The organism is Mucilaginibacter aureus (genome assembly GCF_053514885.1).
Window position 1 is genome coordinate 1,496,716 of the sequence record NZ_CP170601.1, and the last position, 115,343, is coordinate 1,612,058.

97 protein-coding genes and 2 tRNA genes (2 of these 99 only partly in view) are annotated in these 115,343 nt (G+C 43.2%); 42 read left to right on the forward strand and 57 right to left on the reverse strand.

All coding sequences use genetic code 11. The features are described 5' to 3' along the window. The 3 genes in view from ACFGVR_RS06355 to ACFGVR_RS06365 are tightly spaced (at most 60 nt apart) and all read right to left on the reverse strand, a layout consistent with a single transcriptional unit that may run on beyond the window. Window positions 1–965: the 5' portion of a tetratricopeptide repeat protein gene (locus ACFGVR_RS06355; protein ID WP_448701868.1), read on the reverse strand. Its footprint begins 523 nt before the window's first position; only the first 965 of its 1,488 coding nucleotides appear in the window; it begins with the start codon at window positions 963–965; the stop codon falls past the left edge of the window. A gap of 60 nt (window positions 966–1,025) precedes the next feature. Then, window positions 1,026–1,769: a zinc ribbon domain-containing protein gene (locus tag ACFGVR_RS06360; protein ID WP_448701869.1), complete on the reverse strand. Its 744-nt coding sequence runs from the start codon at window positions 1,767–1,769 to the stop codon at window positions 1,026–1,028. Next, window positions 1,769–2,863 carry a Nif3-like dinuclear metal center hexameric protein gene (locus ACFGVR_RS06365; protein ID WP_448701870.1) on the reverse strand — a complete coding sequence of 365 codons (1,095 nt, stop codon included), beginning with the start codon at window positions 2,861–2,863 and terminating at the stop codon, window positions 1,769–1,771. Before ACFGVR_RS06365 ends, ACFGVR_RS06360 begins: the two co-directional genes overlap by 1 nt. 392 nt (window positions 2,864–3,255) lie before the next feature. Here ACFGVR_RS06365 and ACFGVR_RS06370 point away from each other — a divergent pair, with 392 nt between their 5' ends. Further along, window positions 3,256–4,458 carry an NAD(P)/FAD-dependent oxidoreductase gene (locus tag ACFGVR_RS06370; RefSeq protein ID WP_448701871.1) on the forward strand — a complete coding sequence of 401 codons (1,203 nt, stop codon included), beginning with the start codon at window positions 3,256–3,258 and terminating at the stop codon, window positions 4,456–4,458. Window positions 4,459–4,481: 23 nt separating this feature from the next. Here the strand turns inward: ACFGVR_RS06370 and ACFGVR_RS06375 are convergent, their stop codons facing one another. Beyond that, window positions 4,482–5,162, reverse strand: coding sequence for an ArsR/SmtB family transcription factor (locus ACFGVR_RS06375; RefSeq protein WP_448701873.1), 681 nt, complete (start codon window positions 5,160–5,162; stop codon window positions 4,482–4,484). Between the two features lie 92 nt (window positions 5,163–5,254). Here ACFGVR_RS06375 and ACFGVR_RS06380 point away from each other — a divergent pair, with 92 nt between their 5' ends. The 4 genes from ACFGVR_RS06380 to ACFGVR_RS06395 all read left to right on the forward strand — a co-directional run bounded on the left by ACFGVR_RS06380 (window position 5,255) and on the right by ACFGVR_RS06395 (window position 8,336). Continuing rightward, on the forward strand, window positions 5,255–5,725 hold the full coding sequence (locus ACFGVR_RS06380; RefSeq protein ID WP_448701874.1) for a DinB family protein: 471 nt from the start codon (window positions 5,255–5,257) through the stop codon (window positions 5,723–5,725). A gap of 163 nt (window positions 5,726–5,888) precedes the next feature. Then, window positions 5,889–6,323 carry a MarR family winged helix-turn-helix transcriptional regulator gene (locus ACFGVR_RS06385; RefSeq protein ID WP_448701875.1) on the forward strand — a complete coding sequence of 145 codons (435 nt, stop codon included), beginning with the start codon at window positions 5,889–5,891 and terminating at the stop codon, window positions 6,321–6,323. A 23-nt stretch (window positions 6,324–6,346) separates the two neighbouring features. Continuing rightward, a complete protein-coding gene (locus ACFGVR_RS06390; protein WP_448701877.1) occupies window positions 6,347–7,624 on the forward strand; it encodes an MFS transporter in 1,278 nt (425 codons plus the stop codon). Window positions 7,625–7,772: 148 nt separating this feature from the next. Continuing rightward, window positions 7,773–8,336, forward strand: a complete 564-nt coding sequence (locus tag ACFGVR_RS06395; RefSeq protein ID WP_448701878.1) for an isochorismatase family protein — start codon at window positions 7,773–7,775, stop codon at window positions 8,334–8,336. Here the strand turns inward: ACFGVR_RS06395 and ACFGVR_RS06400 are convergent, their stop codons facing one another. From ACFGVR_RS06400 to ACFGVR_RS06410, 3 genes are read right to left on the reverse strand one after another with little or no spacing between them, the layout of a single operon-like run. Continuing rightward, entirely contained in the window at window positions 8,337–8,702 is a 366-nt protein-coding gene (locus tag ACFGVR_RS06400) for a TM2 domain-containing protein (protein WP_448701880.1), read from the reverse strand. 18 nt (window positions 8,703–8,720) lie between these two features. Beyond that, window positions 8,721–9,008 (reverse strand): DUF2752 domain-containing protein, encoded by a 288-nt coding sequence (locus ACFGVR_RS06405; protein WP_448701881.1) that lies wholly within the window; start codon window positions 9,006–9,008, stop codon window positions 8,721–8,723. Beyond that, window positions 9,009–9,413, reverse strand: coding sequence for a DUF4199 domain-containing protein (locus ACFGVR_RS06410; protein ID WP_448701882.1), 405 nt, complete (start codon window positions 9,411–9,413; stop codon window positions 9,009–9,011). It lies immediately after the preceding gene. A gap of 392 nt (window positions 9,414–9,805) precedes the next feature. Here ACFGVR_RS06410 and mfd point away from each other — a divergent pair, with 392 nt between their 5' ends. Both mfd and ACFGVR_RS06420 read left to right on the forward strand, forming a co-directional pair. Continuing rightward, window positions 9,806–13,165, forward strand: coding sequence for a transcription-repair coupling factor (gene mfd, locus ACFGVR_RS06415; protein WP_448701883.1), 3,360 nt, complete (start codon window positions 9,806–9,808; stop codon window positions 13,163–13,165). 37 nt (window positions 13,166–13,202) lie between these two features. After that, window positions 13,203–14,657, forward strand: coding sequence for an ATP-binding protein (locus ACFGVR_RS06420; protein WP_448701884.1), 1,455 nt, complete (start codon window positions 13,203–13,205; stop codon window positions 14,655–14,657). Window positions 14,658–14,978: 321 nt separating this feature from the next. On the opposite strand, the gene ACFGVR_RS06425 is transcribed toward ACFGVR_RS06420, so the two are convergent. After that, on the reverse strand, window positions 14,979–15,392 hold the full coding sequence (locus ACFGVR_RS06425) for a hypothetical protein (protein WP_448701885.1): 414 nt from the start codon (window positions 15,390–15,392) through the stop codon (window positions 14,979–14,981). A gap of 103 nt (window positions 15,393–15,495) precedes the next feature. After that, window positions 15,496–15,864 carry a hypothetical protein gene (locus tag ACFGVR_RS06430; protein ID WP_448701886.1) on the reverse strand — a complete coding sequence of 123 codons (369 nt, stop codon included), beginning with the start codon at window positions 15,862–15,864 and terminating at the stop codon, window positions 15,496–15,498. A gap of 650 nt (window positions 15,865–16,514) precedes the next feature. Between ACFGVR_RS06430 and ACFGVR_RS06435 the strand changes: the two genes are divergently transcribed. Beyond that, on the forward strand, window positions 16,515–17,273 hold the full coding sequence (locus tag ACFGVR_RS06435) for a UDP-2,3-diacylglucosamine diphosphatase (RefSeq protein WP_448701888.1): 759 nt from the start codon (window positions 16,515–16,517) through the stop codon (window positions 17,271–17,273). Window positions 17,274–17,380: 107 nt separating this feature from the next. Here the strand turns inward: ACFGVR_RS06435 and ACFGVR_RS06440 are convergent, their stop codons facing one another. Continuing rightward, the gene (locus tag ACFGVR_RS06440) at window positions 17,381–18,253 is read right to left on the reverse strand and encodes a glutamate--tRNA ligase family protein (RefSeq protein WP_448701889.1); all 873 of its coding nucleotides are present in this window, start codon (window positions 18,251–18,253) and stop codon (window positions 17,381–17,383) included. 214 nt (window positions 18,254–18,467) lie between these two features. Here ACFGVR_RS06440 and prfA point away from each other — a divergent pair, with 214 nt between their 5' ends. Next, window positions 18,468–19,541 carry a peptide chain release factor 1 gene (gene prfA, locus ACFGVR_RS06445; protein ID WP_448701890.1) on the forward strand — a complete coding sequence of 358 codons (1,074 nt, stop codon included), beginning with the start codon at window positions 18,468–18,470 and terminating at the stop codon, window positions 19,539–19,541. 57 nt (window positions 19,542–19,598) lie between these two features. After that, a tRNA-Asp gene (locus ACFGVR_RS06450) sits at window positions 19,599–19,672 on the forward strand. Window positions 19,673–19,702: 30 nt separating this feature from the next. On the opposite strand, the gene ACFGVR_RS06455 is transcribed toward ACFGVR_RS06450, so the two are convergent. Continuing rightward, window positions 19,703–19,852, reverse strand: coding sequence for a hypothetical protein (locus ACFGVR_RS06455; protein WP_448701892.1), 150 nt, complete (start codon window positions 19,850–19,852; stop codon window positions 19,703–19,705). Then, a complete protein-coding gene (locus tag ACFGVR_RS06460) occupies window positions 19,849–21,855 on the reverse strand; it encodes a hypothetical protein (protein WP_448701894.1) in 2,007 nt (668 codons plus the stop codon). Before ACFGVR_RS06460 ends, ACFGVR_RS06455 begins: the two co-directional genes overlap by 4 nt. Window positions 21,856–22,321: 466 nt before the next feature. Between ACFGVR_RS06460 and ACFGVR_RS06465 the strand changes: the two genes are divergently transcribed. Then, window positions 22,322–23,248 (forward strand): manganese catalase family protein, encoded by a 927-nt coding sequence (locus tag ACFGVR_RS06465; RefSeq protein WP_448701895.1) that lies wholly within the window; start codon window positions 22,322–22,324, stop codon window positions 23,246–23,248. A 403-nt stretch (window positions 23,249–23,651) separates the two neighbouring features. After that, a complete protein-coding gene (locus tag ACFGVR_RS06470; protein WP_448701896.1) occupies window positions 23,652–25,001 on the forward strand; it encodes an OmpA family protein in 1,350 nt (449 codons plus the stop codon). Window positions 25,002–25,213: 212 nt separating this feature from the next. Here the strand turns inward: ACFGVR_RS06470 and ACFGVR_RS06475 are convergent, their stop codons facing one another. From ACFGVR_RS06475 to ACFGVR_RS06500, 6 genes are read right to left on the reverse strand one after another with little or no spacing between them, the layout of a single operon-like run. Next, entirely contained in the window at window positions 25,214–25,576 is a 363-nt protein-coding gene (locus ACFGVR_RS06475) for a response regulator (RefSeq protein WP_448701897.1), read from the reverse strand. Next, window positions 25,573–26,766, reverse strand: coding sequence for an ATP-binding protein (locus ACFGVR_RS06480; RefSeq protein WP_448701899.1), 1,194 nt, complete (start codon window positions 26,764–26,766; stop codon window positions 25,573–25,575). Before ACFGVR_RS06480 ends, ACFGVR_RS06475 begins: the two co-directional genes overlap by 4 nt. Next, window positions 26,763–27,773, reverse strand: coding sequence for a serine/threonine protein kinase (locus tag ACFGVR_RS06485; RefSeq protein ID WP_448701900.1), 1,011 nt, complete (start codon window positions 27,771–27,773; stop codon window positions 26,763–26,765). Before ACFGVR_RS06485 ends, ACFGVR_RS06480 begins: the two co-directional genes overlap by 4 nt. After that, the gene (locus tag ACFGVR_RS06490) at window positions 27,766–28,179 is read right to left on the reverse strand and encodes an anti-sigma regulatory factor (RefSeq protein ID WP_448701901.1); all 414 of its coding nucleotides are present in this window, start codon (window positions 28,177–28,179) and stop codon (window positions 27,766–27,768) included. The genes ACFGVR_RS06485 and ACFGVR_RS06490 overlap by 8 nt, the downstream gene beginning before the upstream one ends. Next, window positions 28,160–28,570: an STAS domain-containing protein gene (locus ACFGVR_RS06495; protein ID WP_448701902.1), complete on the reverse strand. Its 411-nt coding sequence runs from the start codon at window positions 28,568–28,570 to the stop codon at window positions 28,160–28,162. Before ACFGVR_RS06495 ends, ACFGVR_RS06490 begins: the two co-directional genes overlap by 20 nt. Window positions 28,571–28,582: 12 nt before the next feature. Further along, entirely contained in the window at window positions 28,583–29,446 is an 864-nt protein-coding gene (locus ACFGVR_RS06500; RefSeq protein ID WP_448701903.1) for an STAS domain-containing protein, read from the reverse strand. Window positions 29,447–29,744: 298 nt separating this feature from the next. Between ACFGVR_RS06500 and ACFGVR_RS06505 the strand changes: the two genes are divergently transcribed. From ACFGVR_RS06505 to ACFGVR_RS06535, 7 genes are all read left to right on the forward strand, one after another. Beyond that, complete coding sequence (locus tag ACFGVR_RS06505) at window positions 29,745–31,349, forward strand: L,D-transpeptidase family protein (protein WP_448701904.1); 1,605 nt, start codon at window positions 29,745–29,747, stop codon at window positions 31,347–31,349. A 442-nt stretch (window positions 31,350–31,791) separates the two neighbouring features. Next, window positions 31,792–32,238, forward strand: a complete 447-nt coding sequence (locus ACFGVR_RS06510) for a hypothetical protein (RefSeq protein WP_448701905.1) — start codon at window positions 31,792–31,794, stop codon at window positions 32,236–32,238. Window positions 32,239–32,267: 29 nt separating this feature from the next. Beyond that, window positions 32,268–34,145: a GMC family oxidoreductase gene (locus tag ACFGVR_RS06515; protein ID WP_448701906.1), complete on the forward strand. Its 1,878-nt coding sequence runs from the start codon at window positions 32,268–32,270 to the stop codon at window positions 34,143–34,145. Window positions 34,146–34,148: 3 nt separating this feature from the next. After that, window positions 34,149–35,276, forward strand: coding sequence for a ferritin-like domain-containing protein (locus tag ACFGVR_RS06520; protein WP_448701907.1), 1,128 nt, complete (start codon window positions 34,149–34,151; stop codon window positions 35,274–35,276). Window positions 35,277–35,290: 14 nt separating this feature from the next. Then, a complete protein-coding gene (locus tag ACFGVR_RS06525; RefSeq protein ID WP_448701908.1) occupies window positions 35,291–35,650 on the forward strand; it encodes a putative quinol monooxygenase in 360 nt (119 codons plus the stop codon). A 44-nt stretch (window positions 35,651–35,694) separates the two neighbouring features. Then, complete coding sequence (locus tag ACFGVR_RS06530; RefSeq protein WP_448701909.1) at window positions 35,695–37,311, forward strand: GMC family oxidoreductase; 1,617 nt, start codon at window positions 35,695–35,697, stop codon at window positions 37,309–37,311. Between the two features lie 35 nt (window positions 37,312–37,346). Further along, entirely contained in the window at window positions 37,347–38,375 is a 1,029-nt protein-coding gene (locus ACFGVR_RS06535) for a heme-binding protein (protein WP_448701910.1), read from the forward strand. 61 nt (window positions 38,376–38,436) lie between these two features. On the opposite strand, the gene ACFGVR_RS06540 is transcribed toward ACFGVR_RS06535, so the two are convergent. After that, window positions 38,437–39,645: a PQQ-dependent sugar dehydrogenase gene (locus ACFGVR_RS06540; protein WP_448701911.1), complete on the reverse strand. Its 1,209-nt coding sequence runs from the start codon at window positions 39,643–39,645 to the stop codon at window positions 38,437–38,439. A 244-nt stretch (window positions 39,646–39,889) separates the two neighbouring features. Here ACFGVR_RS06540 and ACFGVR_RS06545 point away from each other — a divergent pair, with 244 nt between their 5' ends. Further along, on the forward strand, window positions 39,890–40,939 hold the full coding sequence (locus ACFGVR_RS06545; RefSeq protein ID WP_448701912.1) for a hypothetical protein: 1,050 nt from the start codon (window positions 39,890–39,892) through the stop codon (window positions 40,937–40,939). Window positions 40,940–40,952: 13 nt separating this feature from the next. Here ACFGVR_RS06545 and ACFGVR_RS06550 read toward each other — a convergent pair whose 3' ends face one another. Continuing rightward, window positions 40,953–42,347 (reverse strand): metallophosphoesterase, encoded by a 1,395-nt coding sequence (locus ACFGVR_RS06550; RefSeq protein WP_448701913.1) that lies wholly within the window; start codon window positions 42,345–42,347, stop codon window positions 40,953–40,955. 149 nt (window positions 42,348–42,496) lie between these two features. Between ACFGVR_RS06550 and ACFGVR_RS06555 the strand changes: the two genes are divergently transcribed. The 5 genes from ACFGVR_RS06555 (at window position 42,497) to ACFGVR_RS06575 (ending at window position 48,002) form a co-directional block, all read left to right on the forward strand. Next, window positions 42,497–42,850: a YciI family protein gene (locus ACFGVR_RS06555; protein ID WP_448701914.1), complete on the forward strand. Its 354-nt coding sequence runs from the start codon at window positions 42,497–42,499 to the stop codon at window positions 42,848–42,850. 119 nt (window positions 42,851–42,969) lie between these two features. After that, complete coding sequence (locus tag ACFGVR_RS06560; RefSeq protein WP_448701916.1) at window positions 42,970–44,208, forward strand: RNA polymerase sigma factor; 1,239 nt, start codon at window positions 42,970–42,972, stop codon at window positions 44,206–44,208. 20 nt (window positions 44,209–44,228) lie between these two features. Continuing rightward, on the forward strand, window positions 44,229–45,140 hold the full coding sequence (locus ACFGVR_RS06565; RefSeq protein WP_448701917.1) for a hypothetical protein: 912 nt from the start codon (window positions 44,229–44,231) through the stop codon (window positions 45,138–45,140). A 200-nt stretch (window positions 45,141–45,340) separates the two neighbouring features. Beyond that, window positions 45,341–46,621 carry a helix-turn-helix domain-containing protein gene (locus ACFGVR_RS06570; protein ID WP_448701918.1) on the forward strand — a complete coding sequence of 427 codons (1,281 nt, stop codon included), beginning with the start codon at window positions 45,341–45,343 and terminating at the stop codon, window positions 46,619–46,621. A 145-nt stretch (window positions 46,622–46,766) separates the two neighbouring features. Continuing rightward, window positions 46,767–48,002, forward strand: coding sequence for a lipase family protein (locus ACFGVR_RS06575; protein WP_448701919.1), 1,236 nt, complete (start codon window positions 46,767–46,769; stop codon window positions 48,000–48,002). A 119-nt stretch (window positions 48,003–48,121) separates the two neighbouring features. On the opposite strand, the gene ACFGVR_RS06580 is transcribed toward ACFGVR_RS06575, so the two are convergent. The 5 genes from ACFGVR_RS06580 to ACFGVR_RS06600 form a co-directional block, all read right to left on the reverse strand. Then, a complete protein-coding gene (locus ACFGVR_RS06580) occupies window positions 48,122–48,601 on the reverse strand; it encodes a hypothetical protein (RefSeq protein ID WP_448701920.1) in 480 nt (159 codons plus the stop codon). Between the two features lie 111 nt (window positions 48,602–48,712). After that, a tRNA-Pro gene (locus tag ACFGVR_RS06585) sits at window positions 48,713–48,786 on the reverse strand. Window positions 48,787–48,897: 111 nt separating this feature from the next. Beyond that, window positions 48,898–50,010 (reverse strand): hypothetical protein, encoded by a 1,113-nt coding sequence (locus ACFGVR_RS06590; RefSeq protein WP_448701921.1) that lies wholly within the window; start codon window positions 50,008–50,010, stop codon window positions 48,898–48,900. Window positions 50,011–50,012: 2 nt separating this feature from the next. Further along, on the reverse strand, window positions 50,013–50,870 hold the full coding sequence (locus tag ACFGVR_RS06595) for a class I SAM-dependent methyltransferase (protein WP_448701922.1): 858 nt from the start codon (window positions 50,868–50,870) through the stop codon (window positions 50,013–50,015). Continuing rightward, a complete protein-coding gene (locus tag ACFGVR_RS06600; protein WP_448701924.1) occupies window positions 50,863–52,620 on the reverse strand; it encodes an FAD-binding protein in 1,758 nt (585 codons plus the stop codon). Before ACFGVR_RS06600 ends, ACFGVR_RS06595 begins: the two co-directional genes overlap by 8 nt. 58 nt (window positions 52,621–52,678) lie before the next feature. On the opposite strand from ACFGVR_RS06600, the gene ACFGVR_RS06605 reads away from it, so the two are divergent. Continuing rightward, entirely contained in the window at window positions 52,679–53,845 is a 1,167-nt protein-coding gene (locus ACFGVR_RS06605; RefSeq protein WP_448701926.1) for a DegT/DnrJ/EryC1/StrS family aminotransferase, read from the forward strand. A gap of 234 nt (window positions 53,846–54,079) precedes the next feature. Beyond that, window positions 54,080–54,430, forward strand: a complete 351-nt coding sequence (locus ACFGVR_RS06610) for a hypothetical protein (RefSeq protein ID WP_448701927.1) — start codon at window positions 54,080–54,082, stop codon at window positions 54,428–54,430. Window positions 54,431–54,632: 202 nt separating this feature from the next. On the opposite strand, the gene ACFGVR_RS06615 is transcribed toward ACFGVR_RS06610, so the two are convergent. The 3 genes from ACFGVR_RS06615 to ACFGVR_RS06625 form a co-directional block, all read right to left on the reverse strand. Continuing rightward, complete coding sequence (locus ACFGVR_RS06615) at window positions 54,633–56,063, reverse strand: serine hydrolase domain-containing protein (protein WP_448701928.1); 1,431 nt, start codon at window positions 56,061–56,063, stop codon at window positions 54,633–54,635. Window positions 56,064–56,148: 85 nt separating this feature from the next. Further along, entirely contained in the window at window positions 56,149–57,285 is a 1,137-nt protein-coding gene (locus ACFGVR_RS06620; RefSeq protein ID WP_448701929.1) for a helix-turn-helix domain-containing protein, read from the reverse strand. A 269-nt stretch (window positions 57,286–57,554) separates the two neighbouring features. Continuing rightward, entirely contained in the window at window positions 57,555–57,821 is a 267-nt protein-coding gene (locus tag ACFGVR_RS06625) for a hypothetical protein (RefSeq protein ID WP_448701930.1), read from the reverse strand. A 351-nt stretch (window positions 57,822–58,172) separates the two neighbouring features. On the opposite strand from ACFGVR_RS06625, the gene ACFGVR_RS06630 reads away from it, so the two are divergent. From ACFGVR_RS06630 to ACFGVR_RS06660, 7 genes are all read left to right on the forward strand, one after another. Next, a complete protein-coding gene (locus tag ACFGVR_RS06630; protein WP_448701931.1) occupies window positions 58,173–61,499 on the forward strand; it encodes a DUF4175 family protein in 3,327 nt (1,108 codons plus the stop codon). A 1-nt stretch (window position 61,500) separates the two neighbouring features. After that, complete coding sequence (locus ACFGVR_RS06635) at window positions 61,501–61,923, forward strand: ATP-binding protein (RefSeq protein WP_448701932.1); 423 nt, start codon at window positions 61,501–61,503, stop codon at window positions 61,921–61,923. Between the two features lies 1 nt (window position 61,924). Continuing rightward, complete coding sequence (gene ybeY / locus ACFGVR_RS06640) at window positions 61,925–62,356, forward strand: rRNA maturation RNase YbeY (RefSeq protein WP_448701933.1); 432 nt, start codon at window positions 61,925–61,927, stop codon at window positions 62,354–62,356. A gap of 129 nt (window positions 62,357–62,485) precedes the next feature. After that, window positions 62,486–62,998 carry a glutathione peroxidase gene (locus ACFGVR_RS06645; RefSeq protein WP_448701934.1) on the forward strand — a complete coding sequence of 171 codons (513 nt, stop codon included), beginning with the start codon at window positions 62,486–62,488 and terminating at the stop codon, window positions 62,996–62,998. A 162-nt stretch (window positions 62,999–63,160) separates the two neighbouring features. Beyond that, window positions 63,161–64,381 carry a DUF3179 domain-containing (seleno)protein gene (locus ACFGVR_RS06650; protein WP_448701935.1) on the forward strand — a complete coding sequence of 407 codons (1,221 nt, stop codon included), beginning with the start codon at window positions 63,161–63,163 and terminating at the stop codon, window positions 64,379–64,381. 284 nt (window positions 64,382–64,665) lie between these two features. Continuing rightward, window positions 64,666–66,108: a DNA/RNA non-specific endonuclease gene (locus ACFGVR_RS06655; RefSeq protein WP_448701936.1), complete on the forward strand. Its 1,443-nt coding sequence runs from the start codon at window positions 64,666–64,668 to the stop codon at window positions 66,106–66,108. A gap of 143 nt (window positions 66,109–66,251) precedes the next feature. Then, window positions 66,252–68,126, forward strand: coding sequence for a M1 family metallopeptidase (locus ACFGVR_RS06660; RefSeq protein WP_448701937.1), 1,875 nt, complete (start codon window positions 66,252–66,254; stop codon window positions 68,124–68,126). A 96-nt stretch (window positions 68,127–68,222) separates the two neighbouring features. On the opposite strand, the gene ACFGVR_RS06665 is transcribed toward ACFGVR_RS06660, so the two are convergent. The 5 genes from ACFGVR_RS06665 to ACFGVR_RS06685 are packed head-to-tail and all read right to left on the reverse strand — an operon-like array spanning window position 68,223 to window position 71,735. Beyond that, complete coding sequence (locus tag ACFGVR_RS06665) at window positions 68,223–69,107, reverse strand: phosphatidylserine decarboxylase (protein WP_448701938.1); 885 nt, start codon at window positions 69,105–69,107, stop codon at window positions 68,223–68,225. Between the two features lie 22 nt (window positions 69,108–69,129). Further along, window positions 69,130–69,765 (reverse strand): phosphatidylserine decarboxylase, encoded by a 636-nt coding sequence (locus ACFGVR_RS06670; protein ID WP_448701939.1) that lies wholly within the window; start codon window positions 69,763–69,765, stop codon window positions 69,130–69,132. 31 nt (window positions 69,766–69,796) lie between these two features. Continuing rightward, complete coding sequence (locus ACFGVR_RS06675; protein WP_448701941.1) at window positions 69,797–70,600, reverse strand: phosphatidate cytidylyltransferase; 804 nt, start codon at window positions 70,598–70,600, stop codon at window positions 69,797–69,799. A 5-nt stretch (window positions 70,601–70,605) separates the two neighbouring features. Continuing rightward, window positions 70,606–70,812 carry a hypothetical protein gene (locus ACFGVR_RS06680; protein WP_448701942.1) on the reverse strand — a complete coding sequence of 69 codons (207 nt, stop codon included), beginning with the start codon at window positions 70,810–70,812 and terminating at the stop codon, window positions 70,606–70,608. Next, window positions 70,812–71,735, reverse strand: a complete 924-nt coding sequence (locus ACFGVR_RS06685) for a CPBP family intramembrane glutamic endopeptidase (RefSeq protein WP_448701943.1) — start codon at window positions 71,733–71,735, stop codon at window positions 70,812–70,814. The genes ACFGVR_RS06680 and ACFGVR_RS06685 overlap by 1 nt, the downstream gene beginning before the upstream one ends. Window positions 71,736–71,776: 41 nt before the next feature. Between ACFGVR_RS06685 and dusB the strand changes: the two genes are divergently transcribed. Both dusB and apaG read left to right on the forward strand, forming a co-directional pair. Then, the gene (gene dusB / locus ACFGVR_RS06690; RefSeq protein ID WP_448701944.1) at window positions 71,777–72,769 is read left to right on the forward strand and encodes a tRNA dihydrouridine synthase DusB; all 993 of its coding nucleotides are present in this window, start codon (window positions 71,777–71,779) and stop codon (window positions 72,767–72,769) included. Window positions 72,770–72,897: 128 nt separating this feature from the next. Beyond that, window positions 72,898–73,284: a Co2+/Mg2+ efflux protein ApaG gene (apaG, locus tag ACFGVR_RS06695; protein ID WP_448701945.1), complete on the forward strand. Its 387-nt coding sequence runs from the start codon at window positions 72,898–72,900 to the stop codon at window positions 73,282–73,284. Between the two features lie 668 nt (window positions 73,285–73,952). On the opposite strand, the gene ACFGVR_RS06700 is transcribed toward apaG, so the two are convergent. From ACFGVR_RS06700 to ACFGVR_RS06765, 14 genes are all read right to left on the reverse strand, one after another. After that, the gene (locus ACFGVR_RS06700) at window positions 73,953–74,603 is read right to left on the reverse strand and encodes a hypothetical protein (protein ID WP_448701946.1); all 651 of its coding nucleotides are present in this window, start codon (window positions 74,601–74,603) and stop codon (window positions 73,953–73,955) included. A gap of 202 nt (window positions 74,604–74,805) precedes the next feature. Continuing rightward, window positions 74,806–75,987: a hypothetical protein gene (locus tag ACFGVR_RS06705; protein WP_448701947.1), complete on the reverse strand. Its 1,182-nt coding sequence runs from the start codon at window positions 75,985–75,987 to the stop codon at window positions 74,806–74,808. 142 nt (window positions 75,988–76,129) lie between these two features. Then, window positions 76,130–78,682 carry a hypothetical protein gene (locus ACFGVR_RS06710; protein ID WP_448701948.1) on the reverse strand — a complete coding sequence of 851 codons (2,553 nt, stop codon included), beginning with the start codon at window positions 78,680–78,682 and terminating at the stop codon, window positions 76,130–76,132. Window positions 78,683–78,686: 4 nt separating this feature from the next. Further along, window positions 78,687–79,748, reverse strand: a complete 1,062-nt coding sequence (locus ACFGVR_RS06715; protein WP_448701949.1) for an AAA family ATPase — start codon at window positions 79,746–79,748, stop codon at window positions 78,687–78,689. Window positions 79,749–79,752: 4 nt separating this feature from the next. Then, a complete protein-coding gene (locus ACFGVR_RS06720) occupies window positions 79,753–80,952 on the reverse strand; it encodes a DUF4062 domain-containing protein (protein WP_448701950.1) in 1,200 nt (399 codons plus the stop codon). 181 nt (window positions 80,953–81,133) lie between these two features. Further along, entirely contained in the window at window positions 81,134–83,377 is a 2,244-nt protein-coding gene (gene katG / locus ACFGVR_RS06725) for a catalase/peroxidase HPI (protein ID WP_448701951.1), read from the reverse strand. A 218-nt stretch (window positions 83,378–83,595) separates the two neighbouring features. After that, window positions 83,596–84,426: a formylglycine-generating enzyme family protein gene (locus tag ACFGVR_RS06730; RefSeq protein WP_448701953.1), complete on the reverse strand. Its 831-nt coding sequence runs from the start codon at window positions 84,424–84,426 to the stop codon at window positions 83,596–83,598. Window positions 84,427–84,531: 105 nt separating this feature from the next. Next, window positions 84,532–85,281: a glycoside hydrolase family 11 protein gene (locus ACFGVR_RS06735; RefSeq protein WP_448701955.1), complete on the reverse strand. Its 750-nt coding sequence runs from the start codon at window positions 85,279–85,281 to the stop codon at window positions 84,532–84,534. Window positions 85,282–85,728: 447 nt separating this feature from the next. Beyond that, window positions 85,729–88,290 (reverse strand): phosphocholine-specific phospholipase C, encoded by a 2,562-nt coding sequence (locus ACFGVR_RS06740; protein WP_448701956.1) that lies wholly within the window; start codon window positions 88,288–88,290, stop codon window positions 85,729–85,731. 149 nt (window positions 88,291–88,439) lie between these two features. Further along, window positions 88,440–90,869 carry a TonB-dependent receptor domain-containing protein gene (locus ACFGVR_RS06745; protein ID WP_448701957.1) on the reverse strand — a complete coding sequence of 810 codons (2,430 nt, stop codon included), beginning with the start codon at window positions 90,867–90,869 and terminating at the stop codon, window positions 88,440–88,442. Between the two features lie 4 nt (window positions 90,870–90,873). Next, window positions 90,874–92,238, reverse strand: coding sequence for an HTTM domain-containing protein (locus ACFGVR_RS06750; protein ID WP_448701958.1), 1,365 nt, complete (start codon window positions 92,236–92,238; stop codon window positions 90,874–90,876). A gap of 2 nt (window positions 92,239–92,240) precedes the next feature. After that, window positions 92,241–93,353 carry an imelysin family protein gene (locus ACFGVR_RS06755; protein WP_448701959.1) on the reverse strand — a complete coding sequence of 371 codons (1,113 nt, stop codon included), beginning with the start codon at window positions 93,351–93,353 and terminating at the stop codon, window positions 92,241–92,243. Between the two features lie 76 nt (window positions 93,354–93,429). Then, window positions 93,430–94,509 carry a DUF4856 domain-containing protein gene (locus ACFGVR_RS06760; protein ID WP_448701960.1) on the reverse strand — a complete coding sequence of 360 codons (1,080 nt, stop codon included), beginning with the start codon at window positions 94,507–94,509 and terminating at the stop codon, window positions 93,430–93,432. A gap of 99 nt (window positions 94,510–94,608) precedes the next feature. Then, window positions 94,609–95,247 carry a response regulator transcription factor gene (locus ACFGVR_RS06765; protein ID WP_448701962.1) on the reverse strand — a complete coding sequence of 213 codons (639 nt, stop codon included), beginning with the start codon at window positions 95,245–95,247 and terminating at the stop codon, window positions 94,609–94,611. A gap of 133 nt (window positions 95,248–95,380) precedes the next feature. Between ACFGVR_RS06765 and ACFGVR_RS06770 the strand changes: the two genes are divergently transcribed. From ACFGVR_RS06770 to ACFGVR_RS06790, 5 genes are read left to right on the forward strand one after another with little or no spacing between them, the layout of a single operon-like run. After that, entirely contained in the window at window positions 95,381–95,701 is a 321-nt protein-coding gene (locus ACFGVR_RS06770; protein WP_448701963.1) for an ArsR/SmtB family transcription factor, read from the forward strand. 1 nt (window position 95,702) lies between these two features. After that, window positions 95,703–96,170 carry an SRPBCC family protein gene (locus tag ACFGVR_RS06775; RefSeq protein ID WP_448701964.1) on the forward strand — a complete coding sequence of 156 codons (468 nt, stop codon included), beginning with the start codon at window positions 95,703–95,705 and terminating at the stop codon, window positions 96,168–96,170. Window positions 96,171–96,176: 6 nt separating this feature from the next. Continuing rightward, on the forward strand, window positions 96,177–96,569 hold the full coding sequence (locus ACFGVR_RS06780; protein WP_448701965.1) for a DoxX family protein: 393 nt from the start codon (window positions 96,177–96,179) through the stop codon (window positions 96,567–96,569). 9 nt (window positions 96,570–96,578) lie between these two features. Then, complete coding sequence (locus ACFGVR_RS06785) at window positions 96,579–97,136, forward strand: DUF4256 domain-containing protein (RefSeq protein ID WP_448701966.1); 558 nt, start codon at window positions 96,579–96,581, stop codon at window positions 97,134–97,136. 25 nt (window positions 97,137–97,161) lie between these two features. Beyond that, window positions 97,162–97,740: a YdeI/OmpD-associated family protein gene (locus ACFGVR_RS06790; protein WP_448701967.1), complete on the forward strand. Its 579-nt coding sequence runs from the start codon at window positions 97,162–97,164 to the stop codon at window positions 97,738–97,740. A 644-nt stretch (window positions 97,741–98,384) separates the two neighbouring features. Here ACFGVR_RS06790 and ACFGVR_RS06795 read toward each other — a convergent pair. The 7 genes from ACFGVR_RS06795 to ACFGVR_RS06825 all read right to left on the reverse strand — a co-directional run bounded on the left by ACFGVR_RS06795 (window position 98,385) and on the right by ACFGVR_RS06825 (window position 109,010). After that, window positions 98,385–99,206, reverse strand: coding sequence for a hypothetical protein (locus tag ACFGVR_RS06795; RefSeq protein ID WP_448701968.1), 822 nt, complete (start codon window positions 99,204–99,206; stop codon window positions 98,385–98,387). Window positions 99,207–99,333: 127 nt separating this feature from the next. Then, window positions 99,334–100,665 (reverse strand): DUF4302 domain-containing protein, encoded by a 1,332-nt coding sequence (locus ACFGVR_RS06800; RefSeq protein ID WP_448701969.1) that lies wholly within the window; start codon window positions 100,663–100,665, stop codon window positions 99,334–99,336. 18 nt (window positions 100,666–100,683) lie between these two features. Then, the gene (locus tag ACFGVR_RS06805; RefSeq protein ID WP_448701970.1) at window positions 100,684–102,036 is read right to left on the reverse strand and encodes a zinc-binding metallopeptidase; all 1,353 of its coding nucleotides are present in this window, start codon (window positions 102,034–102,036) and stop codon (window positions 100,684–100,686) included. Window positions 102,037–102,051: 15 nt separating this feature from the next. Continuing rightward, window positions 102,052–103,545 carry a RagB/SusD family nutrient uptake outer membrane protein gene (locus ACFGVR_RS06810; RefSeq protein ID WP_448701971.1) on the reverse strand — a complete coding sequence of 498 codons (1,494 nt, stop codon included), beginning with the start codon at window positions 103,543–103,545 and terminating at the stop codon, window positions 102,052–102,054. Window positions 103,546–103,556: 11 nt separating this feature from the next. Beyond that, window positions 103,557–107,120, reverse strand: coding sequence for a SusC/RagA family TonB-linked outer membrane protein (locus ACFGVR_RS06815; RefSeq protein ID WP_448701972.1), 3,564 nt, complete (start codon window positions 107,118–107,120; stop codon window positions 103,557–103,559). Between the two features lie 106 nt (window positions 107,121–107,226). After that, complete coding sequence (locus ACFGVR_RS06820) at window positions 107,227–108,234, reverse strand: FecR family protein (protein WP_448701973.1); 1,008 nt, start codon at window positions 108,232–108,234, stop codon at window positions 107,227–107,229. Window positions 108,235–108,407: 173 nt separating this feature from the next. Then, window positions 108,408–109,010, reverse strand: a complete 603-nt coding sequence (locus ACFGVR_RS06825; protein ID WP_448701974.1) for an RNA polymerase sigma-70 factor — start codon at window positions 109,008–109,010, stop codon at window positions 108,408–108,410. A 377-nt stretch (window positions 109,011–109,387) separates the two neighbouring features. Between ACFGVR_RS06825 and ACFGVR_RS06830 the strand changes: the two genes are divergently transcribed. After that, complete coding sequence (locus ACFGVR_RS06830) at window positions 109,388–110,497, forward strand: acyltransferase family protein (protein ID WP_448701975.1); 1,110 nt, start codon at window positions 109,388–109,390, stop codon at window positions 110,495–110,497. Window positions 110,498–110,540: 43 nt separating this feature from the next. On the opposite strand, the gene ACFGVR_RS06835 is transcribed toward ACFGVR_RS06830, so the two are convergent. The 3 genes from ACFGVR_RS06835 to ACFGVR_RS06845 all read right to left on the reverse strand — a co-directional run. Then, window positions 110,541–110,963 carry a hypothetical protein gene (locus ACFGVR_RS06835; RefSeq protein WP_448701977.1) on the reverse strand — a complete coding sequence of 141 codons (423 nt, stop codon included), beginning with the start codon at window positions 110,961–110,963 and terminating at the stop codon, window positions 110,541–110,543. Between the two features lie 112 nt (window positions 110,964–111,075). Next, on the reverse strand, window positions 111,076–112,560 hold the full coding sequence (locus tag ACFGVR_RS06840; protein ID WP_448701978.1) for a SusD/RagB family nutrient-binding outer membrane lipoprotein: 1,485 nt from the start codon (window positions 112,558–112,560) through the stop codon (window positions 111,076–111,078). Window positions 112,561–112,571: 11 nt separating this feature from the next. Beyond that, window positions 112,572–115,343 carry the 3' portion of a SusC/RagA family TonB-linked outer membrane protein gene (locus ACFGVR_RS06845; RefSeq protein WP_448701979.1) on the reverse strand. 447 nt of this gene lie beyond the right edge of the window, so 2,772 of the gene's 3,219 nt are visible here — the last part of the coding sequence; its start codon lies off the right edge, out of view; its stop codon occupies window positions 112,572–112,574.

Genomic DNA, 115,343 nt, shown 5'->3' on the forward strand with positions numbered 1-115,343 from the left:
TGCAGGTAAGCATCTTTTATAAAGTTTACGCCGGTGTATGTTTTTAAAAACTTATTAAAGTAATTGTTGGCATCGTCGTCGCCGCGGTTCATTTTGGCAATAGCCAGCAAATAGTCCATATAGGCGTAGGGCTGATATTCCGGGCCTTGTGCGCGATTTTGTAGCAGACCTATAGCCTCGTTGCTGTGCCCGGTACGTAAGGCCACATAACCGGCGATATATGATTTTAACAGGCTTGCGCTATCAATGCTGTTTACCAGGTGCAGCATTTTGTTATAAGCAAACGGATCGTTAACCACATCGGTTTGGATATAGGTTAGATAAAACACCAACTCTTCATAACTAAAGGCATATCCGGATGTTTTTAACGTTTCCGAAAGTTTTTCGAGCATTTTAATACCGGTTTGGGTATCGCCTTTAATGCCAAAAAATGCCAGGATACTTTTTAGCGGGCTGCCCGGTAATGAACCCAGCAAAACATTAACCACCCCGAGCGGTATATTGGTTGGCAAAAAATTGGGAAACTTTTTGTTATTGGCCTGCAGCAGTTTGTAGGCTTTATTGATCTCGAAACCCGCCGTTGTATATTCGGCAAAACGGCTGTGCAGCAGCGCCCATTGCAGGTTAACCTGGGCTATTGAATAGTTGTAGTAGGGCGAGTTTTGGTCCTCATCTTCCAGCTTATTTATACGCAACGATTTATTGGCCTGCAATTTTTCAAACTGGGCGCGGTTTTCGGTAGTGAGTATGGTAAAAAAATCGTAATAGTTATCGAGTAATATGGTAACCGAGTTTTGAGGATGAACTGCTTTTTCCCTGTTGATAAGCACACGGGCCTCGTTTAAGCGCAGGCTCATTAACGTTTTATAGGCCAGGGCACAGTTGCTGTTAAAGTCGAAATTAGCGAAAGCATTAACTTTAGCTAAACAAACCAGGGTAAATACTAAAAACAGTTTCCTAAACATCGATTAAAAAAAAAGCGCCTTTATAAAAAGGCGCTGAATATTATTAATTAAAAGCGAAGCTTAAACAGTTTCGGCTTCTAACGCCATTTGTTCATCAACCAAAATACGGCCACAATGTTCGCAAACAATGATCTTTTTTCTTTGGCGTATATCCGACTGGCGCTGAGGAGGTATCTGGTTAAAGCAGCCAGAGCACGAATCGCGCTGAATAGTAACTACTGCCAGGCCGTTTTTAGCGTTGCCGCGTAAACGGGTGTAAGCAATTAACAAACGCTCTTCAATACCTTCGGTAGCTTTTTCGGCTAAGGCGCTAAGTTCTTGTTCGTCTTTCTGAGTTTCGGCAGTAATGGTATCCAATTCTGCTTTTTTAACATCCAGATCGTTTTGACGGCCTTCCAGATCAGCTGCAGCTTTTTCGTAAATTTGTGTTTTGGTCACAATTTCAAAGCCGAACTCTTTAATCTTTTTCTCGCTTACCTGGATATCCAAACCTTGAATTTCAATTTCTTTCGAAATCGCATCATATTCGCGGTTGTTTTTTACTTCGTTAAGCTGGGCCTCGTATTTTTTAATATTTGCCTGTGCATCCTTGATCAGGTTTTTGCGGGTAACTATCGCATCTTCCAGGTCATCAAGTTCACTTTTAATTTTGTCTATACGGGTTTGCAATCCTGCAACTTCATCCTCCAGATCCGAAACTTCCATCGGAAGCTCGCCTCTAACCTGGCGTATTCTGTCAATCTTGGTGTGGATTGTTTGTAGCTCGTATAAAGCTTTAAGCTTTTGTTCTACGGTTTGTTCCATTAAATCAAATATTTGATGGGGTTTGTATTTACTTCTGTTAAACGGACGGCAAAGTTAACAAATTTTTTCCGGATAATTTCAACTAATAAATTCTGTGTAAATTGCTCACTTTCAAAATGTCCTATGTCGGCAATAACCAGCTTTTCTTCGGCATCAAAAAACTCGTGATACTTAAAATCGGCGGTGATAAAAACATCGGCACCGGCAGCAATAGCCTGCTTTAATAAAAAGCTGCCCGAGCCGCCGCAAACAGCAACATTTTTAACGCTTTTACCACGCAAATTAGTATGCCTGATGACCTGGGCATTCATTTTATATTTTACCATTTGTAAAAATGCGGTTTCGGCCACCGGCGTTTCCAGTTCACCTATCATACCCGAGCCAACTTCGTACTGGTTAGTGATAGGGTACAGATCATAAGCCACTTCCTCGTAAGGGTGTTCCATAAACAAAGCCATCAGTACCTTGCTTTCGAGTGTTGCGGGGTAAACGGTTTCGATCCGTACTTCGGGTTCGTGATGTTGTTTGCCAGGTTCGCCTACAAAAGGGTCGGTGCCTTCGCTGCCTTTAAAAGTGCCGGTACCTTCGGTATTAAAACTGCATTCGCTGTAATTGCCGATGTTGCCGGCGCCGGCTTCAAATAAAGCAGTGCGCACTTTATCTGCATAAGCAACCGGCACATAAGTAACCAGTTTTTTAAGCAGGTTTGGCTTTGGCGATAAAATACGGCACCTGGTTAAACCCAGGGTTTCGCAAATGCGGGCGTTAACCCCGGTTGATACGCTATCAAGGTTAGTGTGGATGGCATAAATGGCGATGTTGTTTTTGATGGCTTTTTCAACCACGCGTTCAACATAGGTTTTGCCGTTAAACTTTTTTAAGCCGCTAAACACAATGGGGTGGTGCGAAACAATAACCTGGCAGCCTTTGGCAATGGCTTCGTCAACAACAGCTTCGGTGCAATCCAGCGATACCAGTGCCTGCTGGATATCTTTATCAGTATGGCCAACGATCAGGCCCGAGTTATCATAACTTTCCTGATAAGCCAGCGGGGCCATGCTTTCCAGGTATTGGGTTAGTTCAAAAAGTTTCATCCGCACTAAATTACTATAAAAAGGATAATATAGATGTGATGGGTTATTTAAAGATGGAGGTAACAATAAATCGTTATTGTAAAAATATTTCCCCAATTCCACAATTTTCCCCAAGTTGGGAATACCCACTGTTAATATTTATGCTGTTTTAGAAGAATTAGAGCCGTTTTATTTTTTGGTATTGTATTTGAATAATACTCAATACCTAATTAATAAATATATAAATCTTTTTTCCCCAATTGATTTAAACTACAGATCCCCCATTACTAAAGCCTGGTTGTCCGTAACACGATGCCGGGCTTTGTTGTTTCAAGCTATTGATTGCTGTAAAATACCTCAAACAAAAGCGGCACATTTGGCATTGTTGCTACGTTAGTGTAATTGCAAAAAAAATGAACCTGTACGAGCAGCACCCCTATTGGTTAATGAAAGATGGCCTTGTAGCGCAATACCCTTCGCTGGATAAGCCGCTATCGGTTGATGTGGTTATTATGGGGGCGGGCATCAGCGCAGCATTAACAGCCTGGCACCTGAAAGATACCGGCCTGAGCGTGGCAGTTGTTGACAGGCGGCACGTGGGTATGGGCAGCACGGCGGCAAGCACTGCTTTTTTACAATATGAGATAGATACGCCACTGACCGAACTGAGCAACCTGATTGGCGAAACTAACGCGGTTAAAAGCTATGCGCTATGCCGCAAAGCTATTTATGATATTGCGCATTTGTGTAAGTTATTGAAACCGGCATTTGATTTCCACCTGGTGCCCAGCCTGCAATATGCCAGTTTTAAAACCCATGTGGCCGATTTGAAAAAGGAGTATGAATTGCGCAAAAAGCATGGTTTTGAGATAGACTGGCTGGACAGTGGCGATATTAAAAAAACCTTTGGCTTTGATGCCCCTGCCGCAGTTTTTAGTGGCGATGGCGGCCAGGTGGATGCTTATTTGCTTACACATGCGCTTTTTGGTGCTTTTTGTAACAAAGGACACGCTGTTTATAATAATACTGCCGTTAAGCATATTGAACACCATAAGGCTGGTGTTACTTTACATACCCATACCGGTTTGCAGATCAAAGCTAAAAAACTGGTGATTGCCTGCGGTTACGAAAGCCTGCACTATGTACCGAAAAAGATAGCCGAAATACATTCGACATACGCGCTGGTATCGGAGCCGTTGCCCGACAAATATTTCTGGCATCAAAACAGCCTGATATGGGAGACGGCCACGCCTTACCTGTATTTTAGGGTGGTGAGCGAAAACCGCATACTGGTAGGCGGGCGCGACGATCCTTACCATCATCCGCATATTAAGCCGTCAACCATCGGCCGGAAAGCAGCGCAGCTTACGGTGGAATTTTGTAAAAAAATGCAGCATATTCCGTTAAAAGCTGATTTTAGCTGGGCCGGCGCTTTTGCCACAACTAAGGATGGGTTGCCATATATCGGCAGCATCCCCGAAAGGCCCAATACCTATTTTGCACTGGGCTTTGGCGGCAACGGCATTACCTTTAGTGTTATTGCGGCTGAAATATTGCGCGATTTGATAACCGGGAAAAAGAATGAAAATGCCGGCCTGTTTAGGTTTGACAGGTAGAACTCCGGGGACTGGTGGTAATATCAAATAGTTAACCCTAATTTTTCGTATAAATTTAGTTTTCCTTTTGGTGTAAATAGGATAACCCGCGAATTTGCAGTGCGCCTTACCCAGCCATCTTGTAAAAACAGGGTCAATAATGCCGAGCCTAATGATCCTGCTACGTGGGGCTTTCTTTCGCTCCAATCTAAACAGGGTTTGGCCAGTACCCTCTTTTTAGACCGCAGGCCCACAACGTCAATCCCTAATCCGGTGAAAAACTGGGTGCCGGTATCGGATACCTGATAGTTATTTTCGATCCCGGTAAGGAAACCTTTTTGTAAAAATGATGCTGCAATATCAACACTCACTTTGCCGGCTAAATGGTCATAACACGACCGGCAAAATTTAACAGGAGGATAAGTTGATTCATTGAACGGTGGCGGGATCTGATCGGGTTTGATCAAAAGGGTCATGGCTTCAATTGCATAGGCAACCTCGTGCCTTGCAAACCGGTAATAGCGGTGCCGGCCCTGTGATTCCACCCTTAAAATATCGGCCTGCAGCAATTTACTTAAATGTGTACTTGTTGTTTGCGGCGAGGCATTGGCAAATAATGATAGCTCGGTGGCGGTATAGGCTTTGCCATCCAGTAATGTCCATAACATTTTGGCCCTAACGGGTTCTCCGAGTAACGAGGCTATGTAAGCAAATTGTTCGTGCATGGTAAACGGGCATAGTTCATTTTAAAATGAACTGTTGATTATAAAAGTAACAGATATTTACCGAATTATAAACCAATAACAACCGATCACCTATGACACAAACAGAACTCATTGTATTAAATTTTGAAGAGATCCGCAGGAGAAGCATTAAACTATGGAATGGTATAACACCCGAAGTTTACCTGATGCGCCCGGATGCCGGCGCTATGAATTGCCTTGAAATGGTGAGGCATGTTTTGGAGGGAGAGCACTTATATCACAAGTTGGTAGAAAAAAGAGAGGACCTTGGCGACTACGTTTCTCCCTGGGAAGGGCAGCCTTATATCGACGTGCAAACAGAACTTGAGTTTGCCAAGCCTTACAGGAAAGCATATATGGATACTTTAAAGACCTTTAGTCCGGAAGATTTGAGCACCATTGAAATTATACGCAGGGAGAAAGGGCAAAGAAGGATATTGGGGGATTATTTGCAGCGTATAGCGTACCACGAGGCGGTGCATGCGGGGCAAATGCTTTCGTACTTACGGACATTTAAAGTAAATATTCCAATTGTGTGGGATTAATACCTTTTCGGTTACTTAGCAGTTCTTCAAAGTATCCCGCCATAGATGAGCGGGATACTTTTTTTATTTTTCCGCCCCCCGTTTTCTGACATTTAAATTATTTACAGATAAGTTTTGCAGTGTATATTTGTAAGGTAAACTTACAAGTTTAGCTAACAATAAAATGAACGATCAAAATTTGCTCCTCGCATCCGAACTCAGGTCGGTAGTTATCAGGCTTTATAAAAAGCTGCGCAAAAAATCGGTATCGGCCGAAAAGTTGTCGTTAACCGAACGCTCCACCATAGCGCTCATTTATAACAACGGCACCATGCTGGCCAGCGAACTTGCACTGGCCGAAAAAATAACCACGCAATCCATGTCGCAGGTCATCAATCATTTGTTTGAGCTGGAGCTGATCAGTAAAACACCATCCGAAACCGATAAACGCAAGGTGCTGATATCGCTTACGGAAGCAGGTAAAGAGGTGATCAACAAAGCGCGCACCGAAAAAGACGAATGGCTGAGCGATGCCATTGCCGATGCGTTAACGCCTGAAGAGCATGACACCCTAACAAAGGCATTGGGCGCATTAACCAAACTGGTTGATTTTGACTGAGAATAATAAAAAGAGGAAGAGGAATGAGTGCAATACATATAGATACATTTAGAGTTTTTAAAAGCCGGAACTATCGCCTATACTTTTGGGGGCAATCCATATCATTGATCGGTACCTGGATGCAAAAAACAGCGGTAAGCTGGGTTATTTACTCGCTTACCCATTCAAAATTTATGCTGGGGGTTTCGCTTTTCGCGAGCATGTTCCCTTCGTTTTTGTTTTCGTTTTTGGGCGGCGTTGTTGCCGACAGATATAACCGGTTCCGCGTACTGCTTGCAACACAGGTAGCCAGTATGGTACAGGCCGTCTTGTTAACGGCGCTGGTGTTTTTTAAACATTACAACGTTTGGGAAATTATTGCGCTAAGCGCGATGCTGGGCGTGATCAACGCGTTTGACGTGCCGGCAAGGCAATCGCTGGTGTACGAGATGGTTGAGGATAAGAACGATTTGCCCCAGGCCCTGGCGCTTAACTCGTCGATGGTTAACCTGTCGCGGCTCATCGGGCCGGGTATTGCCGGCTTTATTTTGGAAAAGCTGGGCGATGATATGTGTTTTGGCCTAAACTCGGTAAGCTTTATCGCGGTTATTGGTTCGCTGCTGCTGATGCGTTTGCCTAAATATGTGAAAAGGCCGCACACCAAAAACGTGTTTGGCGAACTGAAGGAAGGTTTTGTGTACATTAAAAACACACCGTCCATCGCCTTTATATTAATTATGCTTGGGCTGATCAGCCTGTTTGTACTGCCATACAGTACATTGATACCGGTTTATGCCAAAGATATTTTTCACGGTACGGCAACTGATTTTGGCGTGATAGACAGTGCGATAGGTTTGGGCGCGTTTTCGGGTGCGATGTTTTTGGCATCGCTGAAGCCGGGGAAAAACCTGAAGAAGATCCTGGCCATTAACACGCTGATATTCGGTGCGGGGCTGGCCTTGTTTTCGCACGAAAGTGTATACATTCTGGCTTTAATATTTTCCATCGTGAGCGGCTTTGGTATGATGTCGCAGATCACCATCAGCAATACGCTGATACAAACGACCGTTGACCCGAATATGCGCGGCCGGGTGATCAGCTTTTATGCGATGGCGTTTTTTGGCATGCAGCCATTGGGCGGACTGATCATTGGCTGGTTATCCCAACATATTGGTGTGCAGGATACCGTTTTAGCCGAAGGCGGTGTGGCGCTCATTATCGGCTTGCTGCACCTGCGTTTTTTAAAACTGAACAAAAAGAAAATACGGGCGTTGCGTAAGCAGGTGCAGGCAACAATGCCTGTAATAGAACCGGTGGCTTGATGTCGGATTTCGGATTTTCGATTTCGGAATTATTTTGATTTTTGAATTTCGAACGTTCGATTTTGAATTTATTTAAAAACATTTTAATAAACAATCCGGGTGCTGGAAATCCGAAATCGAAAATCCGACATCCGAAATAACAAAACACATGATCACTGCATTAGATGAAAAAACAGCACTGGTATTGATCGACCTACAGGTAGGTATTACCGGGTCGGCAACGGTGCACCCGCTGGCCGATGTGCTGGCCAATGCCGCTAAACTGGTAGCTGCTTTCCGCCAGGCGGGGCAGCCGGTGGTGGTGGTTAATGTTAACCCCAATGGCGCCAAATGGACAGTATCCCGTAAGGACCAGCCTTCGATGGGTGGAGGTGCCTTTAAAGAGGAATGGCTTACTATTGTGCCCGAAATTAAAACCGAACCCGGCGATATTTTTATTACCAAACACACCTGGAGCGCGTTTTACGAAACCCGGCTTGATGCCGAACTGAAAAAGAAAGGCGTTACCGGCATTGTGATGACCGGCGTATCAACCAGCAAGGGTGTTGAAGGTACTGCACGCAGCGCAAGCGAACTGGGTTACAATGTATCCTTCGCTATTGATGCCATGACCGACCGTGTGGCCGAAGCGCACGAAAACAGCATTAAATACATTTTCCCCGCGATTGGTGAAGTTGGTACTACCGATGCGGTTATTGAGCAACTAACTTAATTAGTTGCTCATTTTGGCCATCTGGTAACTTTCGTAAACCATGCCGCGGTTATAATCGTTGGCCAGTTGTTTATGGTTTACCAGATCGACAATAGTACCTATTAAACATAAGCCGCCCGTAAAAAGGTAAAGAATACCCATACCAACCTGGCCCAGTATAAAGCGTTGTACCCCGGCTATGCAAAACAAGCCCAGTAAGCAAAATAATAACACGTCGCTTGGATTTTTGCGTTTGGTTGAGTAGATCATTTGAAAATTGTGCAGCTGCTTTTCATCAAGATCGGCTGTGGCTTGCTGCAAAAGCGTCAATTCCTCGGGTGTAATGCCCGGAAATGCGAAATATGGATTGCTAAAATTGTTCATCATGATAATTAGATTGAAAGGTTAGCTAAATGTAACAAAAACCTTTGAAAATAATTGAGTTATGCGATAAAAAATGATAGCGACAGCCGGAACACCCAACCAGTGAGCATGCCATGACGCCGAAAACCGGCCGTGAAAAAGATAAATAATGCTGTGGCCCAAACCACAACCGGGGCACCAGCTAAAGCCCATTAGCCTAAACGGGCATAAGGTAAAATGCGAGGTACTTACCGGGCTGGCGAGTGATAAACATAACAAAGCCGTAACCCAAAATATCAATTCGAGGTTACGGCTTAATATTTTGATCATTTATAAGTTTTTGCTCCGGTTCATCATTAATAACGAAACCACTAACGAAGATAATAATCCAACCAGCAGGGCACCAAATATTTGTCCCGAAAAATCGCTGATGCTGCCCGCGGTAACGTAGTTGATAAACAAAATAGCGAACACTACCGATATAATGCCGCCAACAATTAAAATTTTCCAGCCTTCGATCAATGCTTCTAAAAAGCTGATGCGTCCGCCCAATTCGTTTTGGCGATAACTGCGCACGCCTGCGTATAAGCCAATAATCGGTATAATTACTGATGTGATCTCGATAGGCTGAAAGTCGACACTGGGCTTGGTACTGATGCCCAACCGATGCATGGTAAATATCCAAATACCGCTAAGTACGCCAATAATGGCACCATAAATTACTGCATTCTTCATAATATACTGAGGTTTAGTTTAAACTTGTTGATTGGGTATTGTTATATAAATATACCATTTTATTAATTCATTATCATGTTTTTAATAAAGTAGATTAAGGCCCCGTTTGTTTTAAAATGCTGTGTTTTTTTGTATTTAAAGCGAAGCCACTTTTAAAAAAGGAGGCTCCTCCGGAGCCCGAAATCAACTTTTTATTTTTCTATAAACAGGATACCCCTCTGGGGTTTTTAAAATTTTTGACTCCGGCGGAGTCGCCTGTTTATAGAAAACATGGTTCCATCTTTTCGGGCTCCGGCGGAGCCTCCTGATATGCAATAGGTTTAAAGCGATTTTCACATGGCGTAAACAACTTTGCCATAGCGCCGTTCTTTTTTAATTATATTTGCACCGCTTTGAATATTCGTGATATTTTAGAACGTTACAAGGCCGACGAAAGGATACAATCGTTAGCAAAAGCGTTAAACAATTCAAAAAACCCGAGGGTACATCTGCGGGGTCTTGTCGGATCGAGCGATGCGGCCATGGCGGTAGCTTTGTATTTTTTGAAGCACAGCCATATGTTGTTTATCCTGCCCGACAGGGAAGAAGCCAGCTATTTTCAATCGGACCTGGAGAACCTTTTGGATAAAGAGGTCCTTGTTTTTCCTTCATCGTACCGCAAACCTTTCGAATTTACCCAACCTGATAGTGGTAATGTGTTGGCCCGTGCGGAGGTGTTGAACGAGTTGAACCATGAGCAGGCATCGGGTTACGGGCAACTGATCGTAACTTACCCCGAGGCCATGGCCGAAAAAGTGATAGACCGGGCATCGCTGGAAAAGAACACCCTGGAGATAGCGGTTAGTAATAAACTGAGCATTGAGTTTATCAACGAGTTTTTAATTGAGTACGATTTTGAGCGCGTTGATTTTGTTTACCTGCCTGGGCAGTTCTCTATCCGTGGCGGTATTGTAGATATCTTTTCGTTTTCGCACGACCTGCCCTACCGGGTTGAGTTCTTCGGTGATGAGATCGAGTCGATCAGGACGTTTGAGATCGAGAGCCAGCTATCGGTTGAACAGGTTAAAAGTATCACGATAGTGCCCAACGTGCAATCGAAATTTTTAACGGAGAATAACATCAGCCTGCTTGAATACATTGATCCATCGACGACCGTTTGGATCAAAGATGTGCAGTTTACACTGGATATCATCCAAACCGGGCACAAAAAAGCCACACAGTTGTGGAAAGCGTTATCGGCAGAAGATAAGAACCAGAACCCCGATTGGATAGACCCTAAATTTGCCTTTACTGACGAGAAAATGATAGCCGATCAGCTTGCCGATTTTGGCATTGTTGAGTTTGGCAAACAGTTTTTTTATACCGCTACCGATAGCATCCAGTTCGATATCAGGCCGCAGCCATCTTTTAACAAAGATTTTAGTCTGCTGATCCACAATATTAAAAATAACGAGGCCGAAAAGATAGAGAACTGCATTTTTACGGATTCGACCCGGCAGCTGGAAAGGCTCTACGCTATTTTTGACGACCTGGATAAGAGCATCAAATTTACACCGGTTAATATCTCCATCCGCGAAGGCTTTGTGGACCATACCCAGAAACTGGCCTGCTATACCGATCACCAAATATTTGACCGCTATTACAAATACAAGCTTAAAAAGGGTTACCAGCGCTCGCAGGCTATTACGCTGAAAGAGTTGCGTGAGCTAAAACCCGGTGATTATATTACCCATATTGACCACGGCATTGGCAAATATGCCGGTTTGGAAAAGGTTGAGGTGAATGGTAAAATGCAGGAGATGATCCGTTTGCTTTACGCGGATAACGACCTGCTGTATGTAAACATTAACTCGCTTAACCGCATATCCAAATACAGCGGTAAGGAGGGCACGGTGCCCAAGATGAACAAACTGGGAACCGATACCTGGGAAAAGCTCAAAAAAACCACAAAAAAAAAAGTTAAAGACATAGCCCGCGACCTGATCCAACTGTACGCTGTACGTAAGGCACAGGATGGCAATGCCTTTTCGCCGGATAGCTATTTGCAGACCGAGCTGGAGGCCTCGTTTATTTACGAGGATACCCCCGACCAGGAAAAAGCGACCGTTGATTTTAAAAAGGATATGGAATCGCCGCACCCGATGGACCGTTTAATTTGCGGCGATGTGGGTTTTGGCAAAACCGAGGTAGCCATACGCGCGGCATTTAAGGCTGTTGCCGACAGTAAACAGGTGGCGATATTGGTGCCAACTACCATTTTAGCGGCACAGCATTACAAAACATTCTCTGATCGTTTAAAAGGCTTCCCGGCCAATATTGATTACGTGAACCGCTTTAAATCGAGCAAGCAGATCAAGGAGACTTTAGAGAAACTGGCCGCAGGCAAGGTGGATATCATTATTGGTACACACCGTTTGGTGAGCAAAGATGTGAAGTTTAAGGACCTGGGTTTGATGATCATTGATGAGGAGCAAAAATTCGGCGTAAGCACCAAAGAAAAACTCAAAGCCATGCGCGTTAATGTGGACACCCTTACGCTGACCGCGACACCTATACCCCGTACCTTGCACTTTTCGCTGATGGGCGCGCGCGACCTTTCCATCATATCAACGCCACCACCCAACCGCCAGCCGGTAGTTACCGAACTGCATGTGTTTAACGACAAGCTGATCAAGGAAGCGGTTGAGTATGAAATTGAGCGCGGCGGGCAGATATTTTTTATCCATAACCGGGTTGCCGACCTGCCGCAACTGGGCGGCATGATCCGTAAGCTGGTACCCAAAGCGCGAATAGGTATAGCGCACGGGCAACTGGAAGGCGACGACCTGGAAGATGTGATGCTGAAATTTGTGAGCGCCGAGTACGATGTGCTGGTAGCCACCACCATTATTGAGGCCGGTTTAGATATCCCGAACGCCAATACCATCATCATTAACCACGCCCACATGTTTGGCCTGAGCGACCTGCACCAGATGCGCGGGCGCGTGGGCAGGAGCAATAAAAAGGCGTTTTGTTATTTGCTGAGTCCGCCGCTATCTACTTTAACCTCCGAAGCACGCAAGCGCCTGAGTGCAATAGAAGAATTTAGCGACCTGGGCAGCGGCTTTAACGTAGCTATGCGCGATCTGGACATCCGCGGAAGCGGTAACCTGCTTGGCGCCGAGCAAAGCGGCTTTATTGCCGAGATAGGCTTTGAGATGTACCACAAGATACTGGACGAAGCCATACAGGAGCTAAAAGATGACGAGTTCAAGGGCCTATTCAAAGATGAGAAGCCCCGGCCGTTCATCTCGTTCACACAAGTGGATACCGACCTGGAGATACTGATACCCGATGAGTATGTGACGAGCATACCCGAACGCTATAACCTATACACCGAATTATCCAAACTGCAAAACGAAACCGAACTGGCCGCCTTTGCACAGCAATTGCATGACCGTTTTGGCCCGGTACCCGTACAGGTGAATGAGCTGCTGAACACCATGCGCCTGCAATGGCTGGGCAAAGCCATCGGTTTTGAAAAAATATCGCTGAAGAAGCAAGTGCTACGCGGTTATTTTATTGCCAACCAGCAATCGCCGTATTTTGAGAGCACGCAATTTAGACAGGTACTTAACTTTTTGCAGGCCAATACCCGGCGTTGTAATTTGAAGGAAGTAAAAAACACGCTTCGGTTGAGCATTGATAATGTGCGCAGCATTGATGAGGCTGTTGAATTATTGACGGAGATTTCGGAGCCGGTTGGGGTGTAGAGACGATAATTGAGGATTATTTCGTAATATTGACTTAATGAATCAGCATGATCTTGAGGTTTTAATTAAAGATTTGCAAGCTCTGCCAAAAGAATGCGAGTGGGTAGAGTTTAAGCTAAATAATTCTAACCCCCAGGAAATCGGTGAATATCTATCTGCTCTTAGCAATAGTGCTTGTTATCATAAAAAACCATTTGGTTATCTATTGTTTGGTGTAGAAGATACAACCCACCGTTTGGTCGGTACTAATCTATATCCATCTCGTGAAAAAAAAGGAAATCAAGAACTAGAGAACTGGTTGGCGACCCAGTTAACCCCACGAGTAGATTTTAATATTTTTGAGTTTGACTATCAAGGTTCGCATTTTGCAATATTTAGAATCCAAGCGACCCGCAATACTCCGGTGAGTTTTAGAGGCGTTCCATTTATTCGGATTGGAAGTTATAAGAAACAATTAGATGATCATCCTGAAAGAGAGCGGCAAATCTGGAATCAAGACAACAATTATGCTTTTGAGCGAGAAATATGCGTCTCTAATGTATCAGAAGATGACATCATTAAACTAATTGATTATCCCAATTTTTTTGAGTTAATCAGACACCCATTGCCCGATAATCGTAAAGGAATAATTGAAAAGTTAATCGAGGATAAAGTCATTATTCATCACTCTGGATTTTATAGTATTACGAATTTAGGAGCTTTATTATTTGCAAAGGACATCGATAATTTTGATAATTTAGCTCGAAAAGCCATACGGGTTATAATTTACGAAGGGAAAAATCGGATTAAAACAAAAAAAGAGCAAACTGGTAAGAAAGGATATGCAATTGGTTTTGAGAATTTAATTAAATATTTAGAAGATCAGCTGCCGACAAACGAAGTAATAGATAAAGCTTTACGTAAAAAGGTTTCAATTTACCCTATATTAGCCATAAGAGAGCTTGTTGCAAATGCTATTATTCATCAGGATTTTACAGTAAAGGGAAGTTCTCCGATGATTGAAATTTTTGATAATCGAATAGAAATTACAAACCCAGGAAAACCCATAATTGACCCTTTACGATTTGTAGACCATAGTCCTGAAAGTAGAAATGAGATATTGGCTCGCTTTATGCGTAGATTAAATATTTGTGAAGAAAGGGGAAGTGGTATTGATAAAGTTGTTTTTGAATGTGAATATAATCAATTACCTGCGCCGGAAATTATAGTTGGAGATAATTATACTCGTATTATATTATTCGGCTTGAGGACTTTACGGGAAATGGATAAACAAGATAAAGTTAGAGCCAGCTATTTGCATGCTTGTCTCAAATATGTATCTGGGGAACATATGACAAATCAAACCTTAAGAGATCGTTTTGGCATTGAGGAGCATAATTATCCTATGGTTTCAAGGATTATTAGTGATACGATTGCTGAAGGACTAATAAAAGATTACGATCCCGAAAACAAATCAAGAAAATATGCGAAGTATGTTCCATATTGGGTTTAATTCTTATGTAACTGTCATGTAACTGAGCAATAAGAAACGGCGACCAATTATTTAGTAACCAATTAGTTATGTGATGTGTTTATGTAACTACTATCCATCAAATACATGCCTAAACATTCCTTGGTGGTCGGGATTTGTAATCCCGATTCGTGGAGACGCGGATTACAAATCCGCAAATTGGTAAGATCCAGATTGCAAATCCGGACCAATGAAGGCGGTTGAATTACTGATGGAGATTGCGGAGCCGGTTGGGGTGTAGACGCGATACAATCGCTGAACCAGGTTAAGCACTCGTTGCAAACGAGCGCAAGAAGAAGATCCTTATTTTATTCGTTCATAGGTTGAAGATCCGCCGTCGATAGCGTCCAGCGCGAAAGATACCTGGTTGCCATTCAAATCTATCAATGTTATGGGCTTGTCGTTATCAAAAGTAATGCAACTGGTAACCTTGTTTAACAGATATGATTGTTGCTGGATGAGCGCGTAACTACCCTGGCGGATTAAATTACCTTTATCTAAAATCTGGTAACCTTCGCTGGTAAAAACCATCAGATGTCCGTTCCCGGCGGGGTAATTTGTTTTAACGGCTGCGAGTCCGCCAATGCTATAACGTAACTCCCAGGTGCCGGGCAGGCCTGTACCCATCACAACAGGCGCATCTGCCGCTGTGGTATTATTGTCTTTTTTGCAACCCATCGCCACGACGAGCAGCAGAACGATCAGGAAATTTTTCATGAGCAAGGGTCAATAATACTTAAAGTTAAGATATCCTGTTGTAAAATCAAAACCTGTTGAACAGGTGTGTTTTTGTATCCGGCTCAATAGCAAGCGTAGGCACTTATTCAATTCTTTCGTAACCAGAAGAACCGGCGTCGTAAGCATCTAACCACAAAGAGAGTTGATTACCGTTAATTTCGACAAAGATAGTCACCGTATTCGTTGCGTTATCCATTACGAGGGCGTCCATCACCGTATTCTGCAGGAGTGAGGTCTTTTTTGCTATGGTGTAAGTGCCCTGTTTCAGAAGGCTTCCGCCCCGGTATACCTGGTACTGACCGGCAGTGAAGACGTAAATATTGCCGTTGCCTTTAGGATAAGTTATGGTAGGCGTCCACCCGCCCGACTGACTTCTGAGTTCCCACTTTCCGGTGATATCAAGTGATGGTGATGCGCCTTGTTTTTTGCAGCTTATTACTGCGATGAGCAAAAACAAAAGATAATATTTTTTCATGATGTTAGGATTATAATGCCATTACGAAAAGACGAGATGAAACGCTACATGGGATGCATTTTATTTAAGAAATGGTTAAAAATGCCGGGTATTATTTGTATATTGTAAGGTTAAGCGCGATGCTTAATTTGGGATAGAGATATTAACAGGGTTGCGAAAATTTCTTACAATTTCCCCCCCTGTTGTTAATGATTGAAGGATCGAGTTTTGAATGATTGAATGGAAAAAATTCTTTTTAAATTTCTTACAATTTCCCCCCCCTGTTGTTAATGATTGAAGGATCGAGTTTTGAATGATTGAATGGAAAAAATTCTTTTTAAATTTCTTACAATTTCCCCCCCTGTTGTTAATGATTGAAGGATCGAGTTTTGAATGATTGAATGGAAAAAATTCTTTTTAAATTTCTTACAATTTCCCCCCCTGTTGTTAATGATTGAAGGATCGAGTTTTGAATGATTGAATGGAAAAAATTCTTTTTAAATTTCTTACAATTTTCCCCCTGCTGTTAATGATTGAAGGATTGAGTTTTGAATGATTGAATGGAAAAAATTCTTTTAAATTTCTTACAATTCCCTCCCCCTGTTATTTCATTTGCACATTGACGAAATACCCTTACTTTTGAATGTATGCCCGATCGCACTAAACTATATTTTGCTTCTGATTTTCATTTAGGTGCGCCAGGCTATGCCGCGAGCCGCGAGCGCGAAGATAAGATAGTGCGCTGGCTGGATATGATCAAAGGCGATTGCCTTGAATTGTACCTGATGGGCGACATCTTCGATTTTTGGTTTGAGTATACTACCGTTGTGCCTAAAGGTTATATCCGCTTTTTAGGCAAACTTGCCGAACTGACCGACGCGGGTGTTAAGCTGTACCTGTTTAAAGGCAACCATGATATGTGGATGTTTAGCTATTTTGAAAAAGAGCTGGGCGCGGTTATTATATCGAACGAGTTACTGATAGAACGAGGGGGCAAAAAGTTTTACCTGCACCATGGCGATGGCCTTGGTCCGGGCGATGCGAAGTATAAGCTGCTCAAAAAGTTTTTCCGCAGCCCGTTATGTCAATGGCTGTTCGAGCGGATCCATCCCAACCTGGGCGTGGGGATAGCCAACCGATGGTCGCAACATAGCCGCATTGTTTCGGGCCATAACGAGGTGCGTAAAAACCTGGAGCAGGAATGGCTGGTGGCCTATAGCCGCGAGGTATTACAAACTCAATTTTTTGATTACCTGGTTTTTGGACACAGGCATTTGCCACTGGATATCCAGATCACCCCGCAAAGCCGTTATGTAAACCTGGGCGAATGGGTGAATTATTTTACTTATGCTGTTTTTGACGGGCATGAGTTGCGGCTGGAGTGGTTTGAGAAGAAGGAAAGTTAGCCGTTTATCAGGGCGCATAAAGGGTAGCCTCCACGAGGCAAAGGATATTCTGAATTTATTTTTTCTACCAACCTTTAGTCCCCACGGGACAGATTTGCGCAGTTGGTTTATTGAGGGATATGAAGGTAGGTTGTAAAATCTTCCCAGGCATTAACCGGTTCCTTTATTCCACAAAGGTTGGCTATCATACTATAAATTTCCGCTGGTGTTTTACCGCTTTCGCGGAGGTGCTTGATGGACGTATCCCCTGCCGATTTGGAGAGCTTTTGGTTACCGGCAGACATCAATAATTGATGGTGATGGAAGAAAACTTTTAGAAATGGCTCAACGCGAAGTTTTTGGGCCAGCTGTAATTGAGCGAGGGTTGAGGACCAAAGATCCTGCCCGCGAACTATAAGGTCGACATTGAAAAGCAGATCGTCAACAACAGACGCCAGCTGGTAGGCTGGCAAGCCGTCTTTTTTACGGACGATAAAGTTTTGTACATCGGCTGGCAGTTTGGTGGTGATGATCTCGTCGGGGTAGGTTTGCACTACAATATCGTCATCGGTTGTGCGCAGCTTCCAGTTGCATTCGGGCTCATCAAAAGGTAATCGGTGTGTAGCACAGGTACAGGGCTGCTTTGAACTGCGCGAGCAGTTACAGGCAAACAGATCGCCCTGTAGCCTTAGCCGTTTTAGCGCCTGCTGATAGCTCTCCAGCCGGTACATTTGCGACCATTGGGTTTTGTATTCGCGGATGTTTTGCGGCCCCTCATGCCAGGGTATTTCCATAAAGTTGAGCGTATCGAAGATATCCTGAACGTATTCAGTACGGATGCGCTGCTGGTCGAGGTCGTCAATACGAAGTAATATTTTTGCGCCTGTTTTGTGTGCGAGGGCAGCCGTTAGCGCGAACGAAAGCACATTGCCCAAATGCAAATAGCCGCTGGGGGTAGGTGCTATACGTGTTTTGCTGAATGTGGGTTGTTGTGGCTGCATGTCATGTTGGCATTAGGCGCAATGCTAATTAGAGCGCAAAATACGTTTATTCTATAAATTGCGTACTTTTGCACATTATTTGCAGTAGCCTGCGTAAATTAAACCCGATTGCAGCGGAAAGCGCGGATGGGGTTGTGTAACAGGTAGCTTGCAGTGTAAAGCGGGGCTGCCGGAACCGATGAAACCGGGAAATTGATTTTCGAAGAAAAAAGATATGTTAGATAAGTTAGAAGCGATAAAAGAACGCTGGCAAGATGTGGAGCGCGAGCTAAGCAGTCCGGATATTATGAAGGACATGAAGCGTTTTGCGCAGATGAACAAGGAATATAAGGACCTGACCAAGGTTGTGGAAGAGTATAGTGTTTATGCCAAAGTGATGAGCAACATTGAGGCTAACCGCGAAATATTGGCTACCGAAAAAGACCAGGACTTTAGAGAAATGGCTAAAGCCGAATTAGATGAACTGATACCGCAGCAGGCTGAAATGGAAGAAAAGATCCGCCTGATGCTGATACCGAAAGATCCGGAAGATAGCCGCAACGCGATCGTGGAGATTCGCGGTGGTACGGGTGGCGATGAAGCCGCTTTGTTTGCAGGTGATCTGTACCGTGCCTATATCCGTTTTTGTGAGAAACAGGGCTGGAAAACCGAGCTGGTTGATTATACCGAAGGTACCGCAGGTGGCTACAAGGAGATCATCTTTAATGTAAACGCCGAGGACGCTTACGGTACGCTGAAGTTTGAATCGGGCGTGCACCGGGTGCAGCGTGTGCCCGATACCGAAACCCAGGGCCGTGTACATACATCGGCCGCATCGGTAGTAGTATTGCCCGAGGCGGATGAGTTTGATGTGGATATCCATGTGAATGATATCCGTAAGGATCTATTCTGCGCTTCTGGTCCGGGCGGACAGTCGGTAAACACGACTTATTCGGCTGTGAGGTTAACGCATATCCCTACCGGTATCGTTGCGCAATGCCAGGATCAGAAGTCGCAATTGAAGAATTACGACAAGGCTTTAGGTGTATTGCGCTCGCGTATTTACGAAATGGAGCTGCAAAAACACCTCGAAGAAATATCGAAGAAAAGAAAAACGATGGTATCCACCGGCGACCGTTCGGCCAAGATACGTACCTATAATTATCCGCAAGGTCGTGTTACCGAACACCGTATCGGTTTGACTATCTATAACTTACCCGAAGTAATGAACGGTAATTTGTTAGAGATAATGGAAGCTTTACAATTTGCCGAAAACGCCGAAAAATTACAGGAAGGCAGCATTGCCTAAGGAATTTCACATTTTATTTGTGAATTGTAAATAGCTGCTTATATTTGCAGCCCCAACGGAGTGGTAGTTCAGCTGGTTAGAATACATGCCTGTCACGCATGGGGTCGCGGGTTCGAGTCCCGTCCATTCCGCAAAATCAATATTAAATTGAGCAAAACCCTTCAAATGATATCATTTGAAGGGTTTTTTGTTTTATCGCGGAAAACGCTGTAAGTTCGCGTGATAATGGTATGCCTGTCCAAATGTGCCTGCGTATCGGGTATCACCATCAACTTCAGATCCCGCGCTATGGCAACGTATAATGGTTTCATTTGCTATTGCTTTTTTTCCAGTTAACTGATATGGATTGCCCACCCCTGACTTGGTATTCGATATGGCCGTCTTTCCGCCTGTGCCCGCTTACCTCGCCATCGTTGTCCTTAAGTGTAAATGCAGGAAGCGTTTTGCCTTTTTGCTTGATGATCATCAGGCGGCAGGTCAGCCGTTCATCGCCCTTTAACTTCAGCGTGAGGTTGTTTTTACGATGATGGTAGCCGGCTGATGGATAATCGGTGAATACCATAAAATCCTCGCCCGGTACCTGGTAAAAATGCCGCGGGATGATGCCAAAGGCCACGCCGGCCCCGTAGACTTCCTGGCCTACCGCGCCCGACTGCTCCCAGCCATCGTGAATATCCTCGATAGCAATCCAAAGCTTATGGTCTACCTGCCCGGTTTTTACCTTGTCGGACAACATTTCTTTGGGAAGGTTGGGCGGGTAATAATAAGGCGCGCGGTTCAAAATATAGCGCAGAAATTCGGGAACCAGTAAATTGACTGACGGTAAGATATCCTCGCCATCAGCATACAATAAAAAGTTATGTAGTGCCGCGAATACTTCCTGCTCCTCATACGCAGCCGTGTAAGGCGCATCGTTAAGAGGGAATAGGGCAAAGAAAGTTGGATAATTTTTAGCATAACCGTAATCGCAATCCCAAAGCTGGAAGTTCTTAAAAACATTAGCCAGGCATAAATAAGCCAGGTCAAAGTACTGCTGATCTTTTGTTTCTTTATATAGCCAAAGCATAGCATTGGCACCAAAAGCGGTATTGTTGGCCTGATAAAACAGGTCAAAGCCTTTACCATGCAGCGTTTTGGCAGCTTTTTTTGCTTCCTGCAAATACTTATTTTCTTTAGTCAGCTGCCAGGCATGCAGCATCACCAGCGCGTATAAACCAGCCACGTCCTTTTCGCCGCCTTTGCCGGGTATTGTTTCCGCTTTCACCACCTCAAGCGTGGCCATATTATACATTACCGGCCATTCGTAATTAAAGTGATGTGCCACGCGGATAGTAAAATCCAGCGATCCCCTGAATAATCTTTCACATTGTTTATCACCGCGGATGGCCATGCGACCCAGGTTAAGCAGCGGATGGTGCAGATACCAGGAGTCCATCACATTGGGTTTTAATTGCTCTTCATCGCCACTTAGTTTATCGGCCAGCGCCGGTAAAAAACGGACCACTGTTTTTAGTTCATCACTATAAAAAGCATCTAACCCGTTTAGTATTTTTTGCATCGCAGGCAAGTCATTCCCCTTCCAATCATAATAATCTGCCAACGGCAACAATACCGCCAGTTGCACCATCAGTTCGGGTGGGGTTTCATAATCGGCTACATAAGCGTTCAGGTAATCATGCTCAGCGCCGTGCGACCAGCAACCGTGACTAAATTCCAGATCATGCAATCCCTGGTCTACCATATCAGGCCAGGTATAATAAGTAGTAGCTGGTTTAGGCAGGTGCAGGTAAATATCTGCCAGCAGATTAAGGAATTGTTTAGCCTGGGCAGCTTCGTCTTTTGGATACTCAGGGCTAAATGCAATAAATGCATCTGACAATACCATTTCCTGATGCGCCGGTATGGGTTTGTTTTTAAGTGTAGGCGGCAAAGCAAAGCCAAGTTCCGGCCAGCTACCACCAACTGAATTGCTTAAAGTTGTTTCAGTTGCTTCGGCATAATCATTAAGCGCAGTCAGATTTTGAAAATATAGTAGTGAACCCGATCTTGGTTTATCCAGGGTGATATATTGCAACCCGGAGCGTGTGCCCACCTGGCTAACCAATATCGTTCCTTCCGGATCAACCGTGCGCCCTTCAGGGCCTGTGATCACCATATCCCTTGGCCAAAAAGGTACTAAGAGCGGCTCATCTGTTTTTAGAATAGTGGTATAACGCAAAAGAGGTTTATCAACATCAGGAAATTCAAGCTTTACCTGATACTTGCCAATGCCCGAAGCCTGGTTTATCACTAAGCCATTATCATTCTTTGTCATTTTACCTAAGGTCAAATGATCGTTAGGAGCGTACGCCGGGCGCAAAACAATCTGTGTCCCCTTGGGGCATTTAATAGCTATCCAAAGTGAATTATAAAGACTATGTATGTTGATTTGATACCCAGCCAATTCGTGAGTGGCCAAGGCCGGGAGGTCCCGCTCATGGAAATGATTTTTTACTGCCCGTGCCCAAGGCGATAGTGCATTCATTGTAAAAAGCTTTTTTTGTCAAACAAAAATTCATTACACCGAGAACGCGTCGGATAGCGCCATTAAATAGTGTAGCAATAACTTTTGCGTTGGAGATTTGTTTGATGAAAAAGTTGATTGGGTTTTAAAATAAGTAAATTAATTAACCAGGGGTTGAAACATTCTCGTTGCCTTAAGGTTGTAATATCACATACATGATCCCCATTGCTCAAGCTACGTACTCAACAAACTTTCTACACCTTTTAAAACTTAATTTATGTTTCACCACGTTAAATCACTACAATTTAATGCCAGGGTTTCACGCCCTGACCCGCGCTTTGCCAACCTTTTACTGGAGCAATTCGGCGGCGAAAATGGTGAGCTGGCCGCGGCCATGCAATACTTTACCCAGGCGTTTGGCGCCAAAATGCCGCATCCCGACAAGTACGATATGCTGATGGATATCGCCACCGAAGAATTCAGTCACCTTGAGATCGTCGGCGCAACTATTCAGATGCTATTAAAGGGCGTTAACGGCGAACTAAAAGATGCCGCAGAACAAACCGACTTTATGGTAGCTATGAACGGCAAGGCCGAAAAAGAAAGCGTGATACATGCGGCATTATCCGCTAATCCGCAATTTCCGATCATCACCGGCGGCGGACCGACACCACGCAACAGCCAGGGTGTGCCGTGGTGTGCATCTTACATCAACTCCAACGGTGATCTTACGGTCGATCTGCGGAGCAATTTGGCTTCCGAATCAAGGGCGAAACTGGTATATGAGCACTTGATGAAATTTACCGATGACCCGTATGTCAAAGAGACGTTGTCGTTTCTAATGACCCGTGAAGTAACCCACTATAAAATGTTTGAGGCTGCTTTAGATAGCATCCAGCCTAACTTCCCGCCGGCAGTATTAGCCGCCGATCCGCGCTACCTGCAGAACGTGTACAATCTATCTGAAGGCACAGTACGCGGCCCATGGAATAAAGGCGAAATTAAAGGAATGGGTAAAAATTTTATTTACGTTGAAAACCCATTACAGCAGGTGCAGGAAACCGAGGGCCAAACTAAATTAGCTGAAGATTTTAGCAAAGAAATAAAAGCCAATCAAAAACTGGATAAAGAAATGAGCGCTGCAAAAAGCGCCGAGGTTAAAAAAGCGGAGCCAGACGGCGTAGCCCAGTGGAGTACATATTGATCAGGATTGGTACAGTATAACTATGTACAACGCCGGTTCTGCATACCAAACTGACTTAACACAGGAAGCGCCGGCAGCAATTGCCGAACGTGCCGAACACGGCATCTGTGCAAGCCGATACTTAAATATACTAAAAACAGCCACCTGTTATGGGGGCTGTTTTTAGTATAGATCAGATCTAATTTACCAACTCATCCTATCGTTACGCCTATTCAGTATTATTAACACAGTTTGTCTTTTAAACAACACAGTTATTTTTCTTGCAGGTTAATAATATTGTATTATGTTTTACACGCTGTATTTTCCCCATTTCGTCTAAATCATTACAAATGTCTTTTAGGGCCGGGTTATTGAACATTGGACACTGTCGGGCATAAGCCCTGACTTGACTAACAATTTTACAATGAACTTTAATTTTACAAAATCGTTGCTTGCCCTGTCATTAGTGGGTATATCGGCCGCAGCGTCCGCCCAAACAATGGGTTCTGATTCAACTAGTCGTTTTCAGAAGCGCCAATTCCGTACTTGGTCTATCGGCCTGAATGGTGGTATCCTTACCGCAGCCACTCCATTTAATAATGAGAACAATGGCGATTTCCGCAGCCCGCAAATCAGCTGGGGATACGGCGCTTACGTTAAAAAGCAAATTTTACCGGGCTTCGGTTTACAAGCCGATTTCATGGCCGGTACTGTTAAGGGCGTACGTGCCAATACATTGCCGGCAGGTACCGCAGAGCAGGATAACAGCAGCTACAACAGCCGCATCAACTGGGCGGGGTCGTTAAGCGCAAACTTTACTGTAGCAAATGTAAGCCTTAACCAAAAGCGCAGTTTCCTGGCACCTTACTTAACTGCTGGTGCGGGTTACATGTCTAACAGCGCCCATGTGTTAAACACGCCGGCCGGTAACAATACTAATTACCATAACAATTTTTATGTACCAGTAGGTGCCGGTCTTAAACTGGGTTTGTCCCGTGTAATAAACCTGGATTTGGGCTATACAGTTAACTTCATGAAATCACGTGATTTTGATGGTGTAGTAGGTTCACTGAATGACCGTTTTGCTTATGCGCATGCCGGTATCGAAATTGCCATGGGTAAAAAGAAAAGCTCGCAATTGCAAAACTTTAGTGCAGTAGCTGCCATCCGCGAGGAAAGCGCCGCCGAAGCTAACGAACTGCGTAACCGTTTAGCCATGGCCGAACAAGCACGTATGCGCGACCAGGAGCAATACGCCGCAGCTGCTGCGCAATTAGCTAAAGATATGGGTGATGATGACAAGGATGGTGTTGCCAATAAATTTGATAAATGCCCGGGTACACCGGCTAATAAAACAGTTGATGGTGCAGGTTGTCCATTAAAAGTTCCGGCGCCGATTATTCAACAAAAAGTGATTGTAACTGAGGCTGACCGCAAGGTAGTAGGCGAAGCAATCAAAAACCTGGAGTTTGAATTAGGTAAAGCCACTATCAAGGAACGTTCATTTGCTACATTAGACCGCGTTGCCGACCTGTTGGTTCAAAAGAATTTCAGCCTTAAGTTAGCCGGTCACACCGATAATACAGGTTCAATGACATTAAACTTAGCCTTATCAAAGGATCGTGCAGAAGCAGTTAAAGCTTACCTGGTATCTAAAGGTGCTAACGCCTCTACTATCGAAGCTACGGGTTACGGTCCTAACCAGCCTATTGCTACTAATAAAACTGCAGCAGGCCGTCAGCAAAACCGCAGAGTTGAGTTCTCGTTATTTTAATTATAAGTATAGAGGTTTAAGTTGACCTTTTTTTGAAGAGCCGTTCCCGAAAGGGAGCGGTTTTTTGTATGTAAAAGGAATAGCTGATTTGTAGCACGATCAGAAGGTGTGGCGTCGCTATGCGAAGCCGGATATTTCCTCACTAAGCCATTTAAACATCAGCGCTTACCGGATATTCCTGGTGTGGTCAAATCGGCATTATAGTAATTATTTTATTTACTAAGCCAATTAGTTGCCGTTTGTTTCAGCACGTCCAGATCAAAAGGCTTGGGCAGGTAGTGGTTTGCCCCTGCGGCGGCGGCCAGTTGTTCAATATCGTTGTTCGCCGAAAAATAGATAACCGGGATTTTTTGTAAGATAAGATCGGCCTTGATTAGCTTTGTGGCTATCACACCGCCTTCATTGGGTATGCAATTATCCATCAGGATCACATCAGGTTGGTAAGCGCGTATACGGTCAATAATGTTGCAGCAATCAGCATAGGTTTTCACCTCCCAACCTTCTTCTTCCAGTATAAACGTACAGATTAACTGGATGTCTTCGTCATCATCAAAGATCAGGATCTTTTTACTCATGTCGCTAAAGGTATCGTTAAATAAAAAGTAGAACCACGTCTTTCGGTGCTCTGCACCCAAATTCTACCCTGATGATCATTAACGATTTTGGAAGTAATAAATAAACCCATGCCCAAACCGGTATGGCTTTTCAGTACATCTTTGGCCCGATAAAATTTATCAAAGACGGAGGTCATCGTTTCAGGTGTCATGCCTCTACCCTGGTCGGTCACACTAATCGTAGCCAAACCATCGCCCAATAACAGCGTACTGATCGTAATATCAGTGTTCCGTTCTGAATATTTGGCGGCATTACCCAACAGATTTGCAAACACCTGTTCCATCCTTAATTCATCGATCAAAACTTCCGTATCGGCTGAAAATGTAGTGGTAAACGTATGGTATGGTAAAATATGCTGCATAACTTCTACCTGCCGCTTTAAAAAGTTATTCAAACTAACGGGCTCGATCTGATACTGCAAATTGCCATTTTCTATCTTAGAGATATCCAGCAACTGCTGCACCAGTGTCATTAGTTTGGTAGATTGTGTATCAATCTTACCGAGTAACTCTCGTAAGTGATCGCTCACCGGCTCTTTAGTTGCCAGGGCCATTTGAGTATAGGCCTTTAGAACCGTCATCGGCGTTTTGATCTCATGACTGGCGATAGAAATAAACTCTGTCTTTTTCTCGTCGATCAGCTTGGATTGCTGTAGTTGAGCTTCCTGCTCGTTGGCCAGCCTGTTCAGACTGACATTGCGCTGTTTGATCTCTTCATAAGCATTCAGCGGAGATGCCTCCTCAAAATCCTTTTTTAAAACACTGATCTTTAGCGGATCGAGTTTGAGTGAACGGGGCAGGCCGATCTTCATCATGATCATATTGCCGCTTTCGGTCTCGGATAGTTCAAATCCCGGCACCAGCTTTTGCGCATAATAAAAACCGGCATCACCGTTGGTAAACCGGATGCTGCTGTCGAAAGTGACCGTCGCCATTAAACTGTAACGTGTTTGGTTTTGCTCCAGTCCGATAGCCAGCAAACCGTCATCAGTATGCTCTATTACTGTCCGGGCAATCTCCGAAACTGCGGTCGCAAAAGTGGTTTGTGTAGCTAAGGTTAAGCCCAACTTCTCCGCTACCCGCATTGACCTTTTGTGGGCCAGCACGAGATCCATCTCATTTTCTAAAGAGATCGCTACGACTTTGATCATTTTGTTTTCGCAATTACAACTGACATGTCATCATTCCGGCGGGCGTGGTCTTTATAAATAGCTGCGGCCAGGATGCTAAGGTCATATTTATACATCAACGGGTAACGTAACATATCGATGCGCGTTTTGATACCGTCTGAGCAGAGCATCACCTGGTTAAACTCTTCCGCGGGGTATTCCTGATCGTTCATTGTCCCCGGAATGTTATGGCCAACAATACCATTGTAGGACATATGATTCTTAAAATTTACCGGGCCCGACACACGTAACGCAATGTTGCCGATACCTGCTGACGTCCATACCTTGCGCGCAAAATCATAGGCAACAATATTGATCACCGCGCCACGGGTCTTTTTAATGGCGTTATGAATGAAACGTAAAGTTTCGGTCGGGCTGTAATCCGGAAACACTTTAAATGCTACGGCAGCCTCATTGATTGCCTTGTTAGCCTCAGGGCCATGACCCAAGCCATCGGCCAACATCATTTTCAGGTACTTGTCGGTCTTTTTGTAGGTAAAACCATCGCCACTTGTTTTTTCGCCGGGTTTATAAACCACTATCGGCCGCATAATAACCTGATTGGTGGCTTTAATTTTTTCAGGGTCGCTATAAACACGGCTTAACGCAATGGTGCCCCACCCGATCTGTGAGTAAAGTTCGAAGATATCGGACATTCTTTTCATACTGCCCAGCCCGTGCCCAAGTGTGTTAGAAGTGGAAATACCATCCTGCATCATTCTGGCAGGATTTATCATCCCTGGCCCGTTATCAATACTGATGAGTTCGACATAAGGGGAACCGCCATTTGGAAATACCCCCATTAGTAGTTCCCCATCATTGCTGTATTTGAAAAGATTCGAGGTCATTTCGGCAACGATCAAATCAAGTGCATTAATCCGTGCCGGAGCAATGCCCCCTTCGGTAGCCAGCCGATGGATCTCTTTTTTGATGAGTGAAAAATAACTCCGGTCATGGGCCGTAAAACTGATATGTGTAGCGTCAACCATTGGCCCATTTTAAAATGATAATTACTGTACCTTCACCCACTTTACTTTTAATCTCAAATTCATTAACCAGGCGTTTGGTGCCCGGCAGGCCTAAGCCCAGACTTTTACCGGTCGAAAAACCATCTCGCATAGCAGCCTGGATATCAGGAATCCCGGGGCCTTTATCAGAAAATGTCAGGCGTACGCCGTTATTGCGACCTGACGAAACCACTTCGATAATACAAACACCTCCATTAGCGTACCGCATCATGTTGCGTACCAGTTCGCTGCAGGCAGTTAGTAGGCGGGTTTGATTAACCAACCCCATTTTTATTTTCACAGCCGTTTCCTTAACGCGGTTTTTTAAAAAAACCACATCCTGTTCCTTAATGACCTGGATGGTATCTTTACTCAGTGATAAGGTCATCTGCTGTCTGGTCTTGGTCTGCGTCCTCTTCGGTTTCGTCAATCATGGATTTCAGCAATCGCATACCTTTTTCCATATCCAAAGCGGTGTGCACGCCTTTTAGCGGCAAGCCCAGCTCAATTAAAGTAATAGCTACTGCAGGCTGCATACCTACAACAACAGTTTCTGCATCCAGTATTTTGGACATACTGGCAATATTGCCAATGATGCGCCCCATGAACGAATCTACAATGGAAACCGCCGAGATATCTATCAGTACACCTTTGGCGCTTGTTTTATTAACCATTTGTACCAGGTCGGCTTCCAGATTGAGTGCCAGCCGGTCGTAAAGGTCAACTTGTATTGACACGAGCAAAAAAGCTCCCATCCGTAGAATAGGAATTTTATCCATTAACTTCGATTATTAAGATTTTAAAACAGCGCTGATCTTTTTGACCTCCAAACGCATTTCCTTGAACGAATAAGCCAGGGCACTGGCCAATGTTGCTTTGGTGATGATATTGGAAAGATCGATGCCTAAATGCACTACCGTTTGCGCAATTTCCGGACGGATGCCACTAATAATACATTCGGCACCCATCAGGCGCGTGGCACTTACGGTTTTGATCAGGTGCTGCGCGACAAGTGAATCTACCGCAGGTACGCCGGAAATATCCAAAATGGCAATGCTGGAACCGGTTTCCACGATCTCCTGCAAAAGGTTTTCCATTACAATCTGTGTACGGGCGCTGTCCAAAGTACCGATGATCGGCAAGGCTAAAATGCCATCCCATACCCGTATCACTGGTGTAGATATTTCAGTGATCTCGTCGGTTTGACGTAATATCACCTCTTCCCGGCCCTTAATAAAGGTTTCAAAAGTTACAACGCTAAGGCTATCCATCAAACGATTGATCTTCCTGCTTTCTGTAAACAACTTCATGGGATCACCTTTAAGCTCATCCATCAGAATTTCCAAAATGGCTTCTTTTAAAGAGAACACAAAGTTTCCGGTTTCGCGGGGACTAAAGCCCTGTCGGGCACGGGTAATTGCGATCCCGCCTAAAATCTCAATAACCGGACTCCATTCGTCTGAATCCAGGTTGGTGAAATTTCCACTTGATAAATTACCAACTAACGCCGTGATCAACTCTTCAGACTGGTTGCGTAATTCGTCGTTACTGATAAGGTCTTCGCGTAAACCTTCATCGGCCAGTTGGTTCTTCATCCAGAGTTCAAGGATGTTTTTTTTCTTGTTTTTTAACAATTGCTGTGTGGTTTGTGACATGGATGAAGGATACAGATTAAAAGATAAGCTATAAGATTCAAACTTGGCAAGTTGAATATTTAAAGGGGTAAGGTATGGATAAGATTTCATTATAGGAAATTCTTTTTCCTGTAATTTTAAGTGATTAAATAATGGATAAATGTCGTAATTGACTGATATATAAAAGCCCGGAGGGAAGGATTTCTAATCTTTACCTCCTTAATTAGTTACCAACAATTCAAATTGATACCTACTCTCGCGTGTTTCGCTTTCTTATTATGCTGTTTAACCTTATCTTAGTTCTTAAACCAATAGCCGTATGAAAAATATACTATTCTTATTGCTATCACTTACTTTATTAGCCGCCTGTAAACAAGGTCAAAAAAAGCGGGCGGAAAAAAGTGGTGCGGAAAATGAATGGGATCATTCTATTACCGGGAGTTTCAGCGGGCAAGTGACCCTCAAACTAGATAGCGATCGATTAGACAGTTTTTTCTCAAGCTATCCGGATTTAAAAAAGCAAGCCAAACAGGTAAAACAATTTTATAGGGACCGTCAATTTGCATTGGCCTGGTATGATCGGGGCCAGGTGATCGAACAGGCCGGTAATCTGGCCAACCGGGTGATGAACCTGGAAAATGATGGCATTTACCGTACTATACCGTATCAGCGGGAGCTTGATTCGTTGATCCATGAAGAGGCGCCGAATACAAGATCGCCTAAGCCAGATCTTAACCTTGAGCTGATGCTTACTGCACAATATTTTGCTTTTGCCGATATGGTATACAATGGCGTTGACGCCACAACGAGTATAGCAAGCGGATGGAATGTGCCCCGTAAAAAGCTGGATTATAAGACTTACTTAGACAGCCTGCTCAGCACCTCTCCTAAACAAACAGCCCAGGAGCCGGTATATCGCCAATATAAATTGCTAAAAAAATTCCTGGCAAAGTACCGTACAATAGATGCAATGGGGCAATGGAAACCAATTGTATCGGCCAAACTCAAAGCCGGCGATAGTTCACATGCGGTCAGCCTTATAAAGCAACGTCTTTTTCTGCTTGGCGACTATAATGGCGATACCACCGGTATACATTACGACGATGCGTTACAAGCCTCGGTTAAGGCCTTCCAGAGCAGGCACGGGCTTAGTATAAACGGAACGGTTGATGCTTCAACCCTGGCTGCGCTCAATGTGCCTTTAAAACAACGGATCGTTCAGATATTGGTCAATATGGAACGCAGTCGCTGGCTGCCTGTATCTTTAAACTCCTATTATCTCGCGGTTAATATCCCCGAGTTTAAATTACATGTTTACCATGCCGATAGCTTATTATGGAGTTGTAAGGTAGTTGTTGGGCAAACTGTCCATCCAACTACCATTTTTTCAGGAAACGTCAGATATGTGGTATTTAGTCCTTACTGGAATATACCGCCAAGTATTGTACGCAATGAAGTATTGCCCGGAATTAAACGTAATGCAAATTATCTGAGAACGCACCGAATGGAAATCACCGGTAAGGAAGATGGATTGCCAACTATCAGGCAGTTGCCGGGTGAATCAAACTCGTTGGGGTTGGTGAAATTTTTGTTCCCAAACACGTATAATATTTATTTGCATGATACGCCGTCGCGATCACTGTTTGGCGAAACCACACGGGCGTTTAGTCACGGTTGTATCCGGGTTAGCCAACCTGCCAGGCTGGCCGCATTTTTATTGGCAGATAGCTCTAAATGGAATCAGGCAATGATCGATAAAGCCATGCATACCGGGAAGGAGCGAACCGTTACGCTTAAAAATAAGATACCTGTGTTTATTGCCTATTTTACAGCATTTATTGACCGGGAAAACAAGATTAATTTCAGGAAAGACATCTACAACCTGGACGACCGCCTTGCCGATGCATTAATACGCGTACAATAACGTGTTGGACTTGTTTTTGAGATAAAGCCGTTATTATTGAATCAACTACGCCGGTAAAATTAGTCTCACCCTTGTTTTTCATAAGCCCCCCAATTACTCTTAGTATTTTAGTAAAAATACCTTAAATATGGCATGGTTATAATAAATCTGCCATGGCAAAATATTTAAAGAAATAATAGGTATATGTTGATTTTTGAGTGTACACACAAATAACAATTATTTAATTTGTATTTATCAAACATCGATGTATCTTTATTATATAATTATTTAATAATTATGCAGATGTTGCTCCTGCTAAATTTGTAAAGTTTTCCTCATTTCTTTCATGTTAACTGCCGATGGGACCCTGGCATCGATATCATTTTTAGGAAAGTTATAAGGTATTGCATAATCATATCAGGACAGTACATCTGGAAAACCAATTATTAGCCTAAACCTAAATATGATGAATGATAACAGGGTAGAACTTTTCCTGAAAATTTCGGCATTGTTAACCGGCTTTAATAAAGCTGAGCTGCAGGGTACCGGAATGGTGGCAGTATACTGCGATTGTGTATCAAATACGCCTCAAAATCCCAATTACTCCGATGAAGATCTGAAAGCGAATACAGCTAACGCAGATTTCTTTTTTGCCGAAGTGAGCTCTATTTTCAAAACAAGCAAAAACGAAGCGGAAATTTTACAGGCCATCGCCAGCAGGCTGATGCCCGTTTCGGCTTATAACGCACTTGCGCAATCTATCATTAACTTATGGTACACAGGCAACTGGGGTGCAAATGTAGTAGCAGCGCAATCCTACATACAAGGCCTGATGTGGGATACTGCCGAGGCGCATCCGCCGGGCGCCAAACAGCCTGGGTTTGGTTCGTGGAGCTTGCCTCCTTTATAATCTTTTGATCGATACAAAAAATTACTGATATGAAAACTGATCACTATGATGTGGTAATTGCCGGGTCGGGTATAGCGGGTTCTTTGTTAGCCAAAACCCTTACTCAGGCCGGTAAAAAGGTATTGCTGCTTGAGGCCGGTTTGCAGGCGGGCGTGGCTTTAGATAGCGATGGCTCTTACCTGAATTATATGAGCTACCTGGATAGGTTCTATAAGGCCGCAGCCAAGGTCCCAAACTCGCCCTATCCTATACTAAAAGATGCGCCAACCTCAAACGTGCTCGATGTGGTTAAACTTACACCGGGCGGGCCGCCCCCGCCGGGTTACCTGGTGCAAATGGGGCCGTTGCCTTTTGCGAGCGATGCGGTAAGAGGGCCGGGCGGCACCATGCTGCACTGGCTGGGTACTACGCTGCGTATGTTGCCTAACGATTTTAAAATGAAAACCGTTTACAACCAGGCGGTGGATTGGCCTATTACTGCCAATGACCTGAAACCATATTACGAAATGGCCGAACTGGAAATAGGTGTTTCGGGAGATGTTGAAGAGCAGTTATACCCGGAAACGCCGCGCGATTATTTTGGCAAAGGATATGTGTTCCCGATGCATAAAATACCGCAAAGCTACCTGGATGCGGAGATCAAAAATAAAACCGAGAACCTGGTAGTTAAGCTCAACCACCGCGAATATAAATTAACCTGCATCAGCACTCCGCAGGGACGTAACTCTACCCCAAATCGTAAATACCGTTACCGGGATGTAATTTGGGATAAAGCTGCAAAAAAGCTGAAGCTTCAAACCCAGGAAGATGTTTATAACCCGGTGCCATCCTTATGGGATGCCTATACCGGCCAGCGTTGCGAAGGTAATGCCAGCTGTGTGCCTATTTGCCCGGTGCAGGCCAAATATAATCCGTTAAAAACATTAAAACGGGCAGATTTTAAACATCTCACTATTATCACCCAGGCAGTGGCATCAACCATTACTATTGATGATAAAACCAAAGAAGTAACCGGCATAGTTTATAAACGCTATAACAATCCCGATTCGCCCGAATATGTAACCGGGGTAGCCAAAGGAACCATCTACGTGCTTGCCGCCAATGCCATCGAAAACGCCAAAATATTACTGGCATCGGGCGCGGCTAACAGCAGCGATCAGGTAGGCCGTAACCTGATGGACCACATGGTAATGCTAACCTGGGGGCTGACCAAAGAAAAGATCTACCCATACCGTGGTCCGGGTTCTACTACCAATATCGCTACCTTTCGGGATGGACCCTTCCGCTCTGAACATGCGGCATGGATCTCGCCGTTGGATAACTGGGGCTGGAGCTGGCCGGTATTTTCGCCGGGTTCGGATGTAAGTGCTGCGGTAAGCAACGGTATGTTTGGCAAAGAGCTGCGCGAATACCTGAACCAAAGGCTTACCCGCCAGTTTTTGCTGCATTTTGAATGTGAGCAAAGTCCCGACCCCCAAAACCGGGTAACTATCGATCATCAATATCTCGACCCGCTGGGTAACTATAAACCGATCATCCATTATTATGCTACCGATTATATGCTCAAATCGATGGAGGCGGGTAAGATCGTGTCCGATCAGATCTTTGAAGCCAATGGTATCGAAGATCACACTGTTTACGATCCGGTGAACGATGCCGGGTATGTAACCTATAAGGGCCAGGGTTATACCTACCGTGGTGCCGGCCATATTGTGGGCACGCACCGTATGGGTTTTAATAAAAACGACTCGGTAGTAAACCACGAGCAGCGCACCTGGGATCATCCAAACTTGTTTTTAGCAGGATGCGGTAATATGCCTACACTGGGTACATCTAACCCATCACTTACCATGACGGCCCTGACATTTAAAGCCGCAGAGGCTATTCTTAAACAACTTGAAAAATAACCGATGAAAGCCGCATATCAACAACCCAATAATCCTAAAAGGCAAAAATTGCTTAAACCGCTGCCTGCCATTAAGCATGTAAGTAGCCTTTCGGCAGAGAAAAATACAGGCGACGATGGTACGATAAATAACATTGAAGATCTGAAAGCCGCCTTACAAAACGCCATCGAACTGGAGCACTCTACCATACCACCGTATTTATGTGCGCTTTATTCCATCAAGGATGGCACCAACCAAAAAGCTGTTGACGTGATCAGGAGCATTGTGGTTGAAGAAATGCTGCACATGATACTGGCCTGCAATATCCTGAATGCCATAGGCGGTGAGCCAAAGATCAATAAGCGCGATTTTGTCCCAACCTATCCCGGCCATTTACCCGATAGCGATAACTCGTTTGTAATTAACCTGGAGAAATTTTCAAGGCATACCGTCGATATTTTTTTAAAGATAGAAAAGCCTGCCCATACTGACGCGCCACCCAAAAGCAAAGGTTACCATACCATCGGGCAGTTTTACCAGGCGGTGCGCATTGGGCTCGAATTTGTAAACGCTAATACACCCGGCGGCATATTCACCACCGATGAAAAGCAACGTGCCAAACAGATCACCGAAGAGCATTACTATGGAAGCGGCGGCCAGATCATCCCGGTTTATACCATAGATGATGCAAGGCAGGCTATAGCCGAAATAGTTGGTCAGGGCGAAGGTATTGATGATACGATCGAAGATTCTGACCAGAAAATGTTTGGCCAGGGCATTGAGTATGCGCATTATTTTCGCTTTAACGAGCTGCACCTGGAGCAGTTATACCAGGACACTGATACACCGAAAAGCGGCCCTACCGGTGATAAGATAGTGGTGGAATGGGACGCTGTGCACAACATGAAACGGAACCCCAAAGCGGTTGATTTTGAGAAATACCCGGAACTGTATGAAAAAGTTAAATCGTTTAACCGCACTTATACGCTTTTGCTGGATAATATTCACAATGCCTGTAACGGGCAGCCCGATCTGTTAATGAAAGGTGTAGCCATGATGTATCAGCTCAAATACAAAGCGGTTGAGCTAATGAATATCCCAATACCGGGCACAACCTATACAGCGGGCCCGAGCTTTGAGTTTGAAACCTAAATATTTAAAACTATATGTATCCACTTATTTCAAAATGGTATATCGCACCAAAGCATAAAGACGAAGTAATTGCAGCGCTTAAACAATTAGCAGGCGATGTAAAAAAACATGAACCGGGTACATTAACTTACCTTGTACATACGCCTGATGACCAGCAACCAAACATGCCAGGAGCTGCTGCCAATGAAGTGATATTTTTTGAGATATACCATGACGAAGCGGCTTTTCAAACACATATAAACGGACCTTATTTTAAAGACTTTGTAGCTAAATACGGGAGTTTGTTTGTAAATAATGCACAGCACGCACCATTTTCTACACTCAACGTAATGAAACACGAGGCTGGTTTTATCAGACCGGGAGTGGCTTTGTAAGTAATACCGGGATGCGATAATTCAAAACAATTTAATTAAAAATAATGAGCAGTAAAGAAGAAAAAAAAGCATCTGTTTATGATTATGTGATCATCGGTGCAGGTGCGTCGGGGCCAATTGTAGCAAACAGTTTGGCAACCGATGGGTTTACCGTACTGCTGCTCGAAGCAGGTTTAGGTGTTGATGCCGAAGATAAAGATGTATGGGACCCGCAAAGGTGGTTTAAGGTACAAGCTGATCCGGTTATTGAATGGGGTTACCATAGCACGGCTCAAAAAAACCTTAACGGCAGGTCGCTAAGTATGCAGCAATCACGCTGCCTTGGTGGCTGTACAATACACAACGCTATGGTTTACGTACGCGGCGGACAAACAACCTACAACTATTGGGAACAGAACCTGGGTTGTAAAGGTTGGGGATACAAAAGCCTGGAACCGCTATTTGACCAACTGGAAAAAAAGATAGGCGTGCTTACTGCCGAAAATGATGAACTATGTAAGGCTTTTTATGCTGCCGCACAAAACCAGGGCATTCCGTACAATAATGATTATAATCACAACAAAACCGAATACGGCCAGGTAGCTTTTCAGTTTGCTATTGAAGAAACCAAAGCAGGTTTGCGCCGCACAACCAGTTATGAAAAATATATTGGCCCTCAGCATAGTTTAAAAGGACTTACTGTAGAGCCGGGTGCATTTGTGCATACCCTGCTGTTTAAACACGAAGGCAAGAACGGTGTGATTGCTGATGGCGTGTATTACCAGGACAGGTTTGGCGAACTTAAAACCGTGCACGTAAATCACGAAGTGATTTTGAGCGCAGGTACAATTGCCAGTCCAAAAATATTGCTTCAATCGGGTGTTGGGCCCAAGGCCGAACTGCAGGCACTGGGTATAAACGTAGTAAAGGACCTGCCCGCTGTTGGGAAGAATTTTTATGACGACCTGGGCCTGCCCAGCATCTTTACCCAAAAGAAAGCGTTGCCGCCGCAGCCGTATGGCTTTATAACATCAGGGGTATTTGCTTCAACCGACCCTGAGTTTGAACCTGCTAACCCTAAATATGCGCAGGTTAATTTGGAGATGCAGGTTTGCAGCAGCGATCTGCCGGGCGCGCCATCGCTGGATGGTGTTCCATATTACAGCGTTGGCATGGCGGCTATGCACCTTAAAAGCAGGGGCTCCATTACACTTGCCTCTGCCGACCCGCGCGAACAACCGGTTGTAGATCCTAATTATTTAAGCGACCCGGACGGCGATGACCTAAAACAATGCAAAGCTGCGTTAATGCAGTCGCTGCGCATTTCGTGGGACGAGAGTCTTAACGATTGGCGCGGGCTGCCGCTCATCCCTTCCATTTTCCCCAATCCGGAAGCACCTGAGGGTTGGACCTGGGTTGGGCTTGAACAAACGCTTGATCAATACCTTGAAGACTATGTCAGGGCATCAGCGCTTTCCATTCAGCATTATATCGGCACTTGTTCAATGGGTACCGATCCGCAAACTTCGGTTGTCGGGCCCGATCTTAAAGTGCATGGAATTTCCAAACTAAGGGTCATTGATGCATCGGTTGCGCCTACTCCTGTTACCGGGAATACTGCAGGGGTATCTTATGTCATCGGGGCAAAAGGTGCGCAATTATTAAAATTAAAGAGTAAATAAAATATCCAATCCTTAAAAATTTTAAATAACAATTTATGGCAACAATTAAAAATTTAGCGGCAACACCCCTGGTGTTTAACCGCAAAGCAAACGGCAATAACTCTGCTTATGGCCCGCTGCAAACTTTGATCAATGGTAATACCTGGGTAGGCGATACCGGCTTCAATTTAATGGTGGTACCTAATCCCAAAAGCCAGTTTTTGGTGATGGTAAGCCAATTGTTCGAAACGCACAATTTTGAAGAAGTACCGGCACCGGTTCCAAACCGCAGTCAAAACAACGGTACGGCACAGGTGGGCGCTGTTAAATATTCGCAAATTGTGGCCGAAAATGTCAGCAAAAATATTTTGCACGAAGAAACCGGTATGTGGCTAAACCAAACACTGGGCACATTGCCTACCGACCCTACCGGTAACGGGTTACAGGCCATAACCGGCCAGCCCGAAACGGATTATGTAATTACCAACCCGGTAGTACGTTCAGGCACCATCCCGCATGGCAATACCATACAGGCAACCGGCGTGTGGACCGACTATACCTTATCTACACCCATAGTACCTGGCCCGATAGATCTGACGCCTTACATCGCGATCAATAACTTTCCCACCGAGGCAGGAGCCTTAAGTTTTTTACCGTATTTTGTCGATCAGTCGGACCCGACAGCTTTACAGGCTGATTACAGGGCACAAATTGCGGTTTCGCTGGATAATATCGGGCAAACCACTTTAACGGTTGACGATTTTGTTAACCCGATCTCGTTACTCAACAAATACACCAGCAATATCAGCGAGATCGTATCGATGGCGGTAACTACCGCGAACGACCAGGGCGGTGTGCTTAATGTGCCGTTTGCCAGAGGGGTGATCGGCCCGCAGGATTTTATCTGCACCTTTATGATCGAAACAGTGCAAAACAATCCAACTTACGCACCAACGCAGGATGAAAACCCAACGTTTTTCCAATTGCAATACCTGCAATCCATCCCGTTGTTGTTCCCTAAGGCGTACAACGGCAAGGATGTGGTATTCCCGCACTGGAATATTAATACGCTGATCGCGATCTAATAGCTGAAAGTTTAGTTAGTGTTTAAAACAGGCCCGTATCCCGGGCCTGTTTTGTATCTGGTCACTTCCACACATAATACAAGGCTCCGTTCTTATCGTCGGTAATAAAAAATGAATTGGCATCGTTCATCATTACATCGCAGGCCCGGCCATGGCGGTCGGTGTTTTTCTTGCCGGTTTGAAAACCGCTTACAATCTCCACATACTGGTCTTTGCCGGTTATCATTACTACCGCATTACCCCGTTGCCGCGAGATGGTTGTAGAGCCATGCAGAGCTACCAGGAAATTATTTTTTAACCGGGCGTCGTTAAAGTTGGCAAAGTAATCAAAACCCAATGGCGCCGAGTGCGCCTTAAAACCGCAATAAGCCAATGGCGGCATAGGTGGTATTTTAACGTGATGCAGTTTGGCCGAGTCGGTCATTTTGGTATCCAGGTATATTTTTTGCTGATACTGAAAATACCACGGCCAACCGTAATTATTTCCTTGCTCAAACGTGCCAAAAGTATCTTCGGGCTTATCTGGCCCTAACAGGTCGCGGCCCATACAGGTACCCCAAAGTTTGTTGTTTACCCATTTAATGGCAACGGCATTGCGTATGCCTGTGGCATATAAATGCTGTCCGGTTCCGTCGGGGTTCATTTCCATTACTGATGCCCTTACGTCTTCCCTTTCAACACAGGCATTACAACTGCTGCCTACGCTCACATATATTTTACCGCTATGCTGTGATAAACTGCGGGTAAGGTGCCAGCCGCCATATTTATAACCCAGTCCGTAATCGGGATAATGCGCCAGTATCTGCCCTGTGCCCTGTAAAGATCTGTCGCCGTTGTGATACTCAAAGCGCGATAATTTATCAGTTTCGGCAATGTAGATATAGTTTTTCCCTTTATCGGTGTAAAACATTACCTGGTTGGGGTTGTGCAGTTTATCGGCAAAAACTGTGGTTTTATTAAATTTTTTGGCGGTATTATCCCAGTCTTCAAAAAGATAAATGCAGCCTTGCTTATTGTCGGCCAGGCTATGCATATCTGTACAAAATAACCTCCCATCGGGGCTTTTTGCCAAAAAGCGCAGCCGGTGCATATCCTGTGCCGCTACGGTAATATGGTAACCGGCTGGTGTTGTAAGATCGAGTGCCGCACCCCTGTTTAATACGATATGATGCGAAAAATGGCTAACCTGCGCTTTAATATTAAGGCAGCAAAAAAATAACATTAAGGTGATGATAGGATAACGTAACGATGTGAAATTGCGAACTGGCATGATGATTGATTTGGACAGGTTGCAAATTATAAAAAAGATATCGCAATAGTTAAGTAGCGAAGGATATCTATCACTACTATGTCAAAAATGGAATAATGGGGTTGTTAACATGGTATAAAATCTAACTTTGCTGCGTAATTAACCTGTTACAATTAACAGTTAATAAGCTGACCTTTGCCGTTCAACTACCTGCGGCCACTAACAAAATGGTAGAGTTGTTGTAAATAAAAATGAATTAGGTATTATGAAGAAAAAAATACTATTCATAACCGGTTCCATCAATCAAACTTCGCAAATGCACCAGATAGCCCAGGAACTGGGTGATTATGATTGCTGGTTTTGCCAGTTTTTTACCGACCTGAAATGGGTAAACAAGTTGATAGAGCATACTTCGCTGCTCGACGGCACTATTTTAGCCGGACAGTTTAAAGAAAGATCGGAAGAATATTTAAGAAAGCACAAGCTGCAGATAGATTACCAGGCTAAAAAGAATAAGTACGACCTGGTTGTATATTGCAGTGACCTGCACATACCCCAACGGATGCGTCAAACCAAAACCGTATGGGTGCAGGAAGGCATGATAGACAGGTTTACCACCGTGAGCCGTATTGTTAAAGCGCTGAAACTTCCGCCTATTTTAAGTGGCAATACATCGCTTAACGGCTCATCAAATATTTGTGATATTTACTTTGCAGCTTCAGAAGGGTATAAAAAATACCTGAGTAATTTAGGTACAGATGCACGCAAGATAATAGTTACCGGGATGCCTAACTACGATAATATCCAGCAATACCTGAATAACGATTTTCCGCACCGCAACTACGTAATGGTTGCAACCAGCGATATGCGCGAAACTTTTAGGTGGGAAAACCGGCCTGCATTTATTAAGGAAGCAGTAAAGATAGCAGATGGCCGCCGTTTGCTTTTCAAATTACACCCGAACGAGAGATTTGAACGGGCCGAAGCCGAGATCCGCAAATATGCGCCCGAAGGTACGCTGATCTATCAAAGCGGTAACACCAACCACATGATAGCCAATTGTACCGAGCTGATCACGCAATATTCAACCGTGGTTTATGTAGGGATGGTTTTAGGTAAAAAAGTTCATTCGTATTTTGATAAGCAACAACTGGAAGAACTGGAACCGGTACAAAACGACGGTATGTCGGCCAGCAACATTGCCGATATTTGCCGTAATTTTATCGAATGCAACGAGCTTACACCATCATATCGTACCTTAAAACCCGCGCCGAGTTTGTTTAGCAGGTTAAAGGTAGCTCAGCACTCCATGTAAAAACCGGCGTAAGTTATTTAAGTACGCCGCCGCAATAACAGTTGGTGTATGTTGCCGCTGTTAAATTACCGGTTGCGCACCAGTAGGCTTTCCAGTTTTGGTTGTTGATGCCATCGAGCTTTGGATTGCTCATATCATAATAATTGATATAGCTGGTTAAACAAGCCGGTGTCGATAAGATCTTTTTGCGTACCGCGTCCAGGCTTGCCGGGTTAATGCCGGTTATACCATAGGTCTTTTGAAAATCGTACTCAAATACCCAGGCCGGAGTAGCTGCATTAAGATTGTAATAGTAGGTTTTTGAATTGAGCAGCTTAAACGATGCTTTGTTGTACGTTAAACTTTGAAAGCCGGGGTTATTGCCAAATAGCGGACTTACAGCAGGCGTAATATGCATAAAATATACTGGCGTGCCTTTGGTATCATACAATAACCTGAAATCGTCCATATGGGTATGGCCAGCAAAACCGGCGGTAATTGTAGCGGCATATTTGATCACCATTGCCTGGAACACGGTGTTGCATGAGTCGTTCCACATGGTGCGCACATTTTGAGCACAGGTACCTTTGCCGTTAATGGTTTTATTGACATCGATACCCGGTGGGATATGCGCCGCAAGCCATAACTTATTCTTTTTTTGCGCATCCGATTTAAGGATACCGCCAAGCCAGTTTAATTCGTCGGCAGCGGGGTGGGCCGGGTGTGTTTCGCACCTATTGTCATAATTGATAGAAAAAAAAATAGTATTTAACATAACCATTTTTCCTCCTGAGCCATCTTTCAGATTATAGGTATAATATCCGCCTTTGCTAAACTGGGCAATAAAAGCCTTATCTAAAGCTTTGTTATGGTTGCGTTGCAATGGTGCCCATGCTTTGGCGAATATGCTCAAAAACGGGCCGCCTGGATCAATCATATAATCGCCGCAGTACGAATCGTTGTTGCCTAATACGGGTAAAACAATGCTTTTTGGAAAATATTTGTCGAACATCAGCGCCATTACCTGGATGGTTTTTGAAGTGAACGACTGTACCGAATCGGGATATTGCGGCGCGTATTTGGCATAATTACTCTGGAAACTGTGGCATAAAAAATCGCCGGTAAGGATAATAAAAGCCGGCGATGGGTTTTGTTTTTTCATGGCCGCTATAGCCGATACGAACAATGGGAAATTAGAATCACTGTTATAGCTGTTAGGTTGTTTGATAGTTGATGAAGCAAAAATGGCGGGCCATTGTTTATAGTTGGCCTTAACCAGTTGATCCATCAGCGAAGGATCGAAAAACGGATCGAGGTGGATATCGGATGCACTGAGGATATTCCTGGTTGCTGATTGTTTGGACTGAGCCTTGCCGATCTGGAAGCTACAGGCAATAAGGAGTAATATAAAGGCGCCAAGGTTTTTCATAAACTAAATATATGATTAATAATACATTTAAATATTAAGAATAAACAAGCGGCACTAAATAAATTTTATGGGTTTTGTCCAATTAGGTTTAACCCGATTGATATGTGGTCAATTAATTATTATATTCATTAACAATAAAATTAAAAAAGATGGACGAGTACGCATTAATTATGAGGCATGAGGATGGCAGCAAGATAGCTTCGCCCGAGCAGATGCAGATTTGGATGAAACAAACCATGGATTGGATTGGCGGCATTGCCGCACAAAACAAATTTGTTAGCGGCACCGGCCTGTTGTTTGCCGATGCCAAAGTTGTAAGCCATGATAAAGTAGTAACAGATGGCCCTTTTGGCGAGATCAAAGAAACTATAGGCGGTTTAATGATAGTACGGGCCGAAAGTATGGACGAGGCCATTGAATTTGCAAAAGGCAGCCCGGTGCTGCAAGGTGAAGGCAATACCATGGAAGTACGCCGCATTGCCAAAAACGACGGAACACATTAACGTTATAAAATAGATAAAAGAACAAGGAATAAGGATCAAAGACGCTTTCAGAATCCTTATTCCTTGCTCCTTCCTCTTTGATCATTGCTGTAAGCTTAAGATATACAGGCCCTTATAAAATGGAACAGCAGGAGTTATTACCCCACTTATTCCGTACAGAATACAGCAAAATAGTTGCTGTACTGGCCAAAAAGTTTGGTTTTGACCAGGTAGAAACTGCCGAAGATATTGCCGGCGATACCTTTTTGGCGGCAACGCAAAGCTGGCCCTTAAACGGCATCCCACCCAACCCCACAGCGTGGCTGTATAGCGTGGCTAAAAACAAGGCCAAAAATTATTTGCAACGCAGCTTGCTCTACCAAAACAAGATCTCGCCCGAGCTGCAACAAGTTTACGATGGCATTCATGAGAATGATATCGACCTGTCGGCACAAAACATCAATGATAGCCAGTTGCAAATGATGTTTGCTATTTGCAGCCCGGTTATCCCCGCCGAAGCCCGGATAGGTTTAGCGCTGCGGATACTTTGCGGGTTTGGCATTACTGAAATTGCTGAAGCCTTTTTAACTAACAAAGAAACGATCAATAAACGCTTATTCAGGGCTAAAGAAAAACTGCGCGAAGAAAAAGTGAGGATCGAATTTCCGGGGGTCAAGGAAACGGAACAACGCCTCAATAATGTGTTAACTACCTTGTATTTACTGTTCAGCGAAGGGTATTATTCCGTTAGCCGGGATCAAACCATCCGGAAGGAATTGTGCTTTGAGGCCATCAGACTTTGCAATATGCTTGTTGAAAATAAAGTTACTGATAAGCCCCCGGTAAGCGCTTTGCTTTCGCTGATGTATTTCCAGGCATCGCGGTTAAACGCGCGTATTGATAAAGATGGCGAACTGGTTTTGTACGATGATCAGGATACCCGTTTGTGGGACGTTGAACTGATGAGCAAGGGCGGCTACTTTTTAAACCGGGCATCAACCGGAAATCAGCTTTCAAAGTATCATTTGGAAGCCGCTATTGCTTATTGGAGCACGCAAAAAACCGATACCAAACAAAAATGGGAAACCATTTTGCAACTCTACAACCGGTTATTACAAATCGAATATTCGCCCATTGCGGCACTTAACCGCACCTATGCCCTATCCAAAGCTAATGGTAAGCCGGAAGCCATTACCGAAGCCGAAAAACTGAAACTTACCGGCAACCATTTTTATTATGTGCTGCTGGGAGAGCTTTATACCGGCATTGATAATGGCCAGGCAAAAGCACATTTAGAAACGGCCTTCGCTATGGCTAAAACAAAAACAGATCAGCAAACGATCCAAAAGAAGATCGAAAAGCTCGGTAAAAAGCCTTGATGCCTTATCTTTGGCTTAACATGAATCAACCACTTATTTCCGAAATAGAAGCAGATATCCGGGACACCGAGATAAACCATGCGCTTTATGAAGAGCTAAATTTTAGCGCTCGTACTGATGCTATAGATTTTATCGACTTTCATGTTGTTGACAGGATTGAAGGTTTGCTGCAACAGGTGGAGCAATCCGGCGAGCTCCATAAACTAAAGCAATATGCCGAAAAGGTTAGAAACGAACTTGAACAGATCAATGCGGGGTTGTTTAAGCAGCTTCGGGAAAATATAAAACAGGGTATTTATCGTAATGGATCTTTCAAAAAAATGGTTGATGCTCACCTGGGGTACAACGTTGGTGATCTTACCCGGAACGGTGGGGTGGGTTATGATAACCTGGATCTTTTTATCAATGGTTTGTTATCTGAACAAGCTGCTCCCGAAGCTACGGTACAACGTGAATCTGAAATGGTTTTTTATCAAAAAATACCTGCGAGGATAATATTTGAGTTGAGCGAACTGGCAAAGATGAATAAGGATGATGTGTTTTTTGATTTGGGATCGGGCCTGGGCCAGGCAGTGATGCTGATCAATTTGATTTGTGGGTGTAAGGCTTACGGAGTAGAGTATGAACCTGCTTACAATGATTACGCACAAACACAGGCATCGCAATTAAACTTAGCAGATGTTGCGTTTATGAACGCGGATGCCCGCGAAGCCGACTATTCGACCGGAACGGTGTTTTTTATGTATACACCTTTTAATGGCGATATTTTGTACGAGGTGCTGCAGCTATTAAAAAACGAATCGAAAACACGGCCGGTCAGAATTTTTACCTGCGGGCCATGTTCATATGCTGTGGGTATGGAAAAGTGGCTTAACTGTTTAAATGGCAGCGGAGAGGATATTGATAAACTATATGAGTTTGTAAGTATGTGATATCCTTAAAAAATGCATAATGTTAATAATAAATAAATATTGCCATATTGATTTATTATTTAATTTAACATCGAAATTGCGACGTTTTGCACGCCCCTCATTTTTTTGTGAATGCGCTTGTTGTGTTAATAAGCAATTGTAAACCAATCTGGTTTGTTGGATTGGCAGGTAGTTATAAACCAACATTACGCATCAGTAAAATGATTAGCCTGGGCAACCTTGTTATTTTAGGGAGTATTTTTTTTAGCCTGCTGGCTTGTATTATTCTTTTTATCCGTAAGAGTAAAAAAATTTATGCTAACCGGCTATTGAGCGTTACTTTCCTGGGTTTTATTTGGTATGCTGCCACCATACAATTTGCAATGACCGGGTGGATAAAGCACCTCACGGCCATCTATGGTTTAGGCATCCCGCTTTATTATGCTACGCCGGTATTTGGATATTTACATACGAGGGCATTGATAAAGCAGCAAATTGGTTTTTCAAAATTTGATTGGCTACTTTTTTTACCGGCCATCCTCTGCTTTTTGGCGCTTAGCCCCTTTTATTTTGCCGATATGCAAACCAAGCAAAAACTGGTGGATTGGGTAAGCCAAAGTTATTACAACGTTTTTTACTGCAAAATTGGTCTTGTTTCAAACTCATGGCATTTTATTTTACGGCCCATCGAAGGCATCATTTATGTGATATTGCAATGGCGATTAATTTTGCCCGCAATAAAATCCAACAACCAAACGGTTATGCCGGTTATGTTAAAAAGGTGGCTGGTGGTTTTCGCAGCGTTTTTAACATTGGCCTATATCAACCTGGCTGTTGCCACTGTTTTGGGCATTAGTCATATGACCAGAGATATGGACCTTTTTGCCGTGATCCGGATCCCATTTATGGGTTGCGCGTTAAGTTTTTTGGGGGTAAGCCTGCTCCTGTTTTTCTTTCCCGAAATTTTATATAACATCAATTCTGTGCCGCTTGCACAGTTAACCGTTGCCGGCGATGTTAAGGACAGGGTTACAGAGGACCCTATTAAAACACTCAACAACTACAGAGATACAACGCTGGCTTATACCACAGGCGAAAAAGAATCGGCTTTAAATACAGAACTGGTAAGCAGCTATGCCGAAATCATTGAGCATTACATCCAAACGCATAGTTTTTTCAGGCGGCAGGGTATTACCGTTAATGATCTGGCTGTGGGGGTAGGTATTTCGCCGCGTCATGTATCATACGTGCTCAACCACCATTTTGACCAACGGTTTACTGATTTTATTAATACTTACCGGGTAAATTATTTGTTAACCCGCTTTTTAAATAACAACTGGCGCGAACTTAGCCTCGAAGGCTTAGCAAAAGAAGCTGGTTTTGCATCGCGTACTACCTTCTTTATGGCTTTTAAAAAACAAACCGGCCATAATCCTACCGAATATATTCAAAAAATATCCGCAAAAAGCACAAGTAATGCCAGTGCGGATATGGCCGTATAGCTTACTCAGCCAATATTTAATTTTTGGTTAAAATTTGCTTGTTCCAACGTCAGAAATCCGAACATGATACCCTTTCAGAGCTTCTTTTGATCATAATTTTCCGCCATAGATTTGGTCATCAGAAACTTAAAACCCATATCAAATCATGAATCAATTTTCACAAACGTTTGGATTATCAATTATATCCAACATGGCCGCCGACCTGGAAAACCGGACTCCGCCGACCCCGGATACGCTTACTGCGATACAGGCGCAGGCGGAACAATTAATGGAGGCACAGTTAAATACTGACATCCCAACCCTGTTGACGGATTTTGGGCTTCCGGCAGGTATAACTAATGTTTGGGGACCCGCGGTTTTCGTGGATACTACCGACATTGATACCACGAGCAACAAAGGGGTGATCACATCGTACAATGCCACTGCTACCAATACGGTGGTAGTTTTTCAAACAGCAGCCAACGCCTATACGGTGGCTATTGCTGGTACCAAACCAACCTCGGCTTTTGATGCTTCGGTTGAAGATGGCGAAATGCTCACCCTTACTAATTGGCAATATGGCAGCCCTAAAGGTACCAGCCCCGCAACGGCTAAAGGTACGGCTATAGGCGTGTCGATCATTTTAGGTTTAAAGGATGCTAAGTACGGTACCCTGCAAAGCTTTTTTCAATCGCTAACGGGCGCGGGCATTACCGTTACGTTTACCGGCCACAGTCTGGGCGGCGGATTGGCCCCTGCGGTAGCCCTGGCGTTATTTGGCTCGTCAACCACTTTAAGCCCCGGGTTGTATAACAATACTGTTAATACGCAAAAATGGGTAGCTCAGGTTTACGCAACTGCCGGCCCCGACGTTGGCAACGTTGACTATACCAATTATTTTCACAGCTCGTTTCAGGCTACCGGCAGTGGCAATAACCCGGCGTGGCAGCAGTATAATTGCAAAATATGGAACTCGCTGGATGTTGTTCCGCAAGCCTGGAGTACCACTTATCTCAATCAGATCGACAGCATTTACGCCTCCAATGGTTTACCGACGCCTGATTACGTAAAGTGTGTGATCACCCAGGCGATCAGAGGGATCGATATCTATAACTCGGGCAAAAATCCATATTATCCGATGGATTTGAATGCGACAACTCAATTTACCGGAAAATTTATTCAGCCATCATTGATAACAGGCTATGACTGCCCGGTTCCGCCGCAAAAATCGGATGTGCCGAGCGGATTGTGTGATTTTGTTGCCGAAATGCTGTACCAGCACATTGCTGCTTATTTTGCGCTATTCGGGATAACACCTTTAAGCGGTGGTACCCCCATCAGCCCTTATACAATAGCCACCGAGTTGTTTAACAAACACATAGGCGGCTGCGGCTACTTATAATGGGGAGCAGAAAGAAAAATTAATTCGCGATACCGCGTTTTAAGCATTGCTGCTATTGCCTAACAAAAGCCCCCGGGATAATCTTCGGGGCTTTTGTGTTGTGAAGCCCAACGATCGTCTTAACTGTTAGCTCGCTTATCCCAAATCCTCATCAAATTCACCATTTGCGCATCTGTAAGTTGTTGAGACCAGATCAAAGTTTTGATTCCGTATACCATCACCATTGAGGCCTTACCAGTTTCTAAAAAGTATTTGGTCTCATCGCCATTTCGGAATTTGATAGATCCAAAAATATAGCCAAACTTTTCAAATTTATAATTTAAAGGCATATGATAAGATATTGCATTTGTCATGTACCTTATTTCTTCCACATTGCTCTCTTTGGTAATAATACGTTGGGTTGTCAGTATACTATAGTTGTCTGAATCAATAATTGTTGAGCAAATTATCAGCTCCCCCTCCGCAATGTTAACTTGTATCTCCGGAAAATCCGAATTGTCTTCATGAAATTTTGTCCATCGAAATACATAAGGCTTAAACGTATGTCTTTTGATTTCGTAAGTACAAAAAGTGTGCACTACGCTGTTTGAGTTTAACATTTCAGATCACTGTAAATTGCAAATCAAATTAATAGTACTAATTAAATAGATTGGATACGAAAAATACAAAAAAAAGCCCTGATAATTATCAGAGCTTTTTATTTTCCGGTGTCGGGATGGCGGGATTCGAACCCACGACCTCCAGCACCCCATGCTGGCGCGATACCGGGCTACGCTACATCCCGTAAGGGCTGTAAAATTATAAAATTTTGATTTGAGGCAAAATGAATATTTGAAATTGTGAAACAGATGTTACTATTCAAAGATTTCATCAACCCCGCGCGAAGGCGATGAAGTTAATAATCGTATATATGCTCAATGCTAATTTTATCATTCGAAAATTGCCTTATAGTTTTGCTTAAATTACCTACCGTGGTTACCAAAGCTATCCGGTTTAAACCAGGTTTGGTTATAATGGGTTGGGTAAATAATATTTTATAATTTGCATTGTAAGGCAAAGGCTTATTGGTTAAAACAGTAAGCATAATAGCACCTTTATTGCCGGCAATTTCTACAAATCCTGCACCTATGTTCGCCAGTCGACTTGCTGCTGCATTAAAATCAGCGTATCGGGGCAGGTCGGCGTGTACCATATTTGTTCCTTCTATTGCTTTTACATTCTTATCGCCATCGAAACCACTGATCGACTGTTGCATATCAGCAGGGAGATGGCGCACAACTACATGAGTTTGCAATGAAGCTGTTTCATAAGCCGATTTAGTGCCAAGTCCTATCAGCCAGCCATAGCCACTTTTGATCAGGAGTTCGGTTGTGAGATAATAGCGTCTTTCCAGTTTACGCAGCAAATGTGGGCCGGATAATGAAGTGTTGCTCCACAAGGTTTTAAGCTGGTGATTAAAATCATATTCATACCAGGGCAAAGCTTCAATAAATTTCACATAGCTGTGCTCATAGGCTGCATTAAATTTATCCTCGGCAGTCATTTCTTCGTCCGGGTTGGTATCGGTTATCCGGCCAATAATGGTTTCGTAAAATGATTTGATGCTGTATTCTACTGTAGTGCTGCCTGCAATAACTATAATCATAACATGGTAGCCGGTGTTGAATGGATAATTGCCTTTGATCTGATCGTACATCACCCCATAGCCACCCCATAGCTGGTCGACATGTTTTAGGTATGGGAACGTGGTTGACGTATGCGTTTTAAAATACTCTGCCTGTTCAGCCGGGCTAAATACCAGGAACCATTCGGGATAGGTAAGAAAAGTTTGATCGGGCGGTCGGATATCTTTTTGCGGCGTTAGCGGATGCTGATCGCTGATTAACCAGGATTTATCAACCAATAAACCTTTTCCCGCAGGTAGGGTGGATGGCTTCCTGTTTTTAACAGCAAATGTTACTATTGCCAGCAGCAACGCAACTAATGTCAGTATCCTTAGCCTTTTCATCCTTATACTTTGGTAAATAACATTAAGGTATTATCGGAGGGGTCTTTGTCTTGTAGTACCCGTTTACCAGCATCTTTAAACCCGGCTTTTTCAATAATTGCCGCCCATTCATCTGCAGGTTTAAAATTCTTAAAGTCTTTGGCTTCAAACTCCCAGGTCTCGTTCAAGCCTACATTGAATACGGTATGCACTAACGAAACAAAGGTGGCCATTTCTGGCGTTTTTACATTATGATCGCGGATAATAAAGGAGCCGCCGGGCCGCAGGATACGATAGATCGATCTTACAAATTCATCCAATTTTGCAACCGGGCAATGGTGTAAACCGATATAGCAGGTAACTACATCCAGGCTGGCATCGGGGATAACTGAACTACTAATGGGATCATAACCGTTAATATCTACAAAGGTGCCCAACTTACCTAACTGACCGCGTTCCATAATGTCTCCCGGTGAATTGGTTGGCGCCAGGTCATTTATCAGATATATCGGGCCGGTAACTTTTGTTTCCTTTTTTAACCGGCTTATATACCTGCCAGTAGAGCCAATCTCGGCATAGCCGTTGATCTGTTTTACGCCGCCCAATAATTCAAGCGTTTGCCGTACTATCTCTTTTTTTTGTTTTTTGAGGGCGGGTAAGGCATAAGTAAGCTCTGATAAAAATGGCTTGATCGTCTTTAGTTTGCTTTGTACCGACCTGTAGATATCCTCGTCGGTTTTACCGGCAGCGGTTTCTTCTTTGATCAGCTGATGAAATTTATCCTCGGGGTACAAATGAAATATCACCTGCAAAAAGCGGTAAAAATCATCACTCCATTTGGTATCGTTAAATACTGCTTTAAATTCGGATGTATTAGCCATTGTTATATGGTTTTAATGGTTTATAGTAGGTATCCCAAAATATGTTCCTGAATTTAAAATCAGGATCAAGTCGGGCTTTCAGATCAAATAACTTTTGGGCGTTGGGATATGCTTTATGAAATTGCGTTGGGGTTGGATGTACCTGGTATGGCAGATAGTAAGCGCCATTTACAGCTGTAACTGCATCAGCCAGTTCACGGGTCCAAACGGCAACTGCATGTTTTGATGCCGCATCTGTTCGCTGCTTGTAGTAAACTACAAAAGCAAATACCTCTTCACGTGCCCAGGCCAGGTAAGTACCCGGATCGGCTTTGGCGTGGCGGATAGAGACATTGAGCACATTTACATTAAAACGAATAAATATTTCGGCCATGGCCTTTTCAAATTCCTCAAAACGATGAACCGGCACAAAATATTCCAATAATACATAAGTGCTATTGATCCTTGATTTAGGCTCCAGCTCGGCAACATCGTAACCGGCTTCGTAGTTGCGCCAATGGATCTTTTTGCCTCTAAATAGCAAGGGGTCAATTATAAACTCGCGGTAGGGCTTGCCCAACGGCCTTTCGGTAAATGCCCACAAAAAGTATCTTTCCAGCGGATAAGATTCTTTTAGCGGCATTAGCCGTGTTTTAACTGTTGGCTTTTCATCAGTCTCGATCCAGCTTACTGCGCGCAGGTGTTTATATTTTGGCGGGTAGATATCGCCATTATGGAAAACTACCTGTGGATTATCGCGGATGGTTTTAAAGAAATACCCTTTATATTCTTCTACCATCATCTTTTTATGGATGCGTTTAATGGCGAGATTATCGGCCAGCTCTAATTCGGCCTGTACGATGATGCCAATACCGTTATAGCCGCCTATCGCGCCAAAGAATACCTCCTGGTTTTCTGTTGGGGTAGCATGTACCAATGAACCATTGGCCAATACGACATCAATGGAGCGTACCGATAACACAACCGGCCCCATCCCCATGTACCGCCCATGTGCATTTACGCTTAGAGCACCACCAACAGTAAAATTGGCATAGGTTTGCATGATCTTGATACTTAGATCGTGCTCGTCGATATATTGCTGAATATCGCACCAGCGAATACCGGTTTGTACTTTGATCAATTTATCTGTTGCCGAAAACTCCAGTATTTTATTCATGCAGCGCATATCAATATGCACGCTATGGGGGCTTGCGGTTTGCCCGCCCATACTGAAACGCCCACCGCCTACCGAGATAGGTCCGGACGTGTTTTTAACAATGTCGCAAACCTCATCAACCGAGGTTGGCCGCACTATTTTAGCAACCAATACCGGATTTAGCCGGGTCACATCATCAATAATGCGCTCATCGGATTTAAGATGCGGGATCTCTTTGCCTTCGTCATTTTTCAAATAATCGGGGGCTGAACCTGGCACCGAGCCATACCGGTTTGCCATATAATTCCCTTTTTTAAATCCTAACCGCCATATCAGCCACAATGGGCCAAGTACCGGGATCAAAACGGCAAATAGCCAATAGCCCGAATAATTCTGATCGTGCAGGCGTTTGATGGAAGTGGCCGCGATGATCCAGAATAATAACGGGTAAAGAATAAACGTAGCGCCTTCGCCTATGGCAAACAATAACAAATTATATAACACATAAAAGGTGCACCAGTAAAACAGGGAAGCTAACCAAAAGGCCCCTTTTGATAAGCGGCCGTTAAAAGTAAATAGCAGGTAGGTTACAGGTAGCTTTTGTTTTAAGCGCATAGGTTATGCTAATATATCATTACTTTCAATTATAATTATAGCATATGCAAATTTTAACATGATACCCAGAGGAAAATTATATATCAGTTATAAGGATTTGATTTTGGGAGGTTATTACTGCCTTACCGATTATTTTAGGGCCCAAAAGCCTGATATAGATCAGCAGGACAATAAACTGATCTGTCTTTCGGTACGGACAGGGTTTGACCTTGTACTAAGCAGTTTGAGTTTTCCGCCCGGCTCCGAAATTTTGGTGACTAATATTAATATACCAGACATGTTTAGCATTATTACCGGCCATAACTTAGCGTCTGTTCCCATTGCAGTTAACAAGCATACATTAAATATATCAGCCAAGGCGGTTGAAGCCGCTATTACACCTGTTACAAAAGCCATACTGATCACTCATCTTTTTGGTGGAATTATGGAAACTGAAGCGATAATTGCCATAGCCCAAAAACATAACCTGATTATATTTGAGGATTGCGCGCAGGCCTATGCAGGTAACATGTATGAAGGAAACCCGGCATCGGACGTGGTGATGTTTAGTTTTGGTTTTATTAAAACCAATACGGCTGCCAGCGGTGCTATGATCACAATTAAAGATAGACAATTATATGCAAAGGTGGCTTTGCGTAATGAGCAATACGCTAAACAAGATACTGCGGGATACTTCAAAAAGCTTTGTAAAACAGCTTTTGTAAAGCTACTCACTAATAAAGTTATTTATACAAGCTTTTACAATTTAGTGATCGCCATGGGAAAAGATTTTGAAGATGTGCTGGATGGCTTTACAAAAGGTTTCCCCGGCGACGATGTATTTAAACAGATCAGGCGGCGGCCCTGTATCGCAAATCAAAAACTTCTCCGTAAAAAGCTCAGTAATTTTCGTCAGGGGCAGGTAACCTCCAGAATGCAATTGGCGAGTGATGTTTTGCAAAAAATTCCGGATAATTATAAAATCGGCTTTCTAAACAAAAGGCACACTTACTGGGTAATGCCTGTAGAAACGAATAACCCGGATGGGCTGATCAATTATTTGCGGAACAATGGTTTTGACGCCTCACAAAAAGCATCCAGCCTGATCAGTTTAAGCAAGGCGGCGGTTATTTCTGATCCTGAAGAGCTGATATTGGATAAATTGGTTTATTTACCAGTTTATCCGGCTATGAGCAGAAAAGATCGTAGCAGGCTAACGCAGCTCTTGATCAGCTTTCCGGGCTGATCTCCTTTTGATTTCGGATGTCGGATTTTCTCTTTTCGCGCTTTATTGGAACAAAGCAATGTACGATTGGCAGAGCGGTTATACATGATTCGCTTGTTCTAAAGCCATAAACGGGACACTTACCGGAGCGAAGACATTAAACTTAGACCGACGCGTGGGAACTTTTAACTAAAAAGATTTGATTTTGTTATATGGTTTCGTTAATTTTAAATATATTACTCTAAACTCAAAAAAATGAAAAGAATGTTTATCACAATTATTGCAGTTTTCATTGGGATGGTAACTGTAAATGCTCAAAATGTTTATCAGCTAAGCTTTAAAGAATTGCCTAAGGACATCCAGAAGTACATCGGAAAAAACTTCGGGGGATACGCTGTCGATAAAGCAATGCAGGAACAGGATAAGGACAGCAAAGTTTCTTATACCGACGTTTATGTTTCTAAAGGTCAGGAGAAATTTAAACTTGTATTTGACAAAAAGGATAAGTTTGTTAAAAAAGAAACCCTTCCTGCGCCTGCACATCATACCGATACAACAAAGAAACATGCGCCCGCACCTCATACCGATCCGGCAAAGAAAGGATAGCGGTTATTGGGTGGCAGTGGTCCGGCCACTGAAATGAGGACACTTTAGAGAGTGGAGGGATCTGCGCATCCGCAGAATAACCCCTTCCCACCACTTTACTATCATCCGCACCTTTCCCCAGAAGGAGTTTTGATATCAAACCTAATCTTCCGAACAACTATGGTGTTGTCACCAACAAACCATAAAACCGCAGAAGGCTTAATCATTTTACTTTGGTAAGCTCATAGTGTTCGCCCTCATCGTTCAATACTATTTTAATTATTTTTCCGGTGGCGTCTTTCACAAAATCAATATCGGTTTCCATGATCTTTAAAAAGAAATGATGGTCGTTTTGAGCATACAGGTTTGTTTTGCCTAAATGAACCGTTGGCGATTCGACCTTTAGCCGCCCGTTTACCAGTGATACGATAGCCTTTAATTTACCGTCGTATTCGCCAACGTATTGCTGCAGTGTGGATATGGGTAACTTAACGTTTTGCCGGTAAGGTATATAGTTTTCCCAATACCAGGGGATGGTTACTCCGGTTAATTTTTCAACCAGTTCTTTAAAAATGCTTTCGCCACTGCTGCTGTTGCACATGATGACCAGCGCGATCTTTTTATCCGGGAAACCGATGACATAATGCACCCAACCATCTAAATGGCCCTCTTTAAAAAACGCTTTCCCGTAAGGGGTATTAAACAGGCCCCAACCCAAACCATAAGCAAGCTGAATATCTTTATTGTAATTAACGGTTGACGAGTCGGGAGCGTCAACCTGCCGTTTTGATTTGATAATAACCTGCGGCGTAAATATCATGTGTTTTGATGTTACTGATAAGCCCTTGCCTTGCATTAGCGCTGCTACAAAGCCGGTATAATCGGTCACTGTTGTTTCCATCGAGCCTGCGGCATAGGCCTGAACATACCTGTTTTTCGCTATAGTATCACCATTTAAATCATGACCCAAAGCGTAATCTGTTTCAAAGCCGGGTTGCCATATATAATCGCTCCTCGTCATCCCAAATGGTTTAAATACAATTTGGCGGGCAAGTACCTGGAGCGGTGTACCGGTAATGGTTTCAACAACAAACTGCAGCAGTTGTATACCTTCGCCCGAGTAACTGTACTTTGTTCCGGGCGTAAAAAATATTTCGAGTTTGTGGTTATTGTGCGGACTAAACGCGCGCCAGTTTGGGAACCCGGTTGTATGGGCGAGGCACATGCGTGCGGTTATCAGTTTCCAGCGGTTGTCGCCGGTCAGGTCTTTGTAATTATCATAGTCGGGCAACGGCTTGGGAAGGTATTGGTACAGGGGTTTATCCAGATCTATTTTTTTCTGATCGACCAGGTGCATCACGATATAACCAAATAAAGGCTTAGCGAGCGATGCCGCATAAAAACAGGTACGGGTATCGTTATACAGGTTTAATGCTTTGTTTTTGTACCCGTAACTATGTACAAATACGGGTTTATTGCTGTTAATGATACCCAGCTGTAAACCGGTAACGTCGGCGGTATCCATTAATTTTTTTACTATTTGATTAATGGCTGTAACAGAGACACTACGGCCATCGGGTTTTTTAATTTGTTGCGCAGTGGTGCTGTTGCTGATGAAAATAACCAACAATATAAGCAGGCCTGATTTTTTCATGGGGCTGTGTTTTTTCGTGTAAATGTCGCGCAGATGGCATCGCAGCTAAAATTAAACACTGCTCAAATCCGGATTTGAGTACTGTTTAAACAGATCTTGTGGCCTGTAATTTAAATTCGGATGGAGACAAGCCTGTTAATTGCCTGAAAGTTCGCTGAAAAGTAGCCTGCGAATTAAAACCGCATTCGGCCGCGATGCCGGCAATGGTTAAATGTTTAACATCATCGGCAAAAACTTTTTGTTTAAAAGCGTTAACGCGATACCCGTTCACAAATTCGTTAAAACTTTGGTGCTGATATTGGTTTAACACCGCCGAAATTGTTTTTTGCGGTATAGCCGTATGTTTGGAAAGCAGGCTTAAATTAAGCGCAGGGTTTAAGTACAGCGTATCCCGCTCCATGGTATCCTTTAGTATCGCGATAAGCTTGGTTGATTCGATATCGGGCAGGGAAGTGACCGCCTTTTTAGCAGTGTACGGCTGAGCCTGCATCATCAAGTAGCCTTTTATCCCCAACCAATAAATAAGGATAGACATGGGCACATATAAGGGATACCAGTTTACCAGGTTGAGTAACCTGTAGCCGTAAGCCGGTATTACGTACGGAACGAGATAAACTAACCAGATAGACTGGAAAATGATAAAGGCTATAGTTAATTGCCTTAACCATTTTAGTTGCCTGGCCATACCCTGTGCCCGGGCAGTATTTTTGAAAGCTGTGATATACCGGATAGACAGGGTAAGATAAATGGTTAACGATAGCCAACGTGGAATATCCGAGTACACATTATAATTATCGATAAAAAGCCCAACGTTGTAAGTGTTGTTTTTTAGAAGACCCGATAGCACACCGATGATGAAAAAGATAGCGGTTAAATAAGGAAACAGATCGATTATTACGGTTACAAATTGAAGTTTATCTTTTTTGGTGAGGCTAAAATCAGGATGTAGTGATGCCCTGGTGTAAAAAAACAGCAGAGGCCCCATGGGCATTACAACAACCATAGGCACAACAGCCATAACCAATGGCATAACCGAACCCGATGAGGCCCATTTTTGATTGGCTAAACAGAGATTAAAACAAGCCAGGGCGATGAGGAAAATAAATACGGCCAATAATTTATTGGGTGTATGATGCTTACGCGAAAAGAACAGCAGGATGCTAATGATAAATCCCTGCAAGGCACCCATCAGAATAATAACATTAAAAAATGCAGATAACATGGGATAGCTGACTGATGTATAAAGATATAGAAAATTAAATAACTCCCGTTTCAAAAATAAGTGTGGCGAAGCTTGCTCTTAATATAGAATAGTTATCGGGCCGGTGAGTACCTGCTTGCTGTCGCGGGCGGTAATCATGTAATAATAAGCGCCAGAGGGTAGTTTTTTAATTTGTAGACCTAAATTATAATAGATATGCTGGCTTAACACATTGCCTAATAAATATTGCAGCCTTTTATTAAGACGCTATACTATGCGATGGAATATAACTAACGGTATTGGTTGTTTTGGCGATGCTTGCGCCTGCGGATGGTATTGGCACGTATCACCATAAACACCGACATGATGCTTAGAGCGATCTCTATGCCGATCACAAAAACGTTATATGGAAAATCAACCGTGGTGTAGGTTATCACAACAATGAGGCAAACCAGAAAAACGATCACAAAAAGCTGGCTTACCAATATCCACTGCTTTGAAACCTTATTCCAATCTAATTCGCTCTCGGGCCTTCTTGATGATCTTCTTTCTTCCATGTAAGCTATAAGTATGTCTCCCGATGGTTAATTATTTAAAATTATGGTTGAAAGATAGCATATTTCTATTAAAAATCACAACCAACCTAAGCGGTATCATCTTTTTAATTAAAGCATTGTCGGCGCTCTGCTCATCATCGGGCAACTTTTAGCGTACACATATTGCATTGTGCCTAAAGCGGTAAATTATATGTAAAACCTACTTTGCCGGTATGAAGACAGAACATTGCAAATTTAAAAAAAATAGTAATCAAAACCATTCAAATAAAAAGTACCTGGCTGCAACGCAATTATGTGTGTTTTATATCGTTTTTAACGCAATGTTTATTACTTTTAACCTATTAAACATTTATGGAGGCTGCAGGCAATTACAATTTGCTGATCCAAAAGATCGACACCTTTATACGCAGGTATTATTTAAATAAATTACTGCGTGGTGCTATTTTTTTGGGTGCAATTTTGTTTGCTGGTTATGTAGCCATTACGTTAAGTGAATATGTTGGCCATTTTAGCACCGCCTTGCGCGGTATACTGTTTTTTGGCTATATCATTATCAACAGCGTAGTTTTTGCCTGGCTTGTTTTGCCGCCATTGCTGGCCTACTTTAAATTGGGCAAAACCATTAGCCATGATACCGCTGCCGAAATTATAGGCACCCATTTTGCCGATGTTAAGGATAAGCTTTTAAACACCCTACAGCTTAAGCGCCTTGCCGACGAAAATCCGGCACAGCAAAAACTGATCGAGGCCAGTATCGATCAAAAGATCGTTGCGCTTAAACCCATCAGTTTTCCATCGGCTATACGCATTAAAGAAAACGTAAAATATTTAAAATGGGCATTGGTGCCATTTTGCATTATTGTGATACTGGCATTTACCGCCCCATCGGTTTTAAAGGATGGTACCGAAAGGCTGATCAAACACAACCAGTATTTTGCACCCAAGGCGCCGTTTAATTTTGTTATTGTTAACAAAAACCTGTCGGCAGTACAGGGCGAAGATCTTAAACTGGAGCTTAAGCTTACCGGCGACCAGTTTCCGAATGATGTTTACCTGGAAACCGGCAACAATGTTTTTAAGCTGAACAAGGAAAATGTAAGCCGGTTTAGCTACATTTTTTCGAACCTGCAGCAAAATGTGCATTTTAAGCTGATCGGGAATGACTTTGCATCAGCCGAATACGAGATCAGTGTAAACCTGAAGCCATCGTTATTAAGGTTTGATGTTGGCCTGCAATATCCCGCATATATCCACAAAAAAAACGAACAATTAAATAATGCCGGCGACCTGACCATCCCTGAGGGAACCACAGTGCATTGGCAGTTGCATACCCAAAATGCTAACACGCTGTTGTTTGGCATTGGCGACCGTGTTGTGCAAATACCGGGTGCCGAAAATGCTTTTTTACATACCGAAAGGATATTAAAGCCGTGCATTTATACGCTTAAGGCTATCAATAGTATGGTTAGCCATGGCGATTCGGCGGCGTACCGTATTAATGTAATTGCCGACCAGGCGCCGTTGATAGCCGTTGAAGAGAAACAGGATTCGGTAAGCTCAAAAGCGGTATATTTTAATGGTAAGATACAGGATGACTATGGATTTTCATCGTTAACATTTCATTATAGTATTGATGCGCATGATAATCAAAAGCCAAGAACATCGGCACAAGCCGTAAAGGCCGACCTGAATAATCCGCAGGCCGACTTTTTTTACTTCTGGAACCTGAAAGATGTTGGTGCCAAACCAGGCGATGAAGTGACTTACTATTTTGAGATTGCCGATAATGATGGAGTAAACGGGCCAAAAAAAGTACGCTCGGCCGAACATACCTTGCACGTGCCTACCGAAAAGGAATTGAATAAGCAACTGGAAGCGGGCTCACAATCGGTTAAACAAAAAATGCAATCGGCCATTAAGCTTTCGGGCGATGTGGAGAAGGATGCCCAAAAACTAACGCAGTTGCTGATGAATAAAAACTCGTTATCGTTCGACGAGAAAAAGCAGATCCAGGACCTGTTGCAAAAACGGAAGGAATTGGAGAACCTGGTTAAGGATATCCAGAAAGAAAACCAGCAAAATTTATTCGACAGACAGGAGAACAAGCAACAGGACCAGGAGATATTAGATAAGCAAAAGCAAATTAAAGATCTGTTTGACCATGTGTTAGACGAAAAGACCAAAGAGCTGCTCAAAAACCTGCAGCAAATGTTGGAACAAAACCAGAAGGACCCGGCGCAGGATCAACTGCAAAAAATGCAGATGGACAGCAAATCGCTGAAAAAGGAGCTCGACCGGATGCTTGAACTGTACAAAAAACTGGAGGTTGAACAAAAGCTGAAAGAAAATATTGACCAGTTGAACAAAACGGCAGATAAGCTGGAAAAATTATCCGATCAAACCAAACAGCCCAACAGCGATCAAAAGGATTTGCAGCAAAAGCAGGATCAATTGAATAATGATTTTAAGGATATCAAAAAATCGCTGGAAGATGTGAAGCAAAAAAATGACCAGCTTGAGCAGAAAAGTGATTTTGAAGAGCCCAAAAAGGATGAGCAGAACATTGATGAGCAAATGGATAAAAGCAGCGACGAGTTGAGTAAAAACAACAAACCGAAGGCATCTCAGGCGCAAAAACAAGCTGCCCAGCAAATGAAACAGCTATCGCAAAAGCTACAGCAAATGCAGCAGCAGGAAGAAGACGAGCAATCGCAAATAGATGTACAGCAACTGCGAGAGCTGATCAAAAACCTGGTTAACAGCTCGTTCGATCAGGAAAAAACGATGCAAACGCTACGCACAATGAACACTAACGACCCGGCTTATATCACCTGGTCGCAAAAACAAAAAGATATTAAAGATAATTTGAAAAATGTGGAGGATAGTTTATATTCACTAAGCAAACGGGTGCCACAAATACAGTCGACAGTAAACAAAGAAGTAGCCACTATTAATACAAATATTGACCAGGCATTAAGCAACTTAGGCGAGCGCCATACCAATGAAGCGAACCGAAATCAGCAATACGCCATGACATCGATGAATAATTTGGCACTAATGTTGGCGGATGCATTGGACAACGTGCAAAAAATGATGAAAAATGCCAAAGGGGGGGCAGGAAAGAAAAAGCAGCCATCGTTATCACAACTAAGCCAAATGCAGCAGCAGTTGAATAAAAACATGCAAAAAATGCGCGAGCAGATGCAACAGCAAGGTAACCAGGGGCAAAGCAAACAAGGGCAAAATGGCATGAGCGAACAACTGGCAAGGATGGCGAGAGAGCAGCAGCAGATACGCCAGGCACTGCAGCAGATCAATAATCAGGAAAACAAAGACGGTACAAAGGGGTTAGGTGATCTGGATAATATTTCGAAGCAAATGGAACAAACTGAAAAAGATCTCGTAAACAGAAAAGTACTTGACGAAACCCTTAAACGGCAACAACAAATACAAACACGTTTATTAGAGGCCGAGAAAGCTGAACAGGAACGGGAACAGGAGCAACGAAGAGAGAGCAATGCTGGTAAAGATATTCCACCCGGTTACATTAAAGCACTACAAAACTATCAGCAGATTAAAAACAAACAAACGGAGCAGATACAAACTGTACCCCCAACCCTGAATTTTTATTACAAATCAAAAGTTAAACAATATTTTGATCAAATTAATGGCAAGTAATATGGAACAGCCCAATATAGATACCGGCGAATTATTTACTTTGCAACTACCATCAAAAATGGAAAGCCTTAACGCGCTCGAAAATTTGATTGAAGTGATGGCAAGTAAATACCACATTCCGGATGATACTTTTGCAAATATGATGACCTGCCTAAATGAGGTATTTATTAATGCGATAGTACACGGAAACAAGCTGGATGAAAATAAAAAAGTAATTATAAACGCAGAGGTAGATGGCCGCCGTGTTAGCTGGACCATTACCGACGAAGGCGAAGGATTTGACTATAACAAGCTGCCCGACCCTACCGCACCCGAAAACCTGGAGAACCTGACAGGCCGGGGCGTTTTTATTGTTAAACAACTGGCCGACCAATGTATTTTTAATACAACCGGCAACGAGGTTGAGCTACTATTTAAATTTTAACATGCCCCGTATACCTGTTTTCTTTTTTGAAGAGGATATCAGATTTAAACCGAAAAACAAAACCGCGCTGCGCGAATGGATAAAAGATACGGTTATTGCCGAAGGCTATAAGTTAAAAGAGCTTAATTATATTGCTTGTTCTGATAATTACCTGATTGAGCTTAACCGGCAGTATTTAAACCATGATACCTATACGGATATCATTACGTTTGATAATTCGGAAACTGAGGGCGTAATAATTGGCGATATTTTTATTTCGATAGACCGCATCCGCGAAAACGCGGCAAAGTTTTCGGCAAATGAAGCCGATGAGTTGCACCGCGTAATTATACATGGCGCGCTACACCTGTTAGGCTATAAAGACAAAACCAAAGCCGACAAGGACCTAATGACCCAAAAAGAGGATTTTTACCTTGCCCAGGTAAAATTTTAAATACGTTAGCGATTTTTTGATAGAATGCGCTAAAATCTGCTTAAAATTGTCTTGTATTTCAGCCGCTTAGGCAACCAAAATCACAAAAAGCAAGTATTATCACCGTACTTAAACTTAAAAAATTAAACCATGAAAACTTTAGCATTGATCTGCACGCTGTTTTTTGTAGCTGTTAGTCCGGCTTATGAATTTAAACTGAAAAATATTGACGGCAAAGCCTTTAGCCTGGCCCAGTACAAAGGCAAAAAAATATTGGTTGTTAACACCGCCTCACAATGCGGCTACACCAAACAATATGCCGAGCTGCAACAATTAGCCGATAAATATAAAGGCAAGCTGGTAGTTGTTGGTTTCCCTGCAAATAACTTTGGCGGGCAGGAGCCAGGCAGCGATCCAACCATTAAACAGTTTTGCTCACAAACTTTTGGTATCACCTTCCCGCTAAGCACCAAGATCAGCGTTAAAGGCGATGACATCGATCCGTTATTTAAATATTTAACCAGCGCGCCAAACCCTGATTTTACCGGCGAGATCAAATGGAACTTTGAGAAATTTTTGCTGGATGAAAACGGCAAACTGGTACACCGCTTCCGTTCGCAGGTTACCCCGATGTCTGAAGACTTGACCAAATATTTGAACTAAGAGTTCAATTTAGGCCGGTATATTTATTTTTTTTTAGGCCGGTATATCATTTTAAAATGTGGTTGTATTGTGCTTTTATTGTATTTATTTTAATAAATTCGGGTTAATTATAAGTCAGTTTCCTATAGCTGCTGGCCGTTAAAACCGGGTTAATAAATTATAATGAAAGCAAAAAATAACGTACCCATATTTTGGTGGGGAATTATATTGTTGGTATTACCAGGTTTGGTACATGCTTACCTGCTGATGCCTTTCCCCGGCAGCCAGGATTTAAATGCCATTACGGTATGCTATTACCTGGAAAAAGTAGTAAGCCCACTACGCATTGCCGGTGCTTTGCTTATTGTTTGGTACCTTTTTAAATATTTTTCGGCAGGCTCAACTAAAGGCAAGGTTGTTAAATTGACAGTATTGCTGCTGTGTTTAGTAAGCTTGTATTTTACCGATGTAAAATACAAAGCCGAAACTATGTTTAAAGAAACAACGGCTTTAAAATTTGCCACTGGCTTAACAAACCGGGTACCCTTAAGTTACCTGGTGGTTGGGGTGGTTAATAACGGCGTGGCCAAAGCTTACCCATTAATTTATTTAGGCTACCATCATAAAGTGCAGGATGAGGTTGGCACCAAACCTGTTTTAGTAACTTATTGCACCATGTGCCGTACAGGCAGGGTTTATAACCCGGTTATAAATGGTGTAAGGCAAAATTTTAGGCTGGTTGGGGCAAGGCATTATAATGCCATAATTGAGGATGAAGGCACCAAAACATGGTGGTACCAGGCAACGGGCGATGCGGCAGTTGGTAAGCTAAAAGGGCAGCATCTTGATGAAATTGCATATGAGCAAACAACCTTGGCCCAATGGCTGCAACAGCACCCCACATCGTTGGTAATGCAGCCCGATAAAATATATGCCGGTGATTATGCCGATTTAAAAAATTACGACCGCTTACAAGTTATTGATAAGGATAGTACGCTTAAAAACAAAGATTCGTTAATTAATAAAAGTTGGGTTATTGGGGTAATATTAAATGGGCAGGCCAAGGCGTATGATTGGCGTACACTTTGCAAACAGCATGTATTAAATGATAAATTTGGCGGTGGTACCGTATTAATAACTATACAAAAGGACAACATTAATTACAATGCGTTTAACAGTACCCTAAAAGGCCAGGTATTGCATTTTAACCAGGATGCCAATAGCCAGCTAACCGATAAAGAAACGGCCTCTGTTTGGAATTGGGATGGCTTATGTACCTCTGGCGAGCAAAAAGGCCAACAGCTGGCAAAACTACAGGCCTACCAGGAATATTGGCGCTCATGGAAACATTTTCACCCCGGCACCCTCTTCTGGAAGGGTAAGGCCAGGCTGGCTAAAAATTAAATATTAGCCCTCAATAATGGCTACCAGTTTGCCTATGTCGCCATCGTTATGAGTTCGTCCTCGGCAATGTTGGGGTAAACAATTATTTGCGCCGCTAAATAACAATAAGTTAATATAATTAAAAAGAGGCCGTTTTGTTAAATACGGCCTATTTTTTTGCATAATTGTTTTTTAATGAGAGGTTTTTGTAAAAAAAATGCAGTAATTAATAAAATTAAATCAGTATCTTTAACATTCAGTTAACATGTAAACGTTTCCTTTGTAAAAGATTTAATATCCCAAAAATGAAAATTAAGTACCTATTTGCTGTTTCAATAATTGCTGTTGTATTTGCATCCTGCGCAAAAGTAGCGCAGCCCGATGCATCACAGCTGGTTAACACGCCTATACCAGGTAGCGGAACAGTAGCCCCTGTTGATCCGGCTACCATTCCTTATTCGCTGGTAGAAAACTTTGAATACGGAACCAAGGGCGGCTATGGAGATGCCAATGTAACTTTATCAACAGGTAGCTGGGATTTTAATGATGCATTAATTGGCAGTTCAAGCGCCGATGTTAAAGATGATGGTCATTCAGTCAGGTTACGTACCGGTTCATTGGGTATGAACTTTGACATATCCGGTTTAAAAACAGTATACATCAGTCACGCCCGTTACGGTACGGACGCAGCTACCACCTGGGAGCTGGATGGTTCAACCGACGGTGGTACAACTTATATCAAAATAGGCAATACTATTAACGAAACAGGTACAGCGTTAGTAACCGACTCGTTTAAAATTACCACTACCGGCAAAATACGTTTAAAAATTGCTAAATCATCGGCCACCGTACGTGTAAACATTGATGATATTATATTTAAAGGCCTTGGCGACCCGGGCGTGGTAATACCGGATACCCCACCGGCCGACACCAGCAGTACAACTACTGCATCAGCAGGCAGAGGAATAACCTTTGGGGCCGACGCGCCGCCATCAGCGGGCGATAACAGCAATATGCTGTTTGGTAACCCATCAAATGCCGCAGCTACATCAAACGATAATTTATTGATCGACCAGCACTATTATGTAGAAAGCTACAATGCCACCAAAGGCGAGCCAAACTGGGTTAGCTGGCACCTGGATGCAACTAACACAACCAATGCTACCGGCAGGTTGGATAACTTTGCTGCTTTTACCGGTTTGCCTGTTGGTTTATACCAGGTACAGAGCAACAGCTATTCGGGTAGTGGTTTTGACAGGGGACACAACTGCCCTTCGGCAGACAGGACAAGCTCGAAGGATGCTAACTCGGCTACCTTCCTGATGACCAATATGATACCACAGGCACCAAACAATAACCAGCAAACCTGGGCAAACTTTGAAAATTATTTGCGTTCGTTAACTTCATCGGGTTACGAAGTGTATATCATTATGGGAAGCTATGGTACAGGTGGTACAGGATCAGTAGGTACGTTCCAAACCATTAATAGCGGACATGTTAATGTACCAAGTAATGTTTGGAAAGTGGCTGTAGTGATACCGGTAGGTAACGGCGACCTGTACAGGGTAACCAATACCACCCACGTGATATCCATTAATACGCCAAATATTAACAGCATTCAATCCGATTGGAAACAATACAAAGTAACTGTACGCTCAATTGAGGCGGCCACCGGTTATAACCTGTTATCGGCACTGCCGCAAAGCGTGCAGGATGCTGTAGAGACCCAGGTAGATCCGGGTATTTAATCACTCAAAACATAAAGCAGAGCCATCCTGATTTTCAGGATGGCTTTTTTATTGGATAAAAATCAGTAACTTGAAAATTAATGTAGCAGGAAACACGTTTTACAAACAAATAGTTAAGTAACACGTATCTTTAAAAGATTATCATGATCAGATCCGGACTGCTTTTTATACTTTTTATTTTTTATGCGTGCGGCTCGTTTGCGCAAACAAATTTGCAGCAGCCGCTAAACATTGAGCAAACTTATAGTAAACAAACCCGTACTCTTAACGGTGCTCCGGGTAAAAACTATTGGCAAAACACTGCCGATTACAGCATTAAGGTGAACTTTGATCCGCGTACGCGCAACCTGAGCGGTACGGTAAGTATTGATTATACCAATAACAGTCCGGATACTTTAAAGCAGCTTTGGTTTAAGCTTTACCCTAATTTTTATAAAAAGGGGGTAATGCGCAATTATAGAGTTGATGCGGCGGACATGAACGACGGGGTGCAGATCCAAAAAATGACGATCAATAATGCCAGCCAGAACGTTGAGGACATCAATATGGATGCAACCAATATGTCGGTCAATATTACGCCGCTGTTATCCAAACAAAAACTTCATGTTGATATCAGCTATTCGTACAAGCTGAACCGTGCCTCGCATGTGCGTACCGGCCAGGTTGATTCGGGATCGTATTTTGTTGCGTATTTTTTCCCGCGGATAGCGGTTTATGATGACATTGACGGCTGGAACAAATACCCCTATTTAGGTACAGAAGAGTTTTACAACGATTTTTGTCATTTTAATGCCGAAGTAACCGTGCCGGGCAATTACCAGGTTTGGGCAACCGGCGACTTGAAAAATGCGGCAGATGTGTATAATGACAGGATAGTAAAACTGATAGGCCAGGCAGAACAGACCGGCGACGTAACCACCATTGTAAGCGAAGCTGATCTACAGGCGGGTAACATCACCACTAAAAAGGCATTAAATACCTGGAAGTTTGAAGCCGATAATGTTACCGATTTTGTTTTTGCCACCAGCGACCATTATCTATGGATGGCGGCGAGCCCTGTGGTAGATACGGTTACGGGCAGGCGTACGCGTGTTGACGCCGTTTTTAACCCCGCGCATAAGGATTACTACCCGGTGATTGATTTTGCACGGAAAACGGTATCGCTGATGAGCCATACTTTCCCGAAATGGCCCTTCCCCTACGCGCACGAAACTGTTGTTGATGGCCTTGACCAGATGGAATACCCTATGATGGTTAATGATAACCCCTTAGAAAAAACAGATGATGCGATAGAGCTAACCGACCATGAAGTGTTCCATACCATGTTCCCGTTTTATATGGGGATAAACGAGACCAAATACGCCTGGATGGATGAGGGCTGGGCCACCATTGGCGAATGGACGCTGAGCAGTATGATAGACCCCAAAGTGGTTGATGTGGATGGTTTAGCATCATACGAGGTTATAGCAGGCAAAGAGGAAGATTTGCCGATCATGACCTTATCGACACAGCAAACCACACCGAGCTATATTGTTAACTCGTACCCTAAACCGGGGCTTGGGTATATGTATGTGCGCGATATGCTGGGCGATGCCTTGTTTACCAAAGCCCTGCACTATTATATTGAGCAATGGCACGGCAAGCACCCTATGCCCTACGATTTTTTTAATTGTATGAATACCGGGGCCGGCATTAACCTGAACTGGTTTTGGAAAAACTGGTTTATTGACCGCGGCACGCCCGACCAGGCGATAACTAAAGTAGCACAGAAGACCCATAAGGAATACACGGCCATCATCAGCAATATAGGAACCAAGATAGTGCCGGTTGACCTGACCGTTTATTATCAGGATGGCACTACCAAACTGATCCATAAAGATATATCGTGCTGGAAAAACGGCAACAAAGAAGTTGACATTACCTTTGCGGCAGATAAACCAATGGATAAATTAGTGCTGGGCGGTATTTATGATGTGGATGTGAATAAGGCGGATAATACTTATGTTATTAAGAAATAGTGGCTTTTTAGGCGGTGAAGAACACATCCCCGCCATTGCGCGCATTCCAACTACACCCCTTCTCAAGAAGGGAGTTTTGATGGCAATTTCTAACGCTTAGTTTTCGCCGACCTTTTCGTTGATCTTGACCAGTGTTTCGATGCTTTTGATGGATTGCTCCAGGATATCGGCATCGGGTTTAACGGCACTCTTTTTAAACAGCTGTATTACGGTTGAACCGCCAAACTCGAACAGGCCTTTTTCTTCGCCGCGTTTAAAAGTATACTCGCCGTATTGGCGTTGCACAATTTTGCCTACAAACAAAGCGCCAACTTCAATGTGTATAACTTTGCCAAAGTTTTCGGTATGCAATACGGTTAGCTCGCGGTAGTTTTTAGCCATTACCGATGGGGTTTCGGCCAGGGCAATGCGGTTTACCGAATGCAGTATCCCTTTTATTTTTCTCACCTTTTCCTGTTTGCCATTGTCGATATAGCCATAGCGATGATAATCGGAAGGGGCAAGGCGGTACATAAAGCACCAGCCATCAGCATATTCATCGGCCAGTTTGGCATCTTTAACCAGGTCGTTCAGTTTATACCAGTAGCCTTTTACGGGCAATTGCTCTGCTTTCGCGAGATCCCATACCATGAGGCGCGAATCGGCAGGCGATATCAGGTGACCGGGCGTGTGATCGATGGGGCGGGCTTCGGGCTTGAGCTCACGAACAAAGAAATCGTTAAAGCTCACGAACGAGTTTAACGGCCTTTTGATCTCGCTAACGTCAATATCATAGTGCTCGATGAATTTAGGGATCTGTTTAAGGCTCCTTTTTCCTTTCATCACCCGGCCATAAGCTGTGGAGATGAATTTCCGTTTCAGGATAAGGTTGGTCAATAATTTCCCGGTAACGGTTTTATACAGAAAGATGAGTCCGCTTACTTTAAAAGCATTTTCTTCTATCGTTTTTTTCGACTGCCTGTCGTAAATGAAAACTGCCATTGTTGAGCTTTAAGAATTGCAATTAGGATTTTAACTGAGCCAAAACAGTATCGCCGGCTGTTACCGTTTCGCCAGGTTCAACTTTAACTTCGGCACCTGATGGCAGAAACACATCAACACGGTTGCCGAATTTTACAAAGCCTAATGGTTCGCCTTGTTTGGCGGTATCACCTTCTTTAACATCGGATACGATGCCTGATATAAAAGCACCCGAAGTTTGATGTAACAATACATTTGTACCCGCGCTGTTTTGTATGGCAATGGCAGCACGTTCGCTTTCTGCAGCTGATTTTGGCCGATATTTAAAGTGTTTTACAATGCCACTGATGGGGTTACGCGTAACACGCGGATTAAGGGGCGACAGGTGGATTGATATGCGGATGCTTTTATCTTTTAGATATTCGGGCTCGTTAACTTCTTCAATACCGGTAATTTTACCATCGGCGGGCGACAACACTGCTTTATCGTTAGTATTTATTGCGATTGACGGGTTACGGAAAAACTGAACAACGAATGCAAACAGGGCAAACGACAGGATGTAAATTATCCATTTAAACACATGTGCCTGCGGTATATAAAATTGTAACAACGCGTTGAGCACAAATATAAAAAGTACACATAGCGCCAGTGAGGTGTAGCCCTCTTTGTGAAAAGTCATTGAGTATGCAATTAATTTTATCTCAAAAATACTAATTTGTAATTAAGTACAGGTAAGCAAATACCAGCGGTGCCGAAAGAAATAAGCCATCGAACCTATCGAGCAAACCACCGTGGCCGGGTAGCAAACTACCGGAATCTTTGGTGTTTAAACTGCGTTTAAGCATCGATTCAACCAGGTCGCCCATGGTGCCGAAGATACCTATCAAAGCTGCCATGCCTGCCCACTCCCATTTGGTGATCTCGGTAAAATAATAGGCTATTAAACCAGATACAAATACCGCAAACAATACGCCGCCAAAAAAGCCCTCCCATGTTTTTTGCGGCGAGTGGCGCTCAAACAGTTTGGTGCGGCCAAACCAGCGGCCAACCACATAGGCGCCGGTATCGTTGCTCCAAAGCAGGAGCATAAAGGCCAGTGGGAAATGATAGCTGTATGATCCTTTTAAAAAAGCCAGCGCAAAAAAGAAGCAAAAAGGTGCTATCGCGTAAGCTAAACCCACAATAGTGAAGGCAATGTTTGTAAACGGATTTTCGGAATGTTTATATAACTCGGCTATAAAAATACTGCCGATAACGGGCACAATGATCAGTAGAAACTTAGAGTCGATAACCAACACATAATGCAGGCCTATGCCTACAAAAATAAGCACACCACCAATTAAACCGGCAATAATATTGGGGTTTACATTAGCCGTTTTAACCATTTTGTAAAACTCGTTAAGACACAAAAGGCTTAAAATGGCAAAAAAAGCAGTAAACGTCCACACCCCGGTTAGCAGCGAGGCAAGCATAATGATAATAAAAAAGAGGCCGGTTATGGCGCGTGTCTTCATAAAACTTACGTTTGGTTCAGGATGATAATTTCAATGGCTTTACTAAAATCTTCCTGGTGTATATACACATCAATATTGCCAAAATTGCGGTGCGATGAGTCTTGCCTGTTAATTAATACGCTGGTGATCTGATTTTCAATAAGCATTTGCTTCACAATTTCTGATTGATAGAAGTTAGTGGAAGTAAATATCCTGATCCAATCTTTTTCCATTACACCGGCAACGCTTTTTTGGATTGTGCAATATTACGATAAACTATCAGCAAAAATACAGTTAATACCAAGCTGAATATATATCCAAAGTAATTAAATACATGCTGATCATCGGGGTTAAGCTTGATCAACTTTTGCTGAAACAAATAAGTTACAATTACAGCCGAGCCATTGTTGATAAAATGCGCCCATACTGCCGGCCAGATGCTGCCGCTCCAGGTTACAAAATAACCAAAAAACACGCCCAGCATCAGCCGGGGAAAAAAGCCAAAAAACTGCAGGTGGAAAGCGCTGAACAATGCTGCCGCTATCCAAACGCCCCAATGCTGGCTTTTGGTCCAGCGGGTAAAAATGGTTTGTACGCAGCCACGAAACAAAAACTCTTCGGCAATGGCGGTTAACAAGCCAATCACCAGCAAGTCGAACAGCATAGCGCCAATGCTGTTCATTTTTAGCAGTAACTGGGTTTCTTTAAGGGCCTGGTCTTCGCTGTGGCGCATCCAATCGTAAAGGCCCTGCAAAAAGTGCGGGAATTTCATTTGCTGATTGAGGTTGACCAATAACTCCATTACCGGCGATGAAATGAACATTACAGCCAAAACCATCAGAAACAATACCGGTTTTGACGGGAAGGCTGCTTTTAAATAGTCACCAGGTTCTGTCACGATATATTTTGCGAAAATAACGGGCGCTAAGAATAACGGGATGGTTGTGCTGGTGAGCTGTAATATCCAAATGCCGTTGATAACCCCGGGGTAGGCTGTGTTAAAAGTAGTGATGTGTCCAATAGTTTTTGAGCCATAAGCTAAATAAACTATCCCAAAACCGAGTGCCCCACCGGCTACGAAGAAAGCGACGAATATACCGGCAAGCATTAAAAATTGAACACTTGGATGAAGGGTACCGACTTGCTTTTCTTTCATATGAGTTAAATTTTGTACTTTTGCAGCGTTTAAAGATAGTCATGTCTGTTCAAATAGGAAATATTGATTTAGGGAATTTTCCGCTGTTGCTTGCGCCGATGGAGGATGTAAGTGATCCGCCGTTTCGTTACGTGTGCAAACAAAACGGCGCCGACATGATGTATACCGAGTTTATCTCGTCGGAAGGGTTGATACGCGATGCTGCAAAAAGCAGGGCCAAGCTCGATATATTTGAGTATGAGCGCCCTATCGGCATCCAGATTTTCGGCAGCGATATTGAAAGCATGCGCAAAGCTACCGAAATAGCTACGCTGGCCAACCCCGACCTGATGGACATTAATTATGGCTGCCCGGTAAAAAATGTAGCCTGCCGTGGTGCAGGTGCCAGCCTTTTGCAGGATATTGACAAAATGGTAGCCATGACCAAGGCTGTTGTTGAAGCCACACACCTGCCCGTTACCGTTAAAACCCGTTTGGGCTGGGACGACAATACCAAAAACGTGTACGAAGTTGCAGAGCGCCTGCAGGACGTGGGGATCAAAGCCTTAACCATACATGGCCGCACCCGTGCGCAAATGTATAAAGGCGTTGCCGACTGGAGCCTGATACGTGATATTAAGAAAAACCCGAGGATACAGATACCCATTTTTGGCAACGGAGACATCGACTCGCCCGAAAAAGCTGCCAATTGGCGCATGGAATATGGCGTTGATGGCATGATGATCGGCAGGGCCTCGATAGGTAACCCCTGGATATTCCGCGAGATCAAACATTTTTTTGCCACCGGCGAGCACCTGGAAAAACCTACCATTGCCGAGCGCGTTGACAATTGCCGTATCCACCTGGAAAAATCGATTGAGTGGAAAGGACCCAAAACCGGCGTTTTTGAAATGCGCAGGCACTATTCGAACTACTTTAAGGGTTTGGATAATTTTAAAGAATTCAGGATGAAACTGGTTTCGACCGAAAACATCGATGAATTATATGACCTTTTACAGACCATTAGCGAAAAATTTTCGTTAGAGATGGCGTAGTTATTGATAACTGTTTTTCTGTATTTAGTTAACGAAGGAAATTTTATTGATTTATAACCATTTTGTTAGGTGGTTTATAAACAATTAGATTTTTTTTTATTTATGTTTGAATTGAAAGTTATACCATTATGGTTAATACAATTACAGATGGAGTTAAGGTTTCGGTAGAAACCGTTTACCAGCCGGAATACTCAAACCCGGCGAACGATCATTTTATGTTTGCCTACAAGATCAACATCGAGAATGTGGGCAGTAATACCGTGCAGTTATTGCGCCGCCATTGGACGATATTTGACTCGAACGGTACCAAGCGCGAAGTGGAAGGCGAAGGCGTTGTTGGCGTGCAGCCAATTATTGAGCCCGGCCACTCACACGAGTATGTATCGGGCTGTAACCTAAAAACCGATACCGGCAGCATGAAAGGCGAATACCAGATGCTGCGTTTGGTTGATAACAGTGTGTTTGATGTAGCGATACCGGAATTTTATTTAATAGCGCCGTATAAGTTGAATTAAAGAATACTTAGATAAATAAACGAAGCCCTGTTGTGATAAACGACGGGGCTTTTTGTTTGTAGGGATTGTTGTTTTGCGCGATACAATCGCTGAACCATGTTAAGCGCTCGTTGCAAACGAGCGCAAGAGGAGACTTTTATAATGGATAATATGTCTTAACCACCTTGAGGAGTTGAGTACCTTTTCTTGAACCTAAGTACTTTTTTTAAATTAATTTGGGCGTTGCCTACGGCCGCGCTTTCCGCTCATACTGCACAGGCCTTAGCCACGGGGCCGGTATCCGCTGCAATCGCTAACGCAAAACGAACAATAAGCTTGCGTTTTTGCATAATTATGGCTATATTGTATGGTTAGGCGCGACGCTTAAAAGCCTGAAGTAAAGAAGCTGAAGGGCTGAAATATTTCTTACAATTTCCCCCTGTGAACAGAGGCAAGAATCAAGAGTCAGGAATCAAGACTAAAACAATGGTGAAATATTCTTACAATTTCCCCCCTGTTTAAGAATCAAGACAAAACAATTTTTGGAAATACCCGTATGTTCAGCCGCGGTTATGGGGTGAAGATCAATAAGATTTGACAACTTTTTAAAGGTTGCCAAATCCGGATATTATGGAAATACCGAAGAATACCTATGTCCCCGGTATTTTGGCTGCAAAAAGGTGAATTTATTATCCCCTGATCTGTTGAATCACCGACTTCATTTGTTCGGCATATTTTATGTATTTAGTGAACTGATCGGGGCTTAATATCTTCTTCAGTTCTGTGAGCTTATCGGCAGAAGCTGATTGTAATGCCTGGGCCGCTCCCATTTTCTGGAATTTGCTGGTGGTTTGTTTCAGATCGCCCATATCACCTGCCATTTGCTGAGCCGATTTTAGGTTTACACTATAAACCTTAGGCACCTGGTCGGGCGATAGCCCCAGCTGCGCTGTCATTACTTTGGTTTGCAGGTCGGCTAATTGCTGTGCTTTATGGTCCTTGTACAACTTTTGCTGTTCGGGTGTAAGTATCGCTTTTAAGGAAGTATTTCTTTGTTTCATTATGCCAACTACCTGTTGTGCAAGTGCCTTACCGTGTAGCGATGTATCTTTTTGGGCTTTGGCATCTAACTGAACAAGTGATGCAGCCGCTGTTTTGTTAAAACCTGCAGCCTGGCTTTTTTGCTGATCGGTTAATTTAAGATAAGCAAGGCTATCCATCATTATATGGGCAAGTTTGTCTGCGGTGGTTTGTGCAACGGCTTTGTTAAAAGAAAGCAGCATACTTGCCAGTAAAAAGCATGTTGCAATGGCGGTGAATTTTAATTTTTGAATTTTCATGATCGTGATGATTTATGGTTAAGCATGAAATTGATCGGTGATACAAATTAAAAGCATCGGCCACGTGAAAACCGACTATGCTCCCGGCAATGAGTTGCAGTTTTAAAAATGGAACGCGATTTAATAAAGCACGGGTATTACCCAATGCGGTAAGCATAGCGGATACCCGCAAGCGCTGTGCAGTAACGCCCGTATTTTATAGCTACGCTTGTTTTTCGGGAAATTTAAAGCCTAAGTAAGTACCGGCGGTAATGCCCTGAACAGCCAGCATGGTTGATGAGAAATCGGGCATGGTTAATGATGACCAGACCGAATAAATAAACACAACACCGAGCACGATGGTCCAGGTGAACATTTGTAACCGGTGAAAATTATAGCCGTTAACATCGGTTAAAATATCCAGCAAAAAGCCTTTTGTTTTTGGCTGCAGTGTTTTTAAATGGCGTTCGATATTTTTGGTGATCTGTTGATTAAGGTTTTCGTTAAATAAAATATCACCGGCTGTTGCAGGGCCCGGAGGATCAAGGGCCCTTAAATTACTCAACGTGGCTAATACGGTGTTTTGCTGCTGCTGTAATTCGATAATTTGCTTAATGCTTTCGTCGCTTTTATTAGCGTCGATAACTATTGCACCCAGAGCCGTGGCGCCGCTTATGCCTATTAAACCAAGTATGCCGGGGGTGATGAGATCGTAATTATCGGTAATGAGCCAGATAAATAAAAACGAAATCAGAACAATGGAAAACCAAAAAGCCATCTGCACTTTACCAAGGCTGTATGTTGTGAGCGTGCCGGGTTGTTCGGTGATATTTAAGGCGCTCAGATCAACGCCGGGGTTGCGTAATAAGTTGGATTTTTTACCGCAATAAATAAGGATGATAAAGTATACCAGCAACCCGGCATCGCAGGCGTAAAACCACTCTTCTTCAATGCGTATAAAATCTATTTTGGCTACGCTGTTTTCTGCGTACGATTTATCGAAACCAATGCTTACCTCCATAGGGCGTACAAAAAAAGTACGCGCATTGGGCGAGCCCAGTAACTCGGTCCAGGTAGCATCGTTAGCTTTGTTGCGTTCCAGTTTAAACTGTAATTCGCCCTCGTCATTCTTAGGTTCGCCTACAATGGCAGGCAGGGCATCAAGCTGGCGGCCGTCTAAAAACAGTCGCACCTCGTGATTGGCGCCGCCCGCAACATTAATTTTATTAACCAGGTTTTGGAAACCCTTTACCCGTACCACTAAAATATCAAACAGCTCAACCCGGGTTTCTTTAGTTCCCAGTTTGTAAGCAGCTACGACCTTGATTTCCGAACTGTCTTTAGGAGTGGCCGCCCTTAAAGTGATTGATAATAAAATAAGGGCGAGGGTGAGTAGTTTTTTCATGGCGACAAAGTGATAAGCGGTTTACCTGTTTAAAGATATGATTTTGAACAGGATATCGGTTAATACTAATATATTATAACACTTATAATTGACATTATTTACTTACAGTGGTTGACAATATTTTATCCGGAGATCATTATTGTTAACGTTTAAAACTATCACTCGGGCTTAGGTCTAACTGACAATCAGGCTGATCAAAAACCACCCAATATTGATCGCAATTGAGCGGTACCTGGTTTATAAATTTTTGGTTTAAAATATCGATCTCTATTTTACCGGTTTTTTTGTGCTGTTTATAAAAATCAGTTACCGGGAAAGAAAAATCGTAACAAAAACGACCAGGAGAAACATTGGCATTTTGGGATATGAAAGGATGGCGCTGTATCACGAAAGGATCATAAGTTTCGGTTTCGGTAGTATCACCCCTTTCATAGATAACTTTAAACGGACCAGGCCCTTTTTTATTGAATGTGTTTTGTTTTAGTACGGCTTCAAAAATACTATCGGCCTGAATACTAATTCTTACCATCGGGGGGGCTGGGGCATCTGTTATAAATGCAACCCTTTTATTAACGCCGGTTACTATGAGGTCTTTTTGGAAATTATATACGATGATATGCAGCAAAACAAAGTTTATCAACAAGCATAATAATAATTGCAGCAAACGGTCAAAACTGAAGTATGTCCTGAAGATGCTGTTTCTTTCAGTTATATAGTTGTTCAGGTTTACAGGGCCGGCGGCATGTGTAAGAGACTTTACCGGGGTGTTCCATTCCTGCTTGTCGTTTTTTACATAAACTTCAAATGCGGTATCTGCAATGTGCCCGTTTTGCCATAATGATAAAAAGGTATCCGCATCATCTTCAAATGCCTTAAACTCAACCGGGTTGTTGGCATACAGCATGAATTTGTTGGAATAGCTTTCAATCGCTTTTTCTTTATAGGCCACGCTGTTTTTGTTGAGCAGCAAATCCGAATGGTTGAGCATTTTGAGCATTGCTTTTCTTGCCAGCAATTCATTTTCAACAGACAGTTCTTTTAGCAGCGATATCCTGGTACCGGTTGGGAAAACGCCATCCTTCATCCATTCTATCCTGAATAGTTTGAGCAGGTTGGAATAATTGAGTTTAAACAAAACATCTTTATGGCTCAAAAGCTTAGTGCCTATCTCGATCACTATCTCCCACCTGATGCGGTGGTACACTGCTGTGGCACAAACCCATTGAAAAAGGTCATCATCTCCGAGATACTTCTTCAATTGCTGTACATCCTCAAAATCAACCCGGCTGCAGCTATACACCTGGTGTTCACGCCGGATATCTGCCGCCCTTCTTTCGCCGGTTATAACCTGCAAAAGCAATAGCCAGCCTTCAAGATCGGCAGGTATAATGTGAAAGGTTTTACTGAGGGTTTGTTCCTTTGATTTCCAATCGAGCGAGGGGATAGGTGTAACCAAAACCCGGTTTTCCCATTTTCTGAACTCGGTTTCTTTATTCTTTTCAATTAACGGTAAGCCGCTATTTAGAAACCGGTGGCCATTACTGATGATGATCAATACGCATTCGCTATACAATTGCGCTACATGGTCCCAGGTTAAGGAAGAAGAAGATCCGTGGAAATAAAGCTGATCAGTATCTGCATAAAAATAACAACAGGTTAGCTTAATATTTTCGCGGGTAAATATCTTGACCAGGTAATTAAAAAGCTGTATCTGCTGGTCAAAGGGGCCATCGCCATCTATTACAATAAGATATTCGCGATCCTGGGCCTTTTGGCTAAAAGCAGGTGTAAAAAGGCCATAATTACTGATCGTGTTATTGATCGTTTTTGGAATATCAAGATGGTATGTTTCGTTTTCAACTTTATCCTTAAGCCGCCTGTAAGTTTTAATTAAAGATGGTTCTTCATAAATAAAGCTTTCTTTACATGGAAACGGAATATCGAGCGGCGCTGTATAGTCGCCGGAGCTTAGCACCGCTTCCTTTTTGGTTAATAGCTCTTTCCGCTTATTTACAGCAAAAAAATAGGCAATAAAAAAAACAATAAAAGTAAGTGCACCCGATAAGACCGCCACTGGCAACGGATTGACATGCTTGCCGGCATTTATCCTGTTATCCAAATCTCTGTCGGGCATTGAAACAACGGTAACCCGGATAGGGCAGCCAGTCAGCACAGCAGTTTTCTCGGCAGGTCTGCCGTTTTGGCGCGGGGCTGGGGTGTTGTTAACCCGATTAAGAAATGGGTCGATGTTAACATTGGCTGTAGTATCAGACTTTTTAGGTTTAACATCGTGGGTTTGACGATGGCTCCTTATTACTGCATACACAATGATCAATACCAAAACAGCTACTACAATTGCAGAAACCCTCAGTATATAATTTTTATGCAGGTCTTTTTTGGCGATTTTTTGGGGTGAGGGGGTAATCTGATCGCTAACCTTCTGGCTGTTTAACCATTCGTCGTAAATTTCATAAAACAACTCTTGTTCTTCCCCGCTTTTTGATACTATCGGACTTAAATAAAACTTGAGTTTTTCTAAATCCGGGAAAGCGTTAAACAGGGCTATAAACTCTGCAATGGCGGTCGCATCAATAACAAAACCCTTTTTTTTAAGCGCCTTTATTAAACCGAGAAACAAAAGTTCGGTTACGGTACGGGCACCCGGTGAGTTTTTATTATTAGAAATTGCGGGCATATAGCTAATAGCTTTTCAAAAACAACTGGATGTCTTCTTTCCGTTTTAATAAAATAGATAGGTATTTTAAAACAGGAGAGCCGGAAATGATCGAACCATCGTTTGCAAGCAACGGTTCGCGAAGCATATTCACTTCCTCATGGAGCACTCTTACCCAGTCAATAAATTCGGCCGTAGATGGTTTTTTGTATAGGTTTTCGTTGGAGCGGATAGTTAAAAACTCTTTTGCTTTTGATAATACATATTGATATTCGTGCTGATCAAAATTGAGGCGTTGCATCACAATTTTTGAAAGCTCCTCATCCGTTGGAAAAGGTATGTGGTAGTAAACGCATCTTCTTAAAAAAGCTTCGGGAAGGCTTTTTTCTAAATTGCTGGTCATAATAATGATCAGATTTTTACGCTGGCTTTCATTTAGTTTAATAACTTTATTGATCTCTTTTATTTCAAATGTATACCGGTCCAGTTCATTTAAAAGATCGTTTGAAAAGTCACGCGGCGCTTTATCGATCTCGTCTATCAATACCACGGCACCATATCCAAAAGGTGCAACACCACACTTTTTAAAAAGAGAATGAAACTGCCCTGCCGAGTCTAAACCGGTAGCATGTGCAAAAGCGAGCCCTAAGGCCTTCAATTCAATAAAATCAACCGTTGTTTTAGCCGATTGCACATCCGAAGCAATAATGCCGGCAGTACGGCTGACGGTGTTTCCGGGCATCATAGCCGCATCATTATCAATAGTCTCTTCCTGTGCTACTACCGTTACGTTTGATAAGATCTGGTTCTCCCTGAAATGGCTCACCGCATCATAATAGTACAGCAAGTCGGTTGCCACGCTTGAAGACTTGGTATTGTAAACCAATGGTTCGCCATAAAACCCCTTCGGCTCCAATGTTTTTGCAACCCATCTGGCAAAAGTGGTTTTGCCTGTTCCCGGTTCGCCCGAGATCAGCAAAGGCTTTTTTAAAGCATAGGCAACTTCCAGCGCTTTAACAAGATCAGGGATGGGGATATATTTCTCCGGGCTGTCGTTAAAATAAATATCCTTTAATTTAATATCCATTGTGTTAACTTATTATGTTATATAGTTCATCCATTTTATCATAAAGCTCATCCATGTTGTACTGGGTCTTTTTATCAAATAAATAATCCTGTACTTTATTTATGCTAACATTTTGATCTGTTACGTACTCTTTTAACCAGGTTTCTATTTCATCGCAGCCAATTAACGGCAAGGGGTCAAGCACGGTTATTGCTTTATGACGTAAGCTTTTAATTAAACTCTCGTCAATAGCGTCTTCATTAGGAAATATAACTGCCAAGATTAAAAAGGCCTTAAATTTTAACTCTTTACAAGCCTGGTCAAACTCTTCCCATAATCGTTTAATCATGTGAAGCGTCTTTTTGTCCGACGCATCGTTTTTATCCATATAAAAATGGACAAAAAGATTATTCACTTTTTTGGCTGTGAGCGTTTTGAGGCATTCTGTTATATTCGACGGTATGGGGTCAGTAGGTGCTATGAACTTGGCCGAAAGGTGTGTAATGAACCGGAGTCTTTGTGATTCAAAGTTATTAGACGACCCGAGTATATAACCCGGTTTTATGTATTGAAGATATTCTTTTCCAAGGCCTATTTCATACTTCGCAATGCGGTCGGCAAAATATGCCGGTTTGTCGTGATTTTTACAAAGTATAATGTAAGTGCTCAGTTGATCGGGATGCAAAGAACTTCTAAAGCCGAGATATTGCGGATAGCGATCGCATTTAAGCTTAACATTGTCCTGCAAATCCCATTTCTGATCCGAAGGCCGGTATAGCGCTAACAGCAGCTGACTTACAAAATGATCGGGGCTACGAAATTTCAAGTAGGAGTTTTCATTGGTAACAAGGTTTTTAAAACTTTCGTAACCAACGGCGCTATCCCCCGCAATATTGGCTAAATCATTTGAAGTATCATCGGCAACTAAAACAATCACCAGCTTATCACCTTCTTTAGCTCTTAAGTATTCATTATGGGTGTATGATAACCCGGTCCCGCTTTCAATGGTGCCATAGCTATTTCCTATGATCAAAATATAAATATCGCAATCATCTACGTTTTGAAGACATTCTGTTAAAATAGGCTGTTTTGAGCCCGGCATCATATATTCCATTATCCGTACCAGGGCAAAATAGTCCAGCAGGAATTGGATCGCTTCTATCGCCTTTTGGCGATAAGCGGCCAGATCACGAAATGTAGAAGAAATGTATATCTTTTTTTTCACAGATCACTCTCCGCTTAATTGATATGATGATGATTTTGATAAATACCCTACGCTAAAAAATAAATGTATTTATTAATAATGACTTTAGCAAATGGCAGATAAACGATATAATATTAAGAATAAGGCCCCTAACTAAAGTCGGGGGCCTGATATAATATGCTTCATGAAAAACCGATCACGGTCAGTTCAGGTCAAACCGATCGAGGTTCATTACCTTGGTCCAGGCTGCAATAAAATCATGTATAAACTTGTCTTGAGCATCTGCGCAGGCGTATACTTCGGCAATGGCCCTTAATTCGGAGTTGGAGCCAAAGATGAGATCGACACGAGAGCCGGTCCATTTGATCTCGCCCGAACTCCTATCCGAACCGGCAAATATCTTTTGCGCATCCGAAGTAGCCTTCCAGGCGGTCGACAGATCAAGCAGGTTCACAAAGAAATCGTTGGTAAGCGTTTCCGGGCGTTTGGTAAATACACCATGCTGCGACTGATCGAAGTTGGTGTTCAATACGCGCAAGCCGCCTATCAATACGGTCATTTCGGGGGCAGTGAGGGTTAATAGCTGTGCCTTATCAACCAGCATTGCTTCTGCCGGACTGGTGTGCTGGGCGTTTATATAGTTGCGGAACCCATCTGCACCCGATTCCATTACTTCGAACGATTCTACATCGGTTTGCTCCTGCGACGCATCGGTACGGCCGGGTGTAAAAGGTACGGTTACCTGGTGGCCCGCATTTTTCGCCGCCTGTTCAATACCTGCGCTTCCACCAAGCACGATCAGATCGGCAAGAGAAACCTGTTTGCCGGATTGAGTGCTGTTAAATTCATTGCGGATACTTTCAAGCACTGATAACACTTTTGCCAGTTGGGCCGGGTTATTCACTTCCCAATCCTTTTGCGGTGCAAGCCGGATGCGTGCGCCATTAGCCCCGCCGCGTTTGTCGGAGCCGCGGAAAGTTGATGCCGATGCCCATGCGGTTGATACCAGTTGAGCAACAGTTAATCCCGAAGCTAATATTTTACCTTTCAATGCGGCAATATCATTACCGTCGATCAGCTGATAGCTAACTGCCGGGATAGGATCTTGCCAGATCAATTCTTCGGCCGGAACATCCGGGCCAAGGTAACGCGCACGCGGGCCCATATCGCGGTGGGTAAGCTTAAACCAGGCACGCGAAAATGCATCGGCAAATTCAGCAGGGTTTTCAAAAAAGTGCCTTGAGATCTTTTCGTAAGCCGGGTCGACTCTCAAAGCAATATCCGATGTCAGCATAAACGGCGCATGGCGTTTTTGGGGATCATATGCATCGGGTATAGTATTGGCACCGGCATTATCTTTAGGTTTCCATTGATGCGCTCCGCCCGGGCCTTTAGTTAGTTCCCATTCGTAGCCAAAAAGGTTTTCAAAGTAATTGTTGCTCCATTTAGTTGGCGTGGTTGTCCAGGCCCCCTCTATACCGCTGGTAATGGTATCACCTGCTTTACCGGTACCAAAGCTGTTTCGCCAGCCCATGCCCTGCTCTTCAATACCCGCTCCAGCAGGTTCGTGCCCAACATGCGGCCCCGGCTCGGCAGCACCATGGGTTTTGCCGAAAGTGTGCCCCCCGGCAATCAATGCAACGGTTTCTTCGTCGTTCATCGCCATACGACCAAAAGTTTCGCGGATATCGCGGGCAGAAGCCAGTGGATCGGGATTACCGTTTGGCCCTTCGGGGTTCACGTATATTAAACCCATTTGCACGGCGGCCAAAGGGTTTTCCAGTTCCCGGTCGCCGGTATAACGGCTGTCGGCCAGCCATTCTTTTTCCGAACCCCAGTAAATATCTTCGGCTGCTTCCCAAACATCGGCGCGCCCACCGCCAAAACCAAAGGGCTTCAACCCCATCGATTCTATAGCGCAGTTGCCTGTAAGGATCATCAGATCGGCCCAGGATATTTTTTTACCGTATTTTTGTTTAATGGGCCAAAGCAGTAAACGCGCTTTATCCAGATTGGCATTATCGGGCCAGCTGTTAAGCGGGGCAAAGCGTTGTGTACCAAAGCCCGCACCTCCACGGCCGTCCGAAACACGGTAAGTACCTGCACTATGCCATGCCATCCTGATAAAGAACGGCCCGTAATGCCCGTAGTCGGCCGGCCACCACTCCTGCGAATCAGTCATCAGGTCAAAAATATCTTTCTTTAAAGCTTCCAGATCGAGGCTCTTAAATTCATCGGCATAATCAAAACCTTCATCCATTGGGTTTGACAGCGACGAATGCTGGCGCAGGATGTTGAGCTTAAGCTGATTTGGCCACCAGTCGCGGTTACGGGTTCCGGCACCTGCGCTTTGTTTTAATGCGCCATTTAAAAAGGGACATTTAGCTGCGCTGCTCGGATCGTTAAGATCGGCCAACTTGGTTGTGTGATCTGTATGATTTTCCATATTGATTATAGATTTATTGGATTGGCTATATTCAAATTTAAGAAAAATCTATATGGTGATAGCGGGTGCGCTATCTTATTTTTTGATTGGGTATAGATGAAATCTATATTATGGAATGTTTATAATAGTTTAAGTTGATGAGAGGGAAATAGCTTTAATTATTCATCTATCCAGCATAATTAAAGGGGTAAAAAAGGATTGATTTATCCGGGTATTCCTTACTCGCTCCGACATATGCGCAAACCCTGGTCGGGCCCCTTGCCGCTCGCTTCATAAGCAGCCAGGTATGATGACACGCAGCAAAAGTCGCCGCCAAGCCAGCCGCCGCCCGCCCAGATTCGCCCTTCAGCATCATCTGTTCCTTTGCCTGGGTGTCTATCCCAGCACCACTCCCTTACATTACCCGACATATCGTAAAGCCCTAACTCGTTTGGTTTTTTGCTACCTACAGGTTTTGTTTTATTGTGATTATTTACCAGCACAGCCCACGACCATGATCCCGATAAATATTTATCACCCGAGTTTTTCCAATACCAGGCCACTTCGTCTATATTATCGCTTCCGCTGTACAGGTAGTTTTTACTCAACTGGCCGCCGCCTGCTGCATAATCCCACTCGGCATTTGTGGGCAACCTGTAGCCGTTCGCTCCCTGGTTAATGGTCACTGTCCATCTTATGGTATCAATATTGTTCTTAACGTCGCGGTCTTTTTTATTTTTATCAATGTTGTAATATGGTTTTAAGCCATCTTTTATACTCCTTTTATTGCAGTAGTCAATACAATCATACCAGTTCACCATTTCTACAGGCAAGTTATCGCCCTTAAATTTAGAAGGGTTATTTTTCATCACATCGGCCCACTCCTTTTGTGTTACCTCATATTTGCCTACATACAGGTCAGGTATAGTGCCTGGTTTGTCGTAATACTTGGATCTGGTATTTACAAAGGCTCCGCCTTTAACCAACACAAAACCATCGGGCGTTTTTTGCGAGCAGGAGCTGACAACGGCTGCAATGGCCGTTAACAGGAGGAAGAATAATTTTTTCATGGAGATGTTAAGCAGGCAATAATTACAGGCCGGCACGGCCCGTGGTTTTGAATATAAACCGGCGGCTGTTTAGCCACCGGTTTTAAAAATGTTAAATAATTAAATCTACCACACTGTTGCGTTTATAGATCCGCTTTTACCGCCGTATGCTTCCAAAGCAAATATTTCCAAATTATAGCTACCAAACCCTTGTCCGCCATGGCTCTTCCAGTTATTAATGTGATTTGCCATAGTCACAGTATGGTTTGCGCCCTTGCTTGAGCCACCCCAGTTATCTAAATATTGCCAAAATGTAGCGGTGCCCTGGATGGATGGTTGGTTTACCTGCTGGTGTTTGTAAAAATTGTAATTGTGGCCATCGCTACTTATGGTGTTTATTACCGAACCCGTAGCAACAGAACCAAATTCGGTAACGTAGTATTCTATAAGCGGACTTGTTGTCCACCCATAGATGCCGACATTATTGTAGCTGCCGCTAAGCGCACCAACGTTGTAGCCCCTGGTTCCGGCCGAGCCTGGGTTATAGCCTTTGCCAACCACCACATCGCCCACATTGCTGTAAGTAGATGAGAAATTGCCCGCCGAACCCTGGGTTATACTTGCCGACCCGGTAGTAAAATAACATTGCCAAAAAAAGCCGCCACTTGTACCGGAAGACTCTATCCGGTTACCATCGTCCTGTACGTAACCACTCGAGGTGTGCCAGGTAACAGGTTGATCGGCTACCAGCTCCGGCTCTGCGGCACTTTCTTTTTTACAGCCTGTAAACATTGTTGAAGTTGCAAGAGCGGCAATAATTGCCGCTCCAAAAGTAACCTTTCTGGCTACTTCCGGCAGGAAGTTGTTTTTTCTCATAAGAATTGGTTTGTAATTAGTTAATCAAATGTAAATAAGCATTTTGAAAAAAGCAATCGATTGCAATAAATAAATTAAATAATATATCATTTTAGATAAAATTAATGTCAAGCTCGCCTATTATGTGCTAATAATCTATAATATAGCATTCGTTTAAATGAGTAAATATTCTGAAAATGTAGCCTTTTATAGCATTTTGTAATAAAAGAAACAACCGATGCGGAAAATAATAAAGCACTATAAATAACTTTAGCTATTTTTTATAAATAATGCAATCGATATCTATATAAGTCGCTACTGATTGCGGCAAGCAGTAAAACCGCTCCTGCTGGACCGAAAAGATCATGAATTGCGCTTGGCAAAAATGGAGATATAAGCAAACAGGAGTAATTGACATTACTCCTGTGGTGATTGTGATTAGAAAATAGTTGATGGTATTCTCAGTCTTTAAACCAGGCCACCCATCAGCGGATCTGTTTTGCCTGGCCGACCTGTTTCTACCCGGCCGGCAAAACGCGCCTCAAAATAGGAATAGCCATTTAGTTTAACGCAGAAATTATACCAGTTATGCGAAGCATCCAGTTTTAACACCAGGCTGACATCACTTGTTGCATCCACTGCTTTGGTTAGCCCGTTTACTTTATAGCTATCTGTTAAAGTGATGGTGTGTTTACGCTTATCTGTATTTTCTATCCGTATTATTACATTCCCGGTAAGGTGGCCTTTATTTGATGGGCCGTGCTCATAAAAACAATAGATGTTTACAGGTGGATTGCCGCTATTTCCTTTAACCTCCCGGTAAAAACCATTAGGGCCATATACCTGCAGGTGGTAGTGTTCGTTTTCAAATTCGTGAAGCGGCCAGCTGTCTGACAGCTTATCACCGGCAGCTACACCATAAGACCACGTGCGTACCGGACTCAATAAATTTTGACCATCAGCATTAGCCTGCAGGTAATTACCCGGTGCATAAACATGAAATGGAGAACCTGACGTTTTTTTACCGAATACTTCGGTATGGTTATCAAATGTAATTTCAAACAGTTTTTTATCTGCATTATACTTACCATCCACACATAATTGGTAGGGCAGCGCACATGCCGGTTTTATACCGGTTTCCTGCTTAGGCATGTATGGCGACAGGTGTGGGTTTTGGTTAAGTTGTGCGATCTCATCAGCGGTAAGCAACTTATAATTATCAGGCAGCTTTTTAAATTTTGCTTTATGGATGCCTTTTACAAATGTGTCTTTTATTACCGGTGCAGGTTTGGGTATCTCTTCGCCGTTATATGGCCTGAATGACGAAGTAAGGTCGCCGCAGATCATTCGCCGCCAATCGCTGATATTAGGCTCAGTAATTGTTTTACCTGTTTTATTGCTTAAAAACTTTTCTAAGAATTGCAAAGTAGAGGTATGGTCAAACACTTCCGAATTTACCCAGCCGCCCTTGCTCCACGGCGAAGCAATGACCAGGGGTACACGATAACCTAATCCAATAGAACTTTCTTTCTCAAAAGGTTCCGGGAAACCCTTCCTGGCCTGCTCTTGTTCAAGCGTTACAAACTCAGCCCGGGTATCAATGCCTTTAGAAACCTGCCCCGTACCTGTTTTATGAGAATGGGGCGCAACAAAAGGCGGAACATGGTCAAAATAGCCGTCATTTTCATCATAGGCTAAAATGAATATCGTTTTTTTCCAAACATCCGGGTTTTCAGTCAGGATATCCAGAACTTCTGACACATACCAGGCGCCATACCAGGCCGAGGTAGGATGATCCGAAAAGTTTTCGGGAGCCGAGATCCACGAAACCGTTGGCAGCTTACCTGCGCGTGTATCTGCCCTAAACTGGTGCAATACATCGCCTGCGGGTACTTTTAACTTTCTTTCGGTGCCGTTATCATCGTATGTCAGATCTACTGTTTTGCGGTAGTCAGGATCGTTCTTATTATTATCAAAAGCCCTGCGGTGTATGCTTTTTTGTTTGTCTGATAATTTTTCGGCCATTTCCGGTGTCCATACGCTTCGCTCCTTGTGTACGGCGTCCAGCTCGTTCTGCAGTCTTTTAAGCTGACTTGTTAAACGATCAGTATCTGCATCACCGGAAGGTAATGCTGCTATTTTTGCTTTAAGTTCATTGATCTTTACAGGAAGTTCAACCGATCTTTTTTGCAGATGGGCCGTGTGCGATTCATGCAGGTGAATATGATATTGTGCAAAAAACTCCAGCGGATTATCCTGAAAATTAGATAGCCACGCATCTTCTTCTCCAATAAAACCCGAGTCAATGGCTACTTCGTTCTGATAACATTTCCATGAAATGCCGTTATCCTCCAGTCGCTCGGGGAAAGTAGTCCAATCAAGGGTGCCATAATCCATGTCGTCGTTCCACACATGGGCCTTTGAGTTTTCGTTTTGCTCCTTACGGATGGTGCCTGTCCAAAAATACAGGCGGTTGGGATTAGTGCCTGTCAGCGCCGAGCAGAAGTTCTGATCGCATACGGTAAAGGCATCGGCTAAAGCATAATAAAAAGGAATATCCTCGCGGGTATGGTAGCCCAATGTTAAGGGCATATTGGCAAACTGGGGGTTGCTGTTGCGTTCAACATTTAACCATTGGTCGTATTTCCCTTCATTACGGGCGTTAACCTGGTTACTCCACGAATGTGGCAGCGAGTGCATCCAGGTAGCCTTGGTATTTTTAATATCAAGGCGGAACGGTGCATAGGTTTCGCCTTTTGAGTTTGATTGCATCCAAACCTTATTTTTGTTTGGCTGGGTAATTACATGCGGGTCGTTAAAACCCCTTACTCCCCTTAGCGCGCCAAAACAATGATCAAAAGACCGGTTTTCCTGCATCAGGATAACAACGTGCTCAGCATCCATAAAGGTGCTCCCGGCTGCAGGGCTAATAGCCATGGCTTTTTGAATGGCAGCCGGTAAAAAGTTACTCATACCGGCGGCGCCGGTTAATAATGCTGCTTTTTTTAAGAAATCTCTGCGGTTTTCCATAGTTACTAATCTCTTTTTAAAAAATTAGTCCTGCATTAATAAAAAGTTATGAAGTGATTAATCTTTAAGTCGTTTTTAATCCGATGGCAAGATAGGCTTAATAGCCAACAAAAAAGCCCTTCTTTTGAAAGGGCTCTGTATAGGTCATATTAAAGTTTAAACTGTAATGTCAGGAAATAGCTCCGGGCATCGGCAGGTATAATACCCGGCCCGGGATAGCTTTCGGCTCGTCGGGTAAAGTACCGGGCGTCGGCCAGGTTATTGATGGACCCTTCGAGTGTAAATAACCGGCTTAGCTTATAGCTGGCCGAAAGATCCATCACCGTATAGGTCGGGATAATACCAACAATGGCATTGGGTGCAGCTATTTTAGCATTGGTTGCATCGCCAAACTGCTCACTGGTATAGGCTGCCTGGTAAGTTGCCGATAGCTTTTTATGGCGGTAGGTGAGCCCCGTTTTAAAAATAACATCCGGTGCAAACTCTACTTTATTGTTGTCGTAAGCGTGGTTTTTGGTTGTAGTATAAGAAGCATCTATGAGCGCTAAATTTGAAAAAACGGATAGCCTGGTATCTGATGGGTCTTTATTGACCAAATGCAAAAGCTCCAACTCTGCAAATGATTCCATCCCCCAGCTTATTGACTGGCCAATGTTTGTGCGGTAACGAAAGGTATTGTAACTGGCATCGCTTGATTCTACGCTGCCTATGCGGTTATCATAATGGATGGCAAATAAGCTTACGTCATAATTAAACACATCGGTAATATTTCCCCGCATACCGATATCGGCCGAATAGCCGGTCTCATCTTTCAGGTTCGGGTCAACCTGTAAACCTTTAACGCTCGAGTTAAGATCGTTAAAGTTAATGGCACGGTAGTTTTGCGATACGTTACCATAGAACTGCATAGCCTCGTTTTGGTAATAACTAAGGCCGATACCGCCGATAACGAAATGCCTGGTACTGTTTTTATTATCCACGCTGTCTTTCCTGAAGATAACATTGCCTGCCATATCGGTATTAACCAAAACAAAAGAACCGTTAGCCCTGGTGATAATGTTTTCGAACCGCACACCCGGAATAATGCTGAATTTGGGCGTGATGCGGAATATGTTTTCAGCAAAAAATGCTACGTTATAGTTAGGGAAAACATAATGCGAGTAGGCGTTTGTGTCGGCAGACGATGAACCATAGGTAAAATCAGCGTCCGACCCATTACTACCCAGGCCTTGCTGCCGGTCGGTATGGCCCTTGTAGTATCTCAATCCAACTAACAGGTTTTGTGGATTGCTGCCGAGCTTATAGGTATATAACAGCCGGCTTTCGTTTCCGTAGTTGGTGTATTGATCTACAAACAGATTACGGTCACCGCCGATATCCGAATGGTTAATATATTCTAAATTACCTACAGCGTCCCTTGCCGCAGATAAAACAAAGAAACGCGAATTGAATTTGAGGTTATCAGCTATTTTATAATCTAATATAACTGCGCCCAGATTCCAGTTAACCTTAAACCAGTTACGCGCCCGTATAGATTGGTGCGGATCAGTTTTAAACTCATCATCGGTAAGGCCGCCCGGCTGATGAGCCAGATAGTCCATAAAAGTATATTGTACGGTAACTGCCAGCTGTGTATTAAATGAGTAAGTAACACCGGCATATGCGGTATTGACATTAAAGTTTGAGTTTGGCCGCCAGCCATCGCCTTGTTTGTGCTGGTATAACGCGTAGTATTTAACTTTATCAACTGTGCCGCCAACGCTGTTGGTGAAGTTTAAAAACCCCCATGAGCCTGCCGTTGTGCGCGAGGTAAGCTCGAAGGGTTTATCCGCCGGGCCTTCCTTTAATTTAAAGTTGATGATACCGCCAAACTGTGTGCCGTACTGTAAAGAGGAGGCACCACGTAATATTTCAATACGATCAGTTAACTCGGCAGCAGGCGTATAATAGCTTTCGGGATACCCTAAAGCATCGGCGCTAATATCGTACCCGTTTTGGCGGGTATTAAAATTGGTTACCCGGTTAGGGTTAAGTCCGCGCCCGCCAATACCTAATTGTATGCCTGCACCATCGTTTTCCCATATATTTAAACCTGATATCTTGCCATAAATTTGCCGGGTAGTGTTTGCGCCTTTATTAGCCACTATATCGTCAAGCACAATAACCTCGCTTTTTTTACCGGCATTAATGGCTGTTCCCTCAACCGACCGTAAACGCGTAATGCCAAAACCATTTCCACTACCGGCCTGTATGGTTACATCCTTAAGCTGCCTGTCGGCACTGGCTAAAATAATGTGCATCACCACATCGCTGGTAACTTTCACGCTGCGGTTTGTTTCTTTATAACCTATTGCGCTTATGGTAATCGTGTAGTTTCCTGGTTGTACATCCTTCAAAATAAAGTTCCCTGCGGTATCACAGGCCATTGAGTAACGGGTGTTGTTTACAACCACTGTTGCGCCTGCCAGGCCATTTCCGTTAACGTTTTTTACGCTTCCGCTGATGGAAAATGTTTGTGCCGATGCCGTTAACGAAGTTATAGAAAGCAGTATGGTTATTAATATAAAAGCTCTTTTCATGATATTATTTATTAAATGGAATGATCCATTTTTTGTGCCCGAAGGTATCCTGCTCATGAGCAAGATTTACGGTACTGTCGATATATAAGCGGCTGCCGCTGCCGTTAAGAGTTACGTAACTCTCAACTGTTACGGCAGGGTCTTTAATGCCTTTTTTCTGATATTCTTCAGCAAGGAAATGAGCGAACTGCAGGATCATGTCCGGCTGAGTGCTCATTTGTGTTTCCTGGAACTGGGTAAGGTATTGCGAATTGACGATTTCACTTTTTCGGCCTGTTGCCGGATCGGTTACATGAAAGAAAGCCGTACCGCCTTTTTCCATCAGCATTACGCGCCACGAAAAGCGATAGCCTTCTTCCGTCCAGTACAATTTATCGGGGTACATCAGATAACGAAACGGCAATATCAGCTGAAGAATAAAATGTACCATTAATACCGTGTACATTACCTTACGGCGATTTACAGAAAGCGTATAATCACGATCGGAAGTAACAACCGGCTTTTTTATGCCGATCAGTTTTCTGAGATAGCCGATCATCCGGATATGGGTTTTCTCTGAAAAGAAAATGATCGTCACCATGATCATGATATAGGGGAACATCCCGATCTTAAAGAACCAGCCTGTAAACAAATGGAAAACAACTACTGCAATGTATGCCAGCTTGCGGGTTGATGTATTGAAAAGTAAAAATCCGATTAACAGATCGAACAATGCACCAAACCAGCTGAATACGTATGCTATCCATAACCTGGTCAATAAACCACCGATCAAAAATAACTGGCTGTTGGCGGGCAGCCAGATGCGTAAGGGCATGGCAGCAAAGAGCCAGTCGTAATTTAATTTGGCAACACCGGCAAAAAAATAAACCAGTATCAGCTGCAGCTTAAATATATTGATCGTCCAGGCGGGCACCTGTGTTGTACGCAGGGCCGGGTTTAGCAAAACATCAATCGAAAAATACCGGTTAGCCGGAACCAGTATCATTAAAAAAGACATTACACTGATGAGGTAGTAATGGTTTAAATAAGTGGTTTGGTCTATCAGTTCAACGTAAGTAAAACCAACAAAAAAAATAACCGTAGCGGCCCTGTAAAAAAGACCGGCCATAATACATACTGCGGCGGCAATAAGCAGGATAAATAAGGCATACATCCCCGTTGCACCAAGGGGTTTAACCCAGCCAAACCCGTAAAATGTAAAATGGAACAACGGTTTAATGTAAAAAGCATCGACCCACCCTTTTAATAAAAAGCGGATCGTGCTGATCAGCATCATCAGGCCGAATGCTATCCTTAAAACAGTAAGCGGCGCAATATGTACGTTCCCGTTTAGCAGGGAATTATATTTTTCCCGCACTATAGTATGCATGTTTAGTCTCCGTCGTTATCTCCGTAGGTAATTAAAATTCCTAATGATGAAGTTGCATCCGTTTTTAAAAGCACGGTTAATTTTTGCAACTCGGTATAGGCAGCTGTTACGGTAGCCGGACTGCTGATAATTTGTGCCGAAAGCGGGTCGGTTAGTGTTTGCAGTTTAGCTATGGCTGCTGTAAACTGTGCCTTGATCGCATCATTTAACGAGCCGCCGTTATATTTGGCATTGGCCTGCACCAGGTAATCATCAAAACCTAAACCATCGCCATTGCTGCTTTTACCTAAGTAACTATTTTGAATGGCCTGGATGTGCAACAACACCAACTGCACCGAAATTTTAGAATAATAAGCTTGTACTTTTTGCGGGTAAGTTGTACCCATTGATTGTGTACCGGCTGGAATACCTACCTCAAAGTTTTTAAGAACCTCATAGTCATATACCAACTGGTTCAATAATTGCCCTACCGAACTGCTTACATCGGTTCCGTCGGCATTGATAAAAGTGGTTTTATAAGCGGTCCATCCGCTTAAAACGGTTGAAGCATTGGTTTTTAGCTCTGCAGATAATGCGGCCAGATAGGTTTTTCTTTTGGCGGCATTTGCATCGGTAGTGTATAATGCCAGTATAGCGGTATTATCGGCCCCGTTAAATAACAGGTAATCAAGCGCGGGGAAGCCTTTGGCTGCCAGGTTGGCCAACAATGCCGGGTTATAAGTGCCCGATGAAACATTGCTGTTGATCTGGCTAACATCAGCAGGGTAAGTATTGGTATTTACCCGAAGTTGCGCTTGTGCGGCTGGTCCAAACTCAAATATTGAGGTAGACTGCCATTGTTTGTACGCCGTTTGAAAAGCTGTTTGCAGCGCCGTAAGGTTTGCAGCATTTGGCGTGGTGTTAAATGTAGTTACCGCAGCATCAAGACTTGCAGTTACAGTGGCATATGATGTGTAGGCCGGTATAATGATATTGGTGCTCATGTTGGTTAGCATGGTTTTACGGTCGAAAGTGGAACCGGTGCTGCCGTTATCATCGCTACCCGATTTTTTACATGACTGGATAAGTACAATTGCAAATGCGGCTGTTAAAGCCAGTAAGATAATTTTACGCATGATGGTATTTTTATAGTAAAACCATCCGCACGATTTAAGCGCGGATGGTTCAGGTTTAATGTTATTTATTTACTGTTTACAAAATGTCTTTCACTGCATCAAAACCATAAGGGCTTGCTACTGCATCCCTGAGGGCGTTAAGCTGGGTAAGTGTAAGGTCGTATAAACTAACCGGGAACATCCCTAACAAGTTATTGTATTGTGTATCGGTTAAAGTACGTTTAGGGTTATATTTTATAGCGTATACAAATCCGTACATTTCGGACATGCGGCTATTACGGGCGATGTTATCGCTTATTGATGCCTTAGCTTCCTGTACTTCCTGCAAAGCACCGGCAGCGTTAAGCTTGTTAAAAACATCAAGGATGATAGCAGCCTGCTCGGTAATGGTTTTGCTGTCTTTGTGGCTGATAGCTGCACGGCCTTTCAGGAAAGCGCCCATTAAAATTTTGTTGGCCTTGTATCCTGAGTCAACCTGTGAAGTATAGCTGCCCCAAAATTTAGCACCGGTTTTAGTGGTCGGGAAATCGATAGGTACACCCCAGTAGCCAAAAGCCATATCCCAGGCGTGCTCCATTGCGGTTGAACCGTTAACTACAGTTGTATTATCATAACCAGAGATATTGCTCATAATGGTAACTTCCTGGTAAGTAATAAAACCGCCCATTGCAGCTTTATTAATTACTTGTGCATAGTTTACCCCTAAACCGGATAAGGCATATTTAGACGTTGGTGAAGCCGAACTTGCACCCACACCCTGCACGCCACGGCTGGCAGTAGTACCGGCAGCTGCAACTTTTACCAGGCTGTCAATAAAGCTGATAACATCAGTTTTAAAAGCAGGAGCAAACTGATCATTTAACTGGATGCCTGATGTATTGTAGGCAGCAGTAGTAAACGGTGCACCGGTGTTGGTTAACATGTTTTTAATTCTTGGCCCGTCAATAGCACCGGATGTTGCTAACCTGGTAAGGTTACCTATTTCTGTAAGCATACCCAAACGGGTTGTGGCGTCGGCAAAATTTGCGTTGGCAAAATTATAGGTAGTCGGCACATCATACGTAGGAGTTGTATCATCGTTCGACGACTTCTTGCACGCTGCTGCAAAAAATAATACGGCAAATAATGTACAAAGTATAGGAAGAGATTTTTTCATAATATAATATATAGTGTTGTGTATAAATTTATTTCGGTACAAAAGTAGGCGCTGAGTGAGTAGGGGACAATACCCCCTTGGGGGTAATTTATAATTGGTCTAAATAAATCTATCTTGCTGGATCAACAAAGCGAGCTCGGTTGTATTTTTAAAAGTAAATCCCAATTTTTTGATAATGTTTTTGCGATGAGTCTTGATGGTATGAACGCTGAGGAATAGCTTTTCGGCAATTTCTTTGTTGGTCATTCCTTCGGCTATCAGGCGAATAAGTTCTGTTTCGCGTGAAGAAAGAAGATGAAAGGCATTATGCTCTTTTTCGGGAAGTAGTTTATTACCGAAAAGTGTTTCGAACGTAGCTTTACAAAAAAACTGCTCGCCTTTAGCTGCAGTATAGATGGCATGTATTAATTCTTCGCGGCTGCACTCCTTAAATACGATGTTTTTTATGCCTGCATTTGTTATTTCAAGCACCTTATTCCGGCTTTGCCTGTTTGTGAGCACCAAAATGCGGGTAAAATCAAACCGTGATACAATTTCTTTTAAATCTGCTATGGTAAAGCGATGGTTATAATCAGGATCGATAATGATAACCTCAGGCCTGATCTTTATGAGCATTTGTTCCAATTCGGCAGCGTGACGGGCGTTTCCTGCGATATGAATGTCAATCATACCGGAGATCATTGATGTTACCCCTTCGTTGGTGAGCCGCTGATTATCTGCCAGAAGAACCTTGATCATTATTTAGTCTTATTCTAAACAAAGGTATAAAAAAGTTGCTAATGACTAATTTCTAGACAAAATCAAAAAAAATCACTCCAGCATTTGCGTAGTTAAATAACTACATTTATATTTGTAGTCAAATAGCTACACAATGAATTTAAGAAGAGATGTATTTCAGGCCATAGCCGATCCTACTAGGAGAGCTATATTGTTACTGGTTGCTTCGCAATCGTTAACTGCAGGAGCTATAGCTGCAAACTTTGACACCGCCCGGCCTACGGTTTCAAAACACCTGCAAATACTCACCGAGTGCGAATTGCTTAAACAGGAGCAAAACGGCAGGGAGATCCATTATCACATAAACGCAAAAAAAATGAAAGAGGTAGCCGATTTTATTGAACCATTCCGCCTGATGTGGGAAGAACGCTTTAATAAATTAGAAAATATAATGAAAACCTATAAAGACAAATAATATGGAACACAAAACCAAGGTTAATGCCGAAGCGGGCAAACAGGACTTAACTATTACAAGAGAATTTGACTTACCCCTCGAATTACTTTTTAAAGCCTATGCCGATCCGGAAATTGTGGAGCAATGGATGGGGACTAAAGTGATTAAGCTGGAAAACAAAAAACATGGCGGCTGGCAATTTGAAACCACGAATGAGCAGGGTACCGTGGTATTTAGCGCTAATGGTGTGATCCACGAGTTTACGCCCAACCAAAAGATAACACGAACATTTGAAATGGGAAACGCCCCTTTTGGCGTACAGCTTGAGTTGTTAAAATTTGAACAGCTTACCGCCGATACCAGCAAATTAACTATCCACTCCATTTACGAATCGGTGGAGCTTAGAGACCAAATGCTGAAATTACCATTTGCCTATGGCATCAACATGGCGCATAACCGCTTACAGGATATTGTAAACAAACTAAAATAAGTTATCATGACCAAAAGAAATAGAATTATTTATTGGATAGCTACATTGTGGCTGGCCTTAGGCATGATATCAACAGGCGCAGTACAGTTATTGAAAGCAAAGGCCGGTGCCGGAGGAGCAGACAGCCTGGCACATTTGGGTTATCCCGATTATATTTTGACGCTGTTAGGCATTTGGAAAATTTTAGGTGTGGTGGCTGTACTTATCCCTAAATTTGCCTTGATAAAAGAATGGGCCTATGCTGGTTTTTTCTTTGTAATGTCGGGAGCTATATTTTCGCATATTGCATCGGGTAACCCGGTAAGTGAAATATTCCCTGCATTGTTATTACTGGTGCTTACTGTGGTATCCTGGTATTTCAGGCCGACAGACAGGAGAATAGTTTCGGGTAATCAATAAATGATCATTATGAAAGCTACATTATCATCAGAGCAAAGCGAAGAATTGCTCCATACACTAAAGACACGTTTTGAAAAGAACATGAACCGCCACCCGGATGTGAAATGGGATAAATTACAGACAAAACTGGAGGCTAATGCTGCAAAGCTATGGTCGCTTAACGAAATGGAGCGCACAGGCGGCGAGCCCGATGTGGTTGACTATGATGAAAGAACAGGCGAATATGTTTTTTACGATTGCTCGGCCGAAAGCCCGGCCGGCCGCAGAAGTTTTTGTTATGACAGCGAAGCACTGGAATCCCGCAAGGAATATAAACCTGCTGATAGTGCTGTTAACATGGCAGCCGCTATGGGTATTGAATTGTTAACCGAGGAACAATACCGTGCTTTACAGAAACTCGGTAAGTTTGATACCAAAACATCGAGCTGGGTAAAAACGCCTGATGAGATCCGTAAACTTGGCGGGGCCGTTTTTTGCGACCGGCGCTACAATACGGTATTTTTATACCACAACGGGGCCGAATCCTACTATGCCGCCAGGGGTTTCCGTGGATTGCTAAAAGTTTAAATAACATAGTATAACCAAATGTAGTATGAATCCGAAGGTTGATTTCTATTTTAACAAAGCCCAAAAGTGGCGGCAGGAAGTGGGGAAATTAAGAACGATCGCTCTGGATTGCGGGCTCACCGAAGAATTGAAATGGGGATGTCCATGCTATACACTCGGGGAAAGTAACATTGTTTTGATACACGACTTTAAAGAATATTGCGCGCTTTTATTTTTTAAAGGCGCTTTGTTAAATGATGCCCACCATATCCTGATACAGCAAACCAAAAATGTACAGGCTGCCCGGCAGATGAGGTTCACGGCTTTAAAGGAAATATCCGAGATGGCGCCTGTTATCAAAACTTACATTTTTGAAGCCATTGAAGTAGAAAAAGCAGGCTTGAAAGTAGAACTCAAAAAAACGACAGAGTTTACGGTTGCCGAAGAGTTTAAAACTAAATTAGATGCAATGCCCGTTTTAAAAACTGCTTTTGAGGCGTTAACACCCGGACGGCAAAGAGGATATTACCTGTATTTTGCCGCACCAAAACAAGCCAAAACCCGCGAAGCAAGGGTTGAAAAATGCATCCCGCAAATTTTGAACGGCAAAGGACTTGACGATTAGAAATTGCCTGGCCAGGAGCGAGCCTAAACTAACTACCTCATTCATTTAACATTGTCATTTTCGCAACCAAAATCCACGAAACATAGGTATTTATCGGTGTTTTTTGATAATTTACCGGTGCTAAATTATCAAATTTGCAATGCTTCAAAACCGCTTATTGCTATTCGCCGGCCGACGGAGACAGGGGGGAAATTGTAAGAAATTTTTCACCTATTCTTCCCACTACTGGCGCAAGTTTAAGGGCTGGCTGTGCGGTGGCTTAACTTGTGCCTTAAAACGGAATATGGGTAAATATGGGTATTTAAAAAAATGATTTTCCGTTCAATCATTCAAAAATCAATCATTCAATCCTTGTTCTTCCGCAGGGGGGAAATTGTAAGAAATATTTCAAATACTCTTCTCATTCAATCATTCAAAAATCAATCCTTCAATCATTGATCCAGGCCTCGCGCTTAGCTTAAATATACACATATTTATTTAAAGTTACAACTACAGGCTATCTAAGTTTACATTAAAAAGCCTGGTATCTATGAATGAATACCAGGCTTTTAATAACAGATAAATTTGTCCGTTTATAGTGTTTTCCAACCGGTCAACATTGGCCATTTATTTGGTGACGCAATTCATCTACAAAACACCAGCTATTAAGGAGTTTCAGACCCATATCTATTCAAATTGTCTCTATCAAATATATCAAACCCAAAGTTACCTGCAGGTATTAATATTTTAACGCCAAAGGTATTGATCTTATCAACGCCGTCCACCGGATCTGTATACGTAAGAAAGTTCGGTCCAAACAACGGGATAGTATAAGTACTTGAAACAGCGAAAATCCTACTATATGCAAAGTCGACATACTCAAGAAAATCGCTCATTGTTACTCCCGAAGGCAAGGTAATGGAACCGGTATAAGCTGCTATAGCTGCACGCCTTGGAGATACGTCAGGCGGAACGTTTACGTGGCCCGTGAGAAGGGGGTCCCCAAAAATGCTCAGTATTATAGCATTGTAACTGGCAAGCCGGGTACTCATCGCTGTAAAATCGGAGCTTGTAGGTGCGGATGAACCTGAGAAGCCCAATAAATAGAAATAATACCCCATTGCAGTGGTTTGACAAGTTTCACAATGTAATGGCGGTGGCATATATATAGGATATAACGAGTGTGAAGCTCCATTTCCGGTACCTGGTATTCCTAATGAACCAGGCGACCCAAATATTGCATCAAAATCACAATCCTCTACCCAACCAATATCATGATAATGTTCGCCGAGTGGATCAAAAAATGCCGTTGAACAGCCAATATTGCCATCGCCGTCATTAGTAGTAGTTTTTTTGTTGTCTTTACTGCCAGTAATTTGCTTTTCCTGGCCTGTTCCCGCAGTCTGACCTACCTGGTCGTTCTTCTTACAAGAAAAAAAAATCGCCATGAGAGCGATCATCAGTAATTGAGCTTTTTGTTTTTTCATACTAATTTTTATTAAATGTGAACAATAAAAAATTACAGTTGTAAAGCGGGGAAAAAACAAAGGCGGACCAAAGGTGTGTAATAAAAAAAGCCCTGTTTATATTATTTAATAAACAGGGCCTTAAAAGCTATCGTGTCTTCCAGCTGATCCAACACTGGGCATCACTCACTCTTACCATATCAAAGGTTGTGCCGCCGGCATTGGTTTGTATAAAGTACCAATCCTGGAAACTGCCTCCTGTGGCGCCGTTATATAACAGAGCCCGGGCTTGGGTCATGGCTAAAGCTACCGGAGTGGTACCGGTAAAGGTGCCGCCGCTGCCTAATAAAATAAAGCGGCCTATCCCTGGCGTCGAGGTATTAAACGAGCTTGATATTGAGTATGGTCCGGGTAAGCTGTTATTAATAAATGGTATAATGCCTTCGTATGTAGCATTGCCAAATACTGGCGGCAGGGCATACCAAAGGCTTGAATAACCGGGTACGTTTTTAAAGTTGCAATAATCATCAACACCTAAGTGGAAAGCCGTGTTGCTTATCCAGGTGGTGTTCGGGTTGAGCAATCCCTGATCGTGCCATCTTTTAGGCGAGGTCAGGTCTAATTTTAGCGGGGTTATTGATTCGCGCATTTGTACAACCGTACCATTAATAGTAGCAATGAACAGGTGATTAACGGCATCGGCAGATGTGTTCGTCATTGAGGTTACCGTTGTGTTGCCAATTTTAACAGGAGTTATAAACACAATGGTGTTTGTCGCACCATCCACATAAAAATTACCAACAACGGTTACTAAATTGCCGCTCGAGTCGAGGTAGTTAAACGTTAATATTTTATTGGCCAGGTCAACTCTTACCTCGCAGTCAATACCACCTATGGTCATCCTTTTAAAATAGGTACGCAACTGCGATAGTTGATTTGCTACAACCGCTGTACCGGTAACAAACGAGTTATAAGCAGCCGGTGTAGGCGCTTTGATCAGCATTAGCTTACTGCCTAACCTATTGCCTATCAGGTTTACGGTATCGCCTTTAATCGTATCAAAATAAAACTCAAAATCCGAGTTTAACCCGGTGCCGGCATTACCGCCCATTACGGTAGGGTCAGGGTCGGACAGCAAGTGGATATAGTTATAGGTATCAAACAACAATGACGGCGCCTGCTCCTGTTTTATTTTGTAAGAGCTCTCTACCGCGGTAGTTGATGTGGTGGCATTGATATCCGAAAGCATGCTTACCCGGTTTGTTGTCGAAAACTTCATCGAAAACAAATACACCCCGCCACCTTTGGGGAATAGAACTGCTTTCCAACCATTTGCACTGCCGGTAAGCGTGGTGTTGTACAAAGCCAGTGCTGCCGAAACCCTTGCTTCAGGAAGATCTCCCGGCGCAACCGTATTGGTTTTTTTACAGGCCGATAATATCGTTAATGCAAGCGCTGTATAGATTAAATATTTTTTCATGTTTTTAACTGTTTAGTATTAGTTCAGTGTGCCGATCATGTACGACGTAGCATCAGTTGATTTATAAAACGCGCCTATGGCACCCGGTAATCCTTTTGTGCCTAATGGATTAGTAGCAGCATAATCAATTTTGAAGGTATTATTCTGTATATAATTGGTAATGGCCGCCAGTTGTGTTTTAACAACATTATAATTAGCATAATTAGTACTTGTAGGCTGCGGGCTTACCAGGGTAAATGTACTGATACCGCTGCCATTGGTAGTTAAGTTGTAATCAACATCGGCATTATAAGTAGTTGCCCCTGATGTAAAGGTCATTCTTAGCGTTGTTAAAGTACCCGCACCAAAAATAAACTGGTACTGTGTAAGTGTATAACCGGAAGTGGTCATCAGGCCCTTAGCGGTATTCCAGGCGTTTAAAAACTCTGTTGATTGTGGTGTTAAGGCATTGGCTGTTAAAGGAGCATTAACAAATGTAGTATACGATTTTCCGGTACCTAATACCGTGTTTAACGGCGCGGCATATCTATCGCGTGCGGTAGATACCAATGTTTGCAGGGCATAAAAATCAATGCCCCAGGCGGTTTTAAAATAGCTTACCACGTATTGCTCCTTTGTGCGTAATAACCCCTGCGAAGTGGTGTTCTGGGCGGTTACTATAGCCTCGTATTTATATTTACCCTGGGTAAGCATAATGGAGGCCTCTTCGGCAAAATCTTCCAGGGCATTAGACATCGCATAGCTGGTTATAAAACCATTGGCACGTGCTGTTGCGGTAGGTACCAGGTTCCAGTTGCCGGTGTACCCGTTTTGCGTTACCAAACCAAATGCCGGGTTGTACGGTATCTTTTGGTTTAAGATGTGCGTAAACTCGTGGTGGATAACGTGCATCATTTCCTGCAGGTTTGGCGCATTGGTTTTGCTAAAATTGTTGATCACGTACAATACAATTTTTTTACCGCCTTCAGCTGTACCCAAAGTAATCGTGCCATCATCGTTATACGATGGGCTGCCTACCAGGTAAAACTGTTTTGGCGTGTTGATCTTCATAAAATCAGCACCACCCACAGTTTCGTAAGGTTTGATCCAGATATCCCTCACAGCTTCCATTGTTGGTTGCACCAGCGATTCTTTTGGTGGTACCAGGTCCTTGCTCAGGTCGGCTTCATAAGGGTCCCAGCGATACTTTACATAGATGTTGTACGGAGTAAGATAATTGGCGTCAAGCCAGGTATCAAGCGCTGTATTGCTGATGATATCCGGGTTCAACGTACTCAGATCGGCATTTAAGGCTGCCTCCTTTTTACACGAGTTCAGTACCGTGCCCAGCACGATCAGTACAAGTATGTTTATTTTTAATATCTTTTTCATATGCTCTTTTTTTAACTATCGTGGATTTAATGGTACACCTGACAAGGTAACTTGTTCTGGCAGTTGGAATAACCGGCGCGGGTCGCTTGGAGGTAAGGTAACGTAAGTGCTGGTATTATCGTTGGCTTTAATGTTGTGCACCACCGGCAGGTTTAAACGGATCTCGTCAAACCAGCGTACACCGCCTTCCTGCATAAATTCGCGTCTCTTCAAATCTAAAATACAGGCTATTAAACCGGTCTTAACATCGGTAGTGCCAAAGGTTGATGCTATTTTAGCATAAGTAACCGCCATTGTAGTGGCATTATAGCCGGTTAGGCGGGTACTTAAAAAGGTATTGATATCTGCCAAAGCCAGGTCGGATGATGCTCCGCCAAGGTTAGCATAGGCCTCCGCCCTTTCCAAGAGCAACTCATCAGTAGTAAACAGCGGATAGATGGTATACGCGGTTCCAATAGTAGCGTTAGCGTTTTGGCGAACAAACTCTTCCTCAAATTTTAACAGGGTGTAATTAGGCACGTTATAGTAATAAACTACTTCGGCAGTTAGGCCGGTTGTTGCCGTTGTTGTAGCTAATGGTGTATTGAAATACGCGTTTAGCATTAACCCGAAACCATAGCGGTAAAAAGGGAAATTACGTGCCCACACCGAGGGTGCCTCGGTAAGTAACAGGTTTTGAGGCTGCGTGGCTTGTGTAAACAATACCTGCAGGTCGCTGGCAGATACACTACTATAGGTAGTGTTCCATGGCCTTAAATTGGCGGCAATAGTATTGTTGGGGAATGCGGCCGCGGTATAGCTGATCACTTTAGCATAATCCTTTTTAAACAGGTAGAAACGTGCCGCGAAAGCGTTTGCCGCTGCTACGTTAAAGTGATATTTAGGCACAGTATACGCTATATCCTTAATTAAAGGTATTCCGGCCAGCATGTCCTGTTCGATAGCTGCCCAGGTAGAGGCTACCGTTCCGCGCGAATATTGGCCAAATACGATCTTTTCGGGACTGGTAATGTACGGAATGCCCGGCGATTCATTGCTGCTGGCCGGATCAAACGGCTTGGCAAAAAACAAGGCCAGCATAAAATGGGCATAAGCGCGGCAAACTAACGCTTCGCCTTTTGAAGTCAGGTAAGGTGTTTGATCCGGGGCATTGTTAATGGCATCGAGCGCCGCATTAGCGGAAGCGATAGCCGTATAGGCCGCGTTCCAGTAATTGGTTGGCGAACCCACGTCGATACTCCGCACATCCCTCCATAAATAGGCGTCTTCGTTAACCGGATCTTTAACAACGCTCTGAGCCAAAGCACCTTTATCTTCCGCGCCATCTGATGCAGCATCGGTAAAGGTAGCATAATCTGCCTGCGGGTATGCGGTAACCAGCAGTTCGGCCACCTTTTGCGGCGTTGTTAACTGTGTCCGCTGATCGGGTGTCGTAGCAAGAAATTTCTTACAGCCCGCCGCGGATATCAGGATTAAAATGAATGGTACTGATCTATATATATTTTTCATGATGTTCATAATTAAAACCCAACTTTTAATGATAAGGTAAACTGTTGTGGGTTAGGCAACGCAACGCCACCCGATCCAAAAAATTCAGGATCTTTTCCGTTCAACGCGCTATCCGAGTAGATGAGCCAAAGGTTATTAGCCGCAAAACTTATTGACGCGGAACTTAAGCCTGTTTTGGCCAGCAATTGCGGTTTGATAAGGTATGATAGCGATACGGTTTTTAAACGTATAAAATCGCCGTTGGCAACCCTTGCTGTTGAGTAGTTGTAGTTGTTATAAGGATAACCATCAACATTTGCTGCCGTACGCTGATCCATAATGGAAGGCACATTGGTTTTGAGCTCATCGCCAGGTACTTCCCACCTTTTCAGGAAAATAGACGAGGTTGCATCCAGGTCACTGTAGCTTGATTTAAATACCGGATCTAACCGTACTTTGTTACCGGCGCTGAATGTTACCAGCACACCTAATGATAGTTGTTTGTATTTAAACGAGTTAAAAAAGCCGCCGGTTAAAGTAGGGTCAATAGGGCCCTCATATTTAAGGTATTGGGTTTTTGTACTTTGCAGATACACGTTAGTACCGGGAGTACCTTCTTCAGTTATAAATCGTGGTACACCTGTGGCATGGTCAAGACCAACAAAATCAATAGAGAACAAACCTCGTGATGGATAACCCAATTGCGAACCGCCATCCGGGCCCACCAGGCCAAATATAGTAGGCAGGCTTTTCAGGTCGGTAATTTCCTGGGTTGTTTTTGCAAAGTTTAAATTTGTGCTCCAGCTAAAATCTCTTAGCTTCACAGGGTTGGCCCCGATAGTTACCTCAATACCTTTTGAACTCATATCGGCGTAATTGGCAATTTTAATTGACTGCCCGCCTATACCGCCGGTGGTAATCCCGCCTATCAGGTCGTAACTTTTCCTTTTGTAAACATCAACTGTCAGCGTAAGCTTATTGTTAAAAAAGGCCATATCCGTTCCTATATTGGTCTCATACATTTTTTCGTAGGTTAACTGCGAGTTTTCCAGGTCCTTAATGTATAAGGCGGTTTCCTTTTCGTTGATATATGGCCTGTAGGTAGTTTGAGCTTGTAATATCAGGCTGGAGTTGGTTGCATTTCCCGGCGAAGCCACTAAACCATAGGTTGCGCGCACGGTTACGCTGTTCATGATCTCGCTGATCTTGCTCTTTTGGTAAAAATCTTCCATATCAATGTTCCACGCGCCCGACACGTTCCAGGTAGGCAGCCAGCGTGCAGTTGTTGATTCACCTAACTGGTTAGAACCATCGTACCGTACTGTGCTGTTAAGGTTGTATTTGCCTTTATAAGAGTACGCGCCGCGGAGCTGATAGCTTAGGTAGCGCTCATATCCGTATTGATTGCTGTAATAGTTCAGGTTCGATTGCACATTTTGTTTAACAATGTTAGGATCGATAAATGGAACACCACCCTGATCATACTGGTAACCATAACCATCAAAGCTTACGGTTTGGCGGTCTATATAACGTAGCTCCTGTGTGGCAAAAAAGTTAAATATATGCTCGCCAACGGTTTTATTGTAATCCAGCGCGTTACGGAAGTAGTAATTGGTAATATTATTACCAACGGTGTTATAAAAACCACCATACGGCAGTACCGTTACCGGCAAAGCGTTCGGGTCATCCGGGTTGCGGTATAAAAACCGGTTGTTATCCAGTATCGTGGCATTTGGCGGGCTAGTACCTGCCCGGTAAGCCTGCGATTGGTTTGAGTTTTCGGTAACTTTATGCTCCTGGTTAGTTTTCACAAAGCGGTAAGCACCATCAAACGAATATTGCAGATCTTTAAACAATTTGTATTTCACACCCATCTGGCCTTTAAAATCAACCTGGGTTATGCCTAAAGTATTGTTTTGCAACTCATGCACAATGTTAAACGGCGCGTAGTTCCTGGTAAAATACTCAAGGTTGCCGGTTTGGTCATAAGCGGTTAGCACGCGGCTGGTATTAATGGCATAGCTAAACGGGTTAATATCAAAATCACGATCGTACTGCCCAAATACCGGGTTGCTAACACGGCCCAAAGTACCGGGAGCCAACTGGTCGCGCACCGAACCTACGGTAAGCAACTCCAATGTTAACTTATCGTTGATCTTAAACGTACCACGCAAATTGCCCGTAAAGCGGCTTACACTATTACCAACAGCCCACCCGTTATCTCTCAAAAAACTGGTTGACGCATATAATTGTGATCTTTCGGTACCGGCAATAATACCTATAGAGTGCTGTTGCTGAAGCGAGTTTTTAAACAGCACATCAAACCAGTTGGTATTTCCGTTAGCATAAGGTTGCAAAAACGCTTTTTGACTCGGCGCATCGTTCCTTAAAGCAAAAGTGCCGGTTGCCGGGTCGTAGTTATACATCGTGTTAAACATTTTGGTAAACACACCACCATTGGCATTATTGGCGGTTGCTGCCTCATTTAACCAGCCTTTTTGCTGCATTTCGAGGTAAACGTTCATCTGGTCGGCCGAGTTCATGATATCATACGTGCTGTACGATGGTTTTAAAAAGCTTGTAAACTCACCTGTATAGGTTACATTGGCCTTGCCTTTGGTATCTTTACCTTTTTTGGTACTGATAATAACCACACCGTTCATCGCACGTGCACCATATTGCGCGGTCGCGGCAGCATCTTTCAAAATATTGAAGCTCTCAATATCATCCGGGTTTAAACCGGCTACCGACGAGCCTATCAGTGTATTGGCATCTCCTGTTGACAATGCTTCGTTAGAGATGTTAACCACATCCTCTAACACAATACCATCAACAACAAATAACGGCTTATTATCACCGCTAAGCGAAGTTGCACCACGCACACGGATCTTTGGCGCCGCGCCAAATGTTCCGGATACGTTTTCAACCGATACCCCGGCCACGCGGCCTTCCAGCATACGGCTTACATCGGTAATACCGTCACGCTTAACATCTTCGGCCTTTAATGCGGTAGCCGAACCTGTAAACAAGGCCTTATTTAAAGATTGGTAGCCTGTTACAACAACCTCATTAAGCGTATTAACAATAACCGGTAAAAAAACCCGTATGTTGGTTTGTGTACCTACGGCTACCTCGGTAGTTTTATATCCAATAGCTGTAAAAACCAATACTGCCCCTGCCTTCACATTGATCTGAAAATCACCGTTTGCACCTGTTGAAACAGCGTTGTGGGTTCCCTTTTCAAGCACGGTTACACCCGGCAGAGATAAGGGTTTGGCATTTGCATCAGCCGGTTTCTCAAAAACAGTCCCCTTAACGGTGATATCTGCTACCTTTGAATTATTTGCAGCATTTTTCTTTAAAATCACCTCGTTGCCAATAATTTTATAACCAATACCATAATTGCTCAACTGCTGCAATAAAACATCAACTGATTTTGCTTCTTCCGGAAGTGTAACCTCGAGATTCTTGTTGATTTCGGTTGCGTCATAAACAAAACTTACCCGATATTTCTGCTCCATTTTTTTAAGCACTAATTCGAGCTTCTCTGTTTTGGTTTGTTGCGAAATGGCGGCATGAACATTTGAGAAAGCCATGCATAGAGCCATTAAAAGGAGAAGAAAAATTTCGATTTTGAGTTTTCTTTTCTTGTAGAAATTTTGATCCATAGTTGTGGTGTTTAGTTTAATTTATCATCTGCCGTTATTTAATACTCTGTACAACAATTGAAGTGTCGTCCAATCGTTCAATTTTAATGGGGTAGGTTTCTTTTAATACATCCATAATTTCGCTTAGTTTATTGTCTTTAAAAGTGGCGTTGAATTTTTTGAAAGCCGAGATGTTTCCGGCTAAGGCTATTTTAACCTTGTAATAACTCTCCAGCTGCTTACATACATCTGTAAGCGAGGCATCAACAAAATAAAGCTGATGCGTTAGCCAGGCATGATCATTATGGTCAAAAGAATTTAAAATAACCTGCTTTCCTTCTGTCTCATAATAAACAATGCCGGTCCCCGCAAATAAAATTGAACCTTCTGCTTCATTTGCCGAAGGCCTGAATTTAACCTTCCCGGTATTTACGTTCAGTACTATTTTATTATCGCTCTTGTTAATGTTAAACGAGGTTCCAAGCACAGTTACGCTCGAATGGTTGATTTGAACAACAAAAGGGTGTGTGGTATCCCTATGGATCTTAAAAAATGCCTGCCCTTTAATTAAACTGATCTCCCTGGTAGCATCTTTAAATTTGTCAGGGTAACTTAAAGCGCTATAATAATCAAGGTATATTTTGCTCCCGTCGGCAAGTGTGACAGAGTCGATCGTGTTTTGGGTTATTTTTAAAACAGTATTGGTTTTTAAATACCGGGTGTAACTCCAAAAAACCAACACGCCCAATAATACTGCAGCCGCCGCCGTTAAGGCCCATCTGTTGAGGTTAAACCATTTTTTTGTATGACCATTGCTTATTAATTCAATATGAGGAAGCCCGGCAAGTTTGCTCTCAATTGCTGATACTGCCTCGTCTTTATCAAGAAGTTTGAGTTTTTGCTGGTCAGAAGAGTTATTCCATATCGAAAAGACCTGATCATAAACAAACTTGTTTTGAGGCGATTGCCGAATAAGCAAATCGATGTCGTGTTTAACCCCGCCATTTTGGGGGTCATTTAAATATTGTACTATCTTTCTTAAAAATTCGTCCTGGTCGCTCATGTAGGATATTATTTATAGTTAAACAAATAAGTAACACGGTTACCCCTAACGGTTTAGAAAAAAATTTTAAAAATAATATTTACGAAACTTTGAATTAAAATAAGAGTAAATAGCTCTGTATCAGTACTATAAATACCAACGGGTATTGGTGGTCAAAAGTAATGGGGGTTACTTTATAAAAAAAACATAAAAATTTTAAGCTTATGCGAGTTTTTTATGTCGTTTTTTTCATAGATGCGCTCGCGTAATATCTTTAAAGCCCTGAGCATGTGGTTTTCTACGGTTTTTTCCGAAATATCTAATAATACAGCTATTTCCCGGTATTTTAAACCTTCAAACCGGCTCATTTTAAAAACTTTTTTACATTGAGCCGGTAATTGCTCAATTTCATTAAAAATTAACACTTTCAATTCCTGTTCTTCCTGTATCTCATCTAAAGAATCATAGGTAGCCTGATTAGCAATTTTTAAATGATGCTGATTAATGTTTTTTTCTCTTTTAAGATGATTGAGAGAATAATTGATAACCGTACGGTATAAGTATGATTTTAACGAGCCGGTTTCATCAAGTTTATAAGGCTGTTCCCACATTCGTAAAAAAACCTCTTGTACAATCTCCTTGGCTATGTCGAGCTCCTTTACATATCTGTCGGATGCCAGTACCAGGCCCTGAAAATATTTGCTGTATAGCGTAGTAAAGGCAACATGATTTTTTTGCCTGATACCTTCCAGGTATTCAAAATCTTCATGTTCATTAAATGCTCTTACTTTCTCCATAGATTCTCGATAGACAATATAAGAAATTATTAACGATCTCCATCAAAAAAGATCAACGTTACTCATTTTGTTTCAGATGGTTGGATGGTTTTTTATTAAAATACAGGCCTGATCAAGCAGAATAAACACTTTTTTTTAATTTAACTTGAACAAAAAAATCTTTTAATTTATAGTAAAAAACGCGTTGCTATCCATGGAAAACATTTGATGTAAGCAACTGGCTACGCCCAGGATAAGTGAGCGCTAACGCTGATAGTTTTGAGCTTTGCCGGATTGATCACCCCCCGATTAAATTGGTTGGGCTGTTAATTATAAATAACTTGGCGCCGGCAAATCAAAGGCCGTTGCTGTATTATTTTACCCTGCCGGATACCTAAATGGATACGAAAACTACTCCTTCACTACTAAAAACAAAACAACATTTCGAAATTCTTGACGGCTTAAGGGGTATTGCCGCCCTGGCTGTAGTAACGTTCCATTTTATGGAGTGGGCCTACACCGATTACAGTAAGAATTTTATCGGACACGGTTTTTTAGCTGTTGATTTCTTTTTCTGCCTTTCGGGATTTGTTATCGGATATGCCTATGATGACCGCATCGCAAAAATGGGCGTTTTTGAGTTTTTTAAATCAAGGATCATCAGGCTGCACCCGCTGGTTATATCTGGATCGGTACTGGGCCTGCTCGCATTTTTGTTCGATCCGTTTGGCGGCCATCCCCAATTGTACAGTACAGGTAAGCTCATCCTGGCATTTTTTTGCTCGGTACTGCTTATTCCCTTTCCTGTAATAGCCGACCGTGGATTTAACCTGTTCAGCTTTAATGCGCCGGCATGGTCGTTGTTTTGGGAGTATGTTGCCAATATTGTTTACGCATTTGTGCTTTGTAAAATCAGGCGCCGCTTTCTGCTGCTGTTAACAATAATCGCCGCAGTAGCTATTTGTTTGGTATGTTACCGTTCGGGCAACTTATTGGGCGGATGGAGTGGTCCAACCTTTTGGGACGGGAGCGCCCGGATATCGTATTCGTTTTTAGCAGGGCTGCTTATTTACCGTTCCAATCTGATCATCAAAAATAAACTGGGATTTATCGGCTTAGCCATACTATTGTTCCTGGCCTTCATTATGCCATTCTCTAAATGGAATTGGATATCCGAACCTCTGGTTGTATTGTTTTTCTTTCCTTTGCTGATAATTTTGGGAGCCGGCGCTACGCTAACACCTGGCTTAAAAAAGGTTTGCTTATTTTCGGGTAAGATCTCCTACCCGTTGTACATGACGCATTATGCCGTACTATGGATGTTTGGTAACTATTATATCAGCCATAAGCCAGGCACGGCGCAGCTAACCTTGATCATCATAGCTGGCCTCATCCTGCTGGTGGGGGCATCCTACCTGGTCATGATCATTTACGATATCCCGGTAAGGAAATATTTAAGCGATAAACGAAATGAAAGGCTTGCCAAACAAAAAGCCGGCGGCGCCTAAAAAATCAATAAGCAGTTTGCGTTTAGTTACAAAACCTGGCCATCTATATGTCGCCGGATTTGTTTTTTTTAATGAACATCCTAAAAATTCTATTTACGGGACCTCTAAAAATACCATAGGGAAATATCGCCAGTACAAAGGCTACGATGAATGATTCGAGAGGATAAAATTTCATCTGGGTTTTCTGTCCGTAAATAACGATCAGCTGATAGATAATGTCGAGGATGGTGCCCATAATAAATACCTTTCCAACATCCTTCCAACCTTCTTTGGCAACGTGTATCCGCTGGTGTTTTGAAAACATAAACCGCCATAAGTAAGGTACGGTGTTATTCTTTGCATCGTTTAACCCTGCTTTAATGGCAAAAAATAAGGACACCGCAGGCTGGATCAAAAAGCGAAAGTGCATTGGCCCTTCGGTTCTTTCAATAAGGTTATCAACAATGCGGGTAAATATATCTGACATGATCTTAATAATTTAATATACTGTTCAATTGACCAACCCGCATTTGACTATAAACCAAAAGGTCGTCTAATCCATTAACGAAAAGACGACCTTTTGGTTTATCAGGCTGATTTTACAAGCCCCACCAAACCGGGGTAGGCAGTGGTACTGTACCCGGATAGCTTAAATTTGAAGTTAACTCGGTATTAGGATACCGCATACGCAGCGGCATATTGCCGGCAGGCAGTATGGATGCGGCAGAAGTAACAAAAAAGGTTGGAAAGCCTGTTCTTCTCCACTCCGTCCATGCCTCAAAGCCCTGAAAACCACACATTGCAAAATACTTTTGTGTGATAATGGCTTTAACCTTATCGTTAACGGTAACTGCGGTGGTTAAAGCCTGTAACCCGGCCGGAGCTGTAGCAAGATAAACTGTAGGGTCTCCCGCGCCGGTGGCAACAAAGCTTGCCGTTACACCTGCTGTGTATAAGGTTGTTAAATTACCCGTGGCCCAGCCCCGGGCAACCGCTTCGGCCTGTAAAAAATAACTTTCGGCGGCCGACATCAACTTAACCGGAGCGGTAGCTGATGTAGGATCATCTGCTTTACCGCCAACCAATGGCGATGGTGGTGAAACCTTCTTGGTGGCGTTTGCCACATAGCTTCCCTGCGGGATAGAGGTGAGTGAATCCGTTGGTGCTACTTTATCAACATACACCGTAAAAAACTTAGCTAAACGCGGATCGTTATTAGCGGTAAACGCGTTTACAACGGTTGAACTTGCCACTATATTTTGAACTTTACCTAATGTAGGGCTTGCCATCTCGTTATACAGCGGATTTTCGTTGCCCCCGGTTGATGTGTATTTAATGGATGCATCAACTGTTAAAAATGTAGGGTTAGTTGCATATAATGCCGCTATGCCAGCCTGTGCCCCGGCCGGGTTGGCTTTAGACAGGCGCAGATAGGCCCTTAATTTAAGGGTATTGGCAAAAGCTATCCACCGGGTCATGTTACCCTGAAATATCATATCCTGTGTTCCCGGTGAAATGGCCCCCGCAGTATTCAACAAAGGCATTGCTTTATTAAGATACACAAATATGCTGTCATAAGCTGTTTGTTGAGGATCGTATTTAGGATTTTGAAAAACACTGCCCTGTAATGCCTGTGTAACCGGTATATCGCCAAAGGCATCAGTTGCTACCTGGAATGCATAAGCCTTCATCACGTAGGCAATACCCTTAGTGTATTCCAATTGCGGCTCTGTACTTTTGGTTATCAGATCGGCATTAATTAACGCGCCCCTATACAGGTTAAGCCACGGGTTGTCAAACGCGGTAGTTGTGGGGTTATACTGGTCAATAGATTTATATTGTGATGATAATGGGCTTTGGGTCCAATACTGAGCCCAAATATTACCAAATATCTGAAACGAGTTACCCATAACCTGGCTGATAGCTGCCTGGGTGGTGGGCAAAAGCAATGCAGGTTCGGCGCTATCCGGGTTATTTGGATTTTGATTAACATCCAGATATTTTTTACAACCCGAAAATCCGGCCGCAACAACAAGCCCTGCAAACAAGACCTGCTTTAAATTTAATTTATATTTTTTGATCATGGCGATGTTTATTAGAATGAAATTTTCAAATTAATACCATAGTTACGCACCGATGGATTGGTTGCAAAATCAAAGCCCTGCTCGTTTCCGGCACCGGTTGAGTTTACTTCAGGATCTACATAGGCGTTAGCTTTTGGCGTCCATAAAAACAGGTTGTTGCCAAATACGCCAATGGTTATTGCGCCAAACGGCAAGTTTTTTAGGTGTGCCTTATCCAAAGTATAAGAGATAGCGGCACTACGCATTTTAACATACGAGGCGTCAACCACATTCATACCGTCGGGTATAACGTTTGTATAATAGTCATACACGGAGTAGGGTACGGTTGTATTAACAACACTTTTGCCTGCACCATCCAGATAAACCGAATTTGGGAACGGCTGACCATATCGCGGACCACCGGTTTCAGCCGAAGTTCCTACGAAATCAATGATCGATTTAGTTTGCGAATACAGCACCCCGCCTTGCTTAACATCAAACAAAACGCTCACATTAAACCCTTTGTATTTTACAGTTGTACCCAATGATGCCTGGTATTTAGGATTGTACGAACCGAGGTACTGACCTGTTGTAGTAGGTAGAGGCAACCCGGTAGTTTGGCTAACAATAGTTCTTCCCTGTGCATCGGTTTGGTTGGTTACCGAGTAAAACTCGCCATAAGGCATACCTTTGGCAGCAACTATCGACATACCGCTGAAACCGCCGATTACTACCTGCGAAACACCATTTGGAAGGCTCACCACATTGCTGTTATTCTTGTAAAAGGTGCCAAACAGCTCCCAGGTTAAATTGCGGCTTTTAATCGGAGTTCCACGCAAAGATAACTCGATACCTTTATTTTGAATTTCGCCGGCGTTTACTACGCTAAAACCATACCCCGTTGAGTTGGGAATTGGAATGGATATAATTTGATTTTTAGAATCGTTTGTGTAATAGCTAAAATCGACTATAAGCCTCTCCCGCAAAAATGCTAATTCTGTACCTATTTCAAATGAGGTTGTCTGCTCAGGTACAAGCTGGTTATTACCAATTGTACTGCCAACCTGCAATGCAGCTACATTACCAAAGGGAAACAACGTATTACCAAAAGCACCGTTAATGGTGGTTTTTCCGTAAGTGGTTAACAGTTGGTACGGGTTGGTATCGCTACCTACCTGTGCATAACTCGAACGTATTTTACCGTAGCTTAAAATATTATTGATAGCGGTATTTTTAAGCAATTCGCTAAATACAAACGAACCGCTTACACTTGGGTAGAAATAAGAGTAATTACTTGTTGGCAGGGTTGACGATCTGTCGTTTCGCAAAGTACCTTCTAAAAACAAAAGATCTTTAAACGAAAGGTTTAGATCGGCATAAAACCCAACCAGTCTTCTTATCGAAATATTATCTGTTATTACGTTTACGGGCCCGTTGCTGTTTTGAAGGTTATACCATCCGGGAACTACCAAACCGCCGCTGGTATTGGTACTTGTTAGGTTGCTATTGGTATTGCGTTCCCTGATATTGTTACCTATCATTAACGATGCTGATAGATCGTCGGTAAACTTATGGGTGGCGGTGATCATTAAATCGTGTACCACTTCGTTTACATTAAATTGATCTACTTCGTATGATCCGTTGTTAGTTACCGGCCCCCAAAGTCCGCTTCCTGACTCATCAGCAGGGTCGAAATTGTATTTAGGCGAAAGAAGCTTCCTGCGGTCTGAATACGAATCAATACCTACGCGCTCCACTATACTTAACCAGCTAAGGGGTTTATAGTTCAAATTAACCGCACCGGTAACACGGTTAACATCGTCAAGATTGGTGAAGTTTTGAAGGATCCAATACGGATTTAACGCAAAAGCACCATAAAAACCATAGGTATTTTTGGCCGTATTATACCCGTAGTACTTATTGGTCAAATCGCCCATGGTATTAATGGCAATATCCCTCGGTGTTTGCATCAGGTTTATCCAAACACCGTTTGCATTTTGGCCTCCCGAAGGTACATTCGCCTGTATCTTATTGTAATCAAAGTTGACACTTGCAGTAAAATTATTGGCAAGTGCAGCTTTGCCATTAAACCGTACACCATATTTGTTATAGGTATCTTTGTCACCCGGAAATATACTGTTCGAGTTTAATGCGTTTAAAGCCAAATAAAAGCTGTTTTTATCATTACCCGACGAAATACCAATGTTATTGTCGGTAGCAAAGCCGGTTGTAAAAAAGTCTTTGATGTTATTTTGTAAAGCAACGTATGGCTTACTTAGGGTAACGCCATCAATTTGCTGCCCCCATGGTGCATCTTTCCCGTCAAAAGGTGCTCCCCAGCTAAAGTTATCGCTGGCATCATTTATACCTGTAACATAACCAGGGCTTGTGGCCGAACCCGACATATACCCCTGGCCATACTCGTTTTGCCAGTCGGGCATTTTGAGGATAGACGAAAAGGTGTTGGTAGAGCTAAGGGTTATCTCAGTTTTTTGTGCGTGACTTGAGCCCGATTTGGTGGTGATCATGATAGCACCGTTTGATGCTCTTGAGCCATAAAGCGCTGCTGCCGTAGGCCCTTTCAAAATGGTGGTAGATTCTACGTCGTTCGGATCAATATCATTACCCCTGTTTCCAAAATCAACAGCAGCTAAGGTGTTGGGCCCGGCTATGGTGCTTGAGTTGTCGATCGGGATACCATCAACCACTATTAAAGCCTGGTTGTTACCGGTAATGGATGAGCCACCACGAAGTACAACACGGGTTGAACCACCGGGCGTGTTTGATGTTGAAGTGATGTTAAC

Excerpts from the sequence above, each read along its gene's own strand:
- ACFGVR_RS06590 (WP_448701921.1), bottom strand. The coding sequence starts at position 50,010 with ATGAAAAGGCTAAGGATACTGACATTAGTTGCGTTGCTGCTGGCAATA.
- ACFGVR_RS06515 (WP_448701906.1), top strand. The coding sequence starts at position 32,268 with ATGAAAACTGATCACTATGATGTGGTAATTGCCGGGTCGGGTATAGCG.
- ACFGVR_RS06635 (WP_448701932.1), top strand. The coding sequence starts at position 61,501 with ATGGAACAGCCCAATATAGATACCGGCGAATTATTTACTTTGCAACTA.
- ACFGVR_RS06565 (WP_448701917.1), top strand. The coding sequence starts at position 44,229 with ATGAATCAACCACTTATTTCCGAAATAGAAGCAGATATCCGGGACACC.
- ACFGVR_RS06390 (WP_448701877.1), top strand. The coding sequence starts at position 6,347 with ATGAGTGCAATACATATAGATACATTTAGAGTTTTTAAAAGCCGGAAC.
- ACFGVR_RS06630 (WP_448701931.1), top strand. The coding sequence starts at position 58,173 with ATGGAGGCTGCAGGCAATTACAATTTGCTGATCCAAAAGATCGACACC.
- ACFGVR_RS06665 (WP_448701938.1), bottom strand. The coding sequence starts at position 69,107 with ATGGCAGTTTTCATTTACGACAGGCAGTCGAAAAAAACGATAGAAGAA.
- ACFGVR_RS06555 (WP_448701914.1), top strand. The coding sequence starts at position 42,497 with ATGGACGAGTACGCATTAATTATGAGGCATGAGGATGGCAGCAAGATA.
- ACFGVR_RS06840 (WP_448701978.1), bottom strand. The coding sequence starts at position 112,560 with ATGATCAAAAAATATAAATTAAATTTAAAGCAGGTCTTGTTTGCAGGG.
- ACFGVR_RS06420 (WP_448701884.1), top strand. The coding sequence starts at position 13,203 with ATGAATCAGCATGATCTTGAGGTTTTAATTAAAGATTTGCAAGCTCTG.
- ACFGVR_RS06835 (WP_448701977.1), bottom strand. The coding sequence starts at position 110,963 with ATGTCAGATATATTTACCCGCATTGTTGATAACCTTATTGAAAGAACC.
- ACFGVR_RS06520 (WP_448701907.1), top strand. The coding sequence starts at position 34,149 with ATGAAAGCCGCATATCAACAACCCAATAATCCTAAAAGGCAAAAATTG.
- prfA (WP_448701890.1), top strand. The coding sequence starts at position 18,468 with ATGTTAGATAAGTTAGAAGCGATAAAAGAACGCTGGCAAGATGTGGAG.
- ACFGVR_RS06610 (WP_448701927.1), top strand. The coding sequence starts at position 54,080 with ATGAAAAGAATGTTTATCACAATTATTGCAGTTTTCATTGGGATGGTA.
- ACFGVR_RS06775 (WP_448701964.1), top strand. The coding sequence starts at position 95,703 with ATGGAACACAAAACCAAGGTTAATGCCGAAGCGGGCAAACAGGACTTA.
- ACFGVR_RS06435 (WP_448701888.1), top strand. The coding sequence starts at position 16,515 with ATGCCCGATCGCACTAAACTATATTTTGCTTCTGATTTTCATTTAGGT.
- ACFGVR_RS06740 (WP_448701956.1), bottom strand. The coding sequence starts at position 88,290 with ATGGAAAACCGCAGAGATTTCTTAAAAAAAGCAGCATTATTAACCGGC.
- ACFGVR_RS06710 (WP_448701948.1), bottom strand. The coding sequence starts at position 78,682 with ATGCCCGCAATTTCTAATAATAAAAACTCACCGGGTGCCCGTACCGTA.
- ACFGVR_RS06370 (WP_448701871.1), top strand. The coding sequence starts at position 3,256 with ATGAACCTGTACGAGCAGCACCCCTATTGGTTAATGAAAGATGGCCTT.
- ACFGVR_RS06525 (WP_448701908.1), top strand. The coding sequence starts at position 35,291 with ATGTATCCACTTATTTCAAAATGGTATATCGCACCAAAGCATAAAGAC.
- ACFGVR_RS06645 (WP_448701934.1), top strand. The coding sequence starts at position 62,486 with ATGAAAACTTTAGCATTGATCTGCACGCTGTTTTTTGTAGCTGTTAGT.
- ACFGVR_RS06615 (WP_448701928.1), bottom strand. The coding sequence starts at position 56,063 with ATGAAAAAATCAGGCCTGCTTATATTGTTGGTTATTTTCATCAGCAAC.
- ACFGVR_RS06490 (WP_448701901.1), bottom strand. The coding sequence starts at position 28,179 with ATGACCTTATCACTGAGTAAAGATACCATCCAGGTCATTAAGGAACAG.
- ACFGVR_RS06800 (WP_448701969.1), bottom strand. The coding sequence starts at position 100,665 with ATGAAAAAATATTTAATCTATACAGCGCTTGCATTAACGATATTATCG.
- ACFGVR_RS06605 (WP_448701926.1), top strand. The coding sequence starts at position 52,679 with ATGATACCCAGAGGAAAATTATATATCAGTTATAAGGATTTGATTTTG.
- ACFGVR_RS06560 (WP_448701916.1), top strand. The coding sequence starts at position 42,970 with ATGGAACAGCAGGAGTTATTACCCCACTTATTCCGTACAGAATACAGC.
- ACFGVR_RS06705 (WP_448701947.1), bottom strand. The coding sequence starts at position 75,987 with ATGAAAAAACTACTCACCCTCGCCCTTATTTTATTATCAATCACTTTA.
- ACFGVR_RS06460 (WP_448701894.1), bottom strand. The coding sequence starts at position 21,855 with ATGACAAAGAATGATAATGGCTTAGTGATAAACCAGGCTTCGGGCATT.
- ACFGVR_RS06570 (WP_448701918.1), top strand. The coding sequence starts at position 45,341 with ATGATTAGCCTGGGCAACCTTGTTATTTTAGGGAGTATTTTTTTTAGC.
- ACFGVR_RS06405 (WP_448701881.1), bottom strand. The coding sequence starts at position 9,008 with ATGATCAAAATATTAAGCCGTAACCTCGAATTGATATTTTGGGTTACG.
- ACFGVR_RS06440 (WP_448701889.1), bottom strand. The coding sequence starts at position 18,253 with ATGCAGCCACAACAACCCACATTCAGCAAAACACGTATAGCACCTACC.
- ACFGVR_RS06750 (WP_448701958.1), bottom strand. The coding sequence starts at position 92,238 with ATGCATACTATAGTGCGGGAAAAATATAATTCCCTGCTAAACGGGAAC.
- ACFGVR_RS06425 (WP_448701885.1), bottom strand. The coding sequence starts at position 15,392 with ATGAAAAATTTCCTGATCGTTCTGCTGCTCGTCGTGGCGATGGGTTGC.
- ACFGVR_RS06715 (WP_448701949.1), bottom strand. The coding sequence starts at position 79,748 with ATGGATATTAAATTAAAGGATATTTATTTTAACGACAGCCCGGAGAAA.
- ACFGVR_RS06510 (WP_448701905.1), top strand. The coding sequence starts at position 31,792 with ATGATGAATGATAACAGGGTAGAACTTTTCCTGAAAATTTCGGCATTG.
- ACFGVR_RS06480 (WP_448701899.1), bottom strand. The coding sequence starts at position 26,766 with ATGATCAAAGTCGTAGCGATCTCTTTAGAAAATGAGATGGATCTCGTG.
- ACFGVR_RS06625 (WP_448701930.1), bottom strand. The coding sequence starts at position 57,821 with ATGGAAGAAAGAAGATCATCAAGAAGGCCCGAGAGCGAATTAGATTGG.
- ACFGVR_RS06660 (WP_448701937.1), top strand. The coding sequence starts at position 66,252 with ATGATCAGATCCGGACTGCTTTTTATACTTTTTATTTTTTATGCGTGC.
- ACFGVR_RS06545 (WP_448701912.1), top strand. The coding sequence starts at position 39,890 with ATGAAGAAAAAAATACTATTCATAACCGGTTCCATCAATCAAACTTCG.
- ACFGVR_RS06385 (WP_448701875.1), top strand. The coding sequence starts at position 5,889 with ATGAACGATCAAAATTTGCTCCTCGCATCCGAACTCAGGTCGGTAGTT.
- ACFGVR_RS06595 (WP_448701922.1), bottom strand. The coding sequence starts at position 50,870 with ATGGCTAATACATCCGAATTTAAAGCAGTATTTAACGATACCAAATGG.
- ACFGVR_RS06600 (WP_448701924.1), bottom strand. The coding sequence starts at position 52,620 with ATGCGCTTAAAACAAAAGCTACCTGTAACCTACCTGCTATTTACTTTT.
- ACFGVR_RS06820 (WP_448701973.1), bottom strand. The coding sequence starts at position 108,234 with ATGAGCGACCAGGACGAATTTTTAAGAAAGATAGTACAATATTTAAAT.
- ACFGVR_RS06770 (WP_448701963.1), top strand. The coding sequence starts at position 95,381 with ATGAATTTAAGAAGAGATGTATTTCAGGCCATAGCCGATCCTACTAGG.
- ACFGVR_RS06830 (WP_448701975.1), top strand. The coding sequence starts at position 109,388 with ATGGATACGAAAACTACTCCTTCACTACTAAAAACAAAACAACATTTC.
- ACFGVR_RS06780 (WP_448701965.1), top strand. The coding sequence starts at position 96,177 with ATGACCAAAAGAAATAGAATTATTTATTGGATAGCTACATTGTGGCTG.
- ACFGVR_RS06505 (WP_448701904.1), top strand. The coding sequence starts at position 29,745 with ATGAAAAATATACTATTCTTATTGCTATCACTTACTTTATTAGCCGCC.
- ACFGVR_RS06760 (WP_448701960.1), bottom strand. The coding sequence starts at position 94,509 with ATGAAAAAATCTCTTCCTATACTTTGTACATTATTTGCCGTATTATTT.
- ACFGVR_RS06365 (WP_448701870.1), bottom strand. The coding sequence starts at position 2,863 with ATGAAACTTTTTGAACTAACCCAATACCTGGAAAGCATGGCCCCGCTG.
- ACFGVR_RS06795 (WP_448701968.1), bottom strand. The coding sequence starts at position 99,206 with ATGAAAAAACAAAAAGCTCAATTACTGATGATCGCTCTCATGGCGATT.
- katG (WP_448701951.1), bottom strand. The coding sequence starts at position 83,377 with ATGGAAAATCATACAGATCACACAACCAAGTTGGCCGATCTTAACGAT.
- dusB (WP_448701944.1), top strand. The coding sequence starts at position 71,777 with ATGTCTGTTCAAATAGGAAATATTGATTTAGGGAATTTTCCGCTGTTG.
- ACFGVR_RS06805 (WP_448701970.1), bottom strand. The coding sequence starts at position 102,036 with ATGAAAAAGATATTAAAAATAAACATACTTGTACTGATCGTGCTGGGC.
- ACFGVR_RS06495 (WP_448701902.1), bottom strand. The coding sequence starts at position 28,570 with ATGGATAAAATTCCTATTCTACGGATGGGAGCTTTTTTGCTCGTGTCA.
- ACFGVR_RS06670 (WP_448701939.1), bottom strand. The coding sequence starts at position 69,765 with ATGACTTTTCACAAAGAGGGCTACACCTCACTGGCGCTATGTGTACTT.
- ACFGVR_RS06500 (WP_448701903.1), bottom strand. The coding sequence starts at position 29,446 with ATGTCACAAACCACACAGCAATTGTTAAAAAACAAGAAAAAAAACATC.
- ACFGVR_RS06400 (WP_448701880.1), bottom strand. The coding sequence starts at position 8,702 with ATGATGAACAATTTTAGCAATCCATATTTCGCATTTCCGGGCATTACA.
- ACFGVR_RS06535 (WP_448701910.1), top strand. The coding sequence starts at position 37,347 with ATGGCAACAATTAAAAATTTAGCGGCAACACCCCTGGTGTTTAACCGC.
- ACFGVR_RS06455 (WP_448701892.1), bottom strand. The coding sequence starts at position 19,852 with ATGAAACCATTATACGTTGCCATAGCGCGGGATCTGAAGTTGATGGTG.
- ACFGVR_RS06375 (WP_448701873.1), bottom strand. The coding sequence starts at position 5,162 with ATGCACGAACAATTTGCTTACATAGCCTCGTTACTCGGAGAACCCGTT.
- ACFGVR_RS06410 (WP_448701882.1), bottom strand. The coding sequence starts at position 9,413 with ATGAAGAATGCAGTAATTTATGGTGCCATTATTGGCGTACTTAGCGGT.
- ybeY (WP_448701933.1), top strand. The coding sequence starts at position 61,925 with ATGCCCCGTATACCTGTTTTCTTTTTTGAAGAGGATATCAGATTTAAA.
- ACFGVR_RS06685 (WP_448701943.1), bottom strand. The coding sequence starts at position 71,735 with ATGAAAGAAAAGCAAGTCGGTACCCTTCATCCAAGTGTTCAATTTTTA.
- ACFGVR_RS06810 (WP_448701971.1), bottom strand. The coding sequence starts at position 103,545 with ATGAAAAATATATATAGATCAGTACCATTCATTTTAATCCTGATATCC.
- ACFGVR_RS06755 (WP_448701959.1), bottom strand. The coding sequence starts at position 93,353 with ATGCGTAAAATTATCTTACTGGCTTTAACAGCCGCATTTGCAATTGTA.
- ACFGVR_RS06735 (WP_448701955.1), bottom strand. The coding sequence starts at position 85,281 with ATGAGAAAAAACAACTTCCTGCCGGAAGTAGCCAGAAAGGTTACTTTT.
- apaG (WP_448701945.1), top strand. The coding sequence starts at position 72,898 with ATGGTTAATACAATTACAGATGGAGTTAAGGTTTCGGTAGAAACCGTT.
- ACFGVR_RS06395 (WP_448701878.1), top strand. The coding sequence starts at position 7,773 with ATGATCACTGCATTAGATGAAAAAACAGCACTGGTATTGATCGACCTA.
- ACFGVR_RS06465 (WP_448701895.1), top strand. The coding sequence starts at position 22,322 with ATGTTTCACCACGTTAAATCACTACAATTTAATGCCAGGGTTTCACGC.
- ACFGVR_RS06380 (WP_448701874.1), top strand. The coding sequence starts at position 5,255 with ATGACACAAACAGAACTCATTGTATTAAATTTTGAAGAGATCCGCAGG.
- ACFGVR_RS06470 (WP_448701896.1), top strand. The coding sequence starts at position 23,652 with ATGAACTTTAATTTTACAAAATCGTTGCTTGCCCTGTCATTAGTGGGT.
- ACFGVR_RS06815 (WP_448701972.1), bottom strand. The coding sequence starts at position 107,120 with ATGGCTTTCTCAAATGTTCATGCCGCCATTTCGCAACAAACCAAAACA.
- ACFGVR_RS06650 (WP_448701935.1), top strand. The coding sequence starts at position 63,161 with ATGAAAGCAAAAAATAACGTACCCATATTTTGGTGGGGAATTATATTG.
- ACFGVR_RS06675 (WP_448701941.1), bottom strand. The coding sequence starts at position 70,600 with ATGAAGACACGCGCCATAACCGGCCTCTTTTTTATTATCATTATGCTT.
- ACFGVR_RS06790 (WP_448701967.1), top strand. The coding sequence starts at position 97,162 with ATGAATCCGAAGGTTGATTTCTATTTTAACAAAGCCCAAAAGTGGCGG.
- ACFGVR_RS06730 (WP_448701953.1), bottom strand. The coding sequence starts at position 84,426 with ATGAAAAAATTATTCTTCCTCCTGTTAACGGCCATTGCAGCCGTTGTC.
- ACFGVR_RS06765 (WP_448701962.1), bottom strand. The coding sequence starts at position 95,247 with ATGATCAAGGTTCTTCTGGCAGATAATCAGCGGCTCACCAACGAAGGG.
- ACFGVR_RS06485 (WP_448701900.1), bottom strand. The coding sequence starts at position 27,773 with ATGGTTGACGCTACACATATCAGTTTTACGGCCCATGACCGGAGTTAT.
- ACFGVR_RS06530 (WP_448701909.1), top strand. The coding sequence starts at position 35,695 with ATGAGCAGTAAAGAAGAAAAAAAAGCATCTGTTTATGATTATGTGATC.
- ACFGVR_RS06655 (WP_448701936.1), top strand. The coding sequence starts at position 64,666 with ATGAAAATTAAGTACCTATTTGCTGTTTCAATAATTGCTGTTGTATTT.
- ACFGVR_RS06360 (WP_448701869.1), bottom strand. The coding sequence starts at position 1,769 with ATGGAACAAACCGTAGAACAAAAGCTTAAAGCTTTATACGAGCTACAA.
- ACFGVR_RS06825 (WP_448701974.1), bottom strand. The coding sequence starts at position 109,010 with ATGGAGAAAGTAAGAGCATTTAATGAACATGAAGATTTTGAATACCTG.
- ACFGVR_RS06700 (WP_448701946.1), bottom strand. The coding sequence starts at position 74,603 with ATGAAAATTCAAAAATTAAAATTCACCGCCATTGCAACATGCTTTTTA.
- ACFGVR_RS06680 (WP_448701942.1), bottom strand. The coding sequence starts at position 70,812 with ATGGAAAAAGATTGGATCAGGATATTTACTTCCACTAACTTCTATCAA.
- ACFGVR_RS06575 (WP_448701919.1), top strand. The coding sequence starts at position 46,767 with ATGAATCAATTTTCACAAACGTTTGGATTATCAATTATATCCAACATG.
- ACFGVR_RS06620 (WP_448701929.1), bottom strand. The coding sequence starts at position 57,285 with ATGTTATCTGCATTTTTTAATGTTATTATTCTGATGGGTGCCTTGCAG.
- ACFGVR_RS06475 (WP_448701897.1), bottom strand. The coding sequence starts at position 25,576 with ATGAGTAAAAAGATCCTGATCTTTGATGATGACGAAGACATCCAGTTA.
- ACFGVR_RS06580 (WP_448701920.1), bottom strand. The coding sequence starts at position 48,601 with ATGTTAAACTCAAACAGCGTAGTGCACACTTTTTGTACTTACGAAATC.
- ACFGVR_RS06550 (WP_448701913.1), bottom strand. The coding sequence starts at position 42,347 with ATGAAAAACCTTGGCGCCTTTATATTACTCCTTATTGCCTGTAGCTTC.
- ACFGVR_RS06745 (WP_448701957.1), bottom strand. The coding sequence starts at position 90,869 with ATGAAAAGAGCTTTTATATTAATAACCATACTGCTTTCTATAACTTCG.
- ACFGVR_RS06540 (WP_448701911.1), bottom strand. The coding sequence starts at position 39,645 with ATGCCAGTTCGCAATTTCACATCGTTACGTTATCCTATCATCACCTTA.
- ACFGVR_RS06785 (WP_448701966.1), top strand. The coding sequence starts at position 96,579 with ATGAAAGCTACATTATCATCAGAGCAAAGCGAAGAATTGCTCCATACA.